The 113,057-nt window shown below is 64.9% G+C and carries 110 protein-coding genes, 1 tRNA gene and 1 riboswitch (2 of these 112 running past the window's edge); of the genes, 70 read left to right on the top strand and 41 right to left on the bottom strand.

The window, feature by feature from the left end:
• A protein-coding gene (locus VGU00_RS02815) for a M28 family peptidase (RefSeq protein ID WP_327465276.1) crosses the window boundary here: on the top strand, positions 1–431 show its final stretch. 1,075 nt of this gene lie to the left of the window's left edge; only the last 431 of its 1,506 coding nucleotides appear in the window; the start codon falls outside the window, past its left edge; its stop codon occupies positions 429–431.
• A 110-nt stretch (positions 432–541) separates the two neighbouring features.
• Here the strand turns inward: VGU00_RS02815 and VGU00_RS02810 are convergent, their stop codons facing one another.
• Entirely contained in the window at positions 542–1,915 is a 1,374-nt protein-coding gene (locus VGU00_RS02810) for a class II 3-deoxy-7-phosphoheptulonate synthase (protein WP_327465274.1), read from the bottom strand.
• A gap of 255 nt (positions 1,916–2,170) precedes the next feature.
• Between VGU00_RS02810 and VGU00_RS02805 the strand changes: the two genes are divergently transcribed.
• Genes VGU00_RS02805 through VGU00_RS02790 form a run of 4 tightly spaced genes read left to right on the top strand, consistent with a single transcriptional unit; the run spans position 2,171 to position 5,267 of the window.
• Positions 2,171–2,881 carry a cyclic nucleotide-binding domain-containing protein gene (locus VGU00_RS02805; RefSeq protein ID WP_327465272.1) on the top strand — a complete coding sequence of 237 codons (711 nt, stop codon included), beginning with the start codon at positions 2,171–2,173 and terminating at the stop codon, positions 2,879–2,881.
• Positions 2,882–2,905: 24 nt separating this feature from the next.
• A complete protein-coding gene (locus tag VGU00_RS02800; RefSeq protein ID WP_327465270.1) occupies positions 2,906–3,256 on the top strand; it encodes an ArsC family reductase in 351 nt (116 codons plus the stop codon).
• Entirely contained in the window at positions 3,253–4,329 is a 1,077-nt protein-coding gene (locus VGU00_RS02795) for a glycerophosphodiester phosphodiesterase (RefSeq protein ID WP_414713485.1), read from the top strand. The genes VGU00_RS02800 and VGU00_RS02795 overlap by 4 nt, the downstream gene beginning before the upstream one ends.
• Complete coding sequence (locus VGU00_RS02790; RefSeq protein WP_327465268.1) at positions 4,326–5,267, top strand: aldo/keto reductase; 942 nt, start codon at positions 4,326–4,328, stop codon at positions 5,265–5,267. The genes VGU00_RS02795 and VGU00_RS02790 overlap by 4 nt, the downstream gene beginning before the upstream one ends.
• A gap of 60 nt (positions 5,268–5,327) precedes the next feature.
• Here the strand turns inward: VGU00_RS02790 and VGU00_RS02785 are convergent, their stop codons facing one another.
• Genes VGU00_RS02785 through VGU00_RS02775 form a run of 3 tightly spaced genes read right to left on the bottom strand, consistent with a single transcriptional unit; the run spans position 5,328 to position 6,456 of the window.
• Positions 5,328–5,549, bottom strand: coding sequence for a helix-turn-helix transcriptional regulator (locus VGU00_RS02785; protein ID WP_327465266.1), 222 nt, complete (start codon positions 5,547–5,549; stop codon positions 5,328–5,330).
• Positions 5,542–6,030 (bottom strand): hypothetical protein, encoded by a 489-nt coding sequence (locus VGU00_RS02780; protein WP_327465264.1) that lies wholly within the window; start codon positions 6,028–6,030, stop codon positions 5,542–5,544. The genes VGU00_RS02785 and VGU00_RS02780 overlap by 8 nt, the downstream gene beginning before the upstream one ends.
• Positions 6,031–6,033: 3 nt before the next feature.
• Positions 6,034–6,456 (bottom strand): hypothetical protein, encoded by a 423-nt coding sequence (locus VGU00_RS02775; RefSeq protein ID WP_327465262.1) that lies wholly within the window; start codon positions 6,454–6,456, stop codon positions 6,034–6,036.
• 128 nt (positions 6,457–6,584) lie between these two features.
• On the opposite strand from VGU00_RS02775, the gene panB reads away from it, so the two are divergent.
• The 6 genes from panB (at position 6,585) to VGU00_RS02745 (ending at position 11,898) form a co-directional block, all read left to right on the top strand.
• A complete protein-coding gene (panB, locus tag VGU00_RS02770) occupies positions 6,585–7,448 on the top strand; it encodes a 3-methyl-2-oxobutanoate hydroxymethyltransferase (RefSeq protein ID WP_327465260.1) in 864 nt (287 codons plus the stop codon).
• Positions 7,449–7,560: 112 nt separating this feature from the next.
• Positions 7,561–8,394 (top strand): tetratricopeptide repeat protein, encoded by an 834-nt coding sequence (locus VGU00_RS02765; protein ID WP_327465258.1) that lies wholly within the window; start codon positions 7,561–7,563, stop codon positions 8,392–8,394.
• 1 nt (position 8,395) lies between these two features.
• A complete protein-coding gene (locus VGU00_RS02760) occupies positions 8,396–9,733 on the top strand; it encodes a PQQ-binding-like beta-propeller repeat protein (RefSeq protein ID WP_327465256.1) in 1,338 nt (445 codons plus the stop codon).
• A 42-nt stretch (positions 9,734–9,775) separates the two neighbouring features.
• Entirely contained in the window at positions 9,776–11,164 is a 1,389-nt protein-coding gene (gene der / locus VGU00_RS02755) for a ribosome biogenesis GTPase Der (protein ID WP_327465254.1), read from the top strand.
• Entirely contained in the window at positions 11,154–11,378 is a 225-nt protein-coding gene (locus VGU00_RS02750) for a sulfurtransferase TusA family protein (protein ID WP_327465252.1), read from the top strand. The genes der and VGU00_RS02750 overlap by 11 nt, the downstream gene beginning before the upstream one ends.
• A gap of 115 nt (positions 11,379–11,493) precedes the next feature.
• Entirely contained in the window at positions 11,494–11,898 is a 405-nt protein-coding gene (locus VGU00_RS02745) for an Hpt domain-containing protein (RefSeq protein ID WP_327465251.1), read from the top strand.
• Here the strand turns inward: VGU00_RS02745 and VGU00_RS02740 are convergent.
• Positions 11,895–13,142, bottom strand: a complete 1,248-nt coding sequence (locus tag VGU00_RS02740; RefSeq protein ID WP_327465249.1) for a DUF418 domain-containing protein — start codon at positions 13,140–13,142, stop codon at positions 11,895–11,897. The genes VGU00_RS02745 and VGU00_RS02740 overlap by 4 nt on opposite strands.
• Positions 13,143–13,282: 140 nt before the next feature.
• Here VGU00_RS02740 and VGU00_RS02735 point away from each other — a divergent pair, with 140 nt between their 5' ends.
• Positions 13,283–14,062, top strand: coding sequence for a Coq4 family protein (locus VGU00_RS02735; RefSeq protein WP_327465247.1), 780 nt, complete (start codon positions 13,283–13,285; stop codon positions 14,060–14,062).
• Positions 14,063–14,110: 48 nt separating this feature from the next.
• Here the strand turns inward: VGU00_RS02735 and VGU00_RS02730 are convergent, their stop codons facing one another.
• Entirely contained in the window at positions 14,111–14,758 is a 648-nt protein-coding gene (locus VGU00_RS02730; protein WP_327465245.1) for a flavodoxin family protein, read from the bottom strand.
• Between the two features lie 136 nt (positions 14,759–14,894).
• Here VGU00_RS02730 and VGU00_RS02725 point away from each other — a divergent pair, with 136 nt between their 5' ends.
• Positions 14,895–15,233 carry a helix-turn-helix domain-containing protein gene (locus VGU00_RS02725; protein ID WP_327465243.1) on the top strand — a complete coding sequence of 113 codons (339 nt, stop codon included), beginning with the start codon at positions 14,895–14,897 and terminating at the stop codon, positions 15,231–15,233.
• A gap of 6 nt (positions 15,234–15,239) precedes the next feature.
• Here VGU00_RS02725 and VGU00_RS02720 read toward each other — a convergent pair whose 3' ends face one another.
• From VGU00_RS02720 to VGU00_RS02705, 4 genes are all read right to left on the bottom strand, one after another.
• Positions 15,240–15,977, bottom strand: a complete 738-nt coding sequence (locus VGU00_RS02720) for a DUF72 domain-containing protein (RefSeq protein WP_327465241.1) — start codon at positions 15,975–15,977, stop codon at positions 15,240–15,242.
• A gap of 119 nt (positions 15,978–16,096) precedes the next feature.
• Positions 16,097–18,340, bottom strand: coding sequence for a phosphoribosylformylglycinamidine synthase subunit PurL (gene purL, locus VGU00_RS02715; protein WP_327465239.1), 2,244 nt, complete (start codon positions 18,338–18,340; stop codon positions 16,097–16,099).
• An 83-nt stretch (positions 18,341–18,423) separates the two neighbouring features.
• Positions 18,424–18,720, bottom strand: coding sequence for a hypothetical protein (locus VGU00_RS02710; RefSeq protein WP_327465237.1), 297 nt, complete (start codon positions 18,718–18,720; stop codon positions 18,424–18,426).
• A gap of 131 nt (positions 18,721–18,851) precedes the next feature.
• A complete protein-coding gene (locus VGU00_RS02705; RefSeq protein WP_327465235.1) occupies positions 18,852–19,505 on the bottom strand; it encodes a hypothetical protein in 654 nt (217 codons plus the stop codon).
• Positions 19,506–19,587: 82 nt separating this feature from the next.
• On the opposite strand from VGU00_RS02705, the gene VGU00_RS02700 reads away from it, so the two are divergent.
• The 5 genes from VGU00_RS02700 (at position 19,588) to queA (ending at position 23,275) form a co-directional block, all read left to right on the top strand.
• Positions 19,588–19,851, top strand: coding sequence for an exodeoxyribonuclease VII small subunit (locus VGU00_RS02700; RefSeq protein WP_327465233.1), 264 nt, complete (start codon positions 19,588–19,590; stop codon positions 19,849–19,851).
• Positions 19,852–19,856: 5 nt separating this feature from the next.
• Entirely contained in the window at positions 19,857–20,777 is a 921-nt protein-coding gene (locus VGU00_RS02695) for a polyprenyl synthetase family protein (RefSeq protein WP_414713484.1), read from the top strand.
• Positions 20,777–21,283 carry a pantetheine-phosphate adenylyltransferase gene (coaD, locus tag VGU00_RS02690; protein WP_327465231.1) on the top strand — a complete coding sequence of 169 codons (507 nt, stop codon included), beginning with the start codon at positions 20,777–20,779 and terminating at the stop codon, positions 21,281–21,283. The genes VGU00_RS02695 and coaD overlap by 1 nt, the downstream gene beginning before the upstream one ends.
• Positions 21,284–21,392: 109 nt before the next feature.
• Complete coding sequence (locus tag VGU00_RS02685) at positions 21,393–22,175, top strand: peptidylprolyl isomerase (protein ID WP_327465229.1); 783 nt, start codon at positions 21,393–21,395, stop codon at positions 22,173–22,175.
• 23 nt (positions 22,176–22,198) lie between these two features.
• Positions 22,199–23,275, top strand: a complete 1,077-nt coding sequence (gene queA / locus VGU00_RS02680) for a tRNA preQ1(34) S-adenosylmethionine ribosyltransferase-isomerase QueA (protein WP_327465227.1) — start codon at positions 22,199–22,201, stop codon at positions 23,273–23,275.
• Here queA and VGU00_RS02675 read toward each other — a convergent pair.
• Positions 23,254–24,006: a MerR family transcriptional regulator gene (locus tag VGU00_RS02675; RefSeq protein WP_327465225.1), complete on the bottom strand. Its 753-nt coding sequence runs from the start codon at positions 24,004–24,006 to the stop codon at positions 23,254–23,256. The genes queA and VGU00_RS02675 overlap by 22 nt on opposite strands.
• An 87-nt stretch (positions 24,007–24,093) precedes the next feature.
• Positions 24,094–24,750: a helix-turn-helix domain-containing protein gene (locus VGU00_RS02670; RefSeq protein WP_327465223.1), complete on the bottom strand. Its 657-nt coding sequence runs from the start codon at positions 24,748–24,750 to the stop codon at positions 24,094–24,096.
• A 618-nt stretch (positions 24,751–25,368) separates the two neighbouring features.
• Between VGU00_RS02670 and VGU00_RS02665 the strand changes: the two genes are divergently transcribed.
• The 5 genes from VGU00_RS02665 (at position 25,369) to VGU00_RS02645 (ending at position 31,039) form a co-directional block, all read left to right on the top strand.
• Positions 25,369–25,863, top strand: a complete 495-nt coding sequence (locus VGU00_RS02665; RefSeq protein ID WP_327465221.1) for a hypothetical protein — start codon at positions 25,369–25,371, stop codon at positions 25,861–25,863.
• Between the two features lie 76 nt (positions 25,864–25,939).
• Positions 25,940–26,593, top strand: coding sequence for a hypothetical protein (locus VGU00_RS02660; RefSeq protein ID WP_327465219.1), 654 nt, complete (start codon positions 25,940–25,942; stop codon positions 26,591–26,593).
• 112 nt (positions 26,594–26,705) lie between these two features.
• On the top strand, positions 26,706–27,560 hold the full coding sequence (locus VGU00_RS02655; protein ID WP_327465217.1) for a molecular chaperone: 855 nt from the start codon (positions 26,706–26,708) through the stop codon (positions 27,558–27,560).
• A gap of 10 nt (positions 27,561–27,570) precedes the next feature.
• Positions 27,571–30,123, top strand: a complete 2,553-nt coding sequence (locus VGU00_RS02650; RefSeq protein WP_327465215.1) for a hypothetical protein — start codon at positions 27,571–27,573, stop codon at positions 30,121–30,123.
• 40 nt (positions 30,124–30,163) lie between these two features.
• Entirely contained in the window at positions 30,164–31,039 is an 876-nt protein-coding gene (locus VGU00_RS02645; protein ID WP_327465213.1) for a hypothetical protein, read from the top strand.
• 1 nt (position 31,040) lies between these two features.
• On the opposite strand, the gene VGU00_RS02640 is transcribed toward VGU00_RS02645, so the two are convergent.
• The gene (locus VGU00_RS02640; protein ID WP_327465210.1) at positions 31,041–31,460 is read right to left on the bottom strand and encodes a hypothetical protein; all 420 of its coding nucleotides are present in this window, start codon (positions 31,458–31,460) and stop codon (positions 31,041–31,043) included.
• Positions 31,461–31,706: 246 nt separating this feature from the next.
• Here VGU00_RS02640 and VGU00_RS02635 point away from each other — a divergent pair, with 246 nt between their 5' ends.
• The 3 genes from VGU00_RS02635 (at position 31,707) to tgt (ending at position 35,618) form a co-directional block, all read left to right on the top strand.
• Positions 31,707–33,896, top strand: a complete 2,190-nt coding sequence (locus VGU00_RS02635; RefSeq protein WP_327465208.1) for an EAL domain-containing protein — start codon at positions 31,707–31,709, stop codon at positions 33,894–33,896.
• A gap of 61 nt (positions 33,897–33,957) precedes the next feature.
• A complete protein-coding gene (locus VGU00_RS02630; protein ID WP_327465206.1) occupies positions 33,958–34,446 on the top strand; it encodes a hemerythrin domain-containing protein in 489 nt (162 codons plus the stop codon).
• 47 nt (positions 34,447–34,493) lie between these two features.
• The gene (gene tgt / locus VGU00_RS02625) at positions 34,494–35,618 is read left to right on the top strand and encodes a tRNA guanosine(34) transglycosylase Tgt (RefSeq protein ID WP_327465204.1); all 1,125 of its coding nucleotides are present in this window, start codon (positions 34,494–34,496) and stop codon (positions 35,616–35,618) included.
• 1 nt (position 35,619) lies between these two features.
• Here the strand turns inward: tgt and VGU00_RS02620 are convergent, their stop codons facing one another.
• On the bottom strand, positions 35,620–35,790 hold the full coding sequence (locus VGU00_RS02620) for a NepR family anti-sigma factor (protein ID WP_327465202.1): 171 nt from the start codon (positions 35,788–35,790) through the stop codon (positions 35,620–35,622).
• Between the two features lie 210 nt (positions 35,791–36,000).
• Here VGU00_RS02620 and VGU00_RS02615 point away from each other — a divergent pair, with 210 nt between their 5' ends.
• The 7 genes from VGU00_RS02615 to xth all read left to right on the top strand — a co-directional run bounded on the left by VGU00_RS02615 (position 36,001) and on the right by xth (position 42,896).
• Positions 36,001–36,795, top strand: a complete 795-nt coding sequence (locus VGU00_RS02615) for a response regulator (RefSeq protein WP_327465200.1) — start codon at positions 36,001–36,003, stop codon at positions 36,793–36,795.
• A 77-nt stretch (positions 36,796–36,872) separates the two neighbouring features.
• Positions 36,873–39,581 (top strand): bifunctional [glutamine synthetase] adenylyltransferase/[glutamine synthetase]-adenylyl-L-tyrosine phosphorylase, encoded by a 2,709-nt coding sequence (locus VGU00_RS02610; RefSeq protein WP_327465198.1) that lies wholly within the window; start codon positions 36,873–36,875, stop codon positions 39,579–39,581.
• On the top strand, positions 39,578–40,042 hold the full coding sequence (locus tag VGU00_RS02605) for a peroxiredoxin (RefSeq protein WP_327465196.1): 465 nt from the start codon (positions 39,578–39,580) through the stop codon (positions 40,040–40,042). Before VGU00_RS02610 ends, VGU00_RS02605 begins: the two co-directional genes overlap by 4 nt.
• Before the next feature lies 1 nt (position 40,043).
• On the top strand, positions 40,044–40,835 hold the full coding sequence (locus tag VGU00_RS02600; protein WP_327465194.1) for a ferritin-like domain-containing protein: 792 nt from the start codon (positions 40,044–40,046) through the stop codon (positions 40,833–40,835).
• A gap of 186 nt (positions 40,836–41,021) precedes the next feature.
• Positions 41,022–41,654 (top strand): M23 family metallopeptidase, encoded by a 633-nt coding sequence (locus tag VGU00_RS02595; RefSeq protein ID WP_327465192.1) that lies wholly within the window; start codon positions 41,022–41,024, stop codon positions 41,652–41,654.
• A 90-nt stretch (positions 41,655–41,744) separates the two neighbouring features.
• Entirely contained in the window at positions 41,745–42,086 is a 342-nt protein-coding gene (gene erpA / locus VGU00_RS02590) for an iron-sulfur cluster insertion protein ErpA (protein ID WP_327465190.1), read from the top strand.
• Between the two features lie 39 nt (positions 42,087–42,125).
• Positions 42,126–42,896 carry an exodeoxyribonuclease III gene (gene xth, locus VGU00_RS02585; RefSeq protein WP_327465188.1) on the top strand — a complete coding sequence of 257 codons (771 nt, stop codon included), beginning with the start codon at positions 42,126–42,128 and terminating at the stop codon, positions 42,894–42,896.
• Positions 42,897–42,953: 57 nt separating this feature from the next.
• Here the strand turns inward: xth and VGU00_RS02580 are convergent, their stop codons facing one another.
• From VGU00_RS02580 to VGU00_RS02570, 3 genes are all read right to left on the bottom strand, one after another.
• Positions 42,954–44,075 (bottom strand): DUF1501 domain-containing protein, encoded by a 1,122-nt coding sequence (locus tag VGU00_RS02580; protein WP_327465186.1) that lies wholly within the window; start codon positions 44,073–44,075, stop codon positions 42,954–42,956.
• 3 nt (positions 44,076–44,078) lie between these two features.
• Positions 44,079–45,500, bottom strand: a complete 1,422-nt coding sequence (locus VGU00_RS02575) for a DUF1800 domain-containing protein (protein WP_327465184.1) — start codon at positions 45,498–45,500, stop codon at positions 44,079–44,081.
• Between the two features lie 63 nt (positions 45,501–45,563).
• A complete protein-coding gene (locus VGU00_RS02570) occupies positions 45,564–46,730 on the bottom strand; it encodes an N-acetyltransferase (protein ID WP_327465182.1) in 1,167 nt (388 codons plus the stop codon).
• Positions 46,731–46,847: 117 nt separating this feature from the next.
• Between VGU00_RS02570 and VGU00_RS02565 the strand changes: the two genes are divergently transcribed.
• Positions 46,848–47,954, top strand: coding sequence for a fatty acid desaturase (locus VGU00_RS02565; protein WP_327465180.1), 1,107 nt, complete (start codon positions 46,848–46,850; stop codon positions 47,952–47,954).
• 33 nt (positions 47,955–47,987) lie between these two features.
• Here the strand turns inward: VGU00_RS02565 and VGU00_RS02560 are convergent, their stop codons facing one another.
• The 3 genes from VGU00_RS02560 to lptF form a co-directional block, all read right to left on the bottom strand.
• Positions 47,988–48,191, bottom strand: coding sequence for a hypothetical protein (locus tag VGU00_RS02560; RefSeq protein WP_327465177.1), 204 nt, complete (start codon positions 48,189–48,191; stop codon positions 47,988–47,990).
• A 153-nt stretch (positions 48,192–48,344) separates the two neighbouring features.
• Positions 48,345–49,445 carry an LPS export ABC transporter permease LptG gene (gene lptG / locus VGU00_RS02555; RefSeq protein WP_327465175.1) on the bottom strand — a complete coding sequence of 367 codons (1,101 nt, stop codon included), beginning with the start codon at positions 49,443–49,445 and terminating at the stop codon, positions 48,345–48,347.
• On the bottom strand, positions 49,446–50,612 hold the full coding sequence (gene lptF, locus VGU00_RS02550; protein ID WP_414713491.1) for an LPS export ABC transporter permease LptF: 1,167 nt from the start codon (positions 50,610–50,612) through the stop codon (positions 49,446–49,448).
• Positions 50,613–50,799: 187 nt separating this feature from the next.
• On the opposite strand from lptF, the gene VGU00_RS02545 reads away from it, so the two are divergent.
• Genes VGU00_RS02545 through VGU00_RS02535 form a run of 3 tightly spaced genes read left to right on the top strand, consistent with a single transcriptional unit; the run spans position 50,800 to position 53,122 of the window.
• Positions 50,800–51,273: a DUF2141 domain-containing protein gene (locus tag VGU00_RS02545; protein ID WP_327465171.1), complete on the top strand. Its 474-nt coding sequence runs from the start codon at positions 50,800–50,802 to the stop codon at positions 51,271–51,273.
• Between the two features lie 6 nt (positions 51,274–51,279).
• Positions 51,280–52,254, top strand: coding sequence for an acylglycerol kinase family protein (locus VGU00_RS02540; RefSeq protein ID WP_327465169.1), 975 nt, complete (start codon positions 51,280–51,282; stop codon positions 52,252–52,254).
• Between the two features lie 7 nt (positions 52,255–52,261).
• A complete protein-coding gene (locus VGU00_RS02535) occupies positions 52,262–53,122 on the top strand; it encodes a hypothetical protein (RefSeq protein WP_327465167.1) in 861 nt (286 codons plus the stop codon).
• Positions 53,123–53,150: 28 nt separating this feature from the next.
• Here VGU00_RS02535 and VGU00_RS02530 read toward each other — a convergent pair whose 3' ends face one another.
• The 3 genes from VGU00_RS02530 to VGU00_RS02520 all read right to left on the bottom strand — a co-directional run bounded on the left by VGU00_RS02530 (position 53,151) and on the right by VGU00_RS02520 (position 56,674).
• On the bottom strand, positions 53,151–55,124 hold the full coding sequence (locus VGU00_RS02530) for an ATP-binding protein (protein ID WP_327465165.1): 1,974 nt from the start codon (positions 55,122–55,124) through the stop codon (positions 53,151–53,153).
• 103 nt (positions 55,125–55,227) lie between these two features.
• Complete coding sequence (gene spt, locus VGU00_RS02525) at positions 55,228–56,430, bottom strand: serine palmitoyltransferase (protein ID WP_327465163.1); 1,203 nt, start codon at positions 56,428–56,430, stop codon at positions 55,228–55,230.
• Between the two features lie 7 nt (positions 56,431–56,437).
• Positions 56,438–56,674, bottom strand: coding sequence for an acyl carrier protein (locus tag VGU00_RS02520; protein WP_327465161.1), 237 nt, complete (start codon positions 56,672–56,674; stop codon positions 56,438–56,440).
• A 164-nt stretch (positions 56,675–56,838) separates the two neighbouring features.
• On the opposite strand from VGU00_RS02520, the gene VGU00_RS02515 reads away from it, so the two are divergent.
• From VGU00_RS02515 to VGU00_RS02505, 3 genes are all read left to right on the top strand, one after another.
• Positions 56,839–57,411 (top strand): Pycsar system effector family protein, encoded by a 573-nt coding sequence (locus tag VGU00_RS02515; protein WP_327465159.1) that lies wholly within the window; start codon positions 56,839–56,841, stop codon positions 57,409–57,411.
• Between the two features lie 24 nt (positions 57,412–57,435).
• Complete coding sequence (locus tag VGU00_RS02510; protein ID WP_327465156.1) at positions 57,436–58,503, top strand: toll/interleukin-1 receptor domain-containing protein; 1,068 nt, start codon at positions 57,436–57,438, stop codon at positions 58,501–58,503.
• 198 nt (positions 58,504–58,701) lie between these two features.
• Positions 58,702–60,102 (top strand): MATE family efflux transporter, encoded by a 1,401-nt coding sequence (locus VGU00_RS02505; protein ID WP_327465154.1) that lies wholly within the window; start codon positions 58,702–58,704, stop codon positions 60,100–60,102.
• On the opposite strand, the gene VGU00_RS02500 is transcribed toward VGU00_RS02505, so the two are convergent.
• Positions 60,094–60,615 carry an HNH endonuclease signature motif containing protein gene (locus VGU00_RS02500; protein ID WP_327465152.1) on the bottom strand — a complete coding sequence of 174 codons (522 nt, stop codon included), beginning with the start codon at positions 60,613–60,615 and terminating at the stop codon, positions 60,094–60,096. The genes VGU00_RS02505 and VGU00_RS02500 overlap by 9 nt on opposite strands.
• 70 nt (positions 60,616–60,685) lie before the next feature.
• On the opposite strand from VGU00_RS02500, the gene groES reads away from it, so the two are divergent.
• The 3 genes from groES to VGU00_RS02485 all read left to right on the top strand — a co-directional run bounded on the left by groES (position 60,686) and on the right by VGU00_RS02485 (position 63,572).
• Entirely contained in the window at positions 60,686–60,973 is a 288-nt protein-coding gene (groES, locus tag VGU00_RS02495; protein ID WP_327465150.1) for a co-chaperone GroES, read from the top strand.
• Positions 60,974–61,054: 81 nt separating this feature from the next.
• The gene (gene groL, locus VGU00_RS02490; protein ID WP_327465148.1) at positions 61,055–62,698 is read left to right on the top strand and encodes a chaperonin GroEL; all 1,644 of its coding nucleotides are present in this window, start codon (positions 61,055–61,057) and stop codon (positions 62,696–62,698) included.
• Positions 62,699–62,810: 112 nt separating this feature from the next.
• Complete coding sequence (locus VGU00_RS02485; protein WP_327465146.1) at positions 62,811–63,572, top strand: glutaminyl-peptide cyclotransferase; 762 nt, start codon at positions 62,811–62,813, stop codon at positions 63,570–63,572.
• Between the two features lie 10 nt (positions 63,573–63,582).
• Here the strand turns inward: VGU00_RS02485 and VGU00_RS02480 are convergent, their stop codons facing one another.
• From VGU00_RS02480 to VGU00_RS02465, 4 genes are all read right to left on the bottom strand, one after another.
• Positions 63,583–64,257 (bottom strand): DJ-1/PfpI family protein, encoded by a 675-nt coding sequence (locus VGU00_RS02480; RefSeq protein WP_327465144.1) that lies wholly within the window; start codon positions 64,255–64,257, stop codon positions 63,583–63,585.
• Positions 64,258–64,277: 20 nt separating this feature from the next.
• A riboswitch (ZMP/ZTP riboswitch) is annotated at positions 64,278–64,369 on the bottom strand.
• Positions 64,370–64,401: 32 nt separating this feature from the next.
• Positions 64,402–64,602 (bottom strand): hypothetical protein, encoded by a 201-nt coding sequence (locus VGU00_RS02475; RefSeq protein WP_327465142.1) that lies wholly within the window; start codon positions 64,600–64,602, stop codon positions 64,402–64,404.
• Between the two features lie 72 nt (positions 64,603–64,674).
• Complete coding sequence (locus tag VGU00_RS02470; protein WP_327465140.1) at positions 64,675–65,004, bottom strand: entericidin EcnAB; 330 nt, start codon at positions 65,002–65,004, stop codon at positions 64,675–64,677.
• A 177-nt stretch (positions 65,005–65,181) separates the two neighbouring features.
• Positions 65,182–65,514 (bottom strand): hypothetical protein, encoded by a 333-nt coding sequence (locus tag VGU00_RS02465; RefSeq protein WP_327465138.1) that lies wholly within the window; start codon positions 65,512–65,514, stop codon positions 65,182–65,184.
• Between the two features lie 231 nt (positions 65,515–65,745).
• On the opposite strand from VGU00_RS02465, the gene VGU00_RS02460 reads away from it, so the two are divergent.
• The 7 genes from VGU00_RS02460 to VGU00_RS02430 all read left to right on the top strand — a co-directional run bounded on the left by VGU00_RS02460 (position 65,746) and on the right by VGU00_RS02430 (position 74,004).
• The gene (locus tag VGU00_RS02460) at positions 65,746–66,732 is read left to right on the top strand and encodes a metalloregulator ArsR/SmtB family transcription factor (protein WP_327465136.1); all 987 of its coding nucleotides are present in this window, start codon (positions 65,746–65,748) and stop codon (positions 66,730–66,732) included.
• Complete coding sequence (metF, locus tag VGU00_RS02455; RefSeq protein ID WP_327465134.1) at positions 66,729–67,670, top strand: methylenetetrahydrofolate reductase; 942 nt, start codon at positions 66,729–66,731, stop codon at positions 67,668–67,670. The genes VGU00_RS02460 and metF overlap by 4 nt, the downstream gene beginning before the upstream one ends.
• Positions 67,667–68,716, top strand: coding sequence for a homocysteine S-methyltransferase family protein (locus VGU00_RS02450; RefSeq protein WP_327465132.1), 1,050 nt, complete (start codon positions 67,667–67,669; stop codon positions 68,714–68,716). Before metF ends, VGU00_RS02450 begins: the two co-directional genes overlap by 4 nt.
• 4 nt (positions 68,717–68,720) lie before the next feature.
• Positions 68,721–69,245 carry an N-acetyltransferase gene (locus VGU00_RS02445; RefSeq protein WP_327465130.1) on the top strand — a complete coding sequence of 175 codons (525 nt, stop codon included), beginning with the start codon at positions 68,721–68,723 and terminating at the stop codon, positions 69,243–69,245.
• Positions 69,246–69,267: 22 nt separating this feature from the next.
• Positions 69,268–71,886 carry a methionine synthase gene (metH, locus tag VGU00_RS02440; RefSeq protein ID WP_327465128.1) on the top strand — a complete coding sequence of 873 codons (2,619 nt, stop codon included), beginning with the start codon at positions 69,268–69,270 and terminating at the stop codon, positions 71,884–71,886.
• A gap of 21 nt (positions 71,887–71,907) precedes the next feature.
• On the top strand, positions 71,908–72,951 hold the full coding sequence (locus tag VGU00_RS02435) for a glycosyltransferase family 2 protein (protein WP_327465126.1): 1,044 nt from the start codon (positions 71,908–71,910) through the stop codon (positions 72,949–72,951).
• Positions 72,952–73,044: 93 nt separating this feature from the next.
• Positions 73,045–74,004 (top strand): right-handed parallel beta-helix repeat-containing protein, encoded by a 960-nt coding sequence (locus tag VGU00_RS02430; RefSeq protein WP_327465124.1) that lies wholly within the window; start codon positions 73,045–73,047, stop codon positions 74,002–74,004.
• Positions 74,005–74,010: 6 nt separating this feature from the next.
• On the opposite strand, the gene VGU00_RS02425 is transcribed toward VGU00_RS02430, so the two are convergent.
• The 5 genes from VGU00_RS02425 to VGU00_RS02405 form a co-directional block, all read right to left on the bottom strand.
• Positions 74,011–74,517: a YbjN domain-containing protein gene (locus VGU00_RS02425; RefSeq protein WP_327465122.1), complete on the bottom strand. Its 507-nt coding sequence runs from the start codon at positions 74,515–74,517 to the stop codon at positions 74,011–74,013.
• Between the two features lie 95 nt (positions 74,518–74,612).
• Positions 74,613–74,948, bottom strand: a complete 336-nt coding sequence (locus tag VGU00_RS02420; protein WP_327465120.1) for an accessory factor UbiK family protein — start codon at positions 74,946–74,948, stop codon at positions 74,613–74,615.
• Between the two features lie 36 nt (positions 74,949–74,984).
• Positions 74,985–75,536 carry a TspO/MBR family protein gene (locus VGU00_RS02415; RefSeq protein ID WP_327465118.1) on the bottom strand — a complete coding sequence of 184 codons (552 nt, stop codon included), beginning with the start codon at positions 75,534–75,536 and terminating at the stop codon, positions 74,985–74,987.
• A gap of 60 nt (positions 75,537–75,596) precedes the next feature.
• Positions 75,597–76,337, bottom strand: coding sequence for a TlyA family RNA methyltransferase (locus VGU00_RS02410; protein ID WP_327465116.1), 741 nt, complete (start codon positions 76,335–76,337; stop codon positions 75,597–75,599).
• A complete protein-coding gene (locus VGU00_RS02405; protein ID WP_327465114.1) occupies positions 76,337–78,403 on the bottom strand; it encodes a protein-disulfide reductase DsbD family protein in 2,067 nt (688 codons plus the stop codon). The genes VGU00_RS02410 and VGU00_RS02405 overlap by 1 nt, the downstream gene beginning before the upstream one ends.
• 101 nt (positions 78,404–78,504) lie before the next feature.
• Here VGU00_RS02405 and VGU00_RS02400 point away from each other — a divergent pair, with 101 nt between their 5' ends.
• Complete coding sequence (locus VGU00_RS02400) at positions 78,505–80,175, top strand: alkaline phosphatase family protein (protein ID WP_327465112.1); 1,671 nt, start codon at positions 78,505–78,507, stop codon at positions 80,173–80,175.
• Between the two features lie 21 nt (positions 80,176–80,196).
• On the top strand, positions 80,197–81,027 hold the full coding sequence (gene proC / locus VGU00_RS02395) for a pyrroline-5-carboxylate reductase (RefSeq protein WP_327465110.1): 831 nt from the start codon (positions 80,197–80,199) through the stop codon (positions 81,025–81,027).
• Position 81,028: 1 nt separating this feature from the next.
• On the opposite strand, the gene VGU00_RS02390 is transcribed toward proC, so the two are convergent.
• On the bottom strand, positions 81,029–81,541 hold the full coding sequence (locus VGU00_RS02390) for a MarR family winged helix-turn-helix transcriptional regulator (protein WP_327465108.1): 513 nt from the start codon (positions 81,539–81,541) through the stop codon (positions 81,029–81,031).
• 178 nt (positions 81,542–81,719) lie between these two features.
• Between VGU00_RS02390 and VGU00_RS02385 the strand changes: the two genes are divergently transcribed.
• Positions 81,720–82,805 (top strand): branched-chain amino acid aminotransferase, encoded by a 1,086-nt coding sequence (locus VGU00_RS02385; protein WP_327465106.1) that lies wholly within the window; start codon positions 81,720–81,722, stop codon positions 82,803–82,805.
• Positions 82,806–82,860: 55 nt separating this feature from the next.
• Positions 82,861–82,935 (top strand) — tRNA-Gln (locus VGU00_RS02380).
• A 159-nt stretch (positions 82,936–83,094) separates the two neighbouring features.
• On the opposite strand, the gene VGU00_RS02375 is transcribed toward VGU00_RS02380, so the two are convergent.
• The 3 genes from VGU00_RS02375 to VGU00_RS02365 form a co-directional block, all read right to left on the bottom strand.
• Positions 83,095–85,374, bottom strand: a complete 2,280-nt coding sequence (locus VGU00_RS02375; RefSeq protein WP_327465104.1) for a TonB-dependent receptor — start codon at positions 85,372–85,374, stop codon at positions 83,095–83,097.
• A 226-nt stretch (positions 85,375–85,600) separates the two neighbouring features.
• On the bottom strand, positions 85,601–86,050 hold the full coding sequence (locus tag VGU00_RS02370; RefSeq protein ID WP_327465102.1) for a hypothetical protein: 450 nt from the start codon (positions 86,048–86,050) through the stop codon (positions 85,601–85,603).
• A gap of 60 nt (positions 86,051–86,110) precedes the next feature.
• A complete protein-coding gene (locus VGU00_RS02365) occupies positions 86,111–87,088 on the bottom strand; it encodes a hypothetical protein (protein WP_327465100.1) in 978 nt (325 codons plus the stop codon).
• 461 nt (positions 87,089–87,549) lie between these two features.
• On the opposite strand from VGU00_RS02365, the gene VGU00_RS02360 reads away from it, so the two are divergent.
• From VGU00_RS02360 to VGU00_RS02305, 12 genes are all read left to right on the top strand, one after another.
• Positions 87,550–89,058 carry a carboxylesterase/lipase family protein gene (locus VGU00_RS02360; protein WP_327465098.1) on the top strand — a complete coding sequence of 503 codons (1,509 nt, stop codon included), beginning with the start codon at positions 87,550–87,552 and terminating at the stop codon, positions 89,056–89,058.
• Positions 89,059–89,093: 35 nt separating this feature from the next.
• On the top strand, positions 89,094–90,422 hold the full coding sequence (locus tag VGU00_RS02355) for a glycoside hydrolase family 1 protein (RefSeq protein ID WP_327465096.1): 1,329 nt from the start codon (positions 89,094–89,096) through the stop codon (positions 90,420–90,422).
• A gap of 128 nt (positions 90,423–90,550) precedes the next feature.
• Positions 90,551–91,255, top strand: coding sequence for a TetR/AcrR family transcriptional regulator (locus VGU00_RS02350; RefSeq protein WP_327465094.1), 705 nt, complete (start codon positions 90,551–90,553; stop codon positions 91,253–91,255).
• Between the two features lie 306 nt (positions 91,256–91,561).
• A complete protein-coding gene (locus VGU00_RS02345; RefSeq protein ID WP_327465092.1) occupies positions 91,562–93,748 on the top strand; it encodes a TonB-dependent receptor in 2,187 nt (728 codons plus the stop codon).
• A gap of 63 nt (positions 93,749–93,811) precedes the next feature.
• Positions 93,812–95,128, top strand: a complete 1,317-nt coding sequence (locus tag VGU00_RS02340) for an MFS transporter (protein WP_327465090.1) — start codon at positions 93,812–93,814, stop codon at positions 95,126–95,128.
• Positions 95,115–96,764, top strand: a complete 1,650-nt coding sequence (locus tag VGU00_RS02335) for a carboxylesterase/lipase family protein (RefSeq protein WP_327465088.1) — start codon at positions 95,115–95,117, stop codon at positions 96,762–96,764. The genes VGU00_RS02340 and VGU00_RS02335 overlap by 14 nt, the downstream gene beginning before the upstream one ends.
• Complete coding sequence (locus tag VGU00_RS02330; protein ID WP_327465086.1) at positions 96,761–98,341, top strand: AMP-binding protein; 1,581 nt, start codon at positions 96,761–96,763, stop codon at positions 98,339–98,341. Before VGU00_RS02335 ends, VGU00_RS02330 begins: the two co-directional genes overlap by 4 nt.
• A gap of 54 nt (positions 98,342–98,395) precedes the next feature.
• On the top strand, positions 98,396–99,103 hold the full coding sequence (locus tag VGU00_RS02325; protein ID WP_327465084.1) for a TetR/AcrR family transcriptional regulator: 708 nt from the start codon (positions 98,396–98,398) through the stop codon (positions 99,101–99,103).
• A complete protein-coding gene (locus VGU00_RS02320; protein ID WP_327465082.1) occupies positions 99,100–100,260 on the top strand; it encodes a DUF3089 domain-containing protein in 1,161 nt (386 codons plus the stop codon). The genes VGU00_RS02325 and VGU00_RS02320 overlap by 4 nt, the downstream gene beginning before the upstream one ends.
• Positions 100,261–100,282: 22 nt before the next feature.
• Entirely contained in the window at positions 100,283–101,155 is an 873-nt protein-coding gene (locus VGU00_RS02315; RefSeq protein WP_327465081.1) for a GDSL-type esterase/lipase family protein, read from the top strand.
• A gap of 104 nt (positions 101,156–101,259) precedes the next feature.
• The gene (locus VGU00_RS02310) at positions 101,260–101,826 is read left to right on the top strand and encodes a methylated-DNA--[protein]-cysteine S-methyltransferase (protein WP_327465079.1); all 567 of its coding nucleotides are present in this window, start codon (positions 101,260–101,262) and stop codon (positions 101,824–101,826) included.
• A 188-nt stretch (positions 101,827–102,014) separates the two neighbouring features.
• Positions 102,015–103,049: an acyl-CoA dehydrogenase family protein gene (locus VGU00_RS02305; RefSeq protein WP_327465077.1), complete on the top strand. Its 1,035-nt coding sequence runs from the start codon at positions 102,015–102,017 to the stop codon at positions 103,047–103,049.
• Here VGU00_RS02305 and VGU00_RS02300 read toward each other — a convergent pair.
• Positions 103,046–104,176 (bottom strand): acyl-CoA dehydrogenase family protein, encoded by a 1,131-nt coding sequence (locus VGU00_RS02300; RefSeq protein WP_327465075.1) that lies wholly within the window; start codon positions 104,174–104,176, stop codon positions 103,046–103,048. The two genes, VGU00_RS02305 and VGU00_RS02300, sit on opposite strands and share 4 nt — an antisense overlap.
• A 49-nt stretch (positions 104,177–104,225) precedes the next feature.
• The gene (locus VGU00_RS02295; protein WP_327465073.1) at positions 104,226–104,975 is read right to left on the bottom strand and encodes a helix-turn-helix transcriptional regulator; all 750 of its coding nucleotides are present in this window, start codon (positions 104,973–104,975) and stop codon (positions 104,226–104,228) included.
• Positions 104,976–105,114: 139 nt separating this feature from the next.
• On the opposite strand from VGU00_RS02295, the gene VGU00_RS02290 reads away from it, so the two are divergent.
• On the top strand, positions 105,115–107,565 hold the full coding sequence (locus VGU00_RS02290; RefSeq protein WP_327465071.1) for a TonB-dependent receptor: 2,451 nt from the start codon (positions 105,115–105,117) through the stop codon (positions 107,563–107,565).
• Positions 107,566–107,573: 8 nt separating this feature from the next.
• Entirely contained in the window at positions 107,574–108,491 is a 918-nt protein-coding gene (locus VGU00_RS02285; RefSeq protein WP_327465069.1) for an oxygenase MpaB family protein, read from the top strand.
• Here VGU00_RS02285 and VGU00_RS02280 read toward each other — a convergent pair.
• Together VGU00_RS02280 and VGU00_RS02275 are read right to left on the bottom strand one after the other, a co-directional pair.
• Positions 108,488–110,185 (bottom strand): D-aminoacylase, encoded by a 1,698-nt coding sequence (locus VGU00_RS02280; RefSeq protein WP_327465067.1) that lies wholly within the window; start codon positions 110,183–110,185, stop codon positions 108,488–108,490. The two genes, VGU00_RS02285 and VGU00_RS02280, sit on opposite strands and share 4 nt — an antisense overlap.
• Before the next feature lie 22 nt (positions 110,186–110,207).
• On the bottom strand, positions 110,208–110,831 hold the full coding sequence (locus tag VGU00_RS02275) for an XRE family transcriptional regulator (RefSeq protein ID WP_327465065.1): 624 nt from the start codon (positions 110,829–110,831) through the stop codon (positions 110,208–110,210).
• 142 nt (positions 110,832–110,973) lie between these two features.
• Here VGU00_RS02275 and VGU00_RS02270 point away from each other — a divergent pair, with 142 nt between their 5' ends.
• Together VGU00_RS02270 and VGU00_RS02265 are read left to right on the top strand one after the other, a co-directional pair.
• Entirely contained in the window at positions 110,974–112,950 is a 1,977-nt protein-coding gene (locus VGU00_RS02270; protein ID WP_327465063.1) for a serine hydrolase domain-containing protein, read from the top strand.
• Positions 112,950–113,057: the 5' portion of a dipeptide epimerase gene (locus tag VGU00_RS02265; RefSeq protein ID WP_327465061.1), read on the top strand. Its footprint extends 900 nt past the window's final position; only the first 108 of its 1,008 coding nucleotides appear in the window; its start codon is at positions 112,950–112,952; its stop codon lies off the right edge, out of view. The genes VGU00_RS02270 and VGU00_RS02265 overlap by 1 nt, the downstream gene beginning before the upstream one ends.

Genomic DNA, 113,057 nt, shown 5'->3' with positions numbered 1-113,057 from the left:
ATTTTGCCGATCATCCCGTGGTGCCGCTGTCCGACATCACCGTCGCGCTCAATATCGATACGATCGCCATTTCGCCGCGTGGTACACCCGTCGCGACGATCGGGCGCGGCAAGCCCGCCTATGATGCTGTCGTGCGCGAGGCGGCGACGAAGCTCGGCCGCAAACTCGACGAGGATGGCGAGGCCGATGCCTTCATCCAGCGGCAGGATGGCTGGGCGCTCGGCGCCAAGGGCGTGACCTCGCTGATGGTCGGCGGCAGCTTTTCGGATATGAAGCTGCTCGAAGCCTTCCTCGGCAGCCATTATCACACGGCTACCGACAATTTCTCGGACACCATCCCGCTCGGCGGCGCGGCCGAGGACGCCGACCTGCATGTCGCGCTGGGCCGGGCGTTCGCCGATACGAAAGCCTGGCCGGGAACAGCGAAGTAAAAATGAAGTGTGTCCCCGCGAAGACGGGGACCCATCACCGGATATTTCGGAAGCAAACGGCGGGAGATGGGCCCCCGCCTTCGCGGGGGCACACTCAACAATGTTTTGGGTCAGGCCGCCTGCTTGGCCCGATCCGCCATTTCCTGATTGAGCATTTCGGCGAGCAGGAACGCGAGTTCGAGGCTCTGTCCCGCGTTCAGGCGCGGGTCGCAATGCGTGTGATAGCGGTCGGCGAGATCCATCTGGGTCACGTCCATCGCGCCGCCGGTGCATTCGGTGACATTCTGGCCGGTCATCTCGATATGGATGCCGCCGCCATGCGTGCCCTCGGCGCGGTGAACCGCGAAGAAGCCGCGCACCTCGGCGAGGATGCGATCGAAGGGGCGCGTCTTGTAGCCGTTGGGCGTCTTGATGACATTGCCGTGCATCGGGTCGCACGACCAGACGACGGGGTGGCCCGATTCCTTCACCGCGCGCACCAGCTTGGGCAGATGCGCCTCGATCTTGTCGTGACCATAGCGCGTGATCAGCGTCATGCGCCCCGCGACATGATTGGGATTGAGCGTGTCGAGCAGGCGCAGCAGCACGTCGGGCTCGAGGCTCGGGCCGCATTTCATGCCGACCGGATTGCCGATACCGCGCAGATATTCGATATGCGCCGAACCTTCGAAGCGCGTGCGGTCGCCGACCCACAGGAAGTGTCCCGAGGTGTCGTACCAGCCGCCGGTCAGGCTGTCCTGCCGCGTCAGCGCCTGCTCATAGGGGAGCAGCAACGCCTCGTGGCTGGTGTAGAAGCTGGTGCCCTTGATCTGCGGGACGGTCTCGGGCGTCACGCCGCACGCTTCCATGAAAGCGAGCGCTTCGGAAATGCGTGCCGCGGTTTCCTGATATTTCTTCGCCCAGGGGCTGCGGTCCATGAAATCATGCGTCCAGGCGTTGACCTGATGCAGGTTCGCATAGCCGCCGTTCGCGAAGGCGCGCAGCAGGTTCAGCGTCGCTGCCGACTGGTTATACGCCTTGACCATGCGCTGCGGATCGGGCTCGCGGCCCGCTTCCTCGAATGCGATGTCGTTGATGATGTCTCCGCGATAGCTCGGCAGCTCGACGCCGCCCACATCCTCCATGTCGGCCGAGCGCGGCTTGGCGAACTGGCCCGCCATGCGGCCGAGCTTCACCACGGGCATCTTCGACGCGAAGGTCAGCACGACCGCCATCTGGAGGAGGACGCGGAAGGTGTCGCGGATATTGTTCGGATGAAACTCGGCAAAGCTCTCGGCGCAGTCGCCGCCCTGCAGCAGGAACGCCTTGCCTTCGGCAACCTTGCCAAGCTCGGCGGTCAGGTCGCGCGCTTCGCCGGCAAAGACCAGCGGCGGATAGCCCGCGAGTTCGCGTTCGGCGGCGGCGAGCGCATCGGCGTCGCGATAGGTGGGAAGCTGGCGGGCCTCGTGCGAGCGCCAGCTATGCGGTTGCCAGTTTTTCGTCATATGCCTGTCTTTTCGCGTTCGAATCGAGCGCCACATGGCGCTTATGCCGCGTGGACGCAATGTTTGCGGCACGAGCAAACCGCAAAATTAGCATTATCGTGACATTTGCGCACCTATGCTTTTCTTGGACCTCAAAAACTGATAGTTTGTTACAAGCTTTTGAAACGGCGATAGGGGCGCAACCAAGGCAGTCGGTTATCGGTAACGTTATACACCAGCGACCCGTTTCCGGGTCCCGATGTGAAGCGATTGGCTATGGCGAATTTCGATTCCGCATGGTTCGTTTATGGGGTGCTGCTGTTGCTGCTGGCGACGAGTTTTGTCGTGCGCATCGACTATGTGCGCATCGGCCTTGCCGCCGCGGCGCTGGTCGCCCTCCCGCTTGTCCTGTTCCGCGAACCCGTTTTCGGTTACGGGATGCTGGTGCTCGCGATCCTCGTGGTCAACATCGGCATATTGACGCGGCTGTGGCTGCGCGGGGCCAATGTCCGCTTTTCGGCCGAGGAAGAGGAATTGCGCCGCCAGCATTTCGCGCGGCTGGGGCCGGTCGCGGCGCGCGGCCTTATCGATCAGGGGCACTGGATTTCGGCAAAGCGTGGCGAAGTGCTGATCCGCGAGAACCAGGCGGCGCCCAGCCTCTTCTACCTTGCCGAAGGGCTGGCTTCGGTCCAGCGCGACGGCGCCGAGGTCGCGCGATTGTCCGACGGCGAATTGATCGGCGAGGCGACGGTGCTCGACGGCACCTACGCGACCGGAACGGTGGTGCTCGGCAGCAATGCGCGGCTGTGGTTCGTTCCCGCCGCGGCGCTGCGCGCCTATCTGGCCGCCAACCCCGATCTGGCCGGAGCGCTCCACGAAGGTTTTGCGCGGGCGCTGCGCGGCAAGCTCGCCAGCGCGAACACGCGGATCGCCGACCGGCCCCTCGTTTCGAAAGCGCCGACCGCATCTGACGCCTCGAATATGTAACTGGCTCCTGCTAATTCCCGAAACATGACACTGATTCTTTATGGTATTCCGAACTGCGATACGGTGAAGAAAGCCCGGCGCTGGCTTGACGAGCAGGGCGTCTCCTATCGCTTTCACGATTTTCGCAAGGACGGGCTCGACCCCGCACGGCTCCAGGGCTGGATCGACGCGCTGGGGTGGGAAAAACTCCTCAACAAGGCCGGCACCACCTTCCGCAAATTGCCCGACGCGCAGAAGGACGGCCTCGATGCCGCCTCGGCCAAGGCGTTGATGCTGGATCAGCCGGCGATGATTCGCCGGCCGGTGGTCGAAGCGGCAGGAGGCGTCAGCGTCGGTTTTTCGGCCGGTGACTGGCAGGCGCGCTTTGCAAAATGATGCGGCGTTTCGCGGCGCTGTTCGCCCTGATGCTCACCGCCGGCTGCGCGGCTGAGCCTGTGACCGCGCAGGCAACCCTCGACGGGCAGCCGCCGATCGTGATTGCGCATCGTGGGGCGTCGGGCGAACGGCCCGAACATACCATCGCTGCGTACCGGCTCGCGATCGAGCTTGGCGCCGATTATATCGAACCCGACCTTGTGCTGACCAGGGACGGCGTGCTGGTGGCGCGGCACGAGAATGAGATTTCCGAAACGACCGACGTCGCGGCCCACGAAGAGTTCGCGGATCGCAAGGCGACCAAGACGATCGACGGGCAGCAGGTCACCGGCTGGTTCACCGAAGATTTCACGCTCGCCGAACTCAAGACGCTGCGTGCGCGCGAGCGGCTGCCGAAACTGCGTAGCACCGAATATGACGGCCGGTTCGACATCCCGACCTTCGAGGAAATCCTGACTTTCCTTGCCGAGGCGAACAAGGGGCGCGAGCGGCCCGTCGGCGTCTATCCCGAAACCAAGCACCCGAGCTATTTCGTATCGATCGGCCTGCCGCACGAGGCGCCGCTGCTGGCGATGCTCGACCGGTTCGGTTACCGGGGGCGCACGGCGCCGGTGTTCATCCAGAGCTTCGAGGTCGGCAACCTCAAGGCGCTGCGGGCGAAGAGCGACTTGCCGCTGATCCAGCTGATGGACAGCGAAGGCAGTCCGGCGGATACGCCGGGCACCAGCTATGCCGCAATGGCGGCTCCCGCCGGGTTGAAGGCGATCGCCGCCTATGCCGACGGTATCGGGCCGTCGAAGGATATGGTCATCCCGCGCGGCGCGCTGGGGCGGCTCGGCGATCCGACGGTGCTGGTGCGCGACGCGCATGCCGCGGGGCTGAAGGTCCATCCCTGGACGTTTCGCCGCGAAAATTATTTCCTGCCGCTCGGCGACAAGGGCGGGCTCAATCCCGCGGGACATGGCGATCTGGCGGCCGAAATCGATACCTATCTCAAAACCGGTATCGACGGGCTGTTCAGCGACAACCCGCGCGAAGCGGTGGCGACCGTCAAGAAGGGACATGTTCGATGATCGACAAACCTCTGGGCCAAAGTGGGCTTTCCACCCCACCGCTCGTCCTTGGCGGCAACGTCTTCGGCTGGACCGCCGACCGCGCGGCGAGCTTTGCCGTTCTCGATCGCTTCGTCGAAGGCGGCGGCCGGATGATCGACACCGCCGACGTCTATTCGGCGTGGGCGGAAGGACATAAGGGCGGCGAGTCCGAAAGCATGATCGGCGCATGGCTGAAGGCGAGCGGCGCGCGCGACCGGATATCGATCGCGACCAAGGTGGGCATGCTGCCGGGCGAAGGCGGCAAGGGATTGCAGCCCGACCGCATCCGCGCCGCGGTCGATGCCTCGCTCGAACGGCTGGGCGTCGAGACGATCGACCTTTATTTCGCGCACAAGGACGATCCCGATGTCCCGCTCGACGAGGTCATGGGCGCGTTCGGCGAACTGGTCGATGCGGGCAAGGTCCGCGCGATCGGCGCGTCCAACTATAGCGCCGACCGGCTCGCCGCCGCGCTGCGCGTCGCCGACGAACGCGGGCTGCCGCGCTTCACTGTCATGCAGCCCGAACTGAACCTGCTCGACCGCGATCAATATGAAGGCGCGTTGCAGGAACTTTGCATTGCCGAGGATATCGGCGTCGTCCCATATTATAGCCTCGCGTCCGGCTATCTGTCGGGCAAGTATCGCGATGCCGCCGACCTGCGGCAGAGTCCGCGCGGTTTCAAGGCGAAGTCCTATATGGAGGGGCGCGGCCCCGCGGTTCTGGCCGTCATGGACCGGATCGCCGCCGAAACGGGTGCGACGCTGTCGCAGATCGCGCTTGCCTGGGTCGCACAGCAGCCCGGCGTCACCGCGCCGATCGCAAGTGCGACGCGTGTCGACCAGCTCGACGAGCTGCTGGGCAGCATGGCGCTGGAACTCGGCCCCGACCATCTCGCGGCGCTCGGCGCAGCTTGAAGTCCGGCCCGACGCCACCGGGGAGGGGACGCCGAACCGGACCCGCGCGGCCGCGCTGTCTCAAGCCCCGGCGTCGTCCCACTGAAACACCGCCTCGAGCGGCTTGTCGAAGACGCGCGCGATGCGGAACGCGACCTCCAGCGACGGGGAATATTTGCCTTGTTCGATCGCGGCGATCGTCTGCCGGGTGACCCCGACCATGTCGCCAAGGTCGCCCTGCGTCATCTCGCCCGCAAGAAAGCGCAGCGTCCGGATCTCGTTGGAGAAGGGGAACCTAGCCATGCCAGCCCCGCCGGTAGCTCATCAGGACAACGACGCTGTTCACCAGCTCGGCGGCGACGATCGCGAACAGCCCGGCGTTCGCCAGCGGCACGCCGCGCTCGACGAAAGGCATATAGACCCCGACGACCATCATCCCGACCAGCAGGACATAATAACCCATGGCGGCGCCACGGCGACGGATCGCGCGGTCGCGTTCGTCGGCGCGGGCGCGCTCCGGCTTCGGCGCCTGCGCCGACAGGATGACGGTACCGACGATGACGGTGACCGCATGCGCGGTGGCGATCGATCCGAACAGCCATAGCATCGGAAAAACTTCGCGCCCGGCGGGATGCCCGGAGAGGAGAAGCCCGAAATAGAGAGCGTAGGCGGCGACCATCGCGATGACATTCAGCCATGCGGTTTTTTCGCGGAAGTTCATCGACAGGTCTCCGGTATCGGCTGCGGCAAGCTGCCGCGCGGATTCGAGGATCGCGGGGGACATGGCTCAATAGCCCCGGCGATAGAGGTAGAGCTGGGTGCCGATGCGCACGAGCTCGGCAAGGACGAGTGTCGCGATCATCATGTTGAGCTGCTGCGCCTGGCCGACGCCCCAGAAGACCAGGAAGATGCTGACCCAGATGCCGACCACGAGCGGGTAATAGGCATAGTGGGTGCCGCGCATGTGGAAGCCGCGGTCGCGCTCGTCCTCCCTGATATCGACCTCGGCGCGGTTGCGGATCGCGAGGAAGGCGGTTGCCACCGTCATCGCGACGATGATCGCGATGGTGACCGGCACGAGCAGCCCGGCGGTCGCCCAGACGCCCGCGGGACCGTCGGCGACCTGCCAGGGATAGGCAAGGAAATACCAGCCGAACGCCGCTGCCATCGTCACCAACGTGACCCAGTGTATCTTTTCGCGGAAGCTCATGCGTGAAACTCCGAATGTTCGCTTTTCATGACCTTATGTTAAAAATATCGAACATAAAGTCAAGTCGATTTTACATCGTGATGCTTCGTCCTTTCGCTGCGCGCGCCAAGGGGCTAGACCCCCGCCCCATGTCCACGCTCCCGAAAACGCTCACCCTCGACACATCGACCAGCCGCGCGAATCCGACGCCGCAGCCGATGAAGCGCCTTACCGTTCCGCGGATTCGCCAGCGCAAGGGCGGCGAGCCGCTCGTGATGCTGACCGCCTACACGGTCCGCATGGCGCAGCTGCTCGACCCGCATTGCGACATGCTGCTGGTCGGCGATTCGCTGGCGCAGGTGATTTACGGGCTGCCGCATACCGTCGGGGTGACGATGGACATGATGGCCCTGCATGGCGCGGCTGTCGTGCGCGGCAGCTATCATGCGGCCGTCATCGTCGACATGCCGTTCGGCAGCTATGAAGGCAGCCCGCAGCAGGCGTTCGACAATGCCGCGCGGCTGCTCAAGGAAACCGGCGCGGCGGCGGTGAAGGTCGAGGGCGGCAAGGTCCTGGCCCCGACGATCGAGTTCCTGACCCAGCGCGGCATCCCGGTCATGGGTCATGTCGGGCTGACCCCGCAGGCGGTGAATATCCTTGGCGGCTATGGCGTGCGCGGCAAGAGCGAGGAGGAGGCGCGTTCGATCGTCGAAGACGCCATCGCGGTCGCGCAGGCGGGTGCCTTTTCGATCGTCATCGAGGGGGTGCTCGAATCGATTGCGATCGAGATCACGAACAAGGTCGATTGCCCGACGATCGGGATCGGCGCCTCGGCGCAGTGCGACGGTCAGGTGCTGGTCACCGACGACATGCTCGGCATGTTCGAACGTGTCCCCAAGTTCGTCAAAAAATATGAGGATATGGCGGGCGTCGTCAACAGCGCGGTCAAGGACTATGCCGACGAAGTCAGGTCCCGTTCATTCCCGACCGACGATCAGACCTACGCAGGTTGACGGCAGGCGGCGGCGCACAACAGCGAAACGCTTGGCCTTTTTCGGCGTCGTCGCTAAGGAAGCGACCGGCGGGATGAATGCCCAGAGCCATGACGAATATATGGAGGTTTGATTGGCCCTGAGCCCGACGAATGATGCCGCGCTGTTGCAGGAGGTCGACGAAGCCGTCCGCAAGGACCGGCTCGATACGATCGTGCAGCGCTATGGCCGGTGGATCATCGGCGGCGTACTCGCCGCGTTGCTCGCGTTCGGCGGCTATCTTTTCTGGAGTCACCGGCAGGATCAGGCGCGCGGCGAACAGGCCGAAGAACTGATCGCGGCGTTCGAGAAACTCGGCGCCAACCAGCCCCGCGCCGCCGATGCCGAGCTGCAGAAGCTCGTCGACGACGGCAGCCCCGCCTATCGCGCCGTTGCGCAGATGCAGCAGGCGAATATCAAGGCGCAGGGCGGCGACCTGAAGGCGGCCGCCGCGCTGATGGCGAAAATCGCGGCCGACACCAAACTCGACCAGTCGCTGCGCGACCTCGCGCTGATCCGCCAGACCGCATTCGAATATGACACGCTGAAGCCCGACGCGGTGATCGCGCGCATGAAGCCGATGGTCGATGCAAAGGATCCGGCGTCGAGCTGGTTTGCGAGCGCCGCAGAGATGTCGGCGAGCGCTCATTATCAGCTCGGCCAGTTCGACAAGGCCGGCGCGCTCTATGCGCGCATCGCCAAGACGCCGGACGTCGCCAAATCGCTCGAATCGCGCTCGGTGCAGATGGCCGGCATGCTGGGCGTCGACGCGGTTTCCGACCGCGCGACCGATAGCGCCGGAGCCGAAAAGAACGCCGCGGCTACGGCCGGAGCCGATAAAAATGCGGCGACAAGCGCCGCCGGGGACCAGAAAGGCAATGCCGCGCCCAAGGCAGCGACAGCCGCAAAAGTTGAGGAAACGAAATAATATGCGGAAAGCGCACTACGGAATTTATGCGGCGGCGTTGCTGGCACTGCCGCTCGCGGGCTGCGGCGTGTTCAAGGGCGATGGCGGGCCCAAGACGCCGACCGTCGGCGATCGCGTGTCGATCCTGTCGAACGACAACAGCATCAAGGTCGATACGGCGACTGCCGGCATAGCGGTCGTCCTGCCCGAACCGGCGGTCAATGCCGCCTGGTCGCAATCGGGCGGCAACGCGTCCAAATCGATGGGCCATCCGGCGCTGGGCGCGACGCGCGGCCAGCTGTGGCAGGCCAATATCGCGGGCAGCAATAACAAGCAGCGGCTCGCGGCTTCGCCCGTTGTTGCCGACAATCGCCTGTTCGCGGTCGGCACCGACGCGGTCGTGTCGGCCTTTTCCGCCGATACCGGTGCACAGCTGTGGCGGACATCGATTGGCAGCACAGGCAAGGATTACAAGGATTCGCTGTTCGGCGGCGGTGCCGGGGTCGACGGATCGGTCGTCTATGCGACGAGCGGCGCGGGCGATGTCGCGGCGCTGAACGTCGCCGACGGATCGGTGATCTGGAAGGTGAAGCCCGCGGGGCCGCTGCGCGGCGCACCGACGATTGCCTTCGGCGGCGTCTATGTCGTCAGCCAGGACAACCAGATTTTCGCGCTCAATGCGACCAATGGCGCGGTGCTGTGGCAGGCGACCGCGTCGCTCGAACCGGGCAGCGTTTTCGGTGCCGCATCGCCCGCGGCGGGGCAGGGGACGATCGTCGCCGGCTTCTCGTCGGGTGAGGTTCAGGCCTATCGTTACGAAAACGGCCGCGACCTGTGGGAAGACGCGCTCGCGCGGACGTCGATGGCGCTGTCGGTGTCGACGCTGACCGACGTCGATGCCGATCCGGTCGTCGACCGCGGCCGGGTTTTCGCGCTGGGCCAGGGCGGACGCATGGCGAGCTATGAACTGCTCACCGGGCAACGCAGCTGGGAAATTTCGATCGCCGGCATTTCGACGCCCTATGTCGTCGGCGAGTGGGTCTATGCGATGACCGACGACGGCAAGCTGCTGTGCGTCGCACGCGGAACTGGCAAGGTTCGCTGGATCCAGCAGCTTGCACGCTTTCGCGTCGAGACCGAAAAGAAGAAGAAGGACCCGATCCGCTGGACCGGACCGATCCTCGCGGGCGGCCGCCTGATTGCGGTGAACAGCGAAGGGTCGTTGCAGGAGTTTTCTCCGACCGACGGCTCGCTGCTGGGATCGACCGATTTCAAGACGCCTCTGTCGCAGCCGCCGATTGTGGCGAACAATATTTTGTACGTCCTCGCGGACGACGGGAAGATCACGGCCTGGCGCTGATACGGCGTCCGGGCCGGGGCGGCCCGGTGTAGGAATAGGGACATGTCGCGATTCGCGACGATTGCCATTGTGGGCCGGCCCAATGTGGGCAAATCGACGCTGTTCAACCGGCTGGTCGGCAAGCGTCTGGCGCTGGTCGACGACCAGCCCGGGGTGACGCGCGACCGGCGAGAAGGCGACGGCAAGCTGCTCGGGCTCGAATTCCGGATCGTCGACACCGCAGGGTTCGAGGATCATGATGCCGCGACCCTGCCCGGCCGGATGCGCGTGCAGACCGAAAAGGCGGTGCGCGAAGCCGACGCCGCCTTGTTCATGATCGACGGCCGCGCGGGCGTGACCCCGCTCGACGAGGAAATCGCGCGCTGGCTGCGCAGCGAGGACACGCCGATCATCCTGCTCGTCAACAAGGCCGAGGGGAAGCAGGGCGAAAACGGCCTGATGGAAAGCTATTCGCTCGGCTTCGACAATCCGATCGCACTCAGCGCCGAGCATGGCGAGGGCGTCGTCGACCTGTTCGACGCGCTGCGCCCGATCGTCGAGGCTTATGATGCGGCCGAAGCCGAAGCCTTGCCGCCCGCGATCGAGGGCGACGAGGCCGAGGATGCGCCGCTCGGCCCGATGAAGCTGGCGATCGTCGGGCGCCCGAACGCAGGCAAGTCGACGCTGATCAACCGCATGATCGGCGAGGACCGGCTGATCACCGGCCCCGAGGCGGGAATCACCCGCGATTCGATCCGCGTCGACTGGCAATGGGAAAAGGACGGCGAAGTCCACGAAATCCAGCTGTTCGACACCGCGGGCATGCGCAAGCGCGCCAAGGTCGTCGACAAGCTCGAGAAGCTGTCGGTCGCCGATGCGCTGCACGCGGTCGACTTCGCCGAAGTCGTCGTGCTGCTGCTCGATGCGACGAAGGGGCTGGAGGCGCAGGACCTGCGTATCGCCGACAAGGTGCTGCAGGAAGGACGCGCGCTGATCGTCGCACTCAACAAATGGGATATCGCCGAGGATCCCTCGTCATTGTTCAACGGCGTGCGCGCCGCGCTCGACGACGGTCTCAGCCAGGTGAAGGGCGTGCCGGTGCTCAGCATCTCGGGCGCGACGGGCAAGGGTATCGACACGCTGGTCCGCGTCGCGTTCGAACAGCGGGACATCTGGACCAATCGCGTTTCGACCGCCCGGCTCAATCGCTGGTTCGAAGGCGCGGTCGACAGCAATCCGCCCCCGGCACCCGGCGGCAAGCGCATCAAGCTGCGCTATATCACGCAGGCGCGGACGCGGCCGCCGACCTTCGTCGTCTTCGGTTCGCGGACCGATGCGCTGCCCGGCAGTTACGAACGCTATCTCGTCAACGGCATGCGCAAGGAGCTGGGATTCCAGGGCGTTCCCGTGCGCCTGAATTTCCGCAATTCGCGCAACCCTTATGACGAATAATGTGTCGGCGCTGGTCGTCGACGCGCGGGGGATGCGCTGTCCCTGGCCGGCGCTCCGGCTGGCGCGGGCGATGCGCGATACGGCCGAGGTCGTGCTGATCGCCGACGATCCGCAGGCGGGGCGCGAAGTCGCCGCGCTTGCGACCGAGCATGGCTGGCGTGTCGAGAGCGACGCCGCGGCGGATGGTGCGGGACGCTGGCGCGTTTGCCGCTGACCCGAAACGGGGCATTTTCATTGCCGGGCGGTCCGTACCGTAACGTCTTTTTTACCCAACTTGGGCATGGATCGGCTGGGACCACGGCCGAATTTGAATACCAAGGGATAAAGCATTGGACGAAATCCTGGTCGATTGGGATGAGTTTCGCGCGACGCGCACCCAGTTGGGCGCCGCGTTCGTACGGATTCTCGGCTATTTTCGCGAAGACGGCACCAAATCGGTGGCGGCGATCGAAGAGGCGATGCGCGCCCGCGATGCCCGCGGACTCGTGATGCCCGCGCACACGCTGAAAAGCGAAGCGCGTCAGTTCGGCGGCGAAAGACTGGGGGCGCTCGCCGAGGATATCGAGATGTTTGCGCGCCACTGCGTCGAAAGCCAGGTCAGCCCCGAGGAATATCTGCCGCGCGTCGTCGCGCTGCGCCCGCTGTTCGAGGAAACGCTGGGTGCGCTGGAGCGCGAGGCGAATCCGCTCGTCCAGCGTCGTCCGGCCGGCTTCGATCGCGCCATCGGTTTCTAGGCGCGGGCTACCTTGCGCATCGGCTGAAGCCGCCAGCGCGACAGGCTGCGCCAGATCCATTCGAGCGGCCCATAGTTGAAGCGGTCGAGCCACGGCTTCGACCAGAGCAGCATCGCTGCCCACATGCCGAAGCAGAAAAGATAGAGCGCGGTGCGCCCGACGCTGCCGAACAGCCCCAGCCCATAGCCGTAGAAGATCGTCGTCATCACGATCGAGGTGGCGAGATAGTTGGTGAAGGCCATCCGCCCGGTCGCGGCGAGGCGCGCGCGGACCGCCTCGCTCGCCGCGGTCCGGATCAGCAACATGATGAGCGCCGCCCAGCCGATCGTGGCGGCGATGTCGAACGGCATCGATAGCGACAGCGACGCGCCAAAGGTCGAAACCGCGCTGAAGCCATTGGCATATTGATAGCGGGCAAGGCCAACGAGCGGGGGTATGGCGATCAGGAAGCCGATCACCGCCCATTTGCGGTAGCGCGCAGCGTCCCATTCGCCGGTCAGCATCCGCGACTTGAAGAGCGCCATGCCGATCAGCATCAGGCCCATCGTTTCCCACAGGAACATCAGCGCCTGGATAAAGGGATCAGTCGCCTTCGGGCCCAGTTTTTCGGCGACGATGCTGCCGTAGCTGCCGAGGTGGGTCGCCACATCCTTTGCATAGCTCGCGGCATTTGGTCCCATGTCGGCGTTCAACCGGGCGAGATCGCCCTGCGCCTGCGCGACCGCCTCGGGCGGCAGCTTTCCGGCTTCGGCGAGCGCAAACATCAGCCAGCCGCCGCCGAGGAAGGCGATCGCGACAAGGAAAAACAGGAGCGCCCAGACGACCAGCGCCTTCACCGACAGGTTGCGGAAAGCGAAGAGTATCAGGCCGCAGAGCGCGTAGAGGAACAGGATGTCGCCGAACCAGATGAAATAATAATGGATGAGGCCGAAGAGGCCGAGCCAGAACATGCGCGAATAATGCGCGCCTGCAGCGCTCCGCCCGCTCGCTGCGGCGCTTTCGATCACGAGCAGGGTGCTGGCACCGAACAGGATCGAGAACAGGCCGCGCATCTTGGAATCGATGAAAACGAAGCTGAAGAACCAGGTCGCGAGGTCGAGATCGCCGACCGGTCCGCCCGCCAGCGGATTGGTATAGGCAGAAAAGGGCAGGGCAAAGGCGAGGATGTTCATCGCCAATATGCCCATCACCGCAACGCCGCGGATCGCGTCGAGGCTTTCGTATCGCGTCGATGCCGTGGTCATACCGCTTTCCCTTCGCCCATATCGGCACGGCGTATCGTGCGCCGCAAAAGGCGTCGAGGGCTTTCGGCGTTAAACGGTTATTGACATCTATGTCAGTAATGCTATCTGCACAGCATCACCTGATTCGAACGAGAACAGCCATGACCCCGACCATCTTCTCCCACCCCGACCGTCAGATGCCGAAGTTCCGCCCGTTCAAGGCGTTCCAGCACTTCCGCAAGCTCATCAAGGACAAGGAAGACACCGAACAGGTCTTCCACATCTTCGAAAATCTGCCGCGCAAGGGTTTCATGGATGATGCGCGCGCCTTCGTGACAAGTGACTTTGGGCGAAAGCTGATGGAGCGCGAGCCCTATCTGCCCGACCTGCTCGACGATCACAGCTGGATCGACGCGCTGCCCGAGGGCAGCGTCGGCCATGCCTATGTCACCTTCATGCGCCGCGAGGGCCTGTCGGCCGCCGGCCTCGTCGCCGAAAGCGACAAGATGGGCCGCCCGCAATATGACGATCAGGTGCAATGGTATTCGAACCGCCTGCGCGACACGCACGACCTGTTCCACATCCTCACCGGCTATGGCCGCGACGCGCTCGGCGAGCAGTGCGTGCTCGGCTTCACCTATGGCCAGACGGGCAATTACGGCAATGCCTTCATCGCCTATGCCGGCGGCTATGAGGTGAAGCGCAGCATCAAGAGCGACGCGCCGGTGATGGGCGCGATCCGTCAGGGCCAGCGCCACGGCAAGGCGGCGAAGGCGATCATCGAGCAGGACATCCGCGCGCTCCTCGCCGAACCGCTCGACGCCGCGCGCGCGCGCCTCGGCATCGGCGAGCCGACGCTCTACCAGGAAGCGCACCGCGCCTATCGCAACCGCGGGATCGACCCGTACAACTTCCTCGCGGCGAAAGCCGCGATGGCCTGAATTGCCCCCGGCGAAAGTCGGGGCCAACCCGTACCCGGTGGCCAGCGCTCAGCGCGCGCTTTCGGGCCAGACGCGCGGGCTGCGCGGCGTTTCCAGCCTGTAATCCGAATAGGATCGCGAAAATATCTCGCGGCCGAGGCGTTCGGCGTCGCCCACCGGGTTCGCCGGATCGTTGCGCACCTCGCCGCGGCTGTTGCCGGCGCCGCGCACGACGCCGACAAAGTCCGAACCCGTGTAGCGCGAAAATTCCTGAATCTGGTGGACGATACCGAGCGCCACGCCGGGATAGCTCTCCTCGGATGCCAGCACCAGCCCGAGCCTTTTGCGCGCCATCGCCGCCAGCGCGTCCGTCGATCCCGGATAGGAGGCCGCATAATAGCAAAAGCTGCGGTCGAAGAACGCCTTGATCTGCGCGGACACGCCGTACCAATAGATGGGCGAGCAGAAAATCACCCCGCGCGCGGGCAGGAACTCGTCGAAGAACAGGGCGCGATAGGGGTCGTCGATCGCGCATTCGCCGTCGGGCCGGCGGCACTGGCGGCAATCGCGCAGGAACCCTCCGATATGGTCGTCGAGAAATCGCAGCGTGACCTCGCTGCCCGCCGCCTCGGCGCCGCGCCGGACGGCGTCGGCCAGCGTTGCGCTGTTGCCGTTCCGGCGCGGGCTTCCGACGAGAATAAGCAGTTTTTCGGACATAGGGACCATTCCTTTCGCGTCGGGTCCGGCGAAATTGCCGCGCCCGATTGATCGCGACGAGGTGGCGTGTTAATTTCTAATGATCAATTACCGACTATTTTATCAGGTACTTACCATTTGGTAAAAATAGGCAGACATGACGACACGTAATCAACCCTATAATGACGGCCTCGGGCCGGTGTTCGGGATTATCGGCGGGAAGTGGAAGGCGCTGATCCTCTGGGAGCTGCACGACACACCCGTCCGCTTCGGCGCGCTCAAGCGTCGCATCGCCGGGATCAGCGAAAAGATGCTGATCCAGCAATTGCGCGAGATGGAGGCCGACGGCCTTGTCCACCGCGAGATGTTCCATCAGGTCCCGCCGCGCGTCGATTATTCGGTCACCGCGCTGGGGGCATCGCTCAACGAGGCGCTCACGCCGCTGTGCGAATGGGGTAAAAGCAACCTGCAGCCCTTGGCCGCCGGCGATCGGTGACACCGATCAGGCGAGTTTCGCGATCAGCGCCTGAGCCGCGGCCGGATTGCGGACCTTCGCGCCGGCAATGAAGAAGATATAGACGTCGCGGTCGCCCTCCGCCCAGTCCCTCGCGCGCTTGGCCCATTTGTCGAGCGCCTTGGCGTCGTAGCCGGTTTCGATATCCTCGTGCGACCGCTGGAGCCGCGCATAGGTGAAATCGGCGGTCTGTTCGTCGATGCACGGGAATTCGTCGCTGTCGGCAAAGACGATCGCCATGTTCCGTTCGCGGACCATCTCGACGAAGGCGGGATCGCGGAAGCTTTCGTGCCGCACCTCGATCGCGTGGCGCAGCTTCAAACCATCCTGCGTTTCGGGGAGCAGGTCGAGGAAGCCCGCGAAATCGTCGCGATCGAACTTCTTCGTCGCCATGAATTGCCAGTGGATCGGACCGAGCCGGTCGCCGAGCCGCGTCAGCCCCTGCGTCAGGAATTTCTCGATCGATTCCGCCCCGTCGGCGAGGACCTTCCGGTTCGTCGTGAAGCGCGAGGCCTTGACGCTGAACTTGAACCCGTCGGGGACCGACGCCGCCCAGTTCGCGAAGCTCTCGGGCTTCTGGCTGCCATAATAGGTGCCGTTGATCTCGATCCCGGTGAGGTGCTGCCCGGCATATTCGAGCTCGCGTTTCTGCGGATGCTTGTCGGGATAGAAAGTCCCGCGCCAGGGTTCGAAGGTCCAGCCGCCGATACCGATGTGGATGCTCATATATCACCACCTGTCCCGTTCGTGCTGAGCTTGTCGAAGCACAGTTCTTTCTTGGCCACGGCTAAAGAAAGAACGGGCCTTCGACAAGCGCAGGGCGAACGGGAATTGGGCGGACAGACTTATGCCAGCGCCGCGTCGGCTCCCATCAGGTTCGGGAAAAAGCCTTCGTGGGCTTCGCGCAGCTCTGCAAGCGTCACCTGATGGTCGCTGCCCTCCAGTTCGAAGACGATGCGGTCCTTGATCGTGCGGCCGACGGGGTCGACAGGCACGTCGGCGCGGCCGGCGGCGTCGAGGAAGTCGGCGAGGCAGGTGTCGCAGACGGTGACAAGATACAGCCCCTGATCCTCGCCGAAGAAGCTTTCGGCGACGCCGAAGGGCTGTTCTTCGCTGACGAGCACGCCGATGTTCGACTTCAAGGCCATTTCGGCGAGCGCGACCGCCATGCCGCCGTCGGACACGTCGTGGCAGGCGGTGATCCAGCCGGCGTTGATCGCGCCGCGGATGAAGTCGCCGGTGCGCTTTTCGGCGCGCAGGTCGACGGGCGGCGGCGGGCCTTCCTCGCGGCCGAGGATTTCGCGCAGCCACACCGATTGGCCGAGATGGCCGGCGCGTTCGCCGACGGCCATCACGATGTCGCCGGTGCGCTTGAAACCGATGCCGACCGCGCGGTTCAGGTCGTCGATCACGCCGACGCCGCCGATTGCAGGGGTGGGCAGGATCGCGCTGCCGCCGCCGGTCGCCTTGCTCTCGTTATAAAGGCTGACATTGCCCGAGACGATCGGATAGTCGAGCGCGCGGCACGCCTGCGCCATACCGTCGAGGCAGCCGGTGATCTGGCCCATGATCTCGGGGCGCTGCGGGTTTGCGAAGTTGAGGCAGTTGGTGATCGCCAAGGGCGTGGCGCCGACCGCGCTGATGTTGCGCCAGGTTTCGGCGACCGCCTGCTTGCCGCCCTCGACCGGGTCGGCGTAGCAATAGCGCGGGGTGCAGTCGGTCGACATGGCGAGCGCGCGGTTGGTGCCGTGGATGCGGACGAGCGCAGCATCGCCGCCGGTCTGCAGCGTGTCGGCGCCGACCTGGCTGTCATATTGCTCGTAGATCCAGCGGCGGCTGGCGATATCGGGGGTGCCCATCAGCGTCTTGAGGTCCGCGGCGACATCCTGCGTTTCGGGAACGTTCGTCAGTTCGGCCTGCTTCGGCGTCGGGACATGCGGGCGGTCGTAGAGCGGCGCATCGTCGGCGAGCGGCGCGAGCGGGATGTCGCAGACGATCTCGCCATGATGTTCCAGCACCATGCGGCCGGTGTCGGTGACGGTGCCGATGACCGCGAAGTCGAGTTCCCATTTGTGGAAGATCGCGGCGGCGAAATCCTCACGGCCGGGCTTCAGCACCATCAGCATGCGCTCCTGCGATTCCGAGAGCATCATCTCATAGGCGGTCATGCCGGTTTCGCGCTGCGGCACATCGTCCATCTTGAGGTGGAGGCCGACGCCGCCCTTCGACGCCATCTCGACCGACGACGACGTGAGGCCCGCGGCGCCCATGTCCTGAATCGCGACGATCGCGTCCGACGCCATCAGTTCGAGGCAGGCTTCGATCAGCAGCTTTTCGGTGAAGGGATCGCCGACCTGCACGGTCGGACGTTTTTCCTCGGCATCCTCGCCGAAGTCCGCTGATGCCATCGTCGCGCCGTGGATGCCGTCGCGGCCGGTCTTCGAGCCGACATAGACGATCGGATTGCCGACGCCCGATGCGGCCGAATAGAAGATCTTGTCCTGTTCGGCGACGCCGACCGTCATCGCGTTGACGAGGATGTTGCCGTCATAGGCCTTGTGGAAATTGACCTCGCCGCCGACCGTCGGCACGCCGACGCAATTGCCATAGCCGCCGATGCCGTGGACGACGCCCGAGATGAGGTGCTTCATCTTCGGATGGTCGGGGCGGCCGAAGCGCAGCGCGTTGAGGTTCGCGACGGGCCGCGCGCCCATGGTGAACACGTCGCGCAGGATGCCGCCGACCCCGGTCGCCGCGCCCTGATAGGGCTCGATGTACGACGGATGGTTGTGGCTCTCCATCTTGAAGATCGCGGCGAGCTTCTTGCCGTCGGGCCCTTCGCCGATGTCGATGACGCCGGCATTTTCGCCGGGGCCGCAGATCACCCAGGGGGCTTCGGTCGGCAGCTTCTTGAGGTGCAGGCGCGAGCTCTTATAGCTGCAATGCTCGGACCACATGACCGAGAAGATCCCGAGTTCGACAAGGTTCGGCTCGCGCCCGATCGCGTTCAGGACGCGATCATATTCCTCGGGCGAAAGCCCATGCTCGGCGACGATTTCGGGGGTGATGGCGGGCGCTTGCTGAGTCATGGCGCGCCTTTAGCCGGGTAGGCGCAAAACGAACAGACCCCATGATGCTTTTTGCACCACGGGGCCTGTGTCGGAGAGCGGGATCAGCGCGAGGCGAGGGTGGCAGCGGGTTTCACGAGCGGCTCGACATCGCGCAGCGCAAAGCTGACCTGCTGCGAGCCGACGGTGCCGCGCACGCGATGCTGGCCGACGCGGAGCGTGAACGGCTTGCCGGTGCGTTCCTCGACACCGCTGATGACGCGCGTGTCGCCCACCTTGGTGACAGTATAGCTGTAGGTGGCGCCGTCATGCTCGAAACGCTTGACGGCTTCGTCCTTGGCGAGCGCGGCGGTTGGCGCCAGCGCGAACAGGCCGAGGGCGGGGAGGATGAATTTTTTCATGATGCAAGTCCTTGTCGATTGAACAAAACTTGCCTTCGAGCCCCTCTCTTCTTGTGCAGTGCAGCATGAGCGGCGATCGCGCCGCCAGCAATTGCAAAAAACAGAAACGCGATTGCGCCGAAGCAAATGGGTCAGCGGACAGCGATCCGCCGGTTGGCGCCCGCCCATGCCGCGGTACCCGATAGCAACGCATAGGCGAAGAGCATCGTCGCCGGGACGGCGAGCGAATAAACGGGCTCTTTCGGCCCGAACCAGTCGGCAGCCTGCGCAAAGGCCAGCAGCCCGGCGAGAACCCATAGCCGGGGGTTGCCGCCCGATGCCGCGGTGCGGCGCAGATAATAGACGAAGGCCCCCCCAATGAGCGCGACCTCGAGCGGCATCGCGATCATCGGGTGATCCCACAGGCCAAGCCCGAGCTTCGGCGGCATGCCGTAGAGTGTCAGGTCGGGGATATGGACGAGAAGATCGATGAACCAGTGCGAGACGACGACAAGCGCGGCGCCGATGGCGGCCTCCCTGCGCCTCGTCGCGAACCAGACGATGGCGCCGAAAATCTTCGCCCAGATCAATGTGCCGAGCAGACTGTGCGTATAAGGCATCTGATGCAGGTCCATCGGGTTCATCGCGGTGATGCCGGGGACGAAGCGCATCGCCTCGATCCCGGGGATGAGCAGCGCGGCGAAAAGGATGTCGACGAACTGCGCAGCGACAAACAGCGTACCGAGCCCCGCCGCCTTCGGTCGGGCCGCAACGATCAGCGCCGGGGCGAAATGGCCGATGAACATGGCGCGAGCCTATCGCGGCGCGGTGCGACGTCAAGCTCGACCGCACTTGACCGCGGGGGGGCGAAGAGGCCAAAGCAGGGCGATGACGGACACCCCCGAAACCGCTGCTGCCACCTCGATCGCGTCGCTGTCGTTCGAGGCCGCGATGGGCGAACTCGAAACGATCGTGCGGCGCCTCGAAAGCGGCGATGTCAGCCTCGAGGAATCGGTGACGCTTTACGAGCGCGGCCATGCGCTGCGCGGCCATTGCGAGGCGCGGCTTGCTGCGGCGCAGGCGCGGATCGAGCAGGTCAGCCTGGGTGCCGATGGCCGGCCGGCGGGAACCACGCCCTTCGGCGAAAGCTGATCGCGGTGACGCTCGTCGAAAGCGAAGTTTCGCGCGGGACGCAATTGCTCCTTTCGGCGCAGGCCGATGTTGCCGCGGGGATCGACCGGCTGTTCGATCAGCTGCTCGCCGTGCCCGCCGACCCGCGCGGTCCGCTCTACGAAGCGATGCGCCATGCCGCCATCGCGGGGGGCAAAAGGCTGCGCCCGCTGCTCGTGCGCGCCGCCGGCGACCTGTTCGACGTCAACCGCGACCTCAGCCTGCGTGTCGGCGCGGCGGTCGAGGCGATGCACGTCTATTCGCTGATCCACGACGACCTGCCGTGCATGGACGATGACGACATGCGCCGCGGCAAGCCGACGGTGCACCGCGCCTTCGACGAAGCAACCGCCGTGCTCGCGGGCGATTCGCTGCACGCGCTCGCGTTCGAATGGCTGTGCGACCCGGTGACCAGCGCCGATCCCTTCGTGCGCGCCGAACTTTGCTGCGAACTCGCGCGCGCCGCCGGACCGGCGGGCATGGCGGGCGGGCAGATGATGGATCTCGCCGCCGAAACCTCGAATTTCGACCTGCCGACGGTGACGCGGCTCCAGCAATTGAAGACCGGCGCGTTGATCGCCTTTTCGGTCGAGGCGGGGGCGATCCTTGCGCGCATCCCGGCCGAAGGACGCACCCCGCTGCGCGGCTACGCCCGCGACATCGGGCTCGCCTTCCAGATCGCCGACGACATCATGGACGTCGAAGGCGACGAGGCGCTGGCGGGCAAGGCGCTGCACAAGGACGACGCGGCGGGCAAGGCGACCTTCGTCACGCTGATGGGGCTCGAACGCGCGCGCGAACAGGCGGGGATGCTCGTCGAACAGGCAATTGCGCATCTGGGCGGCTTCGGCGAAGAGGCGGCGCTGCTGCGTGCGATCGCGCGCTATGTCGTGGAAAGGGACCGTTGATGCGGGTGGGGGTTTATCCGGGGACGTTCGATCCGATCACGCTCGGCCATATGGACATCATCCGCCGCGGCGCCAAGCTCGTCGACCGGCTGATCATCGGCGTGACAACCAACATCGCGAAATCGCCCCTGTTCGACGACGACGAGCGGATCGCGATGGTAAAGGCCGAGGTCGCGGGACTCGACGGCGACATCGAGGTCGTCGGCTTCAACTCGCTGCTCATGGATTTCGCCGATGCCCAGGGCGCGTCGATCATCGTGCGCGGGATACGCGGCGTCACCGATTTCGAATATGAGTATCAGCTGACGGGCATGAACCGCCAGCTCAACGACCGCGTGGAAACGGTCTTTTTGATGGCCGATGTCAGCCTCCAGCCGATCGCGTCGCGGCTGGTCAAGGAAATCGCGATCTTTGGCGGCGACATCCACAAATTCGTGACCCCTGCGGTGCGCGAGGCGGTGGTCGACCGCATCGCCGAACGGGGGCTGCTTCAGGGCGAGCGCTGATACCGATCATTGAGCGTTCAGCTTTTTCCAGCTAGGGCGCGCCGGACAGGGCGCAAATCCCGGTACATTTTGCAGAGGCCGTTCCAGCATGACATTTTCCTTCCGCCCCATGATTTTCACGGCGATGGCGTTCGGTCTCGCGGCTGCGGCCGTGGCGCAGGAGGCGCCGCCCGCGCCTTCGCCGAATCCGGGGGAAAGCCAGCCGGCCCCGCCAGTCGAGGCGCCCGCTCCGGTTGATCCGGCCCCGGCTCCGGTCGCCCCCGCCGCGGCCGATGCTGCGCCGGCGACGGAAGTGCCCGCGGTGCCCGCGATGACGCCCGACCAGTACATCAATAACCCCGAATATATGCTGAACCTCGACCTTTCGACGGGCGGCCGCGTCGTGATCCAGCTCTATCCCAATGTCGCGCCGAACCACGTCGATCGGATCAAGCAGCTCGCGCGCGCGGGCTTTTACGACGGGATCAAGTTCCACCGCGTGATCGACGGCTTCATGGCGCAGACGGGCGATCCGACCGCGACCGGGCAGGGTGGCTCGCAGCTTCCCGACATCAAGGCCGAATTCAACCCGACGCCGCATTTGCGCGGTACGTTGTCGATGGCGCGTGCCGAGAGCGAAGACAGTGCGAACAGCCAGTTCTTCATCATGCTTCAGCCGCGCTTCGCGCTCGACCGGCGCTACACGGCGTTCGGCCGCGTCGTGTCGGGCATGCAATATATCGACGCGATCCATAAGGGCGAGCCGCCCGAAGTGATGTCGCGTATGGTGCAGGTGTCGGTGGCCGCCGACAACAAGCCGATGCCGCCGGCGTCGATGCTCGCCGAAACGGTGCCTGCGCCCGCCGCGCCGGCCGTGACGGTCGACGAACTCAACGCGCCGATCAAGCAGTAAGCGCGGGGACGCGCAGGCAAACCATGCGCGTCGACGCCTTCGATTTCGATTTACCCAGCAAGCGTATCGCGCTGCGTCCTGCGCGTCCGCGCGATGCGGCGCGGATGCTCGTCGTCGACGGCGGTGCGATGGTCGATGCGGGCGTTGCCGACCTGCCCGAATGGCTGTGCGCCGGCGACTGCCTCGTCTTCAACGACACGCGCGTGATTCCGGCGCAGCTCGAAGGCCGCCGGGACGCTCGAGATGATGGCGCGCAGAGCGCGCCGGGGGCCAAAATCGGCGCCACGCTGCACAAGCGCATCGACCTACGCCGCTGGCAGGCGTTCATCCGCAACGCCAAGCGGCTTCGCGTCGGCGAGACGATCGATTTCGGCATGGGGGTCGAGGCGCTCGCCGAAGAGCGGCTCGCCGATGGCAGCTTCATTCTCGCCTTTGCCGGCGACGAGCCGGTCGAACTGCTGCTCGAACGCGCGGGGACTATGCCGCTCCCGCCCTATATCGCGGGCAAGCGGCCGACCGATGCCGACGACCGCAGCGACTATCAGACGATGTTCGCGAAAGAAGACGGCGCGGTGGCGGCGCCAACCGCGGCGCTGCACTTCACGCCGAAGCTGCTCGAGGCGCTAGCCGCCGCCGGGATCGCGACCGAGACACTGACGCTGCACGTCGGCGCCGGCACCTTCCTGCCGGTGAAGGCCGACGATACCGAAGACCATGTCATGCACGCCGAATGGGGCCGGATCGACGCCGACACCGCCGCGCGGCTCAACGCAGTGCGCGCGGCGGGCGGGCGCGTGATTGCGGTCGGGACCACCAGCCTGCGCCTGCTCGAAAGCGCGGCGCTGGCCGATGGCACGATCGCGCCGTTCGCAGGCGACACCGCGATCTTCATCACCCCCGGCTATCGCTTCAAGGCGATCGACGGGCTGATGACCAATTTCCACCTGCCGCGCTCGACCCTGTTCATGCTGGTCAGTGCGCTGATGGGGCTGGAGACGATGCAGGCGGCCTACGCCCATGCCATCGAAAGCGACTATCGCTTCTACAGCTATGGCGATGCCAGCCTGCTGCTTCCGCGTCAGAGCGACCGGTCGGCATAAACCGCCATCGCCGCCGCGATGAATTCGGGACATCCCGGTAATTTGTCGTCGTCATAGGTGCCGCGGAATTCGGGATTCTCGACATAATAGCGGCCGAGGCCCCGGAACGCTTCGGCATCGGGCGTCCAGCTGTGCGATACCCAGTGATAGTGGCGATCGGTGACGGCCTGTACCGCGCCCGATGCCGGATCGGCACCTTCGCGGAACAGGCGCTGGAAATCGGCGCGGATCGTTTCCATTTCGGTCTGGATCGCCGCGACCTGTTCCTTGCTGAACGATCGCGCCTTTGCCTGCGCGGCCACAACGGCGTCCTTGCCCCAGAAGGTCTCGGCCTCGCGCTGCCAGCGGTCGCGCGTTTCGGGGGCGATGCCCGCGTAATAGTCGTTGTCTTCCATATGCTCGTCCTTTTCCAATGATGCGATCGTGCGATCGATGGTGCGGATGAGGGTCCGGTAGTGGTCGATCCGGCCTTCGAGCGCGGCGCGGTGCTGGCGCAGCGCCGCGAGCGGATCGAAGGCGGGGTCGTCGAGCACGGCGGCGATCCCCGCCAGCGACAGGCCGAGCTCGCGGTAAAAGAGGATCTGCTGCAGCCGCAGCAATTCTTCCCTGCCGTAATAGCGATAGCCATTGGCGCCGACATGACCGGGCTTCAGCAGGCCGATCGCATCATAATGATGCAGCGTCCTGACGCTGATACCCGCCGCTTTCGCGACCTGCCGAACCGTCCGCATTCACCGTCTCCTCATCACGGGGACGAGCCTATCGGGGATCACGCAGCGTCAGGGTCAAGCGCCTTTTACGCCGGTTCGTGTGGCCGTTCAGATTTCGATGACGATCTTGACGTTGTCGGGGCTGACTTCGGCCGCCTTGGCGATGTCGTTTTTCGCGCGCGCGACGACGTCGCCGAGGCTTTCGGCCTCGTCGAGACCGAGCAGTTCCGCCAGTTCGACGCCGAGCAGGACCGCCAGCGCCTCCATCCGGCCGGCCTTGGGGCGCGCCTTGTCCTGCTCCCATGCCGAAATCGACGGTTCGCTGACGCCAAGCTGCCTCGCGATCTGCGATTGGGTCAGTCCTCTTGTCGTGCGCAACCGTTGCAGCCGGATGCCGAAGCTTTCGGCCTGCGGCGCGGGCAAGGCGCTGCTGTCCGGCCCGACAACGCTGCGCAGTTGCGCGGCGCTGAGCGTCGCGGGCGATACAGGCGTATCGAACTGGCAGCCATAGATGCGCGCGCTCGTCCAGATGACCTTGGCCCAGGTCGCGCCGGCGTGGGGCAATCCGATTTCGATCCGGTCGCCGAGTTCGAGCGCGACCTCGCTTTCGATCAGGAGTCCGGTTGCCGAAATATTGTGGACCTGCACCGCGACATCGTCGCCGGTCGCCTTTGCGCCCTGCAATTGCAGCCGGAGCGTATGGCGCGCATTGCGCGGCTTGCCGCGCGATACGTCGCCCGCGTCTATATATGCCGGAATTGCCATCACCATGCCTAGTCGGGCCGACGGCGTTAAGGGAAGGTTACCGGCGTCACAAATGCCATGCGACCATATGAGCCGTCGCGGCGACCGCCGCCGGTGCGTCGGGGCAAAGAGCCCGGCAAATCGAAAACGACTCGCCGCTCCCCGATCCAGCCTTCGGGCGGTCGAAACCTGTCCGGGAAGCCCGATCATCCGTCGCCGGCGATGAAATTAGCTTTTGACTAAGTCCGGACAATGCCGCGTCGCGCGGAAGCGTCCCGCACGGAGGTTTTGGCACTTGTTGTGACACAAGTTGCTGAGATTGCTAACTTTATGCAGCGGGCTGCGGATTTAATCTTTTTCCGGCCGCTGTCTCAAAGGGGAACAGGGCGTGCCGGCCCGAGGCGGGCGCGGCGAATCCTAAGCGCCCGGGATTGCTTATGTAAATAATTTGTTTATTTTCCCAAACAGATTTGAACGATTCTTTGTCCACCGGGGGGTGGGCGTACAGGAATTGGGCCCGCGACGTGCCTTGGACCAACAAGGGCATCGCTTGCGGGATTGGGGGGTTTTTTGGCCTATAGCTACCGTCAGGTCGTGGCGCGATTCGGCGCGACTGCAGCATTTTTGCTGTTGTCGGCCGTGGCAACCACAGCGAACGCCAAGGAAAGCGCGGCTGCTTTCGACGGCGTGTCGATCAACGTCGTTTTCGCGGGCCATATCACGGCAAAATGCTCGGTCGGCGGCGGCGGTACGATCAGCCTCGGCGAACTGGCCGGCGACAAGCAGGCCACGGCGCGCTTCGACGTCGGGTGCAACGTCCCCTTCGAAATGATTTTCCGGTCGGCATCGGGCGGGATCGCCCATGCCACGCGGCCGCAGGGCGAGGGCCCCTATGTCGGTCTCGTCCCTTACCGGCTGGGCGTGACGGTTCCGGCGCTGTCGCCGTTGCCGACACAACTCCACGCCGATTTCACCAGCAATCAGATGATCGCAGGCGCCTCGCTCAACAGCGGCGACGCCATTGCAGCCGGGGGCGGCGAAATCCGCCTCCAGACGGAAATGACGCAGGGCCGCGATCTGCTCGCCGGCCAATATGTGGATTCGATCACGATCGTCATCAATCCGCGCGTCTGAGAGATGCTGGCGCGCGAAGCCAGTAGGGTCGTTTGTAAGTAAGTGCATGTAAGTAAATGAGAAAGGGAGTAGTAAAATGAAGTTTTCGCATCTGATTATCGCCGCATCGGTTGCCGCGCTCAGCAGCACCGCCGTGTCGGCCCAGACCACCGTTGCAAACGCAACCTATGTCAATCCCGCCAACCCGGGCAACGTCGGCACGGCAAGCTCGTCGGAAACCGCCGACTTCACGATCCAGGGCACCGTCAGCCAGGCTTGCGTCCTCGGCGCCGGCGGCGACCTGAACGACGTCAACTTCGGCACGATCGGCATCTATGCCGACGCGACGAGCACCGTCGAAAACGTCTTCACCTCGGTCGGCCCGGCAAACGGTCACACCCGCACCAACCTCGCGGGCTGCAACACCGCGAACCGCATGACCGTCCGCAAGGGCAATGGTGTCGACGGTCTGCGCAACACCACCAACACCGGCGGTTACGACAGCAACGTGTTCCAGGCGAACATCCCTTACTCGATCGCCGCCCAGTACACGGCCGGTGCCGTCGGCACGCTCGTGCCGCAGGCTTCGATCAGCCAGTTCTCGGTCAGCACGACCGAAGACCAGGACTTCAAGGAAAATGCTGCCTGGAAGTCGGGTGCGGCGTTCCGCATCGACATCTCGGATCCGACGAAGGCGCTGGTTGCCGGCACCTATTCGGACACCGTGACGGTTGAGCTGGCTGCCCTCTAAGGCGCTGGAAAATAGATGTCGTGGGGGACGTAATGTCCCCCCGGCATTTACATTTGGGGGAGGGGGATGTGCGGGCATGCTTCGCATGAAAAGCCCCTCGCGCGAGGGGTAAATGGCGAAATTCCGGCTGACGGGCCTTTTCACGAAACTGCGTCTCGGCGCGGTTCTTCTCGTTCTGGGCATCATCGCTTCGACATCGGCGCTCGCGATGCGGGTTTCGCCGATGGTGTCCGAATTGTCGACATCGGGTGGCGGCGCCGTCGCGCGTATCGAGGTCGGCAATGTCGGCTCGGTATCGATGCCCTTCGAAACCAAGATCACCCGCATCGATTTCGATGAAGACGGCAAGCTGGTCGAAACGCCCGCCGACGAGGATTTCATAACCTTCCCGCCGCAGGGACTGGTTCCGGTATCGGGCCGGCAGGTCGTCCGCGTCCAGTGGATCGGCCGCCCCGACATTCCGACGTCGCAGGCCTATTATCTGTGGGTCCGCCAATTGCCGGTCGAAACGAACCCGCAAAAGATCCAGGGCACCGACGCATCGGTGTCGATCGACATTCTCTACACCATGAAGGCGCTGATTGTCGTCGCCCCGCCGGGTGCGAAGCCCGAAGTCGAGGTGGCGTCGCTGGTGCCCGAAATGGTCGTGCCGCCCGCACCCGACATCGACCCCTCGCTGCAGGCCGCAACGCCTGCCGAGGCCAAGGCGCCCGAACCGCAGCCCGGTCTGAAGGTTGTCGTGGTTAACAAGGGCAAGCGCTACGCGCTGATGAGCGGTGCGAAATGGGTGCTCACCGCGACGACCGCCGATGGCAAGCCGTTCGAACGCACCTATGGCAATGAGGAAGTGGCACAGCTTGTCGGCGTGGGCTATCTGGCGCCCGCGGGCGGCAAGCGCAGCTTCTCGATTCCGACCGGTGCAGCACTCGATCCGGCCAAGCCGATGACGATGCGATTCATCCGGTGAGGCGCGGGTGGTGAGGACCTGGGTCCGCGCCGCGGGCAGCGCGATCGCGATCAGCGTCGGGATGCTGGCTGCGGGCCATGCCTCGGCATCGAATGCCGCGCAGCCGGCACCGCCTGCCATGAATTTTGCCCAGAGCGCGGTTCCCGCTGCGCCCGAAGCGGCGCGGCGCGCCGACATCAACCCCTATAATCGCGATATCGAGATTACCGCCCCGCTCCAGTTCAACCGGCGGATATTGGGCGAACTGCCCGTGTTGCTGACTGCCGACGACCGCTTCGTCGTGGGCACCGAAGGCTTTCTCTCGCTGATCGGCCCGCTGCTGACCTCCGACGCGCAGGCCGAACTGCGCGCGGTCCTTGGCGACAAACCGCGTTTCCTGCCCGAAGAGGTCGCCGCGTCGGGGATCCGGCTCGAATATGATCCCGAGCAGCTCGCGGTCCTCGTGCTCAAGATCGCGCCCGAAAAGCGGTCGGTCGAAATTCTCTACCAGAACCGCCAGGCCGAAGAGCCCGGCGACCCGCCCGTGCCGTTCAGTGCCTTCATGAATATCAGCACGACCGTCTCGCGCCTCTCGCAGACCGGCAATATCGAAAAGCCGGAGCTGTTCCTGAACGGGGCCGTTCGCTACAATAATCTGGTCTTCGAAGGCGATGCCCAGGCACGCCGCGATTTCTTCACCGACAAATACCGGGTCGAACGCCGCTACGCGCGACTGGTTTACGACCAGCCGGAGCAGGCGCGGCGCTGGTTCCTCGGCGATCTCGAGCCCGAGACCCGCGGGCGCCAGAGCTTCCTCAACATGGGCGGGATCGGGGTGGTGCGTCAGCGCCAGCGGTTCGATTCGTTCCGCAACAATGTCCTGTCGGGCGGCCGGCGGCTCGTGTTGCAGGAACAATCGACCGTCCGTGTCATGCGCAACGGCATCTACCAGCGCGAGTTTACGCTCGATCCGGGGCAATATGATATTTCGAACCTGCCGCTCGATACGGGCAGCAACAATATCCAGCTCGAGGTCCAGGGCATCTCGGGCGCGCGCGAAACCTTCGACTATCAGGCCTATCTCGATACGATCGACCTCGAACCTGGCGACTATGAATATGGCGCCTATGTCGGCGTTCTCGACGACGGCGGGTTCGGCAATCCCGATTATTCCAGCGGGACGCCCGTTTTTACCGGCTTCTGGCGAAAGGCCTTTCTGAATCGGCCGGCGATCGGTTTTGGCACGCAGCTTTCCGAAGATGTCCAGAACATCACCGGGCAAACCCAGTTCCTGCTGGCGAACAGCGGCCGCATCCGCCTCGATGTCGGGGGCAGCCACAGCAAGACCGAGGGAACGGGGTTCGCCGCGACGGTCGGCTATGATCAGATCATCGGGGGGGCAACGGGCTATGACACGTTGACCGTCGTTCTCGACTATACGTCGCGTAACTATGCGACGGTCAGCTCGATCGAGGGTGTCAACCCGATCTCCTTCAATCTCAGTGCCGCCTACACCAAGCGTTTCTCGCACAAGCTGTTCGCGAGCACCAATGTCTCCTATCGCAAGAGCCGGAGCCCGCTGTTCGACGATTCCTACAGCATTTCCTCGACCGCCAACTACCGGTTCAACAAGGAATGGACGCTTCAGTTCGGCGCCGAATATGTGAAATCGGGCTTCCCGAACGGGTTCGGCCGCAACAATGGTTTCGGCGTCACGGTCGGGCTGATCTGGCAGCCGAGCTATAATCGCCGTGCCGAGGCGCGCTATAATTCGCTGCGCAACAATGGAAGCGCGCGGTACCAGAAGACCGTCGACAACCGCGCCGGCTCGTTCGGATATTCGCTGGCGAGCAACTATAACGACGGATCGACCTCGATCGGCGGACAGCTCGACTATGTCGGCAACCGGTTCGACGCGAACCTCACGCACACGGTGTTTGGCGAAAACTTCGACAACATCGGCGACAATCAGGTGACGACGCTGCGCGTCGGCAGCTCGATCGCCTATGCCGGCGGGAGGGTCGCCGTCGGACGCACCATCAACGACAGCTTTGCGCTCGTCTATCCGCACAAGACGCTGAAGGACCGGCAGGTCATCGTCGGCGACGCGCTGGAGGGCGGCACCTATGTCAGCAAGAGCGGCGCGCTCGGTCCGGCGGTTCAAAATTCGCTGACCGCGTTCCTCAACCAGTCGGTCCGCTACGATGTGATCGACCCGCCGCGGGGTTATGATATCGGCGACGGGGTCAAGCGCGTGCGACCAGCTTACAAGAGCGGCTATGTCATCGAAGTGGGAAGTGCCGCGTTCGTCAGCGCGATCGGGACGCTGAAAGGCCGCGACGGCCAGCCGCTCAAGCTGGTCAGCGGGATCATGCGACGCACCGATCGCGCGGATGCGAAAGAAGAGCCGTTCTTTACCAATACGGTCGGCCGCTTCGCTATCGCCAAGCTGGAGCCCGGGGTCGAATATAATGTACAGTTCCACTCCGGCGGCCACAGCGGATTTACGTTCAGGGTGCCGGAAGACAATGACGGGCTGTTGGATCTCGGCATCGTCGAACTCGGGCGCAGGGAAGGCCAGTAACATGACGACATCGCGCAAGACTGGAAGGAGCCGGCCGCTTTTGGGCGCCGCCGCCGTTTGCGTCGCGGCCCTTGTACCGGTCGCCGCGCAGGCGGCGTGTACGCTGTCGGTCGAGCCGGTGCAGGATCAGTTGATCATCCGCCATAATCCGCTCGAGGATGGCGCTGCCTTCGGCACCGTCGAGATCAATATCGTCAATCGGGGCGATGGCGAATGCGTCGGGCGTTTGGGGGCGTTGCTGCGCGGCGAACCCTATGGCTTCCGCTCCGACAACGGGACGGCTGCGATCCCCTACCAGCTCGTCGACGAAAAGGGCAGCAACGACATCACCCCGCGGGCCGGCCGGAACATCCAGGGTATGGGCGGTCGGCTCATCCGCCTGATGCCGGGCGAACGGACCTTGGAATTGCTGTCGATCGCCGCCGCACCCGACAGCGCCACCTCGCAGGGCCGCTACACGCAATCGCTCGACCTGACGGTGTCCGGGGACGACGGCATGTTGCTCGGCACGAGGCCGCTGACGCTGGGGATCGACGTCCTGCCCGCGGCGATGATCGGCCTGAAGGGCCAGCTTGCGCGCGCGCGCGGTACCAATTCGGTCGATCTGGGCGAACTGGTCCCGGGGACGAAGGACCTTCCGATCACGCTTTATGTCATTTCGACGGGGGGGTACCGGGTATCGGTCGTCTCGGAAAACCAGGGCCGTCTCAAGCATGAAAATGCCGCGTGGTACGTCGACTATCGGCTGCGGATGGGCCGGTTCGACCTCGATCTGACATCACCGGCCGGCTTCGAAATCGTGTCGAACCGGGCGCGTTTCGACAATTATCCGGTCAGGATCGAAATCGGCGAAACCGCCGGCAAGCGTGCCGGCGGCTATATGGATACGGTGACCTTTACGGTCGCGGCGCTGTAAATCAGATCGGCTGGATCGTCAGCGACAGCGTCAGCGGCGTTTCCAGCGACACCTGATCGAAACGATAGGCGATCTGCTGGATGCGCGGGCCATATTCGCGGTGCACCTCCTGCATGCCGAGGGCCGACAGCTCGACGGTGCTGTCGCCGTAGAGAAGGCGGGCGCGTTCGGTCTGCGCCAGCGGGCGGTACTGCGCCGAGACCATATAGCCCGACGCGTTGTTGCACCCTTCGGTCACCAGACCCGGCGAATTGCCGAGCGCGTCGGCATGAATGCTATGATTGACCCAGCATGCCATCGGCACCGTTGCGGTAACCTGGAACGTTCCGCTGGCCTGCTGGCTCGCCGCCGCAGCCGGCGTCGACGCGAGCAGGGCCGCAACGCAGCCCAGCTTCATCACATTATGTATCGCAGTCGCCATTTCACGAAAGCCCCTACAAGTTCGGGGTCCTCATAGCGGGCAAGTAGTTAATGCCCTGTTCTCCCATTTTGGTTAACAAAAGCTGCCAGAAATGCCGAAAACCTGCATGGCGGCACCGCGCTGGCGGTGGCGAGGCCGGTCGGGATACGCGGCGATGCTGTCCCGCTCTGGCACTTCCCATTTACCCTATCGCAAGGGATTGGGGGCATAGCGGCCCAACTGTGGGGATCAGCAAGAGTTTGATTGATGGACATTCCATCGCGGATGGATACCGGCGACCGGGGGGATGACAGTGCCGAAGAAGGCCAGCGCGGCTTTTTTGGCATGATCGGTTCACGCATCGGCAAACAGCGCGGCGATGTCGCGCCGAACCTGCATACCCGCGAAGCGTTGCTCCTGCTCCAGAATTACGAGGAAAGCGGCCAGGGATGGTTCTGGTCGACCGACGCCAAGGGGCGGCTGACCTATATCACCGATTCGGTTGCGCGATTGATGGGGCGGACGCGCGCCGGACTGCTCGGCACGTTGTTCACCGACCTGTTCCTGCCCGTCGACAGTCACGGCGAACGCCAGCGCACCTTGCCCTTCCTGCTCACCAGGCAATCGAAATTCGAGGAGTTGCCGCTGCGCAGCGCGTTCGAGGGCGACGACCGCTGGTGGGCGATATCGGGGCGGCCGCAGTTCGATGGGGACAAGTTTACCGGCTATCGCGGCAGCGGTACCGACATCACCGCGCAGCGCCGCTCGGCTGAAGATGCCTCGCGGCTTGCGCTTTATGATTCGCTGACCGGACTCGCCAATCGCTTCAACATATCGAAGAAGCTCGACACCACGCTCGCCGCCTTTTCGCAGCAACAGCGATCGTGCGCGATCATGCTGCTCGACCTCGACCGGTTCAAGCAGGTCAACGATACGCTTGGCCACCCGGCGGGTGACGCGCTGCTGAAACAGGTCGCCGAACGGCTGCTCAAGATCGTCGGCGACAAGGAAATGGTCAGCCGGTTGGGCGGCGACGAATTCCAGATCATCCTTCCCGACGTCGAAGATCGCGGCAAGCTCGGCGATATGGCGGCGGACATCATCGCCAGCCTGTCGCAGCCCTATTCGGTCGAGGGGAGCCGATGCATCATCGGCGCATCGGTTGGGGTGGCGATCGCGCCGTTCGACGGAAGCAGCAGCGACGATCTTGTCCGCAACGCCGATCTCGCGCTCTACGCCGCGAAGGGCAACGGCCGGGGCCGGTTTGCCTTTTATTCGAGCGACCTTCATCAGGCGGCCGAACAGCGCCGCGCGCTGGAGGATGATCTGCGCGACGCGCTCGCGCGGGGCGAGATGGAACTGAGTTACCAGCCCGTCGTCCATTCCAAGTCAAACGTCGTGACGGGGGTCGAGGCGCTGGTCCGCTGGACGCATCCCGATCGCGGTCTGATATCGCCGGGCCTGTTCATCCCGATCGCCGAGGAAGCCAACCTGATATGGCAACTCGGCGAATGGGTGTTGCGCAGGGCGTGCGACGACGCGTCGCGCTGGCCGGGCGAGATGCGCGTGGCGGTCAACGTTTCGCCGATCCAGTTCGCCAATCCCGACCTGCCGAAAATTGTCGCCAACGCACTCGCCGCCACCGGTCTTGCCCCCGACCGGCTCGAACTCGAAATCACCGAGAGCGTGTTCCTGGGCGATTCGGCAGAAACGAGCCGTATGTTCAAGGCGTTGAAAGCGCTCGGGGTCCGCCTCGCTCTCGACGATTTCGGCACCGGCTATTCGTCGCTCGGCTATCTGCAATCGGCGCCGTTCGACAAGATCAAGATCGACCAGAGCTTCGTGCGTGGTGCGACCGAACCCGGATCGCGTAATAGTGCGATCATCGCCGCGATCGTCGCGCTGGCCGAGGCGCTCGAGATGGAAACGACCGCCGAGGGGATCGAATCGCTCGACCAGCTCGACCTGATCCGGAAACTGAACGTCAGCCATGTGCAGGGCTATGTCTACAGCAAGCCGGTCCCGCAGGCAGAATTGCTCGAACATGCCGAGGCGGGATCGTGGACGATCAAGCCCGCCGGCCCCGCGCGCCAGCGCAACGATCGCTTTTCGCTGTTCCGCAAGGTCGGCGCGGTTCACGACAACCACCGCTATAATGTCGTGATCCGCAACCTGTCGGCGACGGGGGCCTTCATCGAGGGCATATTGGACGTGCCGGTGGGTACGCGTTTCGTCATCGATTTCGGCGAGGGGCAGCTCGTCACCGCGACCGTCCGACGTTCGATGAAGCACCAGCAGGGCGTCGAGTTCGAACAGACGATGGTCAGCGACGGGAATGGCGGGCTGTGCACGCGGCACCGCGTCTCGCCCTATCTGATCGCGGCGGCGGCGCAGCAGACCGACAGCGCGCTCGCGCTGCCGTCCTTCACGACGACGAGCGACTGGAAAGCCGCCTGACGCTGGAACCCGGCGCGGGCTGACCCGTTTTGTCTTCGACCGCAACCGGACGGAGACGAACATGAGCCAGACCAAAATCTTTGCGCGGCTGAAGGCCGATCACGACCGGCACCGCGAACTGCTTGACCGGATCGACGCGACGCAGGGCGACAGCGACGAACGTCGCTATCTGTTCGAGACTTTTCGCGTCGAAGTGACGGCGCACGCTGCGTCCGAGGAAATGTCGCTCTACGCGACGATGCTCGCGAACCCGGATCTGCGCGACGAGGCGCAGCACAGCGTCGCCGAGCATAAGGAGATCGAGGATTTCCTGACCGAACTTTACGAAATGGATTTTTCCTCGACCGGCTGGCTCACGCGTTTTCGCACGATGAAGGAGCGTTACCTCCACCATATCGACGAGGAGGAGGAAGAGATGTTCCCCGAGGCCGAAAAGGGGCTGTCGGAAGCGAAGAAGCGCGAACTGATCAAGATATTCGAGAAGGAAAAGCCGAAGGAAAAGGCCAAGGCGGCCGAAGAGGAACCGTCGAGCGAGCACGCGAAGGCCTGAACGCCCGCCCTCGACTTTCGGTGCATGTCCCGCCATAGGCGCGCGCCATGACCGACAGATTCGCCTTTCAGGTCGCCGCGACCGACGGCGCCGCGCGCACGGGCACGATCCGGATGCAGCGCGGCGAGATCCGCACGCCGGCTTTCATGCCCGTCGGCACGGCGGCGACGGTCAAGGCGATGCGCCCCGCCGAAGTGCGCGCCACCGGTGCCGATATCATCCTCGGCAACACCTATCATCTGATGCTGCGCCCGACCGCCGAGCGGATGGCGCGGCTGGGCGGCCTGCATGATTTCATGGGCTGGGATCGGCCGATCCTGACCGACAGCGGCGGCTATCAGGTGATGAGCCTGTCGGCGCTGACCAAGCAGAGCGAGGAGGGTGTCGCGTTCAAGAGCCATCTCGACGGCTCGCGCCACATGCTGACCCCCGAACGCTCGATGGAAATCCAGCGCCTGCTCGGCAGCGATATCGTGATGGCGTTCGACGAATGCCCGCCGAATGGCGTCGATGCCAAGCGCGCCGAAGCAAGCATGGAGCGATCGATGCGCTGGGCGGCGCGCAGCCGCGCCGGCTTCGACGCGGGCGAGGAGCATGCCGCGCGCTCGGCCTTGTTCGGCATCCAGCAGGGGTCGCTCGACGAGAAGCTTCGCGCGCGCTCGGCGGCGGCGCTGACCGATATCGGCTTCGACGGCTATGCGATCGGCGGGCTTGCAGTGGGCGAGGGACAGGAGGCGATGTTCGGTGTGCTCGATTATGCGCCCGGCCAGCTTCCTGCCGACAGGCCGCGCTACCTGATGGGTGTGGGCAAGCCCGACGATCTGGTCGGCGCCGTCGCGCGCGGGGTTGACATGTTCGACTGCGTGCTGCCGACGCGGTCGGGTCGCAACGGACAGGCCTTTACGCGGGACGGGCCGATCAACATTCGCAACGCGAAGTTCGCCGAAGATCGCGAGCCGCTCGATCCGTCATGCGGCTGCCCCGTGTGCGCGACCTGGTCGCGCGCCTATCTGCACCATCTTGTCCGGTCGGGCGAAATGCTGGGCGCGATGCTGATGACGCAGCATAATCTGCATTTCTATCAGGATTTGATGCAGGGTATGCGCGATGCGATCGCCGCCGGTACCTTCGCATCGTTCCAGGGCGATTTCGACGCGCGCTATCGGCGCTGACTCAATCGAGCTTGCTCAGCAGGTCCAGCAGGGATTGGGGAATCGTCTCGTCGACGGTGGACTCATAGGCACGGCGCAAGGCACCGTTCACATCCTGCCCTTTGGCGGATGTTTTTTTCTCTGCGCCCTTTCCCCAATTTTCACCGCGCGGCGAACCGGTTTTTGACGACATTATCGGGGCATCCGCTGGGACATGGGGCCTTTTGCTAACCGCGCATACACCAAAGAGCAATGGCGCGTTTCATTCTTCCCCATGAAACCAATTTGCGGCTAAATCGTTCCCTAACGTCGAAATATATGGACTGGGGATGGGGAAGCGCGAAAATCTTGTCCCTTTTCCGGACGCTCCGTCCCCGGTTTCGCCGCTATCAGGAGGTAAAATATGTCATTGGGTCAGTCGGTTGCGCCGCATCTTCCCTATCTGCGGCGCTATGGCCGGTCCATTTCCGGGAGCCAGCAAAATGGCGATGCGCTCGTCGCGCGGCTGCTTGAAACGCTGGTCGCGAATCCCGGTGCGGTCGACACCGGCGGCGATCTTCGCATCCAGCTTTACCGGATGATCCATGACAATTTCGGCCTGATGGCCGAACAGACGGCCGCCAGCGACGGAGCCGCGCATAGCGACATCACGATTGCCGACGCGCGCCTGCGCCGTATTCCGTCGCTGGCGCGGCAGGCGCTGTTGCTCACCGCGGTCGAGGGTTTCAGCTTCGAGGATACCGGGCGGATCATCGGGCGCGACGCCGAAGCGGTGCGCGCGCTGATCGCCGATGCGACCGACGAGATCGACCGCCAGACCCGCGCGCGCATCCTGATCATCGAGGACGAACCGATCATCGCGATGGACATCGAAATGATCGTGCGCGAGCTCGGCCACGATGTCGTCGGCGTTGCGACGACGCACCGCGAAGCGGTCGACGAAGCGCAGAAGCACCAGCCCGGCCTCGTGCTCGCCGATATCCAGCTCGCCGACAACAGCTCGGGGATTGAGGCGGTGCAGGAAATCCTGACCGACCTCAAGGTGCCGGTTATCTTCATCACCGCATTCCCCGAACGGCTGCTCACCGGCGACCGGCCCGAGCCGGCCTTCCTGCTGACGAAACCCTATCAGCCCGCGACGCTCCGCGCCGCAATCTCGCAGGTGCTGTTCTTCGACGAATCGACGATTCCGGCCTGACGCCGGGCGACGCATCGTCCCCGCGCCCTTGTCCGCGCCCTTGTCACACGCCGCCGCGCGGGTGATAGGGCGGGGCGATGGCTATCCTCGATGTATCTCGCCGCCAGTCGGCGCTCGACCGGATTAATGCGCACGCGCCGTTTCTGGCGCGCCTTGCCGAACTCAATCCCGACGATGTCGGTCGTTTTCTGGCCGACGGCACCGACGTCACGCTCGCCGACGTCGCGCCGCCGGCTGTCGACGACGATATCATGCGGTCGCTGCGCCAGTGGCGGGGCCGGATGGCGTTGCTGCTCGCGCTGGGCGATCTGTCGGGCGAGCATGATGTCGCCACGACGACGCGATGGCTTTCCTCTTTCGCCGATCGGGCATGCGACGCGGCGCTCGCCGCGGCCTTTGCCGAGCGCGTTCCGGGCGAGGAACCCCGTGGTCTTTCGGTGATCGCGCTTGGCAAGCTCGGCAGCCACGAACTCAACTATTCGTCGGACATCGATCCGATCCTGATCTTCGACCCCGAAACGCTGCCGCGCCGGCAGCGCGACGATCCGGGCGAGGCGGCGGTACGGATCGCGCGGCGGATGACCGAGATATTGTCGGCGCGCACCGGCGACGGGCATGTGCTGCGCGTCGACCTGCGCCTGCGTCCGCATCCCGAGGTGACGCCGATCGTGCTCCCCGAGAGTGCCGCGATTTCCTATTATGAGTCCGAAGCGCTGGCGTGGGAGCAAGCCGCCTTCATCCGTTCGCGCGCGTCGGCGGGCGACCGGGCGCTCGGCGAAAATTTCCTTGCGGCGATCCAGCCCTTCATCTGGCGCCGCAGCCTCGATTTCCGGCAACTCAAGGAAATCGGCGCGATGAGCGACCGGATTCGCGACCATTTTGCGCAAGGGCAGGCCTTCGGACCGGGGTTCGACCTGAAGCGCGGGCGCGGCGGCATCCGCGAAATCGAATTTTTCGCGCAGGTCCACCAGCTTATCTATGGCGGGCGCGATCCGTCGCTCCGCGTTCCCGCGACGGTCGACGCGCTCGCGGCGCTCGCTGGGGCAGGGCGGATCGAACCCGAAGTCGCGACCCGGCTTTCGGGTCATTATGCGACGCTTCGCCGGATCGAGCACCGGCTCCAGATGATCGAGGACCAGCAGACGCACAGCCTGCCGGCGCAGGCAGCGGCGCTCGACTGTGTCGCGCGGCTCGACGGCGAGGCCGATGGCGCGGCGCTGCTTGCGATGCTCGAACCCGTCGTGACCGACGTCGGCAGTTGTTACGACCGTCTCGTTGCCGAGCGCGCGGTGACGACCGGCCTGCCGCGCGACGAAGGCGGCCTCGCTGCGCAGCTGATCGCGGCGGGCTTCGACCCGCCCGACGCGGCGCTGCGCACGATCGCCGAATGGCGCGGCGGCAAGCTCCGCGCGCTGCGCAGCCCGGCGGCGCTCGACGCGCTCGAAACCATGCTGCCCGAACTGGTCAGGGCGCTGGGAGCGGCGCCCGATCCGCAAGCGACCCTGACTCGCTTCGACAAGCTGGTCGCCGGCCTGCCGAGCGCAATCAATTTTTTCCACCTGCTCGCGGCGCAGCCCGAACTCGCGAAGATCGCGACGCGCACCCTGTCGCTCGCGCCGACGCTCGCCGACGCGCTTGCTGCGCGCGTCGAGCTCATCGAAGGGCTGATCGACAAGCGCGCGTTCGAGGCGCCGGCGACCAAGGCCGACCTGCTCGCCGAATGGGACGCCGGGCTTGCCGGGCTCGACTATGAACGGCTGCTCGACCGCGTCCGCGACCGCGTCGGCGAACGGCGTTTTGCCTATGGCGTGCAGCTGATCGCCGGCGCCACCGACCCGCTCACGATCGCGTGCGGCTATTCCGAACTGGCCGAGGCGGCGTTGCAGCTACTCGCCGATGCGACGGTCGCCGAATTCGTGCAGGCACACGGGCGGATCGCCGACAGCGAGCTGGTCGTGCTCGCGCTGGGGCGGCTCGGGGGCAGGGCGCTGACGCACGCCTCGGACCTCGACCTCATCTATCTTTTCACCGGCGACCATCTCGCCGAATCCGACGGACCGCGCCCGCTCGGCGCGACGACCTATTACAACCGCCTCGCGCAACGCGTGACCGCGGCGATGTCGGTGCCGACCGCGGCGGGCAAGCTCTACGACGTCGATACGCGGCTGCGGCCGCAAGGCGCGCAGGGGCCATTGGTCGTCACGCTCGACAGTTTCGAACGCTACCAGCGCGAAGAGGCGTGGACGTGGGAACATATGGCGCTGCTCCGCGCGCGGCCGGTCTATGGCTCCGAAGCGGCGAAGGCGGCGGTGCAGGCGACGATCGACGAGCTGCTCAGGATCCCGCGCGACCCAACGAAGCTCGCGGCCGACGCGGCCGAAATGCGCGACAAGATCGCGGCGCACAAGCCCGCAAAGGGCGCGCTCGACATCAAGGGCGGGCCGGGCGGGCTCGTCGACCTCGAATTCGCGATGCAGGTGACGCAGCTTGTCAGCGGGCAATGCCACGATCCGAATATCTCGGCGGCGCTTGGCTGCATGAAGGCTGCAGGGCTCGTCCCGCCCGAAGTGGTCGAGGCGCACGGCCTGCTCGCGCGCATGCTCGTGATGCTGCGCCTCACCGCGCCCGAGGGCGAGCCGCCGACCGCGGCTGCACGGCAGCTGGTGGCAAGCCAGTGCGGTGAGCCCGGCTGGTCGCAACTTCTTGCCGCGCATGACGCGGCGCGGCAGGAGATCGCAAACTGGTGGGCCTCGATTCGCCCCCGACAGCAGGAGATGAAGCCGTGACCCTCGCAATCGGAGATGCCGTTCCCGCGGTAAAGCTGCTCGACGCCGACGGCGCGGCGATCGAGCTGGCGGCGATGAAGGGCGCGCCGCTTATCGTCTATTTCTACCCCAAGGCCGACACCCCGGGCTGCACGACCGAGGCGCAGGATTTCACCCGCCTTGCCCCCGAATTCGCGCATCTGAAGGCGCAGGTTCTGGCGGTGTCGCGCGATGCGCCCGCGAAACTCTGCAAGTTCCGCGACAAATATGGCCTCACCGTCCGCCTTGCCTCCGACGAGGATGGCGCGGTGTGCGAAGCGTTCGGCACCTGGGTCGAGAAGCAGAATTACGGCCGTACCTATATGGGGATCGAGCGTTCGACCTTCCTCTTCGACCGCGACGGCAAGCTCGCGCAGGAGTGGCGCAAGGTGCGCGTGAAAGGCCATGCAGACGCCGTGCTGGAGGCGGCAAGGGCGCTCTGACATGCCGACTTTGGGGGATGCCGCGCGTACGGTCCTGCTGACGCCCGACCCGCACGACAAGCGCCGCGCCGCGCGCAGGCTTGCGCGGGCCTGGCGCCGCGGCGAACTTGAGCATCGCTGCGAAGCGCCGATGCCCGACCAGCCGGCATGGCCCGCCGAACCCGAGTTGCTCCCGCCGAACCGGATGCCCAAGCGCGGCAAGGGCGGGTCCGAGCGCGGGCGTATCGCGCTGCTCCACGCGCTCGCGCATATCGAGTTTGTCGCGATCGATCTCGCGGTCGACCTGGTGGGCCGTTTCGGCGGTGCGTTCCCGCGCGAATTCGTCGACGACTGGATCGGAGTTGCCGCCGACGAGGCGATGCACTTCGCGCTGCTCGACCGGCGCCTTCGCCAACTCGGCAGCCATTATGGCGCGCTTCCGGCGCACGCCGGATTGTGGGAATCTGCTAGGGATACGGCGGATGACGTGCTGGCGCGGCTCGCGATCGTGCCGATGGTGCTCGAAGCGCGCGGGCTCGATGTGACGCCGTCGACCGTCGACCGCTTCCGCGCTGCGGGCGACGAGGCATCCGCAAAGATTTTATCGCGCATTTACAACGATGAAATCCGCCATGTGACCGCAGGCACAGTCTGGTTTCGGCGAAAGTGCGATGAAATGGGATTCAACGTCGTCGAAACGTGGCAGACCCTAGTGAAATCGCGCTTTCGGGGCAGTTTGAAGCCTCCGTTCAACGACTCGGCGCGCCACGACGCCGGTTTAACGCAAGAATTCTACGCTGTTATTGCTTCGTAAGGATTGGAACAGCACACAGGCTTCCGCGGGGGATGAGCAATCATCCAAACCAAGAAACACCGGCGCCAAGGCCCATTTTTCGGACTTTGGCGACATGGCAAACGCGGGGTCGTTGTTTTGATAAACACTCTTCTGGCGCAGAAGTTGCACCAAGTCGCAATCGTCTGCGCGGCAGCCTGTTTCGGATTGGCCACACCGGCCGTCCACGCTGCCGAAACCAGCGCCGATGCCGGCATTGTCGTTCCCGATGAACCCGATGATGACAGCTTCACCGCTGGCGTCCCGTCGGTCGGCGAAGACAGCGAAGCCCGCGCAATTTTTCAGGCGTGGAAGCGCCTCGACACCGGCCTGACCGCCTCGATCGGCGTTTCGGTTCCCTCGCGTCGCCCCATCGAGCAAATGTCGCTCTCGTCCTCCTATGGCATGCGCGTTCACCCGGTTACCGGCAAGGTCGCGCGTCACAACGGCATCGACATCCCCGCGCCGCACGGCACCCCGATTTACGCAACCGCCGACGGCATCGTCGGCCGCGCCCAGCGCCTTGGCGGCTACGGCAATTATGTCGAAGTCGAACATGGCAACGCCATTCAGACGCGCTACGGCCACATGTCCTCGTACATCGTAACCCCCGGCCAGTCGGTGAAGAAGGGACAGGTCCTCGGCTACGTCGGTTCGACCGGCCGTTCGACCGGAAACCACCTCCATTATGAAGTCCGCATCGAAGGCGCACCGGTCAACCCGATGCCGTTCGTCCGTTCGGACCAGATGGCGATCGCCGCGATCACCGGCAAGAATGTCGCGATGGGCGGTCCCGAGTAAGAGCTTAACAGGGTCGGAGAGGAGGGGCGCCAGGCGGAGATACCGTCGCGGCGCCCTTTTCATTTGGACGGGAAGCCCTATCTAGCGGTCATGGCCACGCAGATTTCCGACATCGCCCTGTCGCCCGCCGCTGCGGCGCGCGTCCGCTGGATCGCCGACCGCAAGGGTGAGGCGGAGGCTGCGCTGCGCCTCGCGGTCGACGGCGGCGGTTGTTCGGGCTTCACCTATCGCTTCGGCCTCGCCGACAGCATCGATGCCGACGACATCGTCACCGAAACCGACGGCGTAAAGCTGGTCGTCGACCCGATCAGCATCGACCTCGTGCGCGGCTGTGTCGTCGATTTCGTCGATTCGCTCGGCGGATCGTCGTTCAAGGTCGAAAATCCCAATGCCGCGTCGGGCTGCGGTTGCGGGTCGAGCTTCTCGATCTGACGCCTTTCACAGCGGCGCGCTTGCTGGCATAGCGAGCCGATGAAAATCGCGACCTTCAACATCAACGGGATCAAGGCCCGCTTGCCGCGCCTTGTCGAATGGCTCGAGGAAACGCAGCCCGATATCGCCTGCCTGCAGGAACTGAAATCGAGCGACGAGACGATGCCGACCAAGGAGATCGAGGCGGCGGGCTATGGCTTCCTCTATCACGGGCAAAAGGGTTTCAACGGCGTCGCGATCCTCGCCAAGGGCACACAGCCGGTCGAAACGCAGCGCGGTCTGGCCGGCGAAGCCGAAGACGAACAGTCACGCTATCTCGAGGCTGACGTCCATGGCCTCCGCGTCGCGTCGATCTACCTGCCCAACGGCAATCCGCAGCCGGGGCCGAAATTCGATTACAAGCTCCGCTGGATGGCGCGGCTGCGCGAGCGCGCGCAGTTCCTGCTCGCGAGTGAAATCCCGACGATCCTGACCGGCGACTATAATGTCATCCCGCACGACGACGATGTGTGGGACCCGCGCGCGATGTCGACCGACGCGCTGATGCAGCCCGAATCGCGCGACGCCTGGTTCCGTATGCTCGGCGACGGCTGGACCGACGCGATCCGCAGCCGCCATCCGGCGGGCGGCGTCTGGACCTTCTGGGACTATCAGGCAGGCGGCTGGCAGCGCGACCACGGGTTCCGCATCGACCATCTGCTGCTCAGCCCCGCGCTCGCCGACCGGCTCGTCGATGCGGGCGTCGACAAGGATCATCGCGGGCGCGAGAAGGCGAGCGATCATGCGCCGACCTGGGTGGTGCTTTCCTAACCCATCGTCATCCGGCCTTCGCCGGGATGACGATTCGATCAGGGGGCAGTCCTTGGCTCAAGCATCGGGATACAGCGTCCCCATCACCCGTTTCGGATCGAGCGCATAATGATGCGCGACCGCACCCGCGATCACGCTCTCTAGGCTGCGCGTCGGCTTGAGGTCGCGGCCTTCGTAGCGCGCCGCGGCGCCGAGTCCCGGCCAGTCGGCCGACACCCTGCCGCCTTCGCGCAGCCCGCCGCCGAGCAGCATTGCGGTCGAGGCGGTGCCATGGTCGGTGCCGCCGGTGCCATTGACCTCGACCGTGCGGCCGAATTCGGTCGCGACGATGACGAGCGTATCGTTCCACGCGGGGCCGAGCCCCGACTGCAGCGCGCCGACCAGCTGGTCGAGCCCGCGCAGCTGCGCGGCGAGCCGGCCGCGCTGGCCGCTGTGCGTGTCCCAGCCCCCGGTTTCGACCATCATCACGCGCGCGCCGTCCTCGGGCAGCATCAGCGAGGCGGCAAGCTTGCCGAGGTCGGCGCCGTTGCGGCCGTTGTTGCCGCCGATATCGCCCGCCAGCTCCTGCGTCTTGATCGCGCTGTCCCAAAGCGGATGGAGCAGCGGATCGGTCGCATACATCGCGGTCAGCCGTGCGATCAGGTCGGCGTCGGCCTGCGGAAGGCGGCTCGGTGCATAGGTGCCGACTTGCACGCTGCCGCGCAGCGCGAGCGGCACCGCGGGGGCGATAGCGATCGCGTCGCGCTCGGCGGCAGGGAGCAGCGTGAGCAAGCGCCCGACCCAGCCGTCGTCGCGGCCATAGGGGCGCGATCCGCCGCCTTCGAGCATATTCTGCCCGTCGAAATGCGACCGGTCGCGATAGCCCGTGGCGACCGCGTGCGCGAAATGCGCCTGCTTGCCAGTGTAGAGGCCAGCGGTTGCCGCGAGCGACGGGTGCAGGGTGAACATGGCGTCGAGTTTTGTGCCGCCCGCCGTCTCGTCGGCCATCGCACGGCGCGCGTCGGCGAAAGCGGGGTCGCCGGTCGGTGCGACGGTGCCGAGCCCGTCGGCGGCGCCGCGCTGGATGATGAAGACGAGGCGTTTCGGCGTGCCCGCCGCCGCATAGGCGAAACCGGGCAATGCGCCCGCGGCGGCGACGGTGATTCCCGACAACAGGATCGATCGGCGTGAGAGGATCATCGTCTATCTCCGCAAAAAGGCCGGGCTGGCAAACAGCATCGCGATGCCTTGCCCGGGACTGTCGGCGCGACCGATTGCCTGCGCCGTTTCGGGGGTGAGCGCGTCGGCGAGGACGAGCGGCGCGAGCTGGCGCGCATCGGCGCGGTCGCCGATCCTGCCCGCGATGCGGCTGGCGAGTTCGACGCGCTGCATCAGCGCCGCCGAGCCTGCCCAGGTCGCGACCATGTCGTCATAGCCTTTGGGCGATCCGGGGCGCCACACCGGCTGGCCGAGCTGGGTGAACATCGCGGCGATATTCTGCTGCTGGCCGAGCCCCGGCGTCTTGAGCGCACGGAGCATCGACACCGTCCAGTCCCACGGCGATTTGAACATTGCGGGCTCCGCCGCCCATGGCTCGGGCGAGGCGATGAGCGTGCGATAGAGCGACGGGAGGTCGCCGCCCGTGCTCTGGAAATCCTGCGCCAGCCGGTCGACGAGCGCCGCCGGCGGCGTGTCGCCGCCGAAGTGGCGCGCGAGCTTGGTGGCGATATGGCGCCCGGTCGCGGGATGCCCGGCCAGGTCGCGCAGCACCGCTTCGGCCTGCTTCGCGCCGGGCTGATCGTAACGCCGGCCCAATATCGTCTGGGGTCCCGGCTGGTGCAGCCGTTCGACGAACAGTGTCTCGCCCGGCCGCGCATCGGCGGGCATCAGCCGCTGTCCCGCGCCGCGCCCGAGGCCCGCGACGGTCCGTCCGGTCAGCGCTCTCGCAAAGCTCGTCACGTCGGCCTGCGTATAGCCGGCGCCCACGCCCAGCGTGTGCAGCTCCAATATCTCGCGCGCCAGATTCTCGTTCAGCCCGGGTGCTTGCCGTTTGCCGCGGTTTCGCACGCGCGTCGCAAAGGCGCTGTCAGGGCCAAAGCTCTGCGCCTGGTCGAGGTAGAGCAGCATCGCGGGATGGTGGACGGCGGCGATCAGCAGGTCCGAAAATTTGCCCATGATATGCGGGCGGATCGCCTCATTCTCATAATTGCCCGCAAAGCCGACCACCGCCTGCTTGTCGGCGGAGATGGCGAAATGGTTGGTCCAGAAATGGACGAGCCGTTCGGGGAAGGGTGTCGGTGTCGCGACCGCAGCAGCGAGCCGCGCGCTCGCCGCTTCGGCATAATGGCGGCGAAACCCGGCGCGCGCCATCCGCCGTCCCGCTTGCGGCATATTGTCGTCGCCGTCGTTCATCGCCGCCGCGCGGCGCTCGGCCTGCCTTTCTTCGCGATATTCGGCATAGGCGGTCGCGATCGTCTCGCGCGTCGCCAGCTCCGCCAGCGTGGCGGGGGCGGGGTCGTAATCGCCGATCTGCCGGGTCAGCCAGGCTTTCGGATCGGCGACCGGCGGATCGTCGAAACGGCGGCCGAGGCCGAAGCGGTTTGCGGCAAGATATTGGACTGCCATGACAATGCCTTTCCATGCCCCGAACGCATGGTGGCGGTCATTTGTCGCAAAGCTGTCCCGATGTCAGAGCGATTTGTCGTAAATTTGGTACACCCGGTTGACCTTGGCCTCGATCGCATCGGCGACGGCGTTCATCCCCTGATTGTCGTCGAGCACCCAGCCGATATCGCCGCGCTTCGTGCCATAAGCGACGACCGCATCGCGGCGGATATATTCGATCATCATGAAGGCGAGCGTGCTCGCCATGCGGCTGTTCTGCAGCTTTTTCGCGACACCCATCAGCGGCACGCGCAGGATATGGCTTTGGGGCTTGCGCAGCCACCACAGCAGCCGCGCCCAGTTGAAGGGAAGCAGCGACCCGTCCATGTCGATCAGCAGCTGGTTGATGTTCGGCAGCACGATCATGAACGCGACCGGCTCGCCATCGACTTCGGCGACGCGGATCAGATCCTCGAAGACGATGTCCTTCAGTTTCTTGCCGACATAGGCGATCTCGCTGTCGGTCAGCGGGACAAAGCCCCAATTGTCCGACCAGGCATCGTTGAGCAGTCCCATGATCAGCTTTGCTTCGGCGGCGAAGTGGCGCTTGTTGACCTTGCGGATACGGATGCGCGCATTCTTTTCGCCTGCGGCGACGATGCGGTTGACCAGCGGCGGGAAGCCTTCGTCGATCGCGACATCATAATTCAGCAGTTGCTTGACGGGCTGATAGCCCGCCCCCTCGACCCATGCGCGGTAAAGAGGGCTGTTGTGCCCCATCATCACCGTCGGCCGGTTGTCGAATCCCTCGATCAGCAGGCCGGGCTCGTCCCAGATCGAAATCGACAGCGGCCCCAGCGAGCGGTGCATGCCCTGCGTGCGCAGCCAGTCCTCGGCGGCGACGAGCAGCGCCTGTGCGGTTGCCTCATCCTCGGCTTCGAGCAGGCCCCAGTTGCCGGTGCCGGGACCCATGCCCTGTTCGACGGGCTGCGCGAGCGCGAGGTCGTCGATATGCGCTGAAATGCGGCCGATCGTCCGGCCATCGCGGCGGGCGAGGAAAAGCTGCGCCTTGCCATGCTCGAACCACGGATTCTTGCCCGGCGTCAGCAGGCCGTAGACTTCGCCCTTCAGCGGCGGCACCCATGCCGGATCGCCGCGATTGAGCCGATAGGCGAGCTCGACGAACTCGCGCAGGTCGTTCTTGTCCTTGACGGGAACGATGGTGATCGGGCCGTCCGAATGTCCGCTCATACTGGTTTCCTGAAAGGGGTGTCCTATATGTTTGGCGACGCATTAGGGCATAGATAGGGCGCTGGCGACCCGCATTCGGCCATTTTGCTGCCACGAAACTATGGTTTTGGACCCTTTATGACGACGATCAATCCCCCCGCCGATCGGGTCGCGACCCCTTTCGCGCCGTCGGCCACCAAGACGCCCAAATCCGCAATCGCGGACGATATGGCGATGATCCGCGCGGCTTCGGAGCTGACGCGCGATCTCGTGCAGCCGAGCGCGCGCATCTACTGGACCGACATGCTCGCTTCGGCCTTCATCGGCTATGCGGGCATCGCCGCGGCGATTTTTGCGCCGTCGATGGCGTGGATGCTGGTCGCGGCGCTCGTCGCCGTCGTCGCGCTCTACCGCGCCGGCAGCTTCATCCACGAACTCACCCATATCCGCAAAAATGCGCTGCCGGGCTTTCGCCTCGGCTGGAACATCCTCGTCGGCGTGCCGATGCTGATCCCCTCCTTCATGTACGAGGGGATTCACAGCCTGCACCACAACCGCACCAAATATGGCACAGTCGATGACCCCGAATATCTGCCGCTCGCGCTGATGAAGCCGTGGACGGTGCCGCTGTTCGTGGTCGCGGCCGCGTTCGCGCCGGTCGCGCTCGTTTTCCGTTATGGCGTGCTCACCCCGCTGTCGTTCCTGATCCCGCCGCTGCGCCGGGTCGTCGTCGAACGCTATTCGGGGATGATCATCAACCCGCTGTTCCGTCGCAAACCGCCCGAGGGCGAATTCCGCCGCCAATGGGCCTGGCAGGAAGGCGGCGCCTGGGCGTGGTCGAGCCTGCTGATCGCCGCGGGCGTTTTCGGCTGGGTGCCGCTGCGCGCGCTCATCATCTTCGGTGCGATCGCGTCGGCAACGCTGGTGCTCAACCAGATCCGCACGCTCGTCGCGCATCTCTGGGAAAATGACGGCGAAGTGCTGACGGTAACCGGCCAGTTCCTCGACAGCGTCAACGTCCCCCCGCCGGGCCTGCTGCCCGAACTGTGGGCGCCCGTCGGGCTGCGCTACCATGCGCTGCACCACCTGCTGCCCGGCGTTCCCTATCATTCGCTTGCCGAGGCGCATCGGCGCCTGAAGGACGCGCTGCCTGCCGATTCGCAATATCATGGCGCAAATTACGACAGCCTGCCGAAGCTGGTTGTGAACCTCGTTGCGGGTTCGGCGAAGGGCGCTGCGGCCTGAAATCAGGCTGCCAGCAGGGGCTTTTTCCGGCAATTAGCAGGCGCCAACGTCCGAGTGATCGGTCGAGCAGCTTGGACGTTTTCCTGTGACCGTCGCGCATCTCGATGCGCGAACGATGGCATTCGAATCGTCGATGCTTTCATTGGAAATGGGGCCAAATTCCATGACGCCCTCGCCATCTTTCCATTCGGGAAAGCGCGCGACATCTATCCGCGCCGCAGTCATTTCCCGGGTCAAATCGCCGAGGCACGACGGGCTTCCGCTGACTGCAATTCGCCAATGCGTTGCGTTGGGCAGCGGAGCATCGCCACATGATGCAAGCAGAAGGCCGGATGCCAGCATCAGGGCTTGAGCGGGATTTACCGTCGGCCTGTCTGGACCGGACAAAGCCTATTCCTCGGTCCGGATCAGGATCATCTCGCCGATCAGCGCGAAGAGGATGAACGGCCCCCATGCCGCGAGGAAGGGCGAATAGGCGCCGAGGTCGCCCATCGCGAGCGCAAAATTGTCGGCGACGAAATAGGCGAAACCAAGCCCCATGCCGATGATCGCTCGGATGAACAGCTTGCCCGATCGCGCGAGCCCGAACGCCGCAACGGCACCCAATAGCGGCATCAAGATCGCCGACAATGGCCCCGAAATCTTGTGCCACAGCACGCCCTTCAGCGCATCGACCGGGCGCCCCGCGGCTTCGAGGTCGTCAATCGCGGCCTTGAGCTTCAGGAAGGGCAGTTCGTCGCCGTCGACCTGCGCCAGCGTGAACTGGTCGGGGCGCACATTCTTCATTGCAACGACATTGCCGAGCGGTTCGAGCGTCCCCGACCGGCGCATGAAACGCCGCGCATTGGTCAGTTCCCAGCCGCCGCCGGCGACCGCGCGCGCGCTGTCGGCCGACAGCATCGACGACAGCACGCCCTGCGTGCGTTCGTATATCGTCACATAGCCGAGGGTGATCACCGGGCCGCTGGTATCGACCGTCGTCGCATTGATCAGGTCGTCGCCGTCGCGCACCCAGATGTTCGTGCGTATGCCGCTGTCCCTCGGGACTTTCTTATACTCGACCTTCTGCCAGGCGCTGAGCGCCGCGGTCGAGCGGGTGACGATACGCTCGTTGAACGCGAAGCTGATCCCGGCGACGAGCAGCGCGGCGAGGAACAGCGGGGCGAGCACCTGATGCGCCGACATGCCCGACGCCTTCATCGCGATGACCTCGCTGTTCTGATTGAGCGTCACCATCGTCAATATCGTGCCGAGCAGCACCGAGAAGGGCAGGAAGGTCTCTATGATCTGCGGCAGCCGCATCCCGACATAGCGCCAGACGTCCGAATCGCTGTTGCCCGCGACCGCAAGAATCTTGCCGCTCTCGCCCAGGAGGTCGAGCGTCTGCAGGATCAGCACCAGCGCGAAGAGGATCGAGAAGGAACGGACGAGGAAGAGGCGGCCGACGTAGAGCGCCATCGTACGCGAAGGGAAAAAGTGGAGCTGGTGCATTTAGGTCGCGCTCTCCGCCACCGGCGGCTTGCGCTGGAACATCGTCAGCATCGCGCGGATCTTTTGCGCCGCCTTGGCCGCGACACGTTCGAGCGCGCCGATCGGCTGGCCGCCGGGGACGTGCGCGACGGTATAATACATCCAGATCGCCAGCGCCGCGAAAAGCAGGAAGGGAACCCAGAGCGCGATCAGCGGGTCGATAGTGCCGCGCGCCCCCAGATCCTCGGCATATTGGTTGATCTTGTGCTGGGTCACCAGCAGCACGATCGACAGGAAGACGCCGAGCGACGAAGTCGACCTCTTGGGCGGAATCGCCAGCGCGATCGCCATCAGCGGGATCAGGAACATCGACATCACTTCGACGATGCGGAAGTGGAAATTGGCGCGCGATTCGAGCCGCGTCTGTTCGGGCTGGCTCTGGTCCTTGCCTGCGACGAACAGCTCGGGAATCGTCATTTCGCGGTCGGCGCCGCCGCGGGTGCGGAACGCCTCGATCTTGGGCAGCGGGATCGGCAGGTCGTGATTGTCGAAGGTCAGGACGCGCGGCACCGCGAATTTGGGCGATTCATGGATCAGCACGCCCTGCGACAGCCGCAGGATGATCGTGTTCGGATCGTCGGTGGCAAGGAACTGGCCGCGCGCGGCCGTCGCCGACACGCGCTGGCCGTCCTTATTCTCGCCGCGCACGAAGATACCGCGAAGCGAGCGGCCGTCATTATAGCTTTCCTCGATCCGGAGCGTCATGCGGTCACCCAATTTGGTGAACTCGCCGACCTTGATCGAGGCGCCGAGCGCGCCCGAGCGCAGTTCGAACTGCAGGCCTTCATAGGCGTAGCGCGCGACCGGCTGGATGAATCCGACGATCGCCAGATTGAGCGCCGCGAGCGCGATGGCATAGGCATAGGGCACGCGCATCAGCCGCCCGAAACTCATGCCGACGCCCTTCAGCACATCAAGCTCGCTCGACGTCGCAAGGCGCCGGAAAGCAAGGAGAATTCCGAGCATCAGGCCGATCGGGATGCCGAGCGAAAGATATTCGGGGATCAGGTTGGCGAGCATGCGCCACACAACGCTGACCGGGCCGCCTTCGGTGGCGACGAAGTCGAACAGGCGGAGCATCTTTTCGAGCACCAGCAGCATCGCCGACAGGACCAGCGTACCAAGCATGGGGAAGAAGATGAGCCGCGCGATGTAGCGGTCGATGGCAGGCAGCTTATTCAATCTTTCGTCGCCCCATCACCATGTTTTGGCCGCAGTTGTTTCCGATATGCCGATTCAAGGGCGACAGGGACCCGTGTCGGCACGCGCTTCAGCGAATGCTGGCATGGCTATAGCCTCTGGAGGTTTTGAGGTCATGTCGAAATTTGTATCCGCTCTGCTTGGCGTTTCGGTGCTGGCTTTTGCCGCGTCGGCGCAGGCGGAAGGCCGGGTCATCTCGAACGATCTGGCGAAGTGCAGAAGCGGTCCGTCGACGCTGGTGCAGATCAGCGGCGTCAAGGCGTCGACCGGCAAGATTCGCGTGCAAAGCTATCGCGGCACGGCGGCCGACTGGCTGGCCAAGGGCCGCTGGCTGTCGCGCGTCGAAGTGCCGGCGCGCGCCGGGACGATGACCGTGTGCGTGCCGCTGCCCGAAGCGGGCGTCTATGGCATCGCCGTGCGTCACGACGTCAACGGCAATGGCAAGACCGACCTCAGATCGGATGGCGGCGGGATGTCGAACAATCCCAGCATCAACGTCTTCAACCTCGGCAAGCCGAGCTACAAGAAGACGGCCTTTTCGGTCGGGGATGCGCCCAAGGCGATCTCCATCGCTATGAAATATATGTGATCGGATATGGCCAGCGTCGCGCTTCTTTCGAATCCACGATCGACGGGCAACCGTGCCCTGTTGCCGCGGGTTCGCGAATATTGCGCGGCGCACCCCGATATCTTCCATTATGAGGTCGAGGACGTCGACCAGATCGAAAAGGCCATCCGGACGATGGCGATGGTCGGCCCGCGCGTCGTCGTCATCAATGGCGGCGACGGCACGGTGCAGGCCGCGCTGACCGAGATTTATTCGGGCGGCCATTTCGGCGGTTCGCCGCCGCCGGTCGCGGTGCTTCCCAACGGCAAGACCAATTTGATCGCGCTCGATCTCGGCGCCGAAGGCGACCCGATCAAGGCGCTGGAGCGGGTGCTCGAACTCGTCGAGAGCGGCCGCCTCGAAGACCATGTGATCGAACGCCAGCTGATCTCGCTCGACAGCGGCGGCGAAGCGCGCCCGGTGCTCGGCATGTTCCTCGGCGGGGCCTATCTCGCCGACGTGATGCTCTATTGCCGCAATCGCATCTATCCGCTCGGCCTGCCCAACGGGCTGTCGCATTTCCTGGCGGCGATCCTCGGGCTGTTCGCGATCGTCTTCGGGATCGGCGGCGGACGCCTGCCGCCCAAGCCCGAACCTATGACCGTGTCGCTGATCCGGCAAGGCGAGTTCAAGGGCAAATTCTCGCTGTTGATCGTCACGACGCTCGAGAAATTGTTGCTCAGCATCCGCACCAGCGAAGCCTATGGAACCAACGGCAATATGAAGCTGCTCGCGACCGACAGCAATGTCGGCGCGCTGTTCCGCATGCTCGGCGCGACCTGGCGCGGGACGCTGGGGCAGAAACAGCTCGATGGCGTCCATTTCCAGCAGGGCGATGAAATCCGTATCGAAGGCGAACGGTCGAACGTGATCCTCGACGGCGAGATCTTCCAGGCGAAGAATGGCGCGCCGATCATCCTGACCTCGACGCAGCCGGTTCCCTTCCTGCGCCTCGCCGCCTGAGCCGCCGGTGGCGACATTGACCGATCTCGTCCGCGAAGAACTCGGGGTCCCCGTCGACCCGCGCGTCACCGCGATGGCACAGGCGATCGCGGCACAATATCCGGGCAGCGCGCGTGCGGTGCTGTTTTACGGCAGCTGCCTCCGCGAAAGCGAACTCGACGGGCTGATGCTCGATTTCTACCTGATCGTGTCCGATTATGGCGACGCCTATCCCAAGCGCTGGATGGCGCTTGCCAACCGGCTGATCCCGCCCAATGTCTTTCCGTTCCAGCATGACGGGCTGATCGCCAAATATGCGGTGCTCAGCGAAGCCGACTTCGATCGGCTGAACGGGGCCGAGACGCGCAATGTGTCGGTGTGGGCCCGTTTCGCCCAGCCGTCGCGGCTGGTTTGGGCGGTCGACGATACGGCGCGCGACCGGGCGATCGCAGCAGTCTCGCGCGCGGCGCCGACCTTGCTCGCCGCGGCGGGTGCGGTCGCCGGCGAAGCGTCGCTCGACTGGTGGCGGCGCGCCTTTTCGCTTACTTATTCGGTCGAGCTGCGCGCCGAGCGAACGAACCGCGCGCAGTCGGTCGTCGACGCCGATGCAGGGCGTTACGAACGGTTCAGCACGCCGGCGATCGCCGCAATTCCGGACGGAGCGCGCAGCGGCGGCTGGGCACGCCGGCGTCTTGAGGGCAAGCTGCTCAGCATCGCGCGGCTCGCCAAGGCGAGCCTGACCTATGCCGGCGGCATCGACTATCTCGCGTGGAAGATAAACCGGCACGCGGGGACGCGGATCGAAATCAAGCCATGGCAGCGCCGCTGGCCCCTCGTCGCGGCGATCACATTGGTGCCGCGCCTGATGAAAAGCGGCGCGATCCGATAACCATGCCTTGCAAAAAGCGTTGGGCGGGTCAGCTCGCCAGCCGCTGTCCCTCCGGCCGGGCCTCGCCGCTCCGCCGGATCGCCTGATCGAGCGCGGTCAGCGTGAAGGGCTTGCGCAGCACATCATGGTCGCCAAAGGCGGCATCTTCGCTGGCGTCGCCGGCGTAACCGGTGACGAACAGGACGGACAGTTCGGGCCAGCGCTGTTTCAGTTGCGCGACCATTTCGGGCCCGGTGAGTTCGGGCATCAGCACGTCGGAAAGGACGAGGTCGAAGCCGCCCTGTCCCTTGGCAAGCCGGCCTTCGACCAGCGCTTCGGCTTCGAGCGGGTTGCCGCAGGCGACCGCGGTGTGGCCCAGTTCGCTGACCGCATCGACCGTCGCGGCGAGCACGCGCGCATCGTCTTCGACCACCAGTATGTTGAGCGCCTCGGCGGGCGCGCTGGCCGTCCCCGCGACCTCGCCGGCGGGGATTTCGGGCTCGGCGTCGATCTGGGCCTTGGCGACGGGCAGCAGCATCGCGACGCTGGTGCCTTCGCCCTCGGTCGAAGAGATTTGTACCTCGCCGCCCGACTGGCGGCAGAAGGCGAAGACCTGGCTCATGCCGAGGCCGGTGCCCTGGCCTGCGGGTTTGGTTGTGTAGAAGGGGTCGAAGACGCGTTCGAGCACTTCGGGCGACATGCCGCAGCCGGTGTCGATCACCTGCACCGCGAGCGCCTTGTCCTCGCCGTCGCCGATTGTCCGGATCGTGAGCGAACCGTGGCCGTTCATTGCGTCGCGCGCGTTGACCGCAAGGTTGAGCAGCGCATTTTCGAACTGTTGCCTGTCGACCCAGCAGGCGAGGCCGCCGGCTTGAAGGTCGAGCGTCAGCGCGATCCGGTCGCCGATCGTGCGTTCGATCAGCTCGCCAAAGCTTGCGATGCAATCGTCGACGACGGTCATTTCGGGCCGCGCGGGCTCGGACCGCGCAAAGGTCAGCAACCGCCGCGTCAGGTCGGCGGCGCGATTGGCGCCGTCGAGCGCGTTGACGAGGTGGCGCTGCGCCTTTTCGGGTTTGCCGGGCAGCCAGCGCTGCGCGAGTTCGAGCCCCCCGACGACGACCGCGAGCATATTGTTGAAATCGTGCGCGATGCCGCCGGTCAGCTGGCCGACGGCCTCCATCTTTTGCGCCTGGCGCAGCTGCGCCTCGGCCGCTTCGCGCTCGGTCATCTCGCTGCGCAGCGCGTCGTTCGCGTGGGCGAGCTCGGCCGTGCGTTCCTCGACCGCGGTCGCCAACTGCATCGCGCGGTCGCTTTCGAGCAATTGTTCGTTCCGCGCGAGGCGGCGCTCGCCTTCGGCGCGGATCAGCGAGAAGCTTGCCCCGATGGCGATGACCGCGGCGGTCGCGCCGAGGAGCGAAAAGAGCAGGATCGCCTGGTTGAGGCTGGCGCGGTCGGCAGCGGCAAGGCGATTGCGTTCGCGAAGCAGCGCGCGCTCGTTGGCGATGATCTCGCTCAATATCTTGTCGATCCGCCCGAGCCCTTCCCCCTTGCCGGCGGCATAGAATTTGGAAATGGCGGCGACCGTCTGGTTATAGTTGGCGCTGAGCGCCGCATCGCCGAGCTGTGCGCCGCGGCTGTCCATCTCCCGCGTCAGCTGCTCGACGAGGACCATCTGCTTGGGATTGTCGCGGACGTTGCGCTGCAACTGGCTCAGAAATTGCCGCGCACGGCCCCACTGATATTCATAGATGCGCCCGTCTTCCTTTTGCAGGCCGACGGCGAAGCGCCCGAGCGCGGCTTCGGCGCGCGCGATCGCGGCGTCGACCGAGCGGGTCTGCGAAATGACCTCCATGCTCTGCGTCTGCCAGCCGAGCGAACGATCGTAATTGTCGTTGGCGCGCGAGAGCAGCAGGACGAGCGCCCCGACCACACCGGTCAGGATCGCCCCGAGGACGATCGTCGACCAGAAGCGGATACGCTCCCGTCGGCCGTCGTTTTCGCTGTCGCTATCCCGCTCGAACACGTCCAACCCTTTACCGGACAACAAGGGGACAGCAAAGCGCCGAACGGCGCGCCGCTTCAATTCGGCCCGAAAAGGAATCCGCTGGTCGGCGCGTGCGCTCGGCTCAGCCGATAATCCCGGCGCGTTTGCCTGCGCGTTCGAAGCGGCCGAGGATTTCGCCGACCTGCTCGATCGTATGTTCGGCGCACAGCGAACAGCGGAGCAGCGTCATGCCCGCGGGCGTCGCCGGCGGGCGGGCGAGGTTGACGTAGAGCCCCTCTTCGAGAAGCGCTTCCCACATCATCGCGCCGCGTTCGAGGTCGGGCATGATCACCGCGATGATCGCCGACTGCGGCTCCTCGGTGCCGAGCTGGAAGCCGAGGTCACGCAGCCCCTTGTGCAGTACCTTCGAATTTTCCCACAGATGCGCACGCTTGTTCGACCCGTGCATCAGCTTGCGGATGCTCGTCGCGGCGGTTGCGACGACGCTCGGCGGCAGCGAGGCGGTGAAGACGTACGGACGGCAGACGAGCCGCATGATCTCGAACTTCGGGTGGTTCGACACGCAGAAGCCGCCGACGGTGCCGACGCTCTTGCTGAAGGTTCCGATGATGAAGTCGACATCGTCGATGACGCCCTGCGCTTCGGCAACGCCGCGGCCATGCTCACCGATGAAACCCATCGAATGAGCTTCGTCGACCAGCACCATCGCGCCATTTTCCTTCGAGACGCGGATCATCTCTTTCAGCGGCGCGATGTCGCCGAGCATCGAGTAGACGCCTTCGAGCACGACGAGCTTGCCCGCTTCGGGAGGCAGGCGCTTCAGGCGCTTCTCGAGCGCCTCGACGTCATTGTGGCGGAAGGCGACGATTTCGGCGTCGCCCATCTTGCACCCGTCATAGATCGAGGCGTGGCTGTCGATGTCGAGGATGACATAGTCGCCCTTGCCCGCGATCGTCGAAATGATGCCGAGGTTCGCCTGATATCCGGTCGAGAACACCATGGCATGATCCATGGCGTAGAATTCCTTGAGCGCGTCCTCGCACTCCTTGTGGCCCTGGTAGGTGCCGTTGAGCACGCGGCTGCCAGTGGTGCCGCTGCCGAATTTGTCGAGCGCGTCCTTGCCTGCGGCGATGACGTCCTCGTCGAAGGTCATGCCCATATAATTATAGGTGCCGAGCAGGATCGTCTCGCGCCCGTTGCAGATCGCGACGGTCGGCGAGACTACCTTTTCCATCACCAGGCTGAACGGATCGGTGACGCCGGTCGCGAGCAGCGCCTCGCGCTGCTGGATGAGCGGATCGAACTTGCTGAAGAGGTCGGTCATCGGCGGATCAGCCCTGCAATTTCTCGACGGCGGCGACGAGCTGGCCGACATTCTCGATCTCGGCCTGCATGTTCATGCTGATGATGATGTCGAACGTGTCCTCGACCTCGGCGACGAAATCCATCACCGTCAGGCTGTCCCATTCAAGGTCGCCGGCAAAGGTGGTGGCGTCGGTCAGTTCGACGCCTTTCTTGTTGAAGGGTTCGATCAGGCCGAAAATCTGATCCTTGAGGGCGGTGCTCATCTGGTGCGTCCCATAATGGAAGAAAGTTGCGCGCGGGCATGCCGCGAAGGCTCCCGATTGGCAAGCGATTGCGGCGGGAACAGGGCAGCATCTTGCCGCTGGCGGGACTTCATGGCATCCCTGTGACGGGTCGCTGACAGGATATTGGGCAGGGGCAGCTTGGCATGGACAGCGCAGAATCAACGACATCGCCCGAACGACCGGCGATTTCCTTCCCGCCGAATGCGGTGCATCTCGTGCGCACCAACCAGCAGATCACGATGCAATTGTCGCAGATGGCCGATCAAAAGGCGTCGATCCTGATGGGCGCGACCTTCGTCGTCTTCACGCTCGCGGTCGGGCAGGCGCGGACGGGGGCCGGCGCTTTTGCGATGCCGCTGACGGTGCTTGCGACCTTTTCCTTCCTCTCGGCATTGCTTGCCATTTCGGCCGTGCTGCCGCGCGTCGGCAAGGCGCCGCCCGCCGTCTACAAGGACGGCAAGGACCACAGCAATATCCTCTTCTTCGGCCGTTTCGAGCAAATGGACGAGCAGGAGTTCATCGATGCCGTGAAGCTGCGCCTGCGCACCGAGGAAGATCTCTATGAAACGATGCTGCGCGACACCTATCAGAACGGCGTCATCCTCGCGCGGCGCAAATACCGGTTTCTCGCTTACGCCTACCGGCTGTTCGTCGTCGGCCTGACGCTGACCTTCCTCGCCTTTGCTTATGAAATGGCGCTGCTCTGGAGCCAATGACGCGGTGAAGCATTGGATGGGGCGATGACCGACGTCTTCATCAGTTACAAGCGCGAGGAGCGCGGGCGCTGCGTCGCCATATATAATGCGCTCGTCGACCTCAAACTGTCGGTGTGGTTCGACGCGCATATCGAACCCGGCACCGATTTCGACCGCGAAATAGAGCGCGAGGTGCGCAGCGCCAGCGCGGTCCTCGTCCTCTGGTCTGCGCTCGCCGCCGACAGCGACTGGATCCGGGCCGAAGCGCGCACCGGGCGCCAGAACGAGCGCCTCGTCGCGGCGCGGCTCGACGATTGCCTTCCGCCGCTCGAATTCGCCTCGGTGCAGGCGGTCGACCTGTTCGACGCGCGCGGTTTTCGCTCGGGCGAGGGCTGGCGGCAGATCGTGGCGCGGATCGGCCGGCTTGTCGGGCGGCCGGGGCTGGGCGATTATGTGCGCTGCGAACAGGCGGCCGATGCCGGATTGTGGAAAGGCTGGATCGCGGCCAATCCCGGCGATCCCTTGATCGAGGTTGCGAAGCAGCGCGCCGGAGCCTTGGGGCGCCCGGGCGAACCGGTGCCGCAGGCCGCAGTCGCTGCGCCCGCGCCACACCCGCTGTCGCCGCCCGACCTCTCCGCGCGTCGCTACTGGCCGCTGCTGGTGGGCGGAGTGCTGCTGGCGGGGGCCGTCCTCTTATTGGCCTTGGGCGGCGGCGATCCGGCCGTGCCGGATCCGGTCGAGATCGCCGGGAAGGCGGCGCCCGCGCCGACGCCCGCCAATGTCGTTGTCACCCCGATGGCGGCGGCGGGGCAGGGGAAGGCTGCCTTCTGCCGCCCCGACAAACCCTATGTCCTGAATTTCGCGCCCGGGCGGACCGACCTGCCGCCCGCCGGCAATCTGACAATCAGCAATATCTGGCTCGCATGGCGCGAGTGTCGCGGGCCCGTCCGTATCGAAGGACAGGGCGCGTCGACGGACGACGGCAACCGGATGGCGGCGACGGTGGCGACAGAGCTAAAGCTGCGCGGGATCGATCCGAAAGCGATTTCGACGGTGACGAAGAACTCGGACGGCGATCGCAAAGTCGAGATATTCCTGCAGCCGCCGACTTGATACGCGGTTCGTCATCCCGGACTTGATCCGGGATCCATTCTTCGGCGTGGCGGAACGAGCCCGAGCTCAAGTCCGGGATGGCGATAATGGGAAGCGCAGGGGCTTGGTTGTTGCCTTTTTGCCACCTTGCCCGCGAAATGTTCGAAAAGCTGCGCACCCGATTGAAACGCGGTCGCCGCGCGCCTATCCGGGCCGGCTATGCTGAAGCAGGCTACCCCCCTGACTGCGGATCGTCCGCAGAATTTCCGTGCGGAATTCCGCGCGACGCTGGCGCTTGCGGTGCCGCTGGCGGCGGCGAACCTGCTGCAGATGATGGTCCATGCGATCGACGTCATGTTCGTTGCGCGGCTCGGGGATACCGACCTCGCTGCCTCGTCGCTCGGCGTTTCGATCTTCGGGTTGTTGCTGTGGACCGGCACCGGCCTCGTCAGCGCTGCCGCGCCGCTGATCGCCGCCGAACTCGGCCGGCGCAAGCACAGCGTGCGCGAGATACGCCGCACGGTGCGCATGGCGTTGTGGCTCAGTCTGCTGGTCTCGATCCTGTTCATGGGCGTTTGTGCCGCGGGCGGGCCGATCATGCGCGCGACCGGCCAACCCGAAGAACTCACAACCCGCGCCGCAAGCTTCCTGCTGATCCTGATGTGGGGCATGTTCCCGATGATTGCCGCGGCGGTGCTGCGCATCTTCGTCTCCGCGCTCGGCCGCCCGATCATCGCGACCGCGATCACCTTCGGCGCACTGTTCGTCAACGCGCTCGGGAATTGGGTGCTGGTGTTCGGTCACCTTGGCATGCCCGCCCTCGGCCTGCACGGTTCGGCGATTTCCAGCGTCATCACTTCGGCGCTGATCCTGCTCGCCTATGTTGTCGTGATCCAGAGCGATCGGCGCCTGCGCCGCTATCGCCTGTTCGGCAACTGGTGGCGCAGCGAATGGAGCCGCTTTTTCGAGATGCTGCGGATCGGCACCCCGATCAGCCTGACTATTCTTGCCGAGGCGGGGCTGTTTACCGGCGCCGCTTTCCTGATGGGCCGCATCGGGGAAGCGCAACTGGCCGGGCACACGATCGCGCTGCAGGTCGCGGCACTCGCCTTCCAGATCCCGTTCGGCGTTGCGCAGGCGGCGACGATCCGCGTCGGCCTTGCCTATGGCGCGAGGGATCATCGCGGGATCGGACTCGCGGGCTATGCGTCGCTCGCGCTCGGCATCGGTTTCATGGGCTTCACCGCGACGTTGATGTGGCTCTTCCCGTCGCTCGTCCTGTCGATCTATGTCGACGTCGACGCCGCGCGCAACGCCGCGCTCGTCGGCTTTGCGATGCAGTTCCTTGTCGTCGCCGCGGCGTTCCAGCTTTTCGACGGCGCACAGGCGGTGGCTGCGGGCGTGCTCCGCGGTCTGCAAGATACGCGCGTGCCGATGATCATCGCCGTGTGCGGTTACTGGATCGCGGGCTATGGCACCGCCATCTACCTCGGCTTCTGGACCCCGCTTCAGGGCGTTGGGGTGTGGATCGGGCTGGCTGTCGGCCTGATCGTGGTGTCGGCTGTGCTGCTCGCTAGGTGGCGGATGCGGGCGCGACTGGGGCTGCTGCCTTCAACCTAATTTTCTAAGGCGCTCTTCGACTTGTGCGTGGAGCGCTTGCAGCCACTCGCGGCCAGCGCTGGCGTTGAATGCCTCGATCGGCGCATTGCCCTTCTTCTGGTTGCAGGGTTTGCAGGCGAGCACGAGATTTTGGATGGCTTCGGCAGCGTCGCCATTCTGTCCCTCGACGTGGTCGATGGTCACATTGTCTTTGGTCAATTTGGTCGGGCAATAAAAGCATTTCCCCCCGTGCAAGTGAGCTGCCTTTTTCAGGCTGTTTCTTGCATTCCAAGGACCGCCGGCCATGCCTCCCACCCAATAAAGGGGTATCTGGTTTTCTTCGCTGTGAAACCGCGCAAATATGATTGCACGATAGGGCATCGAGTCGAGACATGGGCGCGCGCCGATCTCTGGCCGTTCGAGGACCTGCTCCGATTTCTTTTGGGGTGCCTTGTCTGCCATCTTGGGCTTCTTATCTTGAGGATGTAAAATTTTGGTTGGAGTCAGCTTGACGCCCTCCAGACTCCCACCCATATGGCCGCCTGTTAGCACTCGCCGTTGGTGAGTGCTAAACGATATCATTTCCATCTCTGGAGGGATTTCCATGCAATTTCGTCCGCTGCACGACCGCGTGCTCGTCCGCCGTATCGAAGCCGAAGAAAAGACGGCTGGCGGCATCATCATTCCCGACACCGCCAAGGAAAAGCCGCAGGAAGGCGAAGTCGTCGCCGTCGGCACCGGCACGAAGGCCGAAGACGGCAAGGTCACCCCGCTCGACGTCAAGTCGGGCGACCGTATCCTGTTCGGCAAATGGTCGGGCACCGAAGTCAAGGTCGACGGCGAAGAGCTGCTGATCATGAAGGAATCGGACATCCTCGGCGTGATCGCCTGAGGCCCGTCGTTCCGCCCCGGCGGAAACGCGATTTCAGTGTAAAGTTACGCAGTTTTCTGCGATTTTTTGAAGGAAGCAATCATGGCTGCCAAGGACGTTAAATTTTCGCGCGACGCGCGCGAGCGCATCCTGAAGGGCGTCGACATCCTCGCCGACGCCGTCAAGGTCACCCTCGGCCCCAAGGGCCGCAACGTCGTGATCGACAAGAGCTTCGGTGCGCCCCGCATCACCAAAGACGGCGTCAGCGTCGCCAAGGAAATCGAACTCAAGGACAAGTTCGAAAACATGGGCGCGCAGATGCTGCGCGAAGTCGCCTCGAAGGCGAACGACAAGGCCGGCGACGGCACCACCACCGCGACCGTGCTCGCCCAGGCGATCGTTCGCGAAGGCATGAAGTCGGTTGCCGCGGGCATGAACCCGATGGACCTGAAGCGCGGCATCGACCTCGCGGTCGGCAAGGTCGTCGCTGACCTCGCCGCGCGCTCGACCCCGGTCGCCGGTACCTCGGAAATCGCACAGGTCGGCATCATCTCGGCCAATGGCGACACCGAAGTCGGCGAGAAGATCGCTGAAGCGATGGAAAAGGTCGGCAAGGAAGGCGTGATCACCGTCGAGGAAGCCAAGGGTCTCGAGTTCGAACTCGACGTCGTCGAAGGCATGCAGTTCGACCGCGGCTACCTGTCGCCCTACTTCATCACCAACCCCGAAAAGATGATCGTCGAACTGGCCGATCCGTACATCCTGATCTTCGAAAAGAAGCTGTCCAATCTCCAGTCGATGCTTCCGATCCTCGAAGCGGTTGTGCAGTCGGGCCGTCCGCTCCTGATCATCGCCGAGGACATCGAAGGCGAAGCGCTCGCGACCCTCGTCGTGAACCGTCTGCGCGGCGGCCTGAAGGTCGCGGCCGTCAAGGCACCGGGCTTCGGCGATCGCCGCAAGGCGATGCTGCAGGACATCGCGATCCTGACCGCCGGCGAAATGATCAGCGAAGACCTTGGCATCAAGCTCGAGTCGGTCACGCTGAACATGCTCGGCCAGGCGAAGCGCGTCACGATCGACAAGGACAACACCACCATCGTCGATGGTGCTGGCGACCATGATGCGATCAAGGGCCGCGTCGAACAGATCCGCGCGCAGATCGAAACCACGACCAGCGACTATGACCGTGAAAAGCTGCAGGAACGTCTGGCGAAGCTCGCCGGCGGTGTTGCCGTGATCAAGGTCGGCGGCGCGACCGAAGTCGAGGTGAAGGAACGCAAGGACCGCGTCGACGACGCGCTGCACGCGACCCGCGCTGCGGTCGAAGAAGGCATCGTCCCCGGCGGCGGTACCGCGCTTCTCTACGCGACCAAGGCTCTCGACGGCCTGAAGGGCGCCAACGACGACCAGACCCGCGGCATCGACATCGTCCGCAAGGCGATCGAAGCGCCGCTGCGCCAGATCGCGGCCAACGCCGGCCACGACGGTGCGGTTGTCGCCGGCAACCTGCTGCGCGAAAACAACCAGGAGCAGGGCTTCAACGCTGCGACCGACGTCTATGAAAACCTGAAGGCCGCCGGCGTCATCGACCCGACCAAGGTCGTGCGCACCGCGCTTCAGGACGCAGCGTCGGTGTCGGGTCTGCTGATCACCACCGAAGCGGCCGTCAGCGAGCTGCCGGAAGACAAGCCGGCGATGCCGATGGGCGGCGGCGGCATGGGCGGCATGGGCGGCATGGACTTCTAAGTCCAACGGCCGTTCGGCGCTCAGCCAACAGAAATCGGGCCGGGGGAACGATCCTCCGGCCCTTTTTCGTGGGTCATTGCCAGTTCACCCCAAGCGGCATAGCAAGGCGGCGATGATGCTTGCCCTTGCCTTCGCGCTGCTCGCCGATCCGGTCGCGGCAACCGCCCCGCCGCCCGTCGAACGCTGCGGCTACCGGATCGTCGAGACATTTCCGCACGACACATCGTCCTTCACCCAGGGCCTCTTCTGGCACGAGGGGCATCTCTACGAAGCCACCGGGCAATACGGCCAGTCGCGCGTCGCACGCCTCGATCTCAATACCGGCAAGGCGCTCGCCCAAACGAAACTCCCGGCAGACCAGTTCGGCGAGGGCATTGCGCGCTGGGGCGATCAGATCATCGGCGTGACCTGGCAGGGCGGGGTGGGCAATCGCTGGTCGATCAAGAGTCTGAAACCCGTCGGGACCTTCAAATATGAAGGCGAAGGCTGGGGGGTGACGATGGTCGGGGACAGTCTTGTGCTCAGCGACGGGACGACGGCGCTGCGCTTTTTCGACCCCGCGACGATGAAGGAGCAGAAGCGCGTCACGGTGCGCTTCGCCGGCCGTCCGCTTCCGATGCTCAACGAGCTCGAGACGATCGATGGCCAGATCTGGGCGAATGTCTGGATGACCGACTTCATCGTCCGCATCGACCCCGCGAGCGGCGATGTCGTCTCGCTCGTCGACCTGACGACGCTCAAGGCCGACGCCGGCGCGAGCGATCGCGACAGCGTGCTCAACGGCATCGCGTGGGACGCCGGCAAGAAACGGCTGTTCGTCACCGGCAAGAACTGGCCGAAGCTTTATGAGATCGCGCTCGCCGACTGCCGCTAGGGCCCGGACCCTAGGCTTTCAGCGCGGCCTCCATTCGTGCCGCCGCGGCATCGTAGACGCGCGTTTTCAGTCCGACGGTCACCGCGTCGGGCGCGCGGTCGGGGTGGCCGCCGGCAAAGGGCGGGGCGGGGTCATATTCGATCGCGAGCTGGATCGCCTGCGCGACGGCGTCGCCCTTGAGCCGCGCGATCAGCGCCAGCGCGAAATCGAGTCCCGAGGTCACGCCGCCGCTGGTCACGACATTTCCGTCCTCGACCACGCGGGCGTTTTCATGGCGCGCACCGACCAGCGGCAGCAGCTGCGTATAGCCCCAGTGCGTTGTCGCTCGCTTGCCCTGCAAAAGCCCGGCGCGGCCGAGCAGGAAGGCGCCGGTGCACACGCTCGTCACCCACTGCGCGCCCGCGGCCTGCCGTGCGATGAAATCGATCGTTGCGGCATCACCGAGCGCGTCGGTGACCCCATGCCCGCCGGGAATGCACAGGATATCGGCCTGCGGCGCGTTCGCGAAATCATGCGTCGGCACGATCGAAAAGCCGCTGTCGGTGGCGATGGGGTCGCGGCTGGCCGCGGCCCCAGCCAATATGGCACCGGGCATCCGGCAGAGCGCCTGCGCCGGCGCGGTGAAGTCGAGTTGGGTGATGCCCGGAAAGAGCAGGAAGACGATGGTGGTTGGCGTATCGGTCATGGATGGTCCTCGCGTCGGCAGTGGATCACCCAGGCGCGCGGCTTGCATCGATCGGCGATCGGCCCCGCTTCCCGATGGGTCTCCATCTTCAGCGCCAGTTGCGGGACGACCCCAGTCTATACGCGGTGACGGGACGAGGGAAGGCTATTTGCCGGCCTCTTTTGCAGGCTTCGCGTCCGCTGCGGCGGGAACGCTGTCGCGGCTCTCGAGCATTTCGGCAGCATCGTCGAGCGCCTTCGCTTCGCTGACGGTCACGCCGCCGGGACCCGGCTCGTTGTCGGTGCGGCTGCATCCCGCCGTAAGCAGGGCGAGCATGGCGGCCGCAGGCCACGGATTTCGCATCATTCGCTCCCATGAAAAAGGGCCTCATCCGTCCGGATGAGGCCCTTCGTAACAGCCCGAAGGCGTGCCGACGACTTACTTCTTGTCGTTGGCTTCGGCCTTCTTGGTTTCTTCGGCGATCTTGTCGCCAGCGTTAGCGGCGGCGTCGCCCGCAGCGTTCACGGTGCCTTCGACGGCGTTGCCGGCGTCCTTGGCGGCGGCAGCGGTCGCGTCGGCGGCTTCGCCGGCGGCCGCAGCGGTCGCATCGGCAGCGCCAGCGGCGGCATCTGCGGCAGCGTCGCCCGCAGCCGCGGCGTCATCGGCGGCCGAGGTGGCGGTATCGGCGGCAGCGTCCTGCGTCTTTTCCGAGCAGGCGGTGAGGCTGAAGGCCGCAGCGGCCATCGAGGCGAGGATGATTTTGCGCATGATATTCCTTTCGAATGCAATGACCGGCCGGCCGGCCATGGGGCAGAGAGTTAACGGCGGATCGGAGGCTTGGCAACCGCGCCGGTTGATACCCGTCCCGAAAGAAAAAGGGGCCACCGGCGAACCGGAGACCCCCTTTTCCTTCGACATTTTTTCGGCCCGGAAGGCCAAAAATGCTTACTTCTTGGCTTCTTCCAGCGCACCCTTGGCGGCGTCGGCTGCTTCCTTGGCAGCGCCGGCAGCTTCGGTCGCCTTGTCGGCAGCCTTGGCAGCGTCGCCGGCAGCGGCGGCATCGCCGGCGGCTTCGGCAGCGGCGCCGGCTTCGCCAGCGGCAGCAGCGGTCGCGTCGGCGGCGCCGGTTGCGGCTTCCATCGCGCCGTCAGCAGCGCCTTCGACCGTCGCAGCTGCGTCTTCGGTGGTCGCCGCGGCGTCGTCGGCAGCCTTGTCGGCGCAGGCAGCGAGGCCCAGCGAAGCGGCAACGACGAGCGACAGAGTGATCGATTTCTTCATATTGGGAATACCCCTCTCGGTTTGAACTGATCGACCGGCGCAGGAACGGATCGATCCCGGATTTTGCCAATCGCTCGCAGAATTACCCCCTCGCCAAATAGGGTGCAACGCCCTTTTTGCGACAGCATTGGGGTTTCGTCGCAATTCATGGTTCGCGGGATCGCGCGCCGCAGAAAATTGAGGGACCGCGCTCGGTTGACCGGATATAAAGAAAGCTTTATATGTTGCTTGGTGAGCGAGCTGATCGACATTTTCCGTGCTCTGGCGGACCCGACGCGATTGCGAGTCGTGGCGCTTTTGCGTGCGATGGAGCTGGCGATCGGCGAGCTGGCGGTCGTGCTCGACCAGAGCCAGCCGCGCGTGTCGCGCCACGTTCGGATCCTCGTTGAGGCGGGGATCGTCGAGCGTCGGCGCGAAGGCAGCTGGGTTTTCCTGCGGATCGCGAGCGGCGGTCCGGTTGCCGAAATCATCGCGCAGGCCGAAAAATGGCCCTTTTCGGCGCGCGAGGCCCGCGTCATCGCCTATGATGCGCGGCGGCTGGCGGCGGTCCGCGGCGAGCGCGCCGCGGCGGCCGAACGTTATTTTGCCGAACATGCGGCCGAGTGGGACGCAATCCGGTCGCGCCACGTCGCCGAAAGCGAGGTCGAGGCGGCGATGCTGGCGATGATGCACAATCGCCGGCTCGGCCATCTGCTCGACATCGGCACCGGTACCGGCCGGATGGCGGAGATTTTCGCGCCGACCGCGCGGCGGATCACGGCACTCGACCGCAGTCCCGAAATGCTTCGCATCGCGCGGACCAAGCTCGAAGGGCAGCCGGTGCCGGTCGACCTGCTGCAGGGCGATTTCCTGAACCTGCCGGTCGCCGACGCGAGCATCGACAGCATCGTCATCCATCAGGCGCTGCATTTTGCGCACGAACCCGACCGGGTGATCGCCGAAGCGAGCCGGGTGCTGCGCGGCGGAGGGCATCTGCTCGTCGTCGATTTCGCGCCGCACGAGGACGAAGCGTTGCGCAGCCTTGCCGCGCACGCGCGCCTCGGCTTTTCGGACGCGCAGATCCGCGGCTGGTTCGCGTCGGCGGGGCTGCTGCTCGAAACCACCCAGACGCTCGAAGGCGGGGAGCTGGCCGTGAAACTCTGGCTCGGCCGCCGCCGCAGCGACGAAGATCAACCGCCCGTCGCCGGCGACGGGCAAAGCAAAAGGCTTGCGGCATGACATCGAATCTGAACTCGCTGGCGGAGGCTCGCCGCGCCGCCGCTTCGCCGCTCTTCGCCAATCTAGAGGGTGACATCGGCGTCAGCTTCGAATTTTTTCCGCCCAAGACGGAGAAGATGGAAGCGCAGCTGTGGGATACGTTCCGTACCCTCGAACCCTTGGACCCCAGCTTCGTATCGGTGACCTATGGCGCGGGCGGTTCGACGCGCGAGCGCACCCATGCCACCGTCGCGCGCATTGCCGCCGAAAGCGCCGTGCCGCCGGCGGCGCACCTGACCTGTGTCGAGGCTTCGCGCGCCGAAATCGACGAGGTGGCCGCGGCTTATTGGGAAGCCGGCGTGCGCCATATCGTCGCGCTGCGCGGCGACGTCCCGGGCGGGGCGCCCTATCGTGCGCATCCCGACGGCTATGCCAATGCGATCGAGCTGGTCGCGGGCCTGAAGAAGGTCGCGCCCTTCGATATCTCGGTCGCGGCCTATCCCGAGGTGCATCCCGACGCGAGCTGCGCCGAAGCCGACCTCGACAATCTGAAGCGCAAGCTCGATGCCGGCGCGACGCGTGCGATCACGCAATTCTTCTTCTCGCCCGAGGCGTTCCTGCGTTTCCGCGATGCCGCCGCAGCCGCGGGCATCGATGCCCCGATCGTTCCAGGAATCTTGCCGGTGTCGAATGTGTCGCAAACGCGGCGTATGGCCGATATGTGCGGCACGGCCATCCCTTCGTGGATGATCGCGCTGTTCGAGGGGCTCGACGATCTGCCCGCGGCGCGCCAGCTCGTCGCCGCGACCGTCGCAGCCGAGATGAGTCGGCGCCTCTATGCGGGCGGGGTGCGTGATTTTCACTTCTATACGCTCAACCGGGCAGAGCTCAGCTATGCCATCTGTCATCTGTTGGGCCTGCGGCCGAAGGCGGCCCCCGCAACGGAGAAAGCCGCATGATCAGTGCACGCGAAGCCCTGCAGGCAGCCGCAAAAGAACGCATCCTGCTCACCGACGGCGGCTGGGGAACCCAGATCCAGCTCAAGAAGCTGACCGAGGCCTGCTACGCGGGCAATCTCGGCCTGTCGCACGACCAGAAGGGCAATAACGACATCCTCGCGCTGACGCGCGCAGACGTCGTCACCGCGATCGGCGAATCCTATCTGGCGGCAGGATCGGACATCGTATCGACCAACACCTTCAGCGCGAACCGGATCAGCCAGGCCGACTATGGTGCCGAGGCGCTCGTCGTCGACATCAATCATGAAAGCGCACGGCTCGGCCGCGAGACCGCGGTGAAATATGAAGGGCTCGACGGGCGCCGCCGCTTCGTCGCGGGCGCGGTCGGGCCGACGAACAAGACGCTGTCGCTCTCGCCCGACGTCAACAATCCGGGCTATCGCGAGATCGATTTCGACGAGCTGAAGGACGTTTATCTCGAACAGGTCGTCGCGCTCGCCGAGGGCGGCGCCGACTTCATCCTGATCGAGACGATCTTCGACACGCTCAACGCCAAGGCGGGGATCGCCGCGACGCTGGAGGCCGAGGCAAAGGTCGGACGCGAACTGCCGCTGATGATTTCGATGACGCTCACCGACCTCAGCGGGCGCAACCTCTCGGGGCACACGGTCGAGGCCTTCTGGTATGCGGTGCGTCATGCGAAACCGCTGACGATCGGGCTCAACTGCTCGTTCGGCGCGTCGCAGCTGCGTCCGCATGTGAAGGTCCTGTCCGAACTCGCCGACGCGCTGGTGATGGTCTATCCGAACGCCGGCCTGCCCAACGAACTCGGCGAATATGACGAACTGCCCGAAACGACCGCGGAACTCGTTCGCGAATGGGCCGAACATGGCCAGGTCAATATCCTCGGCGGCTGCTGCGGCTCGACCCCGGCGCATATCGCCGCGATGGCGAAGGCGATCGAGGGGCTTCCGGCGCGTCAGATCCCCGAAGTGGCGGTGCGCACGCGCCTCGCGGGGCTCGAACCCTTCACCATGGCGGCCTGATCCGATGCGCGACATTCCGGCATGGACGATCCGGGAGGCCGGAGCCGACGATGCGTCGGCCCTCGCGCTGATCGGCGCCGCGACTTTCCTCGAAACCTTCGCCGGCATTCTCGACGGCGATGCGATCGTCGGCCACTGCGCCGCGCAGCATAGCGAGGCGGCCTATCGCACGCTGCTGGCCGGCGGCGCCCGCGCGTGGCTTGCCGAGGCGCAGCCCGGCGGCGCGCCGATCGGCTTCGCGCTCGTCGGCAAGCCCGACCTTGCCGCCTCGCTCGACGGCGATATCGAACTGAAGCGCATCTATTCGCTGTCGCGTTTTCATGGCAGCGGGCTCGGCGCGGCGCTGATGAAAGAGGCGCTGGAGGCTGCGCGCGGTTATCGACGTCTGTTGCTCGGCGTTTATGCCCGCAACGAGCGTGCACTCGCTTTCTATCGCAAACAGGGATTCGCCGACCTCGGCACGCGCCGGTTCAATGTCGGTGGCAAGCTTTACGACGATCTCGTCCTCGCCCGCCCGCTCGCCGCCTAATGCCCGGATTCAGGATTATTCGATGACCACCGCCGCCTCCTCCAGCTTCGTCAATATCGGCGAGCGCACCAACGTCACCGGCTCTGCCGCGTTCAAGAAGCTGATCCTTGCCGACGATTACACCGCGGCGGTCGAAGTCGCGCGCCAGCAGGTCGAAAACGGTGCGCAGGTGATCGACGTCAATATGGACGAGGGCCTGCTCGACGCCGAATATGCGATGACGACCTTCCTGAAGCTCATCGCGGCCGAGCCCGATATCGCGCGCGTGCCCGTCATGATCGACAGCTCCAAATGGGAGGTGATCGAGGCGGGGCTGAAATGCGTGCCCGGCAAACCGATCGTCAATTCGATCAGCATGAAGGAAGGCGAAGAACCCTTCCTCGCGCATGCGCGCAAATGCATGGCCTATGGCGCCGCGGTCGTCGTGATGGCGTTCGACGAGGTCGGGCAGGCCGACACCGAGGCGCGCAAGATCGAGATTTGCGAGCGCGCCTACAAGCTGCTCATGACCATCGGCTTCCCGCCCGAGGATATCATCTTCGACCCCAATATCTTCGCGGTCGCGACGGGGCTTGAAGAGCATGACAATTATGCCGTCGACTTCATCGAGGCTGTGAAGGAAATCCGCATCCGCTGCCCGCATGCGCATTTCTCGGGCGGCCTCTCGAACCTGTCGTTCGGGTTCCGCGGCAACGAGACGGTGCGCCGCGCGATGCACAGCGTCTTCCTTTATTATGCGATACCCGCCGGGCTCGACATGGCGATCGTCAACGCGGGCCAGCTCGACGTTTACGACACGATCGATCCCGAACTGCGCACCGCGTGCGAGGATGTGATCCTCAACCGCAAGGTTGCGGGCGAAGAACTAAGCCCGACCGAGCGGCTGATCGCGCTCGCCGAACGCTACAAGGGAACGAACGCCGCGCAGGAAAAGGCGGCCGAGGAATGGCGCGGCTGGGAGGTGCGCAAGCGGCTCGAACATGCGCTGGTCAAGGGCATCGACGCCTACATCGTCGACGATACCGAGGAAATGCGTCAGGCACTGCCGCGCCCGATCGAGGTGATCGAAGGGCCTTTGATGGACGGGATGAACGTCGTCGGCGACCTGTTCGGCTCGGGCAAGATGTTCCTGCCGCAGGTCGTCAAATCGGCGCGCGTGATGAAAAAGGCGGTCGCGCACCTGCTGCCCTTCATCGAGGCGGCGAAGGAACCCGGCGCGAAGGGCAAGGGCAAGGTCGTGATGGCGACCGTCAAGGGCGACGTCCACGATATCGGCAAGAACATCGTCGGCGTTGTGCTCCAGTGCAACGGATTCGAGATCGTCGACCTCGGCGTGATGGTCCCGTGGAGCAAGATACTCGAAGCGGCGAACGAGAATGACGCCGACATGATCGGCCTTTCGGGCCTGATCACCCCTTCGCTCGACGAGATGGTGACGGTGGCCGAGGAGATGCAGCGCGCGGGGATGACGATGCCGCTGCTGATCGGCGGCGCGACGACGTCGAAAGTGCATACCGCGCTGCGTATCGACCCCGCCTACACCGGACCGGTACTCCATGTTCTCGATGCGAGCCGCGCGGTGGGTGTCGCGACGTCGCTCGTCAGCGACACCGGGCGCGATGCTTATGTGCAGGGTTACAAGGATGATTATGCCCATGTCCGCGACGTGCGTGCGGGCAAGGGGCAGAGCGTGCTGCATACGCTCGAAGAGGCGCGCGCCAATTTTTACGACGCCTATCTGAGCGACAAGCCCGCGCCGCCGCTCCAGCCCGGGCTGCATCGCTTCGACGACTGGTCGCTTAAGGATCTGCGCGAATGCATCGACTGGACGCCCTTCTTTCGCGCGTGGGAATTGCACGGGACATACCCCTCAATCCTCGAGGATGAGGTGGTCGGCGAGACCGCGGTGGCGCTGAAGGCCGACGCCGATGCGATGCTCGACAGGCTGATCGCCGAGAAATGGCTGACCGCGCGCGGTGTCTGCGCCTTCTGGCCGTGCGCGCGCGACGGTGACAGCGTGACGATCCATCTCGCCGAAGAGGAGCGCCATGTGACGCTCCCCTTCCTGCGCCAGCAGATCAAGAAGAGCCGAGACCGCGCCAATATGTGCCTCGCCGACTTCATCGATCCGGCGGGCGACTGGATGGGCGGCTTCGCGGTCGGCATCCACGGTATCGAGCCGCATTCGGAGCGCTTCCGCGCCGACAAGGACGATTATTCGGACATCTTGCTGAAGGCGCTCGCCGATCGTTTCGCCGAAGCCTTTGCCGAGCGGCTGCACCAGCATGTCCGCACGACCTTGTGGGGCTATGCGCCGGGCGAGCAGCTCACCAACGAGGCGCTGATCAAGGAAGAATATCGCGGCATTCGCCCGGCCCCCGGCTATCCCGCATGCCCCGACCACAGCCTGAAGCCGATCCTCTTCGACCTGCTCGCGGCGGAGGAGAATGCCGGGCTGGTGCTGACCGAAAGCTTTGCGATGCTGCCGACGGCGGCCGTCAGCGGTTTCTATTTCGGCCACCCCGAAAGCCAGTATTTCGGGGTCGCACGGATCGGCAGCGACCAGCTTGCAGACTATGCAACGCGGCGCGGAGTCGATATCGACACCGCAACGCGCTGGCTGCGCCCGAACCTCGACTAAGGTCAGGAACTAGGCTTCTTCATGGGTGTCGACGCTGAAACACTCGCCGGAACAGAGCCACGACCCTGGCTGAGCATTCTTGTGCCCGTGTACAATGTTGCGCCTTTCGTCGAGGAGTGCCTGCATTCGATCGGAGGCCAGCTCGATGGCCGGTCGGACATCGAGGTGATCCTGCTCGACGATCTGTCGACCGACGAATCCGCCGACCTGTGCGAGAATTTCATCGCACGGTGCGACGCGGATATCCGCCTGTTGCGTCATGCGGAAAACAGCGGACCGAGTGCCGCGCGCAATTCGATGCTGGAGGTCGCCCGCGGCGACTATGTCTGGTTCGTCGACGCCGACGACAAGATTCTGCCCGGATCGATCGAGGCGCTGCAACGGATCGCTGCCAGCGTCGCGCCCGACATCATCATGTGCGATTATGTCCGCGAGGGTCGCGAACATTATCCGACCTTCGACGGGCCGGCGCGATGCGTCGGAAACTGCACCGAAACGCTCGTTGCGGGCGTCTTTGCCAAGCGCCGCCTTCACGCATGGTCGCGGATATGGAAACGCGATCTCTTCGGTTCGTCGATCCGCTTCCCCGTCGGCGCCTGTTTCGAGGATGCGGCCACCATTCCCTGGCTGCTGCTCAAGGCCGAAAGCCATTATTATGCGGCCGAGCCATGGGTTTATTATCGCTCGCGGCCGGGCAGCATCATGGCGCGCCTTGCCAGGACGCGCAGCTTCGATGTGCGCCGCAACGACGATCTCGCCGGCGCACTGACCGGCTTTTCGGGAGCGCTTGCCGACGCGCTTCCACATGCGGGGCCCGAGACGCTGGCCGCCGTCGCCTGCTTCCAGTCGCGCGAGTTCGTCAAGATCGCGAAGCGCCTCGCGCGCAGGCGCAAGGCGTCGTGGACGCAGTTGCGGACCGATGTCGCGCGGTATCGGACGACGATGGAGGCGCACTCGCCGGTGCCTTTCCCGACGGTCGCAAGGCGATATCTGGCGCGCGGCAAGATCGGCCGCGCCGCCGCGCTCGGCCTCGCGCTGGCGCTGGCGGGTCCGAAGCGCTCCTAACCTTTCGGCGTCGTCCTGTCCGATATCGGGACGGCGCACCGGTTAACCGCCTTCGCAAACGACTGCCGCCGCAAATGCCGCTATAGGCGCCGCATGGCACAATCTCTTTTTCGCCGGCCGATGCTGCCGCTGCTCGTCCTTCCGCTGTTGTTCGCGCCGGTCCCCGTGCCCGCGCAATCGGGCGGCGCCCCCTATGTCGTCGCCGAATCGGGGCGCAGCTTCGGGCGGCTTCAGGATGCCGTCGACGCGATCGGCGAAGGCGAAGGCACGATCCGCGTCGCGCCCGGTTATCACCGCGATTGCGCGGTCCAGACCGGCGGCCGCATCGCCTTTGTCGCCGCCGAACCCGGCCGGGCGATCTTCGACGGCGTGACGTGTGAGGGCAAGGCGGCGCTGGTGCTCCGCGGCGCCGGTGCCCGCGTCGACGGACTGGTATTCCAGAATATGCGCGTCCCCGACGGCAATGGCGCGGGCATCCGCCTCGAAAAGAGCGATCTCGACGTCGTCAACAGCCTGTTCCGCAGCAGCGAGGAAGGCATATTGACCGCCGACGATCCCGACGCGAGGCTCACGATCGACCGTTCGACCTTTTCGCGGCTCGGCCGCTGCGACCGCGGGCTGAGCTGCGCGCACAGCGTCTACACCGGCATTTACGGCCGCGTCGTCGTCACGCGCACGCGTTTCGAAAAGGGCAGCGGCGGCCATTATCTGAAAACCCGCGCGGTTCAGGTCGACATCGACGACAACAGCTTCGACGACACGCAGGGCACCGGCACCAACTATATGATCGACCTGCCTTCGGGTTCGGTCGGGCGGATTTCGAACAACCTTCTCATTCAGGGGCGCGACAAGGAAAATTATTCGGCGCTGATCGCGGTCGCGGCCGAGGAACGGAAGAACCCCTCGCGCGGCCTGTCGATCGTCGGCAATCGGGCTAGCCTGCCCGCCGGTATGGACCGCAAGTCGGTGTTCGTCGCCGACTGGAGCGGTGAAGCGCTGGCGATCGGGACGAACGAACTCGGCCCCGGGCTCATGCGTTTCGAGAAACGATAGGCGAGGCTAGGCCTCGCCGCGCGTTTCGATCAGCGATGCGGCGAGCGCCTCGGCCGGCGATTTGCCGCCCCACAGCACGAACTGGAACACCGGGTAAAAGCGCTCGCACTCGTCGATCGCGCTTTCGATCAGCGTCTCGGTCAGGTCGAGCGGCAGCGATGCGTCGGCACCGACCAGCATGCCGTGGCGGAACAATATCGTCCCGCTGTTCGACCAGAGTTCGAAATGGCCGAGCCACAATTGTTCGTTGATGAGCGCGAGCGCTTCATGGGCGACGGCGCGCTTGTCCTCGACGACACGGATGTCGGGGAAGGCGAGGAGCTGGATCACGCCGTCGTCGGCGCGCCACACCGCACGCAGCTCATAGGTCGTCCAGCTGCCCTGCGCCGTCGCGACGATCTCGTCCTCGCCCACCATCTCGTGCGGCCAGTCATGCGCGGCGAAATAGGACGCCAGCATCTCCATCGGCGCCGCGTCCTGGCCGTCATCGTCGTCGTAGATATCGTCACTCATGCGCGCGCCTTAGCCCGGATGGTTGGTAGACGCGAGTCCGCGTCCCGCACCAACCGGGGAATATCTGTGCATAATGCGCCGGGGCGCGCGGCGTGTCAGGCCTTGGGTTTGCGCGCCGCGGGTTTCGTTGCCGCTTTTGCTGCCGGCCTGGCGGCCGGTTTCGCTGCGGCTTTCGGCGCCGCTGCAGGCTTCGCCGCACCCTCGAGCTTGTCGAGGCGCGCCTTCAGCGCTTCGGCGTCGGCGCGCGCGGTCGCCGCCATCTGCTTCACCGCCTCGAATTCCTCGCGGCTGACGAAATCCATGCGGCCGACCCATTCCTTCGCGCGGTCGCGCATCGCGGATTCGGCTTCGCGGCCCGCGCCCGCAACGGTCCCGGCAATGCCGTTCACCATCTTGGCGAGGTCGTCGAAAAAGCGGTTTTCGCTCTGCATGTCTAATATTCCTCCGTAGGGGCTATCCCCTTGCCACTAGCTTATCTGGGTGCTGGCGGCGGCGGGGACAAGGGTTTCGGCATCGGGATTGCGCTGATCGATCTGGAAATTGAGGATCGCGGCAAAGGTCAGCCAGGCCATATAGGGGACGAGCAGCCACGCCGCCGCCCTGCGGATCGGCGCAAAGGCAAAGGCGGTCGCGATCGTCACCATCAGGATGAAGATGATCAGGTACAGCGCGGTCGTGACCTGATGCTGGCCGAAGAAGAGCGGCGACCAGGCGAAATTGGCGATCAGCTGGACGAAAAACAGCAGCAGCGCAAAGCCGCGGCCCTTCGCGCCGCGCGCGTGCAATATCATCGCGAGCGCCAGGCCGAGGCAGATATAGAGGATCGGCCAGACGGTGCCGAAAACCCAGCCCGGCGGCGTGATTTCGGGGAGGTCGAGCGCCGCGAACCAGCGATTGCCGTAACCGCTGTTCGACAAGAGCCCCATCAGGCTGCCGATCAGCACGATCGCCGGCACGGTGACCAGCGCCCAGCGCAGGTAGGACATGCGAAGCTGCCCCGGCGTTGCGATTTCGGTCATGTCCGCATTATCCCCCACACGCGAATCCGTTGCATGGTGTCGCGATTGTGCGGCGCAGCGTCAAGCGGCTCGCTTCACCGCAGCGATCAGAAATTCGACATTACCTTCGGGGCCCGTGATCGGGCTTTCGACCAGATCGACCACGTCCCAGTCTTCGCCGGTCAGCCAATTCCGCACGTCGGTGCACACGCGGGCGTGCACGGCGGTATCGCGAACCACGCCTTTCTTGCCGACTTCGTGCCGCTCGGCCTCGAACTGCGGCTTGATGAGCGCAACGATGCGCGCGCCCGGTTTCGCGAATCCCATCGGGACCGGCAGCACTTTCGACAACGCGATGAAACTCGCGTCGCACACGATCAGGTCGACCGGCTCGGGGATATGGTCGTTGGTGAGGATGCGCGCGCTCGTCTGTTCGTGGACGATGACGCGATCGTCCTGCCGCAGCTTCCACGCGAGCTGGTTCGTCCCCGAATCGACCGCATAGACGCGTGCCGCCCCGCGGCTCAGCAGCACGTCGGTAAAGCCGCCTGTCGACGATCCGACGTCGATGACGACCGCGCCCGCCACGTCCCAGCCAAGGTGCGCGAGCGCGTGGTCGAGCTTGATCCCGCCGCGCGATACCCATGGGTGGTCGCGGCCCTTGACGCTCACGTCGGCGTCGTCGGCGATCTGCTGGCCTGCCTTGTCGATCTTGCGATCCCCAACGAAGGCGAGCCCGGCAAGGATCAGCGCCTGCGCACGCGTCCGGCTTTCGGCAAGGCCGCGGTCGACGAGCAGCTGGTCGGCGCGTTGTTTGGCCATCAGCGTCCGGCCTGTTCGGTGAGCAGGCCCGGCGTCAATATCTGCGGCAGGATTTCGGGCTTGGCGGCGCCCGGCGCATACCAGAGATAGAGCGGCACGCTGTTGCGGCCATGCTCGGCGAGCGTACGCGTGATGACCGGATCGCCGTTCGTCCAGTCGCCGATCAATGTGACCACGCCCTTTTGCCCGAAGGCCTCCTGCACCGCCTCGCGATTAATCGCCCCCGCCTCGTTCGCCTTGCACGACAGGCACCAGTCGGCGGTGAAATAGACGAAGACCGGCTTGCCGGTGGCGCGCGCCTCGGCGAGGGCCGCAGGGGAAAAACGCTCATGTGCCGGGCTTTCGGGCGATGCCGATGCCGGCTTCCGGAACTCCTCCAGAGCTTGCGACCCGATCAAGAAGAGGAAGGCGAGGCTCAGCCCAAGCGCGGTACGACCGTTGTGACGGCCTTTCTTCCAGCCCACGACCGCCGCCGCGATCCCCGTAATCGTGAGTGCGACCAGCAGCCAGCCATGCACGGTCGGGCCGGTCTGCCGCCAAAGCAGCCAGCCGAGGCCGATGGCCGTCAGGCCCATCGGCCACGCCATCCATCTGCGGAACTTCGCCATCCACGGTCCGGGCTTCGGCAGGCGGTTTCGTAGCGCGGGAACAAGGCCGACCGCGAGGAAGGGCAGGGCCAGTCCGAGCCCCAAGCCGCCGAAGATCGGCAGCGCAGCCCATGCCGGGAGCACGAGCGTGGCGCCCAGGGCAGCCCCGAGCAACGGGCCGCTGCATGGCGTCGCTACAAAGGCCGCGAGCGCACCGGTCCAGAAGCCGCCGGCAGCCCCGCCCTGGCTCGCAAGCTTCTGCCCGCCGCCGAACGACGGCAGCTCGTAAGTGCCTGCAAGATTGAACGTGATCGCGAGGGCTAGCAGCAACAGCAGGAAGACGCTGGCGGGATGCTGGAGCTGGAAAGCCCAGCCGACCTGCTCCCCCGCCGCGCGCAACCCGAGCAGCAGGCCGCCGAGCAGCAGCGCCGTGACGACGGCGCCGGCGGTATAGGCCAGCGCCTCGACCTTCGCCTCGCGCGCGTTACCGCCCGAGCGCGCAAGGCTCAGCGCCTTGAGGCTGAGGATCGGGAAAACGCAGGGCATCAGGTTGAGGATTAGTCCGCCGCCGATCGCACCGGCGAGCGCGGTCCAGAACAGGGCCATGTCGATCGATCCGGACGCGACTGCAATGGGTTCGCCGGAAACCCGCACCGCTTCGGGTTCGAAGCTCAGGGACAGTCCGCGGCCGTTTGATAATTTCAGCAACCCGCGGACGGGGCCCGCCGCATCGCCCTTGGCCTTCGTCTCGACGATGATCCATTCGCCGTTGCGGCTGAAGCTTTGCGGCGCGGCATAGTCGACCACATCCTGAGTCTCGACGAACAGGTGCGGCGCGTCGAGCGATGTCCCCGCGGGCAGCGGAATGCCGAAGCGGACCATGTCGCCGCGCCGTTCCCAGGCCCCGTGGCGATCAAGCGGTTGCGGCAGCAGCGCGCGCCACGCGTCGAAGCGCGTGCGCGATGCGGCGTCGATCTTGCCGTCGCCGGCCTTGAGCGCGACAGAAATCACCGCTTTTTCGGGTACGCAGACCTTGTCGGTACAGGCGAGCCAGTTGGCGACGCCCGACAGCGTCAGGTCGGTGCCGGGCGCGATCGACCGGTCGACCTCGACATCGGCGAGCAGCGCATAGGGATGCTCATAGACATGGTTCATCATGCCGAAGAGGATCAGCGCGTCGGGCACGGGGTAGCGGAAGGGCGCGACCTTCACGCCCTCGGGCGCGTTCCATTCGACCGACAGGCCGAACCCCGCATCGCCGCCATTGACCCAATAGCCGTGCCAGCTCTTCTCGGGCGCCATGGTGAGCGCAAGCGTCGTGGTGCCGCCGGGTGCGGGAGCCGCCGACTCGGCGACCAGTTTCGGCTGGATATGCGTCGATTGGGCAGCGGCCGGGCTCGATGCGAGGAGCGCAAGCGCCAGCAATGCCAGCAGCGCGCGCCATGCGCGTGTCACAAAAGCCTCATTCAGCAAATTCATGGCCTGTCCGCAGCTGTTCGTCGTTCGAAGGCTTGCCATATAGGCGGCTTTCGACGAGAGGACAGCCCGCGCTGACACCCCTCTTTCTGGAGACGCCGTCCGTGAAGCTGAAATATCTGACCACCGCGCTGGCGGCTACGCTTTGTCTGACCGGCGCGGGCGCCGGACTCGCACAGGATTCGGCTGCTCCGACAACCCGGATTACTGCCGCGTCGCCCCCGCCGAAGCTGGTGGTGATGATCGCCGTCGACCAGTTTTCGGCCGACCTGTTCGCCGAATATCGTGGCCATTTCACAGGCGGTCTCGCGCGGCTGGCGTCGGGTATCGTGTTCCCCTCGGGGTATCAGGCGCACGGCGCGACCGAAACCTGCCCGGGCCATTCGACCATCCTGACCGGAAACCATCCGGCGCACACCGGGATCGTCGCGAACCATTATTTCGATCTGTCGGCGGCGCGCGCGGACAAGCGCATCTATTGCGCCGAGGACGAAAGCGTGCCCGGCACGGACTCGGGCAACGGCAAATATGCACCGTCGGTGGGTCACCTGCTCGTGCCGACGCTCGGCGATCTGATGAAGGCGCGCGATCCGAAGGCGCAGGTCGTGTCGGTGTCGGGCAAGGATCGTTCGGCGATCATGATGGGCGGGCGTCAGGCCGACGAGCTGATGTGGCTCGCGCCCACCGGCCTCACCAGCTATCGCGGCACGACCCTGTCGCCGACCGCGCAGCAGGCAAGCGCCGCGATCGCGGCGGCGATCAACCAGCCGCGCCCCGCGCTGACGCTGCCCGCCGATTGCACGACGCACGACATCGCGATCCCGGTCGGCGACAAGGGCGCGACGGTCGGCACCGGCCGGATGGCGCGCGATGCCGGCGACTTCCGCCGCTTCATGGCGTCGCCCGAAGCCGACGGCGCGGTGCTCGCGACCGCCGCGGCGCTGCGCCAGGCGCGCAAATTGGGCGAGGGGAGCAGCACCGACATCCTGATCCTCGGGCTGTCGGCGACCGACTATGTCGGCCACAGCACGGGCACCGAAGGCAGCGAGATGTGCATCCAGATGGCGGGACTCGACCGCGAGCTGGGCGATTTCTTTGCGCGGCTCGACGCGACGGGTATCGACTATGTCGTCGCTCTCACCGCCGATCATGGCGGCCATGACCTCCCCGAACGCAATCGCCAGAACGCCTGGCCCGACGCACAGCGCGTCGATCGGGCGCTCGATCCCGAAGCGATCGGCAAGGCGGTCGCCGAAAAACTCGGCCTGCCCCAGCCCATTCTCTATGGCGACGGCGGCGATTATTATCTGGCCAAGACGCTGACCGCGGCGCAGCGCAAGGCGGCGCTCGCCGAGCTTCTCCCGCGCCTGCGTGCGCATCCGCAGGTCGAAGCGGTGGCGACGCGCGAGGAACTCGATGCGCATCCGATCTCGAAGCGCGCACCCGATACGTGGAGCCTGATGGACAAGCTTCGCGCCTCCTACAATCCGCAGCGGTCGGGCGATTTCATCATCGCGCTGAAACCGCGGGTCACCCCGATCCCCGAAGCGGGCATCGGATATGTCGCGACCCATGGTTCGGTGTGGGATTATGACCGCCGCGTGCCGATCCTGTTCTGGCGCAAGGGGCTCGCCGGATTCGAACAGCCGAATGCGGTGATGACGGTGGATATCATGCCGACGCTGGCGTCGGTGATCGGCCTTCCCGTCGATGCGGGCAAGATCGACGGCCGCTGTCTCGACCTGCTGTCGGGTCCCGAGACCAGCTGCCGGTAAAAGACAAGAAAAGAAGGACCTATGAGCAAAGCATTGCGGAATTTCTTCGGCCGGCTCCTGTTGGTCGGCTGCGGCAATATGGCGGGCGCAATGCTCGATCGCTGGCTGGCGGCCGGGCTCGACCCGGCGCTGGTCGCGATCGTCGATCCGTTCGCGGCGCCGCGGAGCGGCATCGTCCAGCACGCCACGCTCGGCGATTGGCGGGCGGCGGGCGGCAATGCCGACTGGATCATGCTCGGCATGAAACCGCAGCAACTGGGCGAGGTCGCCGACATGCTGGCGCCGCTCGCGACGGGGCAGGTCCACCTCCTTTCGATCCTCGCCGGCGTGTCGCTGGCCGATCTTGCCGCGCGCTTCCCCGACGCCGGCGCACAGGTGCGCATCCTGCCCAATCTCGCCGCGCGCATCGGTGCGGGCGTGTCGGCGGTCGCGACGCTCGGCGAGGCTGATGACAAGGCAATCGACGCGCTGCTCGATCCGCTCGGCCAGACCGTGACGCTCGCCGACGATTCGACGATGGATCTCGTCACCGCCTTTACCGGCAGCGGTCCCGCCTTCGTGTTTCGCCTGATCGAATCCTATGCTGCGGCGGGCGAGCGGCTTGGCCTTTCGGCCGAGGATGCATTGAAGCTCGCAACCGCGACCTTCGGCGGCGCCACCGCCCTGCTGGCCGAGAGCGGCGAAAAGCCGGGCGTCCTGATCGCGCAGGTGGCGAGCAAGGGCGGCACGACGCAGGCCGGGCTCGACGTCCTCGACAGCGACGGCCAGCTCGCCGCCTTGTTGACCAATGTCCTGCGTGCGGCGCGCGATCGCGGGCGCGAACTCGCCGATATCGCTCGGGGCGAAGGCTGACCTAATCGGCTTCCTTGCCGAGCGCCGCGATCCGGCGGCGCTCGCGCGGCGGAACCAACGCCTCGCTGACCTGCCAGAATCCCGTCACCGCCTGCTGGCCCGCATGGGTATAGGCGCGGCTCATCGTGTCGCGCAGCACCGTAAAGATCGCGCTCTCCGCCGCGCGCCCGGCGTCGGTCAGGCGCAGCTCCTTTGCGCGCCGGTCGCGATTGCCCGGCCGTGTCGTCAGATATTCGCGTGCTTCCAGCTCTTTCACGACGCGGCCGAGCGACTGCTTGGTGATGCCGAGCAGCGCCAGCAAGTCCGAAATCGTCAGTCCCGGTTGCCGCGCGATGAAGTAGAGCGCGCGGTAATGCGCGCGGCCGAGCTCCTTTTCGGCGAGCCGCGCATCGATCGCGCGCCACAATGACGCATGCGCGAAAAAGAGGAATTCGATGCCGCGCCGCACCTCGTCTTCGCGCAAGAAAAGGGCAGATGCTGCGGGTACTTGTGAAAGAAAATTTTCATCCGGCATAGTCGCTACCGTTGCGCGCCATGCCCGTCTTTGGCAAGAGGCGCGCTCCATAAACCCGCTGGAGCGGCGGTTTCGATGGAATCGAAAGCATCGCTCCAGCTTCTTTGTTCTACCGCGTTTTCCGGGTCATCAGGCGGTTCCGCCTGACTGGAAAACGCTCTGATACAGGTGTTTTCGCATGTCCGTTCCCGCCTTCACCCATCTGCCGCACCCCAATCTGATCGCGGACGATGTACGGGCGGCGGTGATCGCCGATCCGGCGTTCGGGCGCGTCTTCACCGATCATATGGTATCGATCCGATATACCGAGGGGCAGGGTTGGCACGACGCGCAGGTGATGCCGCGCGGCCCGCTGTCGCTCGACCCCGCGACCGCAGTGCTCCACTATGCGCAGGAAATCTTCGAAGGGCTGAAGGCGTACCGCCTCGACGATGGCTCGATGGCGCTGTTCCGGCCCGAGGCCAACGCCGCCCGCTTCAATGCGAGCGCGCGCCGCATGGCGATGGCCGAACTGCCGGAGGAGCTGTTCATCGCGGCAGTGAAGGAAGCTGTCGCCGCCGACGCGCACTGGTTCCCGCCGGTCGATGGCGGTGCGCTGTATCTGCGCCCCTTCATGTTCGCGAGCGAAGTGTTCCTGGGGGTGAAGCCCGCAGCCGAATATCAGTTCCTCGTCATCACCTCCCCGGTCGGTAATTATTTCAAGTCGGGCGCGCCCGCGATCTCGCTCTGGGTGTCTGAGGATTATACCCGCGCTGCGCCCGGCGGCACCGGCGCCGCCAAATGCGGCGGCAACTATGCCTCCAGCCTCGTCGCGCAGCGCGAAGCGATCGCAAAGGGGCACGACCAGGTCGTCTTCCTCGACGCCGCCGAGCACCGCTGGATCGAGGAACTCGGCGGCATGAACATGTTTTTCGTTTTCGACGACGGCAGCATCGTCACACCGCCGCTGACCGGCACGATCCTGCCCGGCATCACGCGCGATGCGATCATCACGCTGGCGCGCGATGCCGGCCTGACGGTCCGCGAAGAGCCCTATGCGATCGATCAGTGGCAGGCCGATGCGGAGAGCGGAAAGCTGACCGAAAGCTTCGCCTGCGGCACCGCCGCCGTCGTTACGCCGGTCGGCAAAGTCACCCGCGGCGAGAGCAGCTTCACTATCGGCGCCGGCGGTCCGGGGCAGGTCACCGAAATGCTCAAGGGCAAGCTCGTCGACATCCAGCGCGGCCGTGCGGCCGACCCCCATGGCTGGGTCACGCGGCTTTAAGTCTCCAACTTGCCATTCATGGGACGGGCGCTATAGACGCGCTCGCACCGGCCGTTGGGGCGTAGCCAAGCGGTAAGGCAGCGGTTTTTGGTACCGCCATGCGCAGGTTCGAATCCTGCCGCCCCAGCCAGCCGGTGGACGAACAATCGAAATATAGGGGTATTTTGGCCGTTGTTGTGACGGCTCGGGGTTGCGTCGGTTGGCGCCGGCGCATCGAATAAAGCCGGCCCATATCCGGAAGCGGTCATTGGTCTTGCGATCACAACCGCCAGCGTCGCGCTCCAGTGCCTCAGAAGCGGGCGCTTGCCCGCAGGCCGATCGTCCGGACCGAATTATATCCCCATTGCTGGGCAGTCGTGGTCACACGGCGCAAAACCTGGTCGACATTGTCGTAGAAGATCGCCGTCGGGACCAGTTCGTTCGTGCAATTTTTGCAGAAGAGCGAAAGCTCGAAGCCGGATGCCAGGCGGACGCCGATGCTTGCGCCGAAGATATCGGTGGGGCCAAGCGCGGTGAACGGCGAATTGTTCGCCGAATAATTGACCGAAGAGCGATGATTGTAGCTTCCCTCGATGAAGGGGACGGCTCCGCCGGTTTCCGGAAATTCGTAAATGGCCTGCACCGTTGAGGTAAAGCGCGCGGATGCGGGCGTGCGCAGCCCGGCGGCGTCGAATGTGCCGTTCGCGGCGCATCCCGTCTGCCCGAGATAGCAGGCCGCGCCGACATAGGATCGAAACTTCGAATCCAGCAAGGTTGCGCCGGCGTTGAGGGTCAGCCCGCCGCCGGGCTTGATCACGGCGGTTGCCTCGATGCCCTGCGCCCGGACCCTGCCCGCGTTGCCCACGGCGGTGACGCCGGTGCCGACGTTCAGCGCCTGCACCTGGAAATTCTTGAAATCCTCGCGGAACATCGAAAGGTTGAGCAGCAGGCGGCGGTCGAAGAGCATCGACTTGATCCCGAACTCGATGTCCGCGACCGTTTCGGGAAGGATCGCCAGATCCTGGTCGGCGACGGCGAAAGTCGGGTTGAACGACGGCCCCTTATAGCCCCGGCTGTAGGTCAGATAGGTCGTGATGTCGGGCGACAGCTCATATTGGGCGCCGAGTTTCCAGCTGAAATTGGTCGTCTTGAACGTCTGGCGTGCCGGAGGCGTGCGCGGTCCCAATGTCGTGCCATAGGTGCGGTCGTTCTGGCGCGTATTGATCGTGATATAATCGTTGGTCACGCGGCCGCCCGCGATCAGCTGGAAGGCGTCGGTCAGGTGAAACTGAAACTGGCCGAAGGCGGCCAGGCTGCGCAGCGTCTGGCGATAGGTCGCGTCGCGGCCCAGCGCGTTGGGAACGCTGCTGCCCGCCGACCCTTGAAGCACGGTCGCGGTATTGAGTTCCGAATAGAAGCCATAGACGCCGATCTGGCCGTCGAGCTTGCCGCCCGGTGCGATGGCGAGACGCAGTTCGTTCGAATATTGATTATAGTCGCTGTCATTCTCGTTGATGTTGAGAAGGCTGGCGCTGGTCCCGTCGCTGTCGATGGCGAGCGAAAGGTTGAACGCGCGCCACGCTGCGATATTGTTGAGCGTCAGCCCGTCGCCGAGTTCGAAGGTCGAATTGAGCGAAACGCCATAGGTGTCGACGCTGCGATAGCCGTCGCCGTCCGATCCATATTGCAGATTGCCGGGGCCGGCGACGATGCCATCGCGCGTCTCCAGAACAGGGCGGATCGCGCTACCGGTTGCCGCGACCGAACGATAGGTGCGGTCGAACACGCCGCCGACACCGCGCTCGCGGCTATAGTCGCCGATAAGATAGAAGCTGACGCCCGGCGAAGGCTCGACGAGCAGTTTGGCCTTCACGGCTGTCCGCTTCTGGTTGGCATCGAAACGGCCGGGCGATCCCGCGACCATGTCCGCGATCGGGCTCTGGTTCGAATGCAGCGCGTTGATGCGCAGCCCGACCGTTTCGGACAGGGGGAGGTTGACCGTGCCCTTGAGGATCAGGCCCGAGCCATCGCCAGGAACCTTGTCGCGGTGGTTCGCCTCGAGGCTGAGATTGCCTTCGGTACGGCTGAGGTTAGGCCGGTTGCTGACGATATTGAGCAAGCCGGCCGAGGCGTTGCGGCCGAACAACAGTCCCTGCGGACCCTGCAGGACTTCGACACGCGCGACGTCGTCGAGAATGCCGTTGCTCATGAACAGCGGTACGCCCAGCGACACCTCGTCGACCGAAACGCCGACGCTGGAATCGATGTTCGGATTGAACACCATGCTGCCGACGCCGCGGATACTGAAACTATTGTCCCCGCCGACCGACAGGCTGGGGACGGCGAGCGAGATCTGCGCGAGGTCGTTGAGCCCGCGCGACGCGAGGTCGCTCCCGCTGACGACCGTCACCGCAATCGGGACATCCTGAAGATTCTGGCTCGAGCGCTGGGCGGTGACGATGATTTCATCGATCTTGTCGCCGTCGGACGAACTATCTTCCGGCTGCTGCGATTGCGCGAAGGCCGGCTGCGCCGAAAACAGGGTGACCACGGTGGCCAGGATCAGAGTCCGCGTGACATTCTTGTTCATGATGGTCCTCTCCGGGATCGGCTGCTGCGGCAACCTGATTTCGACAGCCTCGTTCGGGCTGGCGGCTAGGTGCCTCCTCGCATCCGATTCTGTCAATAAAATTCATTTATTATTTAATGAAGATGTCTTCGAGCGATGCGAATATGCATCTAAGCTTATGTTTATAAATGAATTATCTTGAATTTACGCGACTTGCCTGGAACAAGGGGAGTCGCACTTTCTTGCGCTATGGCCGGAGTTTCGCGCTTCCGTCGCACAGCTTGGCGATCCCTGCGAACTGCGCGCTGCCATCGTCCGTTGCGAGCATCTGGACCTCGGCGACCCAGACGAAGCGCCGGTAGAAAGACGCCGACGACAGGCGCACCTCGCCGCACACAACCTGATTCCGGGCGTCTGCCGATCGGACGTTGCGGAACGTCGCGCCCGGATCCTGAAAGGTGGCCGCAATACGCGGATCGGGGAGCGGCGGTGCGATGTCGGCGGTCGTAGGTGTGGCGCTGCGGGGAACGGCGCGGACGGTCGGAGATTGCTCCGCTGCGGGGAGTTGTACGATATGCGAGGCGGAGCCTTCTTCATCGCCGTGGTGGGGCCGAAGCCACCACCATGCGAGAACGGCGAGCAGGGCCGCGACGAGTGCGCTGGCCACGCGGCCCGCGCGCGGCGGGTGGGCAATCATGAGCTCATCCTCCTCATATATGCGTGCGCACCGCCGCGCCCGCGGCGGCGCGCGGCAGGATCAGGGCACGTTGCTGAGTTGGCTGTGCCAGGCATTGGCAGAGAAAAATTCGCCGGTGCGGCTTCGGAACGCCGCGCCGGCCTCGGCTGATCCCTGTAGTTGCCAGGCGAGCCAGGCGGTGGGGTAGCCGCGATAGCCATAGACGCCGAAGGTGCAGGTCAGGGTCACGCCGAGCGCCGCCGATCCGCAGTCGGGTTTGCCCAATATGTCATTGTGGTTCGCCAGCTTGACGAGTCCCTTGGCCTTCATCAGCCCGGGAGGGGTCGCGTTGTAATAAGCGGTGAGCGAGTTGAGCGGATTGTTCCCCAGTTGCCAATCGGGTGAAATGAGTGCGTCGAGGGTGCCGCCGACATAGAAGATCGACCCTGACGTCGCGGCCTTGAGGTCGGGCGTCAAAAGGCACAGATCGGCGGGCGAGCACCATAGCTGGGCGGGCAGCTGGAACGCGATCGATGTCCGTATCGCGCCTTTCGACTTGAGCATCGCGTTGACCGCGCCGGTGGCGCCCTGCGAATGCCCGCCGACCCCGACACGGCCGAAATTGATGCGCCGGAACAGGGGGCTGCCGGGAACCGATGCCTGCGACCGCAGATAGGCGAGCGAGTCGAGAACCGTATCGCCATAGCCGGTCTTGCCGTCGCGCGTCGCGATGACGACGAACCCCCAACTTGCGAAATGCGACAGGAGATATTCGTAGACCTCCTTGCCGACGGGGACGTCGGAGGTGCCATTCGCCCACAGCAGCACGGCGCGCGGGCGGCCACGGGCGATGTCGGAGGGATACCAGATTTCGCAGACATTGCCCTTGCGATCGCAGGCGGCGGACGACGTCATATGGACGGCGGTCGCCGGGCCTCTCGCGTCATATCTGGTCTCGATCTGGCCGGTGGGCGGGTTGGGGGCGGCATCGGCGCTGGCCGTACCAATGCAGCTCAGGCCCAGAACAACGGCTGCGACTTCACTCTTGTGTCGAAACATGCGGCGTCTCCTGCTGGATCGCTGGAACAGGCAGCGAGGCGGCGCGATCAACCGCCCCCTGTTCGGCTTCAGGAAGGCGAGCGGACCCACTCTCGCGGCGCTGGCGGGGGTAAGTCGAAATGGACGCGGAAGAATGGCGCAGCGCGAAGGGCTGCGGCACCGCAAATGCGGTTCATGGCCAAAGGCTCTCTCCCAAATTTATATATTAATTGTTGTATGAATGAATGTACCTGCTTTTTCGATCGCGTCAATATGTGGCGAGCTTGGCCACTGCATCAGGAGGTCCGGCGCTCTCCAATATATTCATTAATATACTAATGAATATATTGACGGGTTGGCGGGCTTGTTGCAGGATGGGCTGTCTCTCGATGCGTGCGCGTCCTTGATCATGCGCCGATCGGGAACTGCAATGGACGGTTCCCCGCAAAAATGCGGGGATCAGATCCGACGATGGGAGATTGATGATGAGGCATATGCTGTTCGCATTGCTGTTGGGCGTGTCGATCACGACCGCTGCTTCCGCGCAAACATCGGCCCGTACCGACACCGGTCAGGTCGCGGGTGTGGCGGATGGGACGGTCATTTCCTTCAAGGGTATTCCCTACGCGGTGCCGCCCGTGGGGCCGCTACGCTGGAAAGCGCCCGAACCGGCCCCAAGCTGGGCCGGTGTGCGGGACGCCAAGGCATATGGCAACGCCTGTCCGCAACTCGAGCGCAAGGAAGCCTGGGCGCAGGTCGGGCCGCAGAGCGAGGATTGCCTGTTCCTCAACGTCTGGCGGCCGGCAAAGCCGGGCAAATATCCCGTGATGGTTTTCCTGCACGGTGGCGGTTTCGTCTATGGCGCGGCGGGCGTGCCGCTTTACGAGGGGACGGGACTGGCGGCGCGTGGCGCGGTCGTCGTCACGATAAATTATCGCCTCGGCCGGCTCGGCTATTTCGCGCATCCGGCGCTGACCCGCGAAGACCCCGACGGCAAGCTCGGCAATTTTGGCGTCATGGACCAGATCGCGGCGCTGGAGTGGGTGAAGCGCAATATCGCGAGCTTCGGCGGCGACCCCGGCAATGTCATGCTGTTCGGCGAGTCTGCCGGGGCGGGCGCGGTGCAGATATTGATGGGATCACCGGCGGCGGCGGGCCTGTTCCATAAGGCGGCGTCGCAATCGGGCTCGGGCAGTACCGTGCTGGCGCCGATCCGCGGCGGGGCGATCAATGCCGAAATGCTCGGCCAGAAATTTACCGACGAGCTGGGCCTGAAGGACGCAACCGCCGCGCAGCTTCGCGCGATTCCGGTCGCCGAAATCATCAAGGCGCGCGCCTTTCCCTTCATCGACGGCAAGGTCGTGACGATGAGCCCCGGCGAAGCCTTCTACAAGAACAAGCAGATGCGTATTCCGCTGATCATCGGTTCGAACTCGAATGAATCGAGCCTCGGCGGCATGACCGAAGCGACCGCGAAGATGGTGCTGGGCAGTGCTTTTCCCGAACTTCATGCGGGCTATGTCGCGCTGACAGGCAAGTCGTCCGACGCCGCCGCGGTCGATCTCGCAGAGGGCCTGGGTTTCGTCCTGCCGTCGATTGCGGTCGCTGACCAGCATGCCGCGACGGGTAACAAGGCGTTCGCCTATTTCTTCGACCAGGTGCCGGTCGACCAGCGGGCGGCCGCCGCGGGAACCGACCATGGCGGCGAACTCGAATATCTGTTCGGCAACAAGGCGGCCGAGCATCGCTGGGACGCCGAGGATCTGAGGGTGTCGAAGCAGATGGGTGACTATTGGGTGCGCTTCGCCACGACGGGGGATCCCAATGGCAAGGGCGCGGTGCGCTGGCCCGTCGTGACGGCACCCCCGACCGACTATCTTGTTATCGACGCCAAGCCACGCGCGGCCCGGCTCGCGCCGGTCGAGGAAAAGGCAAAGGCGGCGGCCATGGCGGCGGCGATCAGGACATGGACCGCGCCCGCGGCCCCTTGACCGCCCATCCCGGCAACAGAGTTTCAGGAGAGAGTATGACTATCGTTTCGAACCGGCCGACCCGACGACAGGTTTTCGCGGGCGCGGCCGGACTGGTCGCCGCCGCTGCCACGACTCCGGCCAGCGCAATGGCGGCCGGTCGCACGGCGCCCAAGGGTTTTTTGTGGGGCACCGCTATCTCGGCGCACCAGAGCGAGGGCGGCAACACCGCGTCGGACAGCTGGCTGCTCGAGACGAACAAGCCGACGGCCTTCGTCGATCCTTCGGGCGATGCCTGCGACAGCTATCACCGTTATGAGGAAGACCTCGATATCGCCGCATCGCTGGGGCTCAACTGCTATCGCTTCGGGATCGAATGGGCGCGGATCGAACCCGCCGAGGGCATGTTTTCCGAAGCCGCGCTCGACCATTATGCCCGTGTGCTGGAAGCGTGCCGCGCGCGCGGGCTGATGCCGATGGTCACCTATAATCACTTCACCGTGCCCTTGTGGTTTGCGATGCGCGGCGGCTTCGAGGTCGCCGACGGTGCCGACCTGTTCGCGCGTTTCTGCGGCCGTGCGACCGAGCGGCTGGGGCCGCTGATCGGCATGGCGACGACGTTCAACGAAGCGAATATCCTCGGGCTTCGCAAGGTAATCCCGCGCTTCGCGAGCGACGCGGCAGCGGAAAATGCGCGGGCGATGATCGCCGCCGCGGCGAAGCGCACCAATTCGCCCAATTTCTCGTCGATGCTGTTTGGCGACCCGGACAAGATCGACAAGGTCATGCTCGACGCGCATGCGAAGGGCTATGCGGCGATCAAGGCGGCGCGGCCGGACTTGCCGGTCGGGGTGACGCTCTCGATGCAGGAAATCCAGGGCGTCGGCGAAGGTCATCGCGGCAAGGAAGCCGAGCAGACGATGTATGGCGGCTGGCTCGATGCCGCGCGCCGGTCCGATTTCGTCGGGGTCCAGACCTATTCGCGGCTGCGCATCGGTCCGAACGGGCTGCTGCCGCCGACCCCCGGCGCCCCGCTGACCGACATGGGGTATGAGAATTATCCGCCCGCAGTCGGGCACACGATCCGTTACGCCGCCGAGCATATCGGCAAACCGCTCTATCTGACCGAAACCGGGATCGGGACCACCGACGATGCCGCACGGGTTGCCTTCATCAAAGCGACAATGGACGAGGTCAGCAAATGCATCGACGACGGGATCGAGGTGAAGGGTTATCTCTATTGGTCGCTGCTCGACAATTTCGAGTGGACGTCCGGCTATGCCAAGAAGTTCGGGCTGGTCGAGGTCGACCGCAGGACTTTCAAGCGAACGCTGAAACCGAGCGCGCACTATCTTGGCATGCGCGCCAAGGCCAACCGGATATGATCGGCCTTTCCTTCGGGCGTTGAGCGCGCAGGGTCCGGGAATCGAAGCGAAACAGGATGCGCCTGTCCATTGCGCTCTTGCCGCGGTGAGGTTTGGAACCTTACCTGTGCGGCAACGGAGGAATGGACATGGCGACAAGCGAACCGAAGCCGAAGCGCCGCACGAAGGCCGAGCAGCGCGAACAGAGTCTGAAACAGATTCTCGACGGCGCCGAATATCTTTTTTCGCGGCGCGGGCTCTACGGAGTGACACTCAAGGACGTTGCCCAGCGCGTCGGCGTGCATACCTCGCTGCTCCATTATTATTTCGCGGACAAGAAGGAGCTGTTCGACGCAGTCTTCTCGCGACGGGCCGAGGTGACGACCGAGCGGCGCATGCGGATGCTCGACGAATATGCGCGCGCGTGCGGGGACAATCCGACGGTGGAGGGCGCGCTCCGCGCCTTTCTCGACACCGATCTCGATCTCTATATCACGGGCGGCGAAGGCTGGCGGAATTACGCGGCATTGGGGGCCCAGGTCGCGAATACGCCCGAATGGGGCGCGGAGCTTTTCGACCAGCATTTCGACATTGTCGTCCTCAAGCTGATCGACCTTCTGAAGCGGGCGCTCCCCGAATGCGAGGAAGAGGATATCTTCTGGGGCTATAATTTCGTGACCGGCGCGCTGGTTCTGACGCTCGCCCGAACCGGACGGATCGACCAGTTGTCAAAAGGTCTCTGCCGATCGGATGATTTCGTTGCGGTGAAGGCGCGGATGACGACGTTCATGACCGGGGGGTTCATAGCCCTATGTGAGCAACGCGTGCGCGACAGGGCCATCGTGCAAGGATAGCGGTCGCAGCCGGTCGATCGCCTCGCCTCGATCGACCCGTTCATCGGCAAGGTACGTCGCGCCGCAGGGATGCGGCGCGCGTGATTCGCGCCCACAAGATTCCCGAATTGGGCTTCATCGTGAAATTGATAAGCCTTTTATGCATTCATCAGGCGCGGTGGGCAGGACAAAAACCGCCAATTTCAGCCTTTTCTTCGAATGAAAGTTATTCATTCATATATTAATGACCATTGACAGTTGAAGATAATCGGCGCAGTTCTCCGGCCGAGGACGCCGCAGAGCGTTTCGCCATTGGGAGAAGATAGAATGAGGAAGCTGCTGCTTTCCGTGTCGGCCGCTGCCCTGCTGGGGCCCGTGCCGGTTTTTGCTCAGACGACGACCGCGCCGGCCGATGAAGCCACCGCCGATGCATCGGGCGACGAAATCGTCGTCACCGCCGAGCGCCGTACCACCAGCCTGCAACGCAGCAGTGTCGCGGCGACCGTGCTCTCGGGCGACGACCTGGTGCGCAAGAGCGTCAACAGCGTCGAAGGCTTGCAGTTCGCGTCGCCCTCGCTGACGGTGAACACGACCGGGCAGGGCAATGCCTTCAATATTCGCGGGATCGGCAAGACCGAACAGAACAGCGCGATCGGCGTCGGCGTCGTGACCTATCGCGACGGCGTTGCGACGCTTCCCGGCTATTTCCAGAGCGAGCCCTATTACGACATTGCCAGCGTCGAAGTGCTGCGCGGCCCGCAGGGCACGTTCGCGGGCGGCAATGCGACCGGCGGCGCGGTGTTCATCACCCAGCAGAACCCGACTTTCGACCGCGTCGGCGGCTATGTCCTCGCGCAATATGGCAATTACGACCATATGAAGCTGCAGGGCGCGCTCAACATCCCGAGTGGCGACACGCTCGCGATCCGCTTCGCCGGCAATATGGAACGGCGCGATACCTTCTATGACGTGTCGGGTCCGTGGACGGGCAATCCGGGCAATCGCCGCGACTATAGCGCGCGCGTCAGCATCGCGTGGGAGCCGACACCCGAGCTGCGAATCCTGCTGAAGGGCGATTACAACAATATCGAATATGGCGGGCTGCCCGCGAGCCGGGCGACCGAAACCGGCGACCCGCTCAAGGTCGCCAACAACGCGCACCTCAGTGGCCGCGACGAATTCGGGCGGATCGTGCTCAACGCGCAGTACAAGTTCGACAGCGGGCTGACGCTGCGTTCGATCAGCGGCTTCCAGCGCGGCACGACACAGATTTCCTACGACGCCGACGGCACCGCGACGATCGTGCCCGCGCTGTCGTTCCGCGACCGGATCAGCGAGGAAATCTGGTCGCAGGAATTCAACATCGTCTCACCCGACACCGGTCCTTTCACTTGGGTTCTCGGCGGCTATTACCAGCACGACAAGATCTTCATCCCCGAAAATGGCGGCTATTATTCGGATGCGACGCCGAACACGCCGACCGCGCTCGACATCGAAATCGTCGGCACCAATCCCAAGACTGCGCTCGCGGCCTTCGGGCAGGTCGGATACGAGCTGACCGATGGGTTGCAGGTCACGGTCGGCGGACGCTGGTCGCGGACGACGTCGGCGAACGACGCCGAGGCGCGCGCCTATTTCACCGGGATTCCCGGCCCGATCCTGACGCTCACGCAGATCGACCGGACCGTCAACCGCAAGGTGAACGGCAAGGTCGCGATCAACTGGACCGTGAACCCCGACCATTTCCTCTATGCCTTCGTCGCCACCGGAACCAAGGCCGGCGGCCTCAACGGTCCGAACATCCTCGGTCGCACGCCGCTCGCCTTCGATCCCGAGGATGTCACCGACTTCGAGCTGGGCTGGAAAGCGACCTGGTTCGACGGCCATCTGCGCACGCAGCTCGGCGGCTATTATAATCTCTACGAGAATTTCCAGATCAGCATCGTCGACCCGTTCGCGCCCAGCATTTCGTCGATCTTCAACGTGCCGGGAAAGACGAAGCTTTATGGCGTCGAATTTTCGGCGCAGGGCAGCTTCGACGCCTTTTCGTTCGACCTTTCGGGTTCGGTTTCCAATTCGAAGCTCGGGACCTTCTTCGCCGCCGACCCGCGGCTCGGTGGCGCCGCGACCGCATGCGATCCGCAAAGCGGGCCGGCGGCAGGGCGGTGTATCGACCTGACCGGGAACGAACAGGCCTATGCACCGAAACTGACGCTGAGCGCCGGCGCGCAATATGCGATCCCGCTGGGCGGCGACGCCACGCTCACTCCGCGGGTCGATTTCGCGCGTATCGCCGCGAACTGGGGTACGCTGTTCCAGAACCGGCTGTTCGGCGACCGGCTCGAGGCGCGGAACATCCTCAACGCACAGCTGACCCTGAAAAGCGGCGACTGGTCGATCGCGGCCTATGGCACGAACCTGACCGACCAGCATTATGTCGCGGCGATCAATGGCGCGCGCCGGCTTGCGGGCGCGCCCCGCCAATATGGCCTGCGCGTCAGCCGCAATTTCTGATCCTCCCTCGCGGGCATGGCCGAGTCCCGCCATGCCCGCCTCTTTTTCAGGAAATATCTCGCAATGCCGGCCGTTTCGTCCCCGTCTGCCCCTCCCGCAACCCGGCAGGTCGATCGTTACAGCTGGTTCGTCCTCGCGGCGCTCTGCTTCGTCTACATCCTCAATTTCCTCGACCGCCAGCTGCTGTCGATCCTTGCCAAGCCGATCCAGGACGATCTCGGCATCAGCGACGGCGAACTCGGGCTGCTCGGCGGGCTCTATTTCGCGATGTTCTATTGCATCCTCGGCATTCCGGTCGCGTGGCTCGCCGACCGGACGAACCGCGTGCGCGTGTTGTCGGTGGCCTGCGCGCTGTGGAGCGCGGCGACGATCGCCTGCGGTATGTCGACGACCTATGTCCAGCTCGCGGCGGCGCGGATGGGGGTCGGTATCGGCGAAGCGGGCGGGGTGCCGCCATCCTATTCGATCATCTCCGATTATTTTCCTGCCGAACGGCGCGGGCTCGCGCTCGGCCTCTTCAATCTCGGCCCGCCGCTCGGGCAGGCGCTGGGCGTTGCCTTCGGTGCGAAGATCGCCGCCGCCTATGACTGGCGGCTGGCCTTCCTGCTGCTCGGGGTCGCGGGGGTGATCGCCGCTGCGGGGGTCTGGGTCTTCGTCCGCGAGCCGCGGCGCGGGGCGACCGATGTCGTGCGGGTGACCGAATCCGAGGGCGAAGCGCCGACCTTCGGCGCGACGATGAAGATGTTCTTCTCGCGCTCCGACCTGACGCTCGTCTCGCTTGCCGCGGGCGCAACGCAGTTCGTCACCTATGCGACGCTCGGCTTCACGACGCTGTTCCTGATGCGCGAGAAGGCGATGACGCTCGACGACATCGCGATCTGGTACGCGCTGGTCCTCGGCATCGGGGTCAGCGCGGGCATCTATCTCTCGGGACGCCTCGTCGACCGTTATGCAACACAGCGGCCGGAGGCTTTCGGGCTGATCCCCGCGATCTCGCTGTTGCTCGCGGTGCCTTTCTTCATCGGCTTCGTCTATACATCGGCCTGGCCGCTCGCGATGCTCTTCCTGCTCGGTCCGACCTTTCTCAACTATTTCTACCTGACCCCGGCGGTGACGCTGGTCCAGAATGCAGTGCCGGCGCGCCAGCGGACGCTGGCCGGCGCCGTCCTGCTCCTGATCATGAACCTGATCGGCCTCGGCCTCGGGCCGACCTGGCTGGGTGCGGTCAGCGACTGGCTGAAACCTGCGCATCCGGGCAATTCGCTGCAACTCGCCTTCTATAGCCTTGTCCCCTTCTATTTCGTCGCGATCGGACTGCATCTCGCGCTCGCGCGTGTCCTCAAGCGCAATCACCGAAAGGAAGTCCATGAAACGGCTTGAACTTGTCGCGCTGATACTGGCCGCATCCGCTTCGCCGGCTGCGGCGCAGACGGTGACTGTCGCGCAAGGAACGCTGGCCGGCGAGGCGCTCGCCGACGGCACGCGTGTGTTTCGCGGCATTCCTTATGCGAAGGCGCCGGTCGGCGATTTGCGCTGGAGGCCGCCGGTCGCCGCGGACGGCTGGCAGGGCACGCGCGATGCCACAAAATTCGGTCCGGCCTGCATGCAACCCGAGGTGAAGCCGGGAACCGACAGCGCTTATGCGGAGCATATGCTCGCGATTAGCGAGGATTGCCTGTCGCTCAATATCTGGACGCCCAAAGGTGCGAAAAAGGCGCCGGTGATGGTCTGGCTTCACGGCGGCGGCCTTGCAGGCGGGGCGGGCAGCAGCCTCTTCTACAACGGAAGTCCCCTCGCGGCGCAGGATGTCGTGGTCGTCACGATCAACTATCGCCTCGGCCTTTTCGGCTTCCTCAGTCACCCGGGGCTCAGCGCGGAATCGCCGCACGGTGCCTCGGGCAATTACGGCCTGCTCGATCAGGTCGAGGCGCTGAAATGGGTGCAGAAAAATGCCGCGGCCTTTGGCGGCGACCCCGACAATGTCACCATCTTCGGCGAGTCCGCCGGCGGCCTGAGCGTGATGGACCTGATGGCGAGCCCCCTCGCCGCCGGACTGTTCGACAAGGCAATCGCACAGAGCGCCTATATGGTCACCAATCCCCACCTCAAGACGGCGGCTTATGGCTTGCCGTCCGGTGAAGCGATAGGGACGACGATGGCGTCGATGCTTGGTGCGCCCGACGTCGAGGCGCTGCGCGCGATCGATGCGTCGACGCTGGTCGATGCCGGCGGCAAGGCCGGATTCTTTCCCCAGCCGGTGATCGACGGCTGGGTCCTCACCAAGCAGGTCGTCGAGACTTTCGACGCGGGCGAGCAGGCAAAGGTCCCCCTGATCGCGGGTTTCAACGCCGGCGAGATACGCACGCTGCGCCGACTGGCGCCCCCGGTCCCCGCCGACGCCGCGACCTATGAAAAGGCGATCCGTGCCAATTATGGCGACCTCGCCGACAGCTTCCTTAAGCTTTACCCGTCGTCGGACATCGAAGAGAGCGTGCTCGCGGCGACGCGCGACGGCATTTACGGCTGGACCGCGCAGCATATGGCCAAGACGCAGGCTGCGGCAGGCGCTCCCGCATTCCTCTATTATTGGGACCATAGTTATCCGTCGGCCGACGCGCGCGACCTTCACGCTTTTCACGCGATGGAGGTTCCCTATGTCTTCGGCCAGGTCGGCGCGACCGCTATCCTTCCGCAAAATTGGCCCCGACCGCCCGTCAACGGTGCCGAAGCCGCCTTGTCGGATGCGCTGATCGGATATTGGACGAGCTTCGCGAAGACCGGCCGTCCATCTGCCGCGGGCGAGGCGGCGTGGCCCGCATACGGACGCGCGGGCGATTTCATGGCCTTCCGGGGCAAGCCGACCCCCGCAACCCACTTGTTGCCCGGCAGCTATGCGTTCCACGAAGAGGCCATCTGCCGCCGCCGCGCGGCGAACGAGATGTGGATGACCAATATCGGCGTTGCTGCCGGCACAATTCCTCCCTCCCCCTGCATCAAGAAGAGAAAAACTCCGTGATTTCCGGTAATCCGCAACCCTATGCCCTGACACTCGACAAGTTCCTCAGCCATGCCGCGAAATGGCACGGGCAGCGCGAGATCGTCACCGGGGCCGCGCCCGCGCGCACCGACTATGCGGGGCTTTGCGAGCGCAGCAACCGGCTGTCGGGCGCTTTCGCGGCGCTGGACCTGCGCGCCGGCGATCATCTTGCGACGCTCGCCTGGAACACGCAGGCGCATCTGGAATGCTGGTACGCCGCGATGGGCGTCGGCATCGTCTGCCACACGCTCAACCCGCGGTTGACCGCCGATCATCTCGCGAAGATGATGCACCGGGCCGGCAATCGTATCATTGCGGTGAGCGGCGGGCTCGCGCCGCTCGTGCAGGATCTGGTCGCGCTATGTCCCGCGATCGAGCATGTCGTCTTGATGGACGACGGCGCGGCGACCGATACGGTTCCCGACGTCGGCACCGCGCGGCTGTGGCATCTGGCGGACCTGCTCGCCGAACATGGGGCGCCGGCGATCTGGGGGGCGTTCGACGAAAACATGCCCGCCGGGCTTTGCTTCACTTCGGGCACGACGGGCGATCCGAAGGGCGTTACCTACACGCACCGTTCGAACTACCTCCACACCGCGCATCTGTTGCAGGCCGACGTCATGGGGCTGACGTGCGAGGATTCGGTGCTCGTCGCGGTGCCGATGTTCCACGCCAACGGCTGGGGCTTTCCCTTCGCGGCCCCGGCGGTTGGCGCAAAGCTGGTGCTCCCGGGCCGCGATCAGGACGGCGCGAGCCTCGCGAAGCTGATCGCCGAGGAAGGCGTCACCGTTGCGGCGGGCGTCGCGACCGTGTGGCTCGGGCTCGTCGATCATCTCGATGCGGCCGGGGGCGAACTGCCCTCGCTCAAACGCCTTTTGTTGGGCGGATCGGCGGTGCCGCAGGCGCTGATGGACCGGCTCGAACAAAGGTTGGGCGTCATCGTCCAGACGAGCTGGGGCATGACCGAATTGTCGCCGCTCGGCGCGATGACGCCGGCGACCGCGAAGACCCGTATCGCCGCCAAATCGGGCCGCCCGCCGATGGGCGTCGATTTGCGGCTGACCGACGAGCATGGTCGGCCGCTCGTCGACCAGCGCGGCGGCGAGGGCCGGCTGTGGGTGAAGGGCGGCAGCGTGGTCGAGCGCTATTTCGGGCATCACGCGAAGGCGACCGACGCCGATGGCTGGTTCGATACGGGCGATCTCGCAACCATCGATGCCGACGGCAATCTGTCGATCACCGGGCGCGCCAAGGATTTGATCAAATCGGGCGGCGAATGGATCAACCCGGCCGAGATCGAGGCGATCGTCGGCAATTTGCCCGAGGTCGCGCTGGCGGCGGTCGTCGCGCGCAAGCATGAAAAATGGGGCGAGCGTCCGATCCTGATCGTCGAACCGCGCGCGGGGGCCGATGTCAGCGACGAGGCGTTGCTCGATGCCCTGCGCGGGCGCGTCGCGAACTGGTGGTTGCCCGACGCGATCGTCAGGCGGACCGCGATGCCGCTGGCGCTGACCGGCAAGATCGACAAAATGCGCTTGCGAGCCGATCATGGCTGAACCAATGACGACGCTTGCCCAGCGGCTATCGCGGCCCGGGGCGAAGGGGACAAAATGACCAAGGCGGTAAAGCAGACAAACCGGCGGCGGCCGACGAAAGCCGACCAGCGCGCGGCGACGATGGAGCAGATCTACGACGCGGCCGAGGAGCTTTTCTCCAAGCGCGGCCTTTATGGCGTCACGCTGAAAGAGGTGGCGGCGCAGGTCGGCGTCCACCAGTCGCTGCTGCACTATTATTTCAAGGACAAGAAGGAATTGTTCGACGCGGTGATTGCCCGCCGCGCGCCGGTGACGATCGAGCGGCGCATGAAGGCGCTCGACGCCTATGAGCGTGCCGTCGAGGGCCGGCCGACGGTCGAAGGCGCGCTGCGCGCCTATCTCGACACCGACCTCGAAACGCATGGCGAAGGCGGCATCGGCTGGCGACATTACGGACAGCTCGGCGCGCAGATGAGCAACACCGCCGAATGGGGCGCTGAGTTGATGGACACGCATTTCGACGACGTCGTGCTCCGGCTGATTGGCATCCTCCAGCAGGCGATGCCCGATTGCCCGAAGGAAGACCTCTTCTGGGGCTATCATTTCGTGTCTGCCGGGCTGATGCTCACACTCGGCCGGACGGGGCGGATCGACAAGCTGTCGGGCGGGCTGTGCCGCTCCGACGATTTCGACGCGGTGAAGGAACGGATGGCGCGCTTCATGGCGGCGGGCTTCATCGCGACCTGCGATGCGCGGCGCGCAGCGCGCGAAGCCGACCAGTGACCGCGCCGGCCGAACGCGAGCCCGGCTGGCTGCGCGGCAAGGCCGGCAAGATCCGCAAGCGCTGGAAAATCCTGTTCGCGATCGTCGTGGCGCTCGCACTGCTTTCGCAATGCTCGGTGACGAAGAGCCTGATCGAAAGCGGGCGAAAACCCGATAAGCCGTTCGCCCTGACAAAGGCGCCGCCGGTGCCCGACTATGCGCAGCGGGCCGCGTGGTTCGCGCGGCCCGGAGGCCATGGCCCCGAACGTTCGGTGCCGCCGGGCTTCGCCGCGATCGACGAAGCGAGGGCGCCTGCCGACGTCTTTTTCATCCATCCGACCATGTATCTGAAAAACGATGTGTGGAACGCGCCCTATGATGTCGAGGGCGCCTATAATGGCCCGGTGCTGCTCGCGCAGCTGTCGGCGTTCAACGGATGCTGCCTGCTCTATGCGCCGCATTACAGGCAAGCCTCGCTCGCCGGGCTTCGCGACGGCGATGCAGTGGCGCTCGCCTATGACGATGTCGCGCGTGCGTTCCGCTATTATGTCGAGCATTATAATCGCGGCCGGCCCTTCATCATCGCCTCGCACAGCCAGGGGACGGGCCATGCGGTGCGCCTGTTGCAGGAAGCGGTGATCGGCACGCCGCTGCAGGATCGGCTGGTCGCAGCCTACACCGTCGGCGCCTATACGCCCGCGAGCTTCGCCGCGCTTGGCCTGCCGACGTGTAACGATGCACTTCAGACGGGGTGCGTGCTGTCTTGGAACGCCAGCCAGGAAGGCCGCACTGCGGCGTCGATGCTGACGAAGGACGTCGATTTCTGGTGGCAGGGCAAACGCGTGAAAAGCAGTGCCCCGGCGATTTGCGTCAATCCGCTGACCTGGACCGAGAAAGGCGTAGCGACCGCAGCGTCCAACCGGGGCAGCCTGCCGTTTCCCGAAGCGCCCTATCCCGAACAGGCGACGACGCTGGCGCCGCTCGAAAAGGGGCTGACGGGCGCGCGGTGCACCGACATGCTGCTCGACGTCGACGTCGCCTGGCGGTCGCCCTTCCGCGATACGCTGAGCTGGCTGTACGGCAGCTATCACCGCAACGATTATGGGCTGTTCTACGCCGACATCCGCGCCAATGCCATCGACCGCGTCGAGAGCTGGAAGGCGCGTCATCCGGATTGAAGTTGCGCAGAAAAGAGGCTCCATGATCCGCTCCATCGCGCTGCTTGCTTCATTCGCTGCAGCAACCGCCGCCGCACAGTCACCACCACCCGTCGCGATGGTTTCCGATCCTTGCGAAGGACTGACCGTCGCGGTCCCGGAAATAGTGCAGGCCTATTTCCGCAGCCTCCTGGCGTTGCCGCACGCCGGAACCTTGCCCGCGCCGCCGCCCGAGCTTGCCGCCTATCGAAAAGCCAACGCCGAAGCGCGAAAGAGCGACTGGGCCGACCTCTGCCGATATCGTTCGGACAATGCGCGTTTGCGCGAGGCGCCGGCAGCGGAACGGCGCGTCGTCTTCATCGGCGATTCGATCACCGAACTTTGGGGTCTCGATGACCCTCGCTTTTTCAGCAAAGGCATCGTCAACCGTGGGATCAGCGGCCAGACAAGCCCGCAAATATTACTTCGTTTCCAAGGCGATGTTGTCGCGCTGCAGCCGGAAAGCGTCCATATTCTCGTCGGCACCAACGATATCGCAGGGAACAGCGGCCCCAACAGCGCCGATCAGTATAAGAATAATATCAAGGCCATGGTCACGCTGGCCAAGTCGAACGGCATCAAGCCGATTCTCGGCTCAATCCCGCCGGCGGGGTATTTCGCATGGAGGCCGGGCTTGAAACCTGCGCTGCAGATCGTCGCGTTGAACAACTGGCTCAAGAGCTATGCGGAGGCCGAGAAGCTGGAATTTGTCGATTATCACGCGGCGCTTGCTCGTGACGATGGCGCGATTGGCGAGGAGTTCAGCTTTGATGGCGTCCATCCCAACGCGAAAGGGTACCGATCGATGGCCCGCGTCGTTGGCCGGTATCTGCCGGATGCGGGCGCCGCTGCGTTGAAGAAGGCGGGGGTTCATTGATTTCGCTTTCTTGTACAATGCATCGATAAGCGGGTCGCCCGAAACGATCGTCTGGCGCGCTGCGCCGGTGCGCCTATATTCGGGTTGCAGGCAGGGAATCGTCCATGATCGATCGGAGCCATTACCAGCTTTTCGAAACCGCGGCCGGCGTCGCCGCGATCGGCTGGAATCGGTCCGGCGTCACTGCGCTGCGCCTGCCGGCGCCAAGCGCGGCGGAGGCAGAGCGTGCGATCACAAACCGGCTGCCCGGCGCCGTGCGCGCGGCGGCTCCGCCCGAGGTGCAGGTGGTGATCGACAAGGCGGCGCGCTATTTCGCGGGCGAGTGCGTCGATTTCTCCGACGTCCCGATCGATATGGGCGAGCAGGAGCCGTTTTTTGCGCAGGTATACGCGCTGGTGCGCCGCCTCGGCTGGGGAGAAACGACCACCTATGGCGCGATCGCGCGGGCGCTCGATACCGGTCCCGAATATGCGCGCGCCGTCGGGCAGGCGATGGCGAAAAACCCGATTCCGCTGATCGTCCCCTGCCACCGGGTCACCGCCGCCGGCGGCAAGATCGGCGGCTTTTCCGCGCCGGGCGGTTCGGTTTCGAAAGCGCGAATGCTCGAGATCGAAGGCGTCGCGACCGGTGCTCCTGCTGAGTTTCCTGCCCAACAGGGGTTCGACTTTTAGCCGGCTTTCTTGGAGAATGACGTGTCCAGCGCCCGGACCGGAGCCTCCGACCTGATACGCCAATCAGCTAGACCGCTTCCGCGCGGCGGCGCTAGAGGAAGGGCGGGAGAATGGCGTGAAGCATCATTGCAAAAACGGGCGTGCCGGTCGGCGATATCGGCGTTTGCGGACGCGCGGGACAATCTGACATGGGCGAACTGGACCTTCCGCTGCGCAGCGAGCAGCAGGTGCTGCGGGACAGCATTCGGCGTTTTCTTGCCGACAACCCGCAGCCGGCATGGCGCGACCTCGCCGAATCGCTTGGGCTTGCAGGCCTTGCCTTGCCCGAGACGGCAGGCGGTTTTGGCGGCGGCGCGATCGACATCGCGATCGTGATGGCAGAACTCGGGCCGGCGCTGGCGGGCGCCGACTGGCTGTCGCACGCCGCCGCCTCATTGTTGCTCGGCCAGATCGCGCCCGATCATGCGGCGCTGTCGGCGCTGTCGGCGCTGGCGACCGGCGACCGGCGCGCCGCGATCATCTGTCCCGCCTCGACGGCAAGCATGCCCGTTGTCGGCGAAGGGGCGGTCATTCGCGGCAACGCGACGCTGGTCGCCGGTGCTGCGGAGGCGGACCTGCTATTGCTTGCCGATGGCGAGGCGCTGCTCCTGATCGCCGCCGACCGGGACAAGGTCGAACAGCGCCACCGCATCATGCATGACGGCAGCGTGTCGGCGGATCTGGGCTTCACGCTGAAACCCGGGGATGCCGAGGTGCTGGCTACCGGCGACAAGGCGGGAGCGCTCGCCGAATTCGCCACCGACCTGATTCTCGTCGGTCGCTGCGCCGAGGCACTCGGCCTGATCGAACATATGATCGCGGACAGTATCGACTATCTCGGTCAGCGCAAACAGTTCGGCGCACCGATCGGCAAGTTCCAGGCGCTCCGCCACCGGGCGGCCGACATGAAGCTCGCGGCGATGAAGGCCGCCGCCCTTGTCGAGGTTGCAATCCTTGCGGTGGAAGAGGGACGCGCCGATCGCTCGCGACTGGTCAGCGCCGCCTGTATCGAGACGGCCGATGCGGTCCGCATCGTCGGCGAAGGCGCGGTGCAGATCCATGGCGCGATGGGCCTCACCGAAGAATTGCGCCTCGGCAGCCATTTCAAACGCGCGCTTGCCATCGCCGCCGCGTTCGGGCCCCGCACCCATCATCTGGCGCGTTTCGCCGAAGCGGCGGCCTAGCCGAGCATCAGCCGGGCGATCAGGTCGCGCTGGATTTCGTTCGAACCCGCATAGATGCTGGCGGCGCGATCATTGAGGTAGCGCGGCACCGCGACCGCCAACTCGTCGGGCGTTTGTCCGTCGGCATCGGCCCATGCAGCATGGCCGGCGATCTCGCATGCCAGCACATCGATACGCTGCGCAGCTTCGGTCCCCAATATCTTGAGCGCCGAAGCATATAACGCGCTGCTGCCGCCGACGCCGCGCATCGCCTTGAGTTCGAGTGTCTGCAACGCTTGCAGGTTCACCGCTTCGCGGTCGAGTTGCGCGCGCAGCACCGGGCCGACGTCCGGCCGGCTGCGCAGCCGCTCGAGGCGTTCGATCAGCCCGGGCGCATATTTGCCGCCGCGTTCGAAGGTCAGCAGATGCTTTGCGACCGACCAGCCCTCATTCTCGCCGCCGAGCCGGTTCGCCTGCGGCACGCGGACATCGTCGAAGAAGACCTGGTTGAATTCATGATCGCCGGCAAGCGTCCGGATCGGCTCGACCGCGATGCCCGGCGAGTCCATGTCGAGGAGGAGGAAGCTGATTCCCGCCTGCGGTTTGCCCTCGTTCGATGTACGGACGAGCGCGAACATGCGGTTGGCGAAATGCGCGTGGGTGGTCCAGATCTTCGATCCGTTCAGCACATAGTCGGCGCCGTCGGGTACGGCCCTCAGCTGGAGCGCCGCGAGATCGGACCCGGCGCCGGGTTCGGAAAAGCCCTGGCACCAATAATCCTCGCCCGACAATATGCGCGGCAGATAGTGTGCGCGCTGTTCGGGGCTGCCATAATGCATGATCACCGGCGCGACCATCTTCAGCCCCATCGGGGCGAGATTCGGTGCGCCCGCGTGTGCGCATTCGGCGGCGAAAATATAGCGTTCGATCTCGCTCCAGCCCGGGCCGCCATATTCGGCCGGCCAGTCGGGGGCCGCCCAGCCGCGCGCGTGGAGGATCTGTTGCCAGGGCAGCGACACCGCGGGATCGATGAAGACGCTCGTCGCGCGCGCGGCGCCGCGGCGGATGTCGTCGGGCAACTGCGCGGCGAGAAAGGCGCGAACCTCTTCGCGGAAGGCTGCGAGGGCGGGGTCGTTCAGCATGTCCATGGTGCCGTTTTGTACGGGGCGGCCGTCACCGGCCAAGCTGGCACCTGCATCAGGCGGCGCGCGCGCCGACGAAGCCGAGCCCTGCCGCGATCTGGATCGATTGCGCGCGCCCGGTTGCACCAAGCTTTGCCGCCGCGTTGCGAAGGTGGAAACGGACGGTCGACACCGACAGCGACAGGATGATCCCGATCTCGCCGTCGGTCTTGCCCGCCGCCGCCCAGCGCAGGCATTGCACCTCGCGGCGCGTCAGCGTTTGCGGCACGGTGGCATTGCGCGGGCGCCCGCGGGCTTCATTGTGCGTCGCGATCAGCTTGACCGCGAGATTGTGCAGATGGCCGGCATGTTCGGCAAAAATCGCCTCGACGCCCAAGGGCTCGCGCGAACACCAGAAGACCGCGCCGACCAGCCCGCGCGGCAGATGCACGGGCGCGATGATCGCCTCGCCGAAATTGGCGGTGTTGCGTGCCTGCGAGCAATCGACTTCGTCGAGCAGATGCGTCGGGCGCCAGGTGCCGAGCTGCCCGTCGCTATAATAAAAGGGTTCGGCGACGAGCCGCGCGGCGGTCAGAAATGCGAGCTGCAGCGCGAGCTTGCGGTCGCGCCAATAGGCGTAGCTGGGATCGACCCAGTGAAAGCTGGTTTCGGCGTAGGGACGACCTTCCTCGTCGCTCATCGGCTCGGGGTCGCCGAGGTCGGCCTGCGCGGCCACATAGGGCAGGCCGATCGCGTCGCCGGCGGCCTGCACCCCCGCGATGAGCGCCGGCATTTCCGCCCAGCATTCGGCCCTCCGATCGGTCACGCGCTCGTCCCTCCGCTATCCTGACACAGGTGTCAGCTTGTCCACCCGGCCGCAATCCTTTGTTCTGTCACGGTCCGGCTTCGCGCGACGCTCGCACAAAGACGAGCCCCGCGACAAGCTGTTTGAGGGAGGATGAGTGATGAAGGCAATGCGTATTTTCCTGTTCGCGGGTTCGGCGATCGGTCTCGTCGTCGCGGCACCGGCCTATGCCATCGAGGAAAGCGCGCCCGACGGCGTGGCGGCCGAAGGCGACATCATCGTCACCGCGCAGCGCCGCGCCGAATCGATGAACGACGTCGGCATGGCGATCCAGGCGGTCGACGGAGCGACGCTGGAAAATCTGCGCGTCACCGACATGCGCGACCTGACCGCCGTCGCGCCGAGTTTCACCGTGTCGCAAAGCTATCAGGGTGTGCCGACCTACACGCTGCGCGGGATCGGGTTCAACACGATCAACCTGTCGTCGACCTCGACCGTCGGCACCTATGTCGACGAGGTCGCCTACGCCTATCCGATCATGAACACGGGGCCCGTCATGGACCTCGAGCGCGTCGAAGTGCTGAAGGGCCCGCAAGGCACGCTCTATGGCCGCAACACGACCGCGGGGCTGATCAACTTCATCACCGCCAAGCCGACCGACAGCTTCGAGGGCAGCATCAAGGCCGATCTCGGCAATTATCAGACCTACAATATCGGCGGCCATATTTCGGGCCCGCTCGGCGAAGGCGTCGCGGCGCGGATCGCGTTCCGCAGCGAGAACAGCGACAAGGGCTGGCAGATCAGCAACACGCGCGGCGAACGGCTGGGCGAGGTCGACAAGCTCGGCATCCGGGGTTCGCTGGCGATCGATCCCGCGCCGGGTACGCATTTCGACCTGTCGGTGACCTGGTGGCAGAACAAGTCGGATACCGTGGCGGGGCAGGGCATCGGCTTTACGCCGGCGACCAATCCCGTCTCGGGTACCAGCAACTCGCGCTTCTTCAATGCGCCGGGGCTCGCCACCTATCTCGCGGGCAATTTCCCGACCAAGGCGAGCCAGGCCGACTGGGCACCCGAGGCCTCACGCTCGGCCGATATCGGCACGGGGCTCGGGCTCGACGGGCCGCTTGCCGAGGACAATCGGTTCTGGGGGCTGAAGCTTCGCTGGGATCAGGATCTCGGCGACACGATGAAGCTTGTCTCGCTCACCAGCTATAATGATTTCAAGCGCAACGCGCTCTCCGACTGGAGCGGCGCGCCGTTCGAAGTCCTGCTCCAGAACACCGTCGGGCGGATCAAGAGCTTTGCGCAGGAACTGCATGTCGAGGGCGAAAGCGGCGCGGTGAACTGGCTCGTCGGCGCCTATTATGCCAACGATCGGATCATCGATTCGAACCGGACGCTGCTCGGCCAGAACGCCAACGTCGGGCTGATCCGCGCGGCGGGCGCGCCTTTGCTCGCGAGCCCGATTTTCAATTCGGCGGGCTATACGCCGCTTCAGCTCAGTCAGGCTTTCCGCACCTATGAGGATTTCGGCCGCATCCGGACAAAGACCTGGAGCCTTTTCGCCAACGCCGATGCCGAACTCACCGAACAACTGAAACTCACCGTCGGGGTGCGCTACACCGAGGACAAGCAGCGCTACAACGGCTGTTCGCGCGACTTCAACGGCAATATGCTGCCCAACGTCAACGTCGTGAACCGTGCGCTCTACCTGCAGACATATGGCGTGCTCGCGCCGCAGATCGCGCAGGGACAATGCAATACGTTCGACCCCGTCACGGGCACGTTCGGCGAAGTGCGCTCGCTGCTCAAGGAAGACAATGTCGCCTGGCGCGTCGCGCTCGACTGGTCGCCGAACGACGATACCTTGCTCTATGCGTCGGTGTCGCGCGGTTATAAATCGGGAACGACGCCGATCAACGCCGCGAACCTTGCGCGCCAGAATGCGCCGGTGAAGCAGGAAAAGCTGACCGCATACGAACTGGGTGTGAAGGCGACGCTCGCCGACCGCGCGGTGCAGGCCAATCTTTCGGCCTTCTATTATGATTATCGCGACAAGCAGATCAGCACTTATTTCGCCGACCCGATCTACACTGCGCTCTCGCGCCTCGACAATGTGCCCGACAGCGAGGCCTATGGCGTCGAAGGCGAACTGACGATCCGTCCAGCGACGGGGCTGACGATCGCGGCCAACGCGCTCTGGCTGAAGACGCGGATCAACGATTACAACGGCACCAACGCCGCGGGGCAGCCCGAGAATTTCGACGGAGCCGAATTCATCTACAGCCCGAAATTCCAGGGCAGCATCACGCTCGCCTATGACACGCCGGTTTCGGAAACGCTGAACCTGACCGGCGCGGTGAGCGCGCGTTACCAGAGCAAATCGAACACGATTTTCGAGGATATCGACCTGTACAAGGTCGACGCTTATGGCACCGTCAACGCCAGCCTCGGCCTCAAGCATGAAAGCGGCTGGTCGGTTTCGCTGTGGGCGAAAAACCTGTTCGACAAATATTATTGGTCGGCGGTCGCGAGCAATGCGAATGTCGTCGTGCGTTTCGCCAACCAGCCGCGAACCTTTGGTCTCACGCTGGGTTACGACTTCTGAAGGAGCGAATGAGCGTGGTGCGTGCGCCGATGCAGGATGAATATCTAGGGACCGCGATCGATTTCGCGACCCCCGTCGGCGAACCCGCGCTGCTCGCGCCGGACAGCGTCCAGTGGCGCGTCTACAAGAACCCGATTGCACTCGGCATCGGCGGTATCGCGGCGGTGCTGCTCGAATTTGCCGAGCCGCGCATCCGTTCGGGGGTGTGGGACCATTCGACCTACAAGGCCGATCCGATCGGCCGCTCGCGCCGCACCGGCCTGGTCGCGATGCTCGCCTGCTATGGCCCGGCGAGCACCGCGAAACAGGTGATCGGGCAGGTCAACCGCCTGCATGGCAAGGTGAAGGGCGAAACGCCGGCGGGCGACAAATATCGCGCAATGGACCCGGTCCTGCTCGACTGGGTCGCGGCGACGGCGTCGTACGGCTTCCTCATGGCCTATGATCGCTTCGTCCATCGGGTGAGCGATGCCGACAAGGATCGCTTCATGCGCGATGGCGATGCGATCGGGCGCGAGTTCGGCGCACGGCATACCCCGCCGACCATTGCCGCCTTCATGGACATGATGGCGGCGCTCGAACCCCGCTTCGAGGCGCATCCGATCATCTTCGAATTTCTGGACATCATCCAGTCGGGCAAGGCGGCGCCCGGGGTGCCGCGTTTCCTGCACCGTGCCATCGCGCGGGCTTCGGTGTCGTTGCTTCCGGGCCACATCCGGCAAAAGCTCGATCTCGGTCCGCGTTATGACCTGACGCGGTTCGATCGCACCGCGCTGCGCATCGCCGGCCGCCTCGCCGACCGACACGTCGACCGGACGGCGCCGCATTGCAAGGCGAGCGTACGGCTCGGCCTGCCGCATGATTTCCTGTTCAAACCGCCCGCCGAACAGCAGCGTTTGCTCGCGGGCCTCTCGCAAGCTGCCTAGCCGCAGCGATTCCAGCCGGCGCCGCGTACAGCGCGGCCGGGTGTTGCGCCGCTATGCTCGCCGTCCCGGAGCACGCCGACGCCGTTGACGAACACGTCGCGCATCCCGACCGAATATTGATGCGGTTTCTCGAAGGTCGAGCGATCGCCGATCGTCACCGGATCGAATATGACGACGTCGGCATAAAAGCCGGGTTTTAGCCCGCCGCGATCCTGGATGCCGAGGTTGGTGGCGGGGAGGGTCGTAAGCCGGTACACCGCCTGTTCGAGCGGGATCAGCTTCTCGTCGCGGACATAATGGCCGAGCAGCCGCGCGAAATTGCCGTAGGTGCGGGGGTGCGCGCCCGACTTCAGGAATACGCCCTCGGTTGCCTGCGACGCCGCATCCGACCCGAAGCTCATCCACGGCAGCCGGATTTGCTTGCGGACATTGTCCTCGGACATCAGGAAATAGACGGTACCGACGCGCGAGCCGTCCTCTACGACGAGGTCCATCGCGGTTTCCTCGGGGCTTTTGCCGCGCATCGCCGCGACCTCGGCGAGCGTCTTGCCGGTCAGTGGTTTCAGCGCATCATTCTTGAAGCCCGACAGGATCATCTTGTCGGCGCCCGCGCCGAAATAGAGATTTTCCCAGTCGCTGCCCGGCTGCTTCATCTCGGCGGCGACGCGCGCGCGGATCGCGGGGTCTTTCAGCCGCTTGATCCATTCCTCCAGCCCGCCCGCCTGCACCCAGGTCGGCATCGCGGCGTCGAGCCCGGTCGCGCCCGCGGTATAGGTGTACATGTCGGTGGTGATGCGCAGCCCTTCCGCCCGCGCATCCTCGATCTTCTTCACGACCGCGTCGAACTTGCCCCAGTTGCTGCGCCCGGCCATTTTGAGGTGATAGATTTCGGCGGGCGCGCCCGAACGGCGCGAAATATCGATCAGCTCGTCCACCGCTTCTTCCAGCCGGTCGCCTTCGGATCGCATGTGGCTGATATACATGCCGCCGCATTTTGCGGCTTCGGTCGTGAGCGCGACGAGTTCGTCGGTCTCGGCGTAGGACCCGGGGGCATAGATGATCGAACTGCCGACGCCCATCGCACCCTCGTTCATCGCCTGCTTCACCAGCGCGCGCATCCGGCCGAGCTGTTCGGGCGTCGGGTCGACATCGCCTTCGCCCAGTTCGTGGACGCGCACCGTCGCGGCGCCGACGAAGCTTGCGACATTGGTCGATATCCCGCGCTTTTCCAGCCAGCCGAAATAGTCGCCGAGGCTCGTCCATTCGATCGGATATTTGATGTCGCCCTGCCGTTCGGTTTCGAGCGCCTTCATCGTGGCGTTCATCGGCCCCATCGACCAGCCTTCGCCCATCACTTCGAGCGTGACGCCCTGCCGGATATCGCTCTGGCTTTTCGGATCGGCGATCAGCGATTCGGTCGCCCAGCTCAGCATGTTGATAAAGCCCGGCGCGACCGCCATGCCCTTCGCGGAGACCTCGGTCTTTGCAGGGCCATCGACCTTGCCGACCGCGACGATGCGGTCGCCCCTGATCGCGACGTCGCCGACGAACGGCGCCTTGCCCGACCCGTCGTAGATCGTGCCGCCGCGAATGATCAGGTCATAGGCGGGCGCTTGCGCTGCGGCCGACGCGGACAGGAGCATCGAACTGCACAGCAGCGCGAAGGAAGGGGCGAAGCGCCGGTGTGATGCCATCTGTTTCTCCGGTAGTTGGGGTTTAGCCGTGAAGGCTCATCAAGCTGTCCATCAGCCCGTCGTCGGCGCTCGAGCAGACGCCGAGCACCAGCGCTTCCTCGAACCCGTCGGCGACGACATAGGCATGGCCCATCGACGAATCGATGTAGATGCCCTGGCCGACGTCGAGCGTGACGGGGTCGTAGAATTCGCTGTGCACTTCGATCCGTCCTTCGAGGACATAGATGAATTCCTCGCCCTGATGATGGACGAGCTCGCCGAACTCTCTTGCGCTGTGCGCGCGAATGCGCGTCAGGATCGGGATCATCCGCTTTTGGCGCAGGTCGGTGCAGAGATAGTGATAGTCGTAATTGTCGGTGGTGACGCGCGCCGCGCGCTCGATCGACCCGATGCTGCGGCGGCCGGTGACGCGGGGCGTATTATCCTCTTCGTCCTCGGCGAACAGGTCGGACATGCGAATCTTGAGTCGCTGGCTGAGCTGCTGGAGCTTGTCGTAGCTGAGCGTCAGCCGGTCATGCTCGACCTTCGACAAGGTCGAAACGGGAATACCCGATTTTGCGCTCATTTCCTTGAGCGTCCAGCCGTTTTTGGCGCGAATAGCCTTCATCACCGCGCCGAGCGTCGGCGGCGTTGCACGGTCCGCCATCAGTTTTTCCATTCCATGTTTGACAATTTTCTAATCAGGATCATTATGTCCCTATCGGGCTAACAGGTGTTGGTCCCTTGGTAAGGGGTCGCGCGGCTTGCTGCAAGGTGTGACAGGCCGCGCCGGACAAAAGGGGAAAGCGATGCGTTTCATCCGCAAGGCGATGATCGGGCTCGCGGCGTTTGCCGCGTTGCCGCTGGCGGCGCAGGGGCCGGTGCCCGCGCCCGCCGCAAAGACAGTCGAAGCAGCTCCGGCCGCGAAAGCGCCCGCGGCGCCCGCGGCGCTCGATCCCAAGGATCTGGAAGCGTGGATGGACGGTTATTTGCCCTATGCGCTCGAACGCGGGCGTATCCCCGGCGCGGTCGTCGTCGTCGTGCGCGGCGGGCAGGTCGTGCTCGAAAAGGGCTATGGTTTCTCCGACGTCGCGAAGCGCGCGCCGGTCCTTCCCGAGACGACGCTTTTCCGTCCGGGATCGGTATCGAAATTGCTGACCTGGACCGCGGTGATGCAGCAGGTCGAGGCGGGCAAGATCGACCTCGACAAGGACGTCAACGCCTATCTCGATTTCAAGATTCCGCCCTATCAGGGCAAGCCGGTGACGATGCGCAACATCATGACGCACACCGCGGGCTTCGAGGAATCGGTGCGTTACCTGATCAGCAGCGATCCCAAGGCGGTGATGACGCTGAAAAAGCAGATGCCGCTCGCGCTGCCCCAGCGCGTGTTCGCGCCCGGCACGACGCCCGCCTATTCGAATTATGCCACGGCGCTAGCGGGCTATATCGTCGAGCGCGTCAGCGGCGAGGATTTCGACGATTATGTCGACAACCATATCTTCAAGCCGCTCGGCATGGCGCATTCGAGCTTCCGCCAGCCGCTGCCCGCCAATCTCGTGCCGCATATGTCGAAGGGCTATCCCGACGTCACCGGCAAGGCGCAGCCGTTCGAAATGGTGATCCCCGCGCCGGCAGGGAGCCTTTCGGCGAGCGGCGCCGACATGGCGAAGTTCATGATCGCGCACCTGAATGACGGCGCGGGGCTGATGAAGCCCGAAACCGCGGAGCAGATGCACGACTTCAAGGCGCCGGGCGTCGGTCCGCTCAACAGCATGGCGCTCGGCTTCTACGAACAATGGGTCAACGGCCATCGCGCAATCGCGCACGGCGGCGACACCGTCTGGTTCCACTCCTATCTGTGGCTGTTCCCCGATGCCGACACCGGCATCTTCATCTCGATGAACAGCGCCGGCAAGGAAGGCGCGGCGGGTGCGGTGCGCAGCGCGCTGTTCCATAAATTCGCCGACCGCTACCTGCCGGGCCCTGCCGAAAAGGCGGCGCAGGTCGATGCGAAAACCGCTGCGCAGCATGCGCAGATGATGGTCGGCAATTACATCAGCAGCCGCGGCAGCTTCACCAACTTCATGAGCCTGTTCGGCCTGCTCGGGCAGGCGACGATCGGCCTCACCGAGGATGGCAAGATCACGCTGCCGGCGCTCGACGGCCTTGGCGCCGGTGCGCGCGACTGGGTCGAGGTCGAGCCGTTCGTGTGGCGCGACACCGGCACGGGCGAACGCCTTGCGGCCGAGGTCAAGGACGGACGCGTCGTGCGCTGGAGCATCGATGCCGGATCGCCCTTCATGGTGTTCGAGCCCGCCCCGGCGGGTGTGAACGCCGCTTGGCTCAACCCGGCGCTGATCCTCGCCTTCGGCATCATCCTGCTCGCCGCGCTGGCCTGGCCGGTGCGCGCGCTGGTGCGCCGCAGCTTCAAGGCCGAGTTCGCGCTTCAGGGCAAGTCGCTCCGCGCGTACCGCCTGACGCGGGTCTTTGCCTGGCTCGCGATCGGGGCGCTGGTCGGCTGGTTTGCCCTGATCGCGGCCTTCTCGGCCGACATCGGCAGCATCGGCGGCCCGCTCGACTGGCTGATCAACTTGCTGCGCATCCTGACGCCGCTCGCCGCTTTCGGGCTACTGATTACGGCGGGCTGGCACCTGTGGCTCAGCATCAAGGGCAAGCAGAAGTGGACGATGAAGCTGGGCGCGGTGTTGCTCGCGCTCGCCGGGCTGCTGCTCGTCTGGGTGACGCTGGCGTTCCATCTCTATGGCTTCGGGATGGTCTATTGATGGCGACGCAGCAGACTAGGGGATTGACGCTCGACCTTCGGGTCGAGCGTTTTCCCTATCATCAGCCTTTCCGTATTTCGGGTCATGTCTTCACCGAAACCGCGCTG

It is taken from the genome of Sphingopyxis sp., from assembly GCF_035944815.1.
In the GTDB taxonomy this organism is placed as follows: Bacteria; Pseudomonadota; Alphaproteobacteria; order Sphingomonadales; family Sphingomonadaceae; genus Sphingopyxis.
The sequence above is the reverse complement of the archived record's forward strand: the minus strand, read 5'-3'. Positions and strand labels throughout refer to the sequence as shown.

Coding starts and splice junctions, on each gene's coding strand:
- VGU00_RS02810 (WP_327465274.1), bottom strand. CDS start 1,915: ATGACGAAAAACTGGCAACCGCATAGCTGGCGCTCGCACGAGGCCCGC.
- VGU00_RS02805 (WP_327465272.1), top strand. CDS start 2,171: ATGGCGAATTTCGATTCCGCATGGTTCGTTTATGGGGTGCTGCTGTTG.
- VGU00_RS02800 (WP_327465270.1), top strand. CDS start 2,906: ATGACACTGATTCTTTATGGTATTCCGAACTGCGATACGGTGAAGAAA.
- VGU00_RS02795 (WP_414713485.1), top strand. CDS start 3,253: ATGATGCGGCGTTTCGCGGCGCTGTTCGCCCTGATGCTCACCGCCGGC.
- VGU00_RS02790 (WP_327465268.1), top strand. CDS start 4,326: ATGATCGACAAACCTCTGGGCCAAAGTGGGCTTTCCACCCCACCGCTC.
- VGU00_RS02785 (WP_327465266.1), bottom strand. CDS start 5,549: ATGGCTAGGTTCCCCTTCTCCAACGAGATCCGGACGCTGCGCTTTCTT.
- VGU00_RS02780 (WP_327465264.1), bottom strand. CDS start 6,030: ATGTCCCCCGCGATCCTCGAATCCGCGCGGCAGCTTGCCGCAGCCGAT.
- VGU00_RS02775 (WP_327465262.1), bottom strand. CDS start 6,456: ATGAGCTTCCGCGAAAAGATACACTGGGTCACGTTGGTGACGATGGCA.
- panB (WP_327465260.1), top strand. CDS start 6,585: ATGTCCACGCTCCCGAAAACGCTCACCCTCGACACATCGACCAGCCGC.
- VGU00_RS02760 (WP_327465256.1), top strand. CDS start 8,396: ATGCGGAAAGCGCACTACGGAATTTATGCGGCGGCGTTGCTGGCACTG.
- der (WP_327465254.1), top strand. CDS start 9,776: ATGTCGCGATTCGCGACGATTGCCATTGTGGGCCGGCCCAATGTGGGC.
- VGU00_RS02750 (WP_327465252.1), top strand. CDS start 11,154: ATGACGAATAATGTGTCGGCGCTGGTCGTCGACGCGCGGGGGATGCGC.
- VGU00_RS02740 (WP_327465249.1), bottom strand. CDS start 13,142: ATGACCACGGCATCGACGCGATACGAAAGCCTCGACGCGATCCGCGGC.
- VGU00_RS02735 (WP_327465247.1), top strand. CDS start 13,283: ATGACCCCGACCATCTTCTCCCACCCCGACCGTCAGATGCCGAAGTTC.
- VGU00_RS02730 (WP_327465245.1), bottom strand. CDS start 14,758: ATGTCCGAAAAACTGCTTATTCTCGTCGGAAGCCCGCGCCGGAACGGC.
- VGU00_RS02725 (WP_327465243.1), top strand. CDS start 14,895: ATGACGACACGTAATCAACCCTATAATGACGGCCTCGGGCCGGTGTTC.
- VGU00_RS02720 (WP_327465241.1), bottom strand. CDS start 15,977: ATGAGCATCCACATCGGTATCGGCGGCTGGACCTTCGAACCCTGGCGC.
- purL (WP_327465239.1), bottom strand. CDS start 18,340: ATGACTCAGCAAGCGCCCGCCATCACCCCCGAAATCGTCGCCGAGCAT.
- VGU00_RS02710 (WP_327465237.1), bottom strand. CDS start 18,720: ATGAAAAAATTCATCCTCCCCGCCCTCGGCCTGTTCGCGCTGGCGCCA.
- VGU00_RS02705 (WP_327465235.1), bottom strand. CDS start 19,505: ATGTTCATCGGCCATTTCGCCCCGGCGCTGATCGTTGCGGCCCGACCG.
- VGU00_RS02700 (WP_327465233.1), top strand. CDS start 19,588: ATGACGGACACCCCCGAAACCGCTGCTGCCACCTCGATCGCGTCGCTG.
- coaD (WP_327465231.1), top strand. CDS start 20,777: ATGCGGGTGGGGGTTTATCCGGGGACGTTCGATCCGATCACGCTCGGC.
- VGU00_RS02685 (WP_327465229.1), top strand. CDS start 21,393: ATGATTTTCACGGCGATGGCGTTCGGTCTCGCGGCTGCGGCCGTGGCG.
- queA (WP_327465227.1), top strand. CDS start 22,199: ATGCGCGTCGACGCCTTCGATTTCGATTTACCCAGCAAGCGTATCGCG.
- VGU00_RS02675 (WP_327465225.1), bottom strand. CDS start 24,006: ATGCGGACGGTTCGGCAGGTCGCGAAAGCGGCGGGTATCAGCGTCAGG.
- VGU00_RS02670 (WP_327465223.1), bottom strand. CDS start 24,750: ATGGCAATTCCGGCATATATAGACGCGGGCGACGTATCGCGCGGCAAG.
- VGU00_RS02660 (WP_327465219.1), top strand. CDS start 25,940: ATGAAGTTTTCGCATCTGATTATCGCCGCATCGGTTGCCGCGCTCAGC.
- VGU00_RS02655 (WP_327465217.1), top strand. CDS start 26,706: ATGGCGAAATTCCGGCTGACGGGCCTTTTCACGAAACTGCGTCTCGGC.
- VGU00_RS02640 (WP_327465210.1), bottom strand. CDS start 31,460: ATGGCGACTGCGATACATAATGTGATGAAGCTGGGCTGCGTTGCGGCC.
- VGU00_RS02635 (WP_327465208.1), top strand. CDS start 31,707: ATGGACATTCCATCGCGGATGGATACCGGCGACCGGGGGGATGACAGT.
- VGU00_RS02630 (WP_327465206.1), top strand. CDS start 33,958: ATGAGCCAGACCAAAATCTTTGCGCGGCTGAAGGCCGATCACGACCGG.
- tgt (WP_327465204.1), top strand. CDS start 34,494: ATGACCGACAGATTCGCCTTTCAGGTCGCCGCGACCGACGGCGCCGCG.
- VGU00_RS02620 (WP_327465202.1), bottom strand. CDS start 35,790: ATGTCGTCAAAAACCGGTTCGCCGCGCGGTGAAAATTGGGGAAAGGGC.
- VGU00_RS02615 (WP_327465200.1), top strand. CDS start 36,001: ATGTCATTGGGTCAGTCGGTTGCGCCGCATCTTCCCTATCTGCGGCGC.
- VGU00_RS02610 (WP_327465198.1), top strand. CDS start 36,873: ATGGCTATCCTCGATGTATCTCGCCGCCAGTCGGCGCTCGACCGGATT.
- VGU00_RS02600 (WP_327465194.1), top strand. CDS start 40,044: ATGCCGACTTTGGGGGATGCCGCGCGTACGGTCCTGCTGACGCCCGAC.
- erpA (WP_327465190.1), top strand. CDS start 41,745: ATGGCCACGCAGATTTCCGACATCGCCCTGTCGCCCGCCGCTGCGGCG.
- xth (WP_327465188.1), top strand. CDS start 42,126: ATGAAAATCGCGACCTTCAACATCAACGGGATCAAGGCCCGCTTGCCG.
- VGU00_RS02580 (WP_327465186.1), bottom strand. CDS start 44,075: ATGATCCTCTCACGCCGATCGATCCTGTTGTCGGGAATCACCGTCGCC.
- VGU00_RS02575 (WP_327465184.1), bottom strand. CDS start 45,500: ATGGCAGTCCAATATCTTGCCGCAAACCGCTTCGGCCTCGGCCGCCGT.
- VGU00_RS02570 (WP_327465182.1), bottom strand. CDS start 46,730: ATGAGCGGACATTCGGACGGCCCGATCACCATCGTTCCCGTCAAGGAC.
- VGU00_RS02565 (WP_327465180.1), top strand. CDS start 46,848: ATGACGACGATCAATCCCCCCGCCGATCGGGTCGCGACCCCTTTCGCG.
- lptG (WP_327465175.1), bottom strand. CDS start 49,445: ATGCACCAGCTCCACTTTTTCCCTTCGCGTACGATGGCGCTCTACGTC.
- lptF (WP_414713491.1), bottom strand. CDS start 50,612: ATGCTTGGTACGCTGGTCCTGTCGGCGATGCTGCTGGTGCTCGAAAAG.
- VGU00_RS02545 (WP_327465171.1), top strand. CDS start 50,800: ATGTCGAAATTTGTATCCGCTCTGCTTGGCGTTTCGGTGCTGGCTTTT.
- VGU00_RS02540 (WP_327465169.1), top strand. CDS start 51,280: ATGGCCAGCGTCGCGCTTCTTTCGAATCCACGATCGACGGGCAACCGT.
- spt (WP_327465163.1), bottom strand. CDS start 56,430: ATGACCGACCTCTTCAGCAAGTTCGATCCGCTCATCCAGCAGCGCGAG.
- VGU00_RS02520 (WP_327465161.1), bottom strand. CDS start 56,674: ATGAGCACCGCCCTCAAGGATCAGATTTTCGGCCTGATCGAACCCTTC.
- VGU00_RS02515 (WP_327465159.1), top strand. CDS start 56,839: ATGGACAGCGCAGAATCAACGACATCGCCCGAACGACCGGCGATTTCC.
- VGU00_RS02510 (WP_327465156.1), top strand. CDS start 57,436: ATGACCGACGTCTTCATCAGTTACAAGCGCGAGGAGCGCGGGCGCTGC.
- VGU00_RS02505 (WP_327465154.1), top strand. CDS start 58,702: ATGCTGAAGCAGGCTACCCCCCTGACTGCGGATCGTCCGCAGAATTTC.
- VGU00_RS02500 (WP_327465152.1), bottom strand. CDS start 60,615: ATGGGTGGGAGTCTGGAGGGCGTCAAGCTGACTCCAACCAAAATTTTA.
- groES (WP_327465150.1), top strand. CDS start 60,686: ATGCAATTTCGTCCGCTGCACGACCGCGTGCTCGTCCGCCGTATCGAA.
- groL (WP_327465148.1), top strand. CDS start 61,055: ATGGCTGCCAAGGACGTTAAATTTTCGCGCGACGCGCGCGAGCGCATC.
- VGU00_RS02485 (WP_327465146.1), top strand. CDS start 62,811: ATGATGCTTGCCCTTGCCTTCGCGCTGCTCGCCGATCCGGTCGCGGCA.
- VGU00_RS02480 (WP_327465144.1), bottom strand. CDS start 64,257: ATGACCGATACGCCAACCACCATCGTCTTCCTGCTCTTTCCGGGCATC.
- VGU00_RS02475 (WP_327465142.1), bottom strand. CDS start 64,602: ATGATGCGAAATCCGTGGCCTGCGGCCGCCATGCTCGCCCTGCTTACG.
- VGU00_RS02470 (WP_327465140.1), bottom strand. CDS start 65,004: ATGCGCAAAATCATCCTCGCCTCGATGGCCGCTGCGGCCTTCAGCCTC.
- VGU00_RS02465 (WP_327465138.1), bottom strand. CDS start 65,514: ATGAAGAAATCGATCACTCTGTCGCTCGTCGTTGCCGCTTCGCTGGGC.
- metF (WP_327465134.1), top strand. CDS start 66,729: ATGACATCGAATCTGAACTCGCTGGCGGAGGCTCGCCGCGCCGCCGCT.
- VGU00_RS02450 (WP_327465132.1), top strand. CDS start 67,667: ATGATCAGTGCACGCGAAGCCCTGCAGGCAGCCGCAAAAGAACGCATC.
- VGU00_RS02445 (WP_327465130.1), top strand. CDS start 68,721: ATGCGCGACATTCCGGCATGGACGATCCGGGAGGCCGGAGCCGACGAT.
- metH (WP_327465128.1), top strand. CDS start 69,268: ATGACCACCGCCGCCTCCTCCAGCTTCGTCAATATCGGCGAGCGCACC.
- VGU00_RS02435 (WP_327465126.1), top strand. CDS start 71,908: ATGGGTGTCGACGCTGAAACACTCGCCGGAACAGAGCCACGACCCTGG.
- VGU00_RS02430 (WP_327465124.1), top strand. CDS start 73,045: ATGGCACAATCTCTTTTTCGCCGGCCGATGCTGCCGCTGCTCGTCCTT.
- VGU00_RS02425 (WP_327465122.1), bottom strand. CDS start 74,517: ATGAGTGACGATATCTACGACGACGATGACGGCCAGGACGCGGCGCCG.
- VGU00_RS02420 (WP_327465120.1), bottom strand. CDS start 74,948: ATGCAGAGCGAAAACCGCTTTTTCGACGACCTCGCCAAGATGGTGAAC.
- VGU00_RS02415 (WP_327465118.1), bottom strand. CDS start 75,536: ATGACCGAAATCGCAACGCCGGGGCAGCTTCGCATGTCCTACCTGCGC.
- VGU00_RS02410 (WP_327465116.1), bottom strand. CDS start 76,337: ATGGCCAAACAACGCGCCGACCAGCTGCTCGTCGACCGCGGCCTTGCC.
- VGU00_RS02405 (WP_327465114.1), bottom strand. CDS start 78,403: ATGAATTTGCTGAATGAGGCTTTTGTGACACGCGCATGGCGCGCGCTG.
- proC (WP_327465110.1), top strand. CDS start 80,197: ATGAGCAAAGCATTGCGGAATTTCTTCGGCCGGCTCCTGTTGGTCGGC.
- VGU00_RS02390 (WP_327465108.1), bottom strand. CDS start 81,541: ATGCCGGATGAAAATTTTCTTTCACAAGTACCCGCAGCATCTGCCCTT.
- VGU00_RS02385 (WP_327465106.1), top strand. CDS start 81,720: ATGTCCGTTCCCGCCTTCACCCATCTGCCGCACCCCAATCTGATCGCG.
- VGU00_RS02375 (WP_327465104.1), bottom strand. CDS start 85,374: ATGAACAAGAATGTCACGCGGACTCTGATCCTGGCCACCGTGGTCACC.
- VGU00_RS02370 (WP_327465102.1), bottom strand. CDS start 86,050: ATGATTGCCCACCCGCCGCGCGCGGGCCGCGTGGCCAGCGCACTCGTC.
- VGU00_RS02365 (WP_327465100.1), bottom strand. CDS start 87,088: ATGTTTCGACACAAGAGTGAAGTCGCAGCCGTTGTTCTGGGCCTGAGC.
- VGU00_RS02360 (WP_327465098.1), top strand. CDS start 87,550: ATGATGAGGCATATGCTGTTCGCATTGCTGTTGGGCGTGTCGATCACG.
- VGU00_RS02355 (WP_327465096.1), top strand. CDS start 89,094: ATGACTATCGTTTCGAACCGGCCGACCCGACGACAGGTTTTCGCGGGC.
- VGU00_RS02350 (WP_327465094.1), top strand. CDS start 90,551: ATGGCGACAAGCGAACCGAAGCCGAAGCGCCGCACGAAGGCCGAGCAG.
- VGU00_RS02345 (WP_327465092.1), top strand. CDS start 91,562: ATGAGGAAGCTGCTGCTTTCCGTGTCGGCCGCTGCCCTGCTGGGGCCC.
- VGU00_RS02340 (WP_327465090.1), top strand. CDS start 93,812: ATGCCGGCCGTTTCGTCCCCGTCTGCCCCTCCCGCAACCCGGCAGGTC.
- VGU00_RS02335 (WP_327465088.1), top strand. CDS start 95,115: ATGAAACGGCTTGAACTTGTCGCGCTGATACTGGCCGCATCCGCTTCG.
- VGU00_RS02325 (WP_327465084.1), top strand. CDS start 98,396: ATGACCAAGGCGGTAAAGCAGACAAACCGGCGGCGGCCGACGAAAGCC.
- VGU00_RS02315 (WP_327465081.1), top strand. CDS start 100,283: ATGATCCGCTCCATCGCGCTGCTTGCTTCATTCGCTGCAGCAACCGCC.
- VGU00_RS02310 (WP_327465079.1), top strand. CDS start 101,260: ATGATCGATCGGAGCCATTACCAGCTTTTCGAAACCGCGGCCGGCGTC.
- VGU00_RS02305 (WP_327465077.1), top strand. CDS start 102,015: ATGGGCGAACTGGACCTTCCGCTGCGCAGCGAGCAGCAGGTGCTGCGG.
- VGU00_RS02300 (WP_327465075.1), bottom strand. CDS start 104,176: ATGGACATGCTGAACGACCCCGCCCTCGCAGCCTTCCGCGAAGAGGTT.
- VGU00_RS02290 (WP_327465071.1), top strand. CDS start 105,115: ATGAAGGCAATGCGTATTTTCCTGTTCGCGGGTTCGGCGATCGGTCTC.
- VGU00_RS02285 (WP_327465069.1), top strand. CDS start 107,574: ATGAGCGTGGTGCGTGCGCCGATGCAGGATGAATATCTAGGGACCGCG.
- VGU00_RS02280 (WP_327465067.1), bottom strand. CDS start 110,185: ATGGCATCACACCGGCGCTTCGCCCCTTCCTTCGCGCTGCTGTGCAGT.
- VGU00_RS02275 (WP_327465065.1), bottom strand. CDS start 110,831: ATGGCGGACCGTGCAACGCCGCCGACGCTCGGCGCGGTGATGAAGGCT.
- VGU00_RS02270 (WP_327465063.1), top strand. CDS start 110,974: ATGCGTTTCATCCGCAAGGCGATGATCGGGCTCGCGGCGTTTGCCGCG.